Origin of the sequence: Ferdinandcohnia sp. FSL W7-1320, from assembly GCF_038050315.1 — a bacterium.
Classification (GTDB): domain Bacteria; phylum Bacillota; class Bacilli; order Bacillales; family Bacillaceae_L; genus Ferdinandcohnia; species Ferdinandcohnia aciditolerans.
Genome location: NZ_JBBPAM010000001.1, coordinates 4,282,501 through 4,397,843 on the forward strand (window position 1 = coordinate 4,282,501; position 115,343 = coordinate 4,397,843).

The window sequence follows — 115,343 nt, forward strand, 5'->3', positions numbered from 1 at the left end:
GGGCCTATTCACTGCGGCTCTTCAGGGCTATTCACCCTAAAAAGCACCCCTTCTCCCGAAGTTACGGGGTCATTTTGCCGAGTTCCTTAACGAGAGTTCTCTCGATCACCTTAGGATTCTCTCCTCGCCTACCTGTGTCGGTTTGCGGTACGGGCACCATTTACCTCGCTAGAAGCTTTTCTTGGCAGTGTGGAATCAGGAACTTCGGTACTATATTTCCCTCGCCATCACAGCTCAACCTTACGGTAAGCGGATTTGCCTACTTACCAGTCTAACTGCTTGGACGCACATATCCAACAGTGCGCTTACCCTATCCTCCTGCGTCCCTCCATCGCTCAAACGGTAAAGAGGTGGTACAGGAATATCAACCTGTTGTCCATCGCCTACGCTTTTCAGCCTCGGCTTAGGTCCCGACTAACCCTGAGCGGACGAGCCTTCCTCAGGAAACCTTAGGCATTCGGTGGATGGGATTCTCACCCATCTTTCGCTACTCATACCGGCATTCTCACTTCTAAGCGCTCCACCAGTCCTCACGGTCTGACTTCACGGCACTTAGAACGCTCTCCTACCATTGTTCGTAAGAACAATCCACAGCTTCGGTGATACGTTTAGCCCCGGTACATTTTCGGCGCAGAGTCACTCGACCAGTGAGCTATTACGCACTCTTTAAATGGTGGCTGCTTCTAAGCCAACATCCTGGTTGTCTAAGCAACTCCACATCCTTTTCCACTTAACGTATACTTTGGGACCTTAGCTGGTGGTCTGGGCTGTTTCCCTCTTGACTACGGATCTTATCACTCGCAGTCTGACTCCCGAGAATCAAGTCTTTGGCATTCGGAGTTTGACTGAATTCGGTAACCCGATGAGGGCCCCTAGTCCAATCAGTGCTCTACCTCCAAGACTCTATACTCGAGGCTAGCCCTAAAGCTATTTCGGAGAGAACCAGCTATCTCCAAGTTCGATTGGAATTTCTCCGCTACCCACACCTCATCCCCGCACTTTTCAACGTGCGTGGGTTCGGGCCTCCATTCAGTGTTACCTGAACTTCACCCTGGACATGGGTAGATCACCTGGTTTCGGGTCTACGACCACGTACTATTTCGCCCTATTCAGACTCGCTTTCGCTGCGGCTCCGTCTCTTCAACTTAACCTTGCACGGGATCGTAACTCGCCGGTTCATTCTACAAAAGGCACGCCATCACACATAAATGTGCTTTGACTACTTGTAGGCACACGGTTTCAGGTTCTATTTCACTCCCCTCCCGGGGTGCTTTTCACCTTTCCCTCACGGTACTGGTTCACTATCGGTCACTAGGGAGTATTTAGCCTTGGGAGATGGTCCTCCCAGCTTCCGACGGGATTTCTCGTGTCCCGCCGTACTCAGGATCCACTCAAGAGAGAACGAAGTTTCGACTACAGGGTTGTTACCTTCTCTGACGGACCTTTCCAGGTCGCTTCGTCTACTTCGCTCTTTTGTAACTCCGTATAGAGTGTCCTACAACCCCAAGAGGCAAGCCTCTTGGTTTGGGCTATCTTCCGTTTCGCTCGCCGCTACTCAGGAAATCGCGTTTGCTTTCTCTTCCTCCGGGTACTAAGATGTTTCAGTTCCCCGGGTCTACCTTCTCTTACCCTATGTATTCAGGTAAGGATACTGCCCCATTACGAGCAGTGGGTTTCCCCATTCGGAAATCTTCGGATCAATGCTTACTTACAGCTCCCCGAAGCATATCGGTGTTAGTACCGTCCTTCATCGGCTCCTAGTGCCAAGGCATCCACCGTGCGCCCTTCATAACTTAACCTATTCGGCTTTGATAAGCTTCGAATTTCTTCGTCACCTCATTCGTCAGCATCCTCACGTACCTTTAAGTACGTTCCGGTGCTTCCTCAATCGGTTCCTTGAACTTCTCGCTTCTCATGCGCCTAAAGTTATAAGAACTTTTACTACTTCAATGAATGTTTTGTTACGTTATCTAGTTTTCAAGGAACGAAGCTACTGACTTCAATCACATCGTGATTAAACATCAGTGAGTAATCTTCATGCAGCTTTGCGCTGAGGAATCAATCATCTTCGATTAACCTAGCAGACGCAAGTGCAATATTGAAAGCACAAAAAAGCACTCTCAAAACTGACCACAATACAAAGCGTCTTTTTATGAAGTTCGTAGAACTTCAGTTTCCTTAGAAAGGAGGTGATCCAGCCGCACCTTCCGATACGGCTACCTTGTTACGACTTCACCCCAATCATCTGTCCCACCTTAGGCGGCTGGCTCCTTGCGGTTACCCCACCGACTTCGGGTGTTACAAACTCTCGTGGTGTGACGGGCGGTGTGTACAAGGCCCGGGAACGTATTCACCGCGGCATGCTGATCCGCGATTACTAGCGATTCCGGCTTCATGCAGGCGAGTTGCAGCCTGCAATCCGAACTGAGAATGGTTTTATGGGATTGGCTTAACCTCGCGGTTTCGCTGCCCTTTGTACCATCCATTGTAGCACGTGTGTAGCCCAGGTCATAAGGGGCATGATGATTTGACGTCATCCCCACCTTCCTCCGGTTTGTCACCGGCAGTCACCTTAGAGTGCCCAACTGAATGCTGGCAACTAAGATCAAGGGTTGCGCTCGTTGCGGGACTTAACCCAACATCTCACGACACGAGCTGACGACAACCATGCACCACCTGTCACCGTGTCCCCCGAAGGGGAAAGCCCTATCTCTAGAGTTGTCACGGGATGTCAAGACCTGGTAAGGTTCTTCGCGTTGCTTCGAATTAAACCACATGCTCCACCGCTTGTGCGGGCCCCCGTCAATTCCTTTGAGTTTCAGTCTTGCGACCGTACTCCCCAGGCGGAGTGCTTAATGCGTTTGCTGCAGCACTAAAGGGCGGAAACCCTCTAACACTTAGCACTCATCGTTTACGGCGTGGACTACCAGGGTATCTAATCCTGTTCGCTCCCCACGCTTTCGCGCCTCAGCGTCAGTTACAGACCAGAGAGCCGCCTTCGCCACTGGTGTTCCTCCACATCTCTACGCATTTCACCGCTACACGTGGAATTCCGCTCTCCTCTTCTGCACTCAAGTCCCCCAGTTTCCAATGACCCTCCACGGTTGAGCCGTGGGCTTTCACATCAGACTTAAAGGACCGCCTGCGCGCGCTTTACGCCCAATAATTCCGGATAACGCTTGCCACCTACGTATTACCGCGGCTGCTGGCACGTAGTTAGCCGTGGCTTTCTGGTTAGGTACCGTCAAGGTACCGCCCTATTCGAACGGTACTTGTTCTTCCCTAACAACAGAGCTTTACGATCCGAAGACCTTCTTCGCTCACGCGGCGTTGCTCCGTCAGACTTTCGTCCATTGCGGAAGATTCCCTACTGCTGCCTCCCGTAGGAGTCTGGGCCGTGTCTCAGTCCCAGTGTGGCCGATCACCCTCTCAGGTCGGCTACGCATCGTCGCCTTGGTGAGCCATTACCTCACCAACTAGCTAATGCGCCGCGGGCCCATCTATAAGTGATAGCTAAAAGCCATCTTTTAATATGAGACCATGTGGTCTCATATGTTATCCGGTATTAGCTCCGGTTTCCCGAAGTTATCCCAGTCTTATAGGCAGGTTGCCCACGTGTTACTCACCCGTCCGCCGCTAACCTTTGGGAGCAAGCTCCCAAAGGTTCGCTCGACTTGCATGTATTAGGCACGCCGCCAGCGTTCATCCTGAGCCAGGATCAAACTCTCCAAGAAGAGTATTGATTGCTCAATAGTTTGTTACTTAAGAATTAAACGTTGACGCTTGTATTGTGTTCAGTTTTCAAAGAACTTTTTTGACCCGCCGCTCAGAAGCGACTTTATTAATATATCATGGTGATTTATTAATGTCAATAATATTTTTTAAATCTTTTTGCCAGCTGATGTTTGTTTTTCAGCGGCGAAATATAATATAACATGCGGTTCAACCATCCGTCAACTCCAAAACGAAATATTTTATTAAAATAATAAAAACCCCTTCAAATATATGAAGGAGTTAGTGGTTTTACTTATTAACATGATAAGTTCTATGGAAAATTCCTTTCCCTTTTGTTTCGAGCTTTTCTACATTTATAAAGTGTTTTTCTACAAGGAATTCTAGATAAACCTCAAGATCCACTGAGTACACTTTAAGTTCGGGAAGCTCCATTATTTCACCGTAAGTCCAAGCGTCATCCCTTTTAGATAGAACATTTATGATATGACATGCTCCACGTTTTGCCCTTGAATGTATGAGAAATTCGCTAGCCAAGAATAAAAGCTCTAGTCGCTTTTCAAGTGATTCCTCACTTTCCAAAAGTTCAATATACAGCTTATAAATTTGGGGATCAATTTGTTTCACTTGATTCCAGACTGTGACTTCAGGATGAAAGCCATTTTCGAAGATTGCTAGTCTAGCTAAATGATGGAGCGCATGAATGACATAGTTATATGCATCTAAATATTGCTTTGCATTAAAAAATGCTTTTCCATCCTGATAGCGACGAATTAGTTTTGCAAATTCCATACCCATTTTTATCTGTCTTTCTTCTGTGGGAAATTCATGTAGCTTGTTTCTTAAATTAATGATGTATTCATTCCGATCAAATAGTACTTTTCCGTTTAAGAGCCAGTTTACAATTTTTCGATTAGATCCTAATAGAAACCATTCTTTTATTTGACTTTCTTTTACAGTATATAAAGATGCTTTTCTATTGTCGTAATTATAATGTTTAATAAACATATTTTTCTCATGCTCTTTAACAATAACGAGTAAGGCTATGTCAAAATAATCGGTATAAGTAAAAGCAGCCTTCCCCTTTTCAATTAGAATGATCCCTAATGTACTAGGTTGGCTTGCTCTTTCCTGATAAAGGGGGCGAAGTAAATCCTCCATTTTGATTTCCTCCAATCAAATCCGTTGGGTATATATTTCGACGTCTAAAAAATAAAACCTTCACATCTTATGCAGAATCTTTTTTTTATTTTTATCTTTCTTTTTTATATTGTATAGTATATGAAGGAGGTTGGATGAAACATGGGTGTAAAATATTCAAGTAAAATTAATAAAATTCGTTCTTTTGCTCTCGCTTTGATTTTCGTTGGATTTATTGTCATGTACGGGGGAATCTTCTTTAAAGAAAATGTTATCGTAATGACAATCTTTATGATTCTTGGTCTACTTTTTATTTTAGCAAGTACTGTTGTTTATTTCTGGATTGGATTGCTTTCGACTCGAACCATTCAGGTAACTTGTCCTTCTTGTCAGAAGCAAACTAAAATGCTAGGTCGCGTGGACGTGTGTATGTATTGTAAGGAACCACTAACACTTGATCCAAACCTTGAAGGAAAAGAGTTTGATGAAAAATACAATAGTAAAAAATACAACAAAGTAGAAAAGTGAAAGGCGCTGCTTATCGACGACAGCATAAGACAAGCGCTGACAGAAGGTGCATTTTACCTTCCGAAGCGATTGGCTTATGACTCGAGGCGATGGCGCCTTGACCTAGACAAAATAGAAAAAAGCTGACAGGATTTCCTCGTCAGCTTTTTTAATGAGCGCACTTTTTTTGACATTCTTGACATGAGCCGTAAATTTCCATTCGATGATGACTAACTTTAAAGCCTGTTACATGTGCAGCCAGTGCTTCCACTTCATCCAATCCTGGGTAATGGAAGTCCACAATTTTACCACATTCTTCGCAAATCACATGATAATGCTGAGTAGTGATAAAATCGAAACGGCTTGATGAATCTCCGTAAGGTAATTCTTTTACTAAGCCTACTTCTTTAAAAACACGAAGATTGTTATACACGGTTGCAACGCTCATGTTTGGAAACTTTCCTTCAAGTGCTTTATAAATATCATCTGCAGTCGGGTGACTCATTGAATTAATTAAATACTCTAGTATCGCATGACGTTGCGGAGTGATTCGAACCCCGGTTTCTTTCAACGTATCAAGCGCTTCTTTCAAGTGATTGTCTGACACCGCCATGCACCTCTTTCTAGTAAACATTATTACTTTATAATCCTTATAATTAGTGTATCTCGCTCCGACCGCTTTTGTCAACATATCTACCATTACTATATGACTAATCCGATTGAATTACGATTCTTTTTTAGAATAATTCACTGATGAAGGGTTGGTTCACCCTGCCCAAGCCTATGGTTAACGTAGCGAGCCGCAACAAAAAGAAAATCAGAAAGTCGATTTAAGTAAGATGTAACTAATGGATTTACCTGGTCTCCGACTGCAACAGCTTTTCTTTCAGCTCTTCTTACGATAGTTCTAGCAACATGGAAGGAAGCCCCTGCTTGGCTACCACCCGGTAATACAAAGTTTGTAAGTGGAGGAATTTGTGCATCCCATTTATCGATTGTTGTCTCTAAAAGGGAAATATCCTTATCGGAAACTTTCCATTTAACTTCTTTCCCTGCAGGAGTTGCAAGTTCGGCACCGACGTGAAACAAGGTCGTTTGAACCTTTTTAAAGATTGCCTCAACTTCCTCTTTGCCTTCAAATTTAGTATAGTGCAGGTGACTTAATCCTAATCCAATCATAGAGTTCGCTTCATCACAAGTTCCGTATGCCTCAACACGTGAGTCACTTTTTGAAACTCGCTGTCCATACACTAATGAGGTAGTGCCTTTATCCCCTGTTTTAGTATAGATTTTCATACTAATACCCCCGGTCTAAGTCAATTTTATTGATAAACTCACTGCCGCCTTGCTTAAAAATATGTAGGTTTTGTTCAAAGATATCAAATGATCGTGGTTGATAAAATTTTGATTTACTCGAAATATGTGGGGTAACTGTCACATTTTCAAGTGTCCAAAAAGGATGATTGCTTGGTAGTGGTTCTTCTTCAAACACATCCAATACTGCGTGTGAAATCTTATTTGATTGAACCGCTCGTAATATGACTTCGTCTTTCACTAAATCGCCACGACCAATATTAATGAAAACTGCGTCTTTTTTCATTAAATCAAAATGACTATCAGTAAAAATGTATTTAGTTTCATCCGTACTCGGTAGGACTGAAACAAGATAATCAACATTTTCACATACGTAATTAAGTCCATCATATTGAACCATTTCATCAACAAATTCATGCTTGTTCCCGCTGCGATTTAATCCGATGACCTTCATATGAAAAGCTTTGGCTAATCGAGCTATTTCACCGCCAATCGCACCCACTCCCAGGATGCCCAGTGTTTTTCCATGTAACTCTCCTACCGGGAAATTCGTCAGGCGATCCCAGCTTTTGTCTTTTTGCTGCTCAACGATTTTTTTATTTTTCTTTGTGACATGCAGCATCATCGAAAGTGTGTATTCAGACATTGGGATTTTGTGAATTCCCCGTACGTTTGTAACAAGAAGCCCTTTTTCCTTAATCGCTTTAAAAGGCATTAGTTCTAATCCTGCTGATATCACCATAATCCATTTTAGATTTTTGGCCATTTCAATATGTTCGGAGTTTAAGTCCTCCCCGTATGTAAGTAAAATATCTGCTTTATGTAGTTCCGGTAAAGCCTCTTCTATATCCTCACAATAGATAAATTCTTCATCGGGAAACGCCTTTTTCATTTTTTCTGTTACTTCTTCAATTGGAATAAATGTTGATAAAATTCGCATAATTACGCCTCCTTACCTACTATAGTATCAACTTTCTAAAAGAAGTAAAACAAAAAAAGGTGCGAGATTTCTCTCGCACAAAATTCGCTAACATCTGAGGAGGTATGCCCTACACTAATAAGATACGTCGTTAAACTGAATGTGTATAGACGTTTGACACAATCTGTGAAAAATAGGCACTCTATTAGTCCGTCCATTTGAAGTATTTTAAACCGATGATCGTTGATACAATTAGAATTCCAAATAAGATTCCGATGTCAAGCAATGTACCTGAAGAAAACAGTGTTCCATTCCAGCCATCTCTTAAGACATTAACTACATAGGTAAGCGGTACGATGGCAGCAATCTTTTGAAGAATCTCTGGGTAAGTTTCTAACGGAATTGTTGCACCTGATAAAAACATCATTGGGTACATCGCAATCATGGCAACGCCTAGTGCAGTTTGCATCCTCTTTGTGATGCTTGAAACGATAAAACCGATGGAGAAAAATGTAATCGCGCTAAATGTTAAAGCTACAAAAAATTCAAATGGATGTGCAGTTAGTTCAGAACCAAAACCAAATTTTGCGATCAAAAGGATTTCAATTGCGCCAACGCAGATCGCGATAAAGCCTTTTAAAATGGTTGCAGTAAAGATAGCATTTTGATTGATTGGTGTTCCTTTTAAACGTTTGTAAACACCTTTTTCACGGTCTATTACGATTTGCAGCCCCATTGAGAAAAAGGCTGTTGTAAAAATAATGATGGCAATCATACTTGGAATGTACGCTTGGAAGTAATTAAGTCCCTCGTATGAGTTTGATTCAAACATTAACCCAAAAACGACAAAGCTGACGGCAGGGACAATAAAAGTAAACAATAAAGCTAGTGTTTCACGAAAAAATAATCTTAATTCCATTTGTGTATGTGTAATAATTGATTGCATTTGTTTTTCCTCCTTATTAAATCAAATGCGCCTTGGCGTATTTGCGCCCAGATTTTTTCGAGCTCGCTAGAAAAATCACCTTTGAAAATCTGTGGCATCCGCCGGAGGCATAACTTTATTCAGTCAAGGTTCGAACCACTTCTGATTTGATTCTCCCACTTAGAAAATAAGGACTCTTGCTGAATAAAGTTAAACTGCATATTTTAAGTAAACATCTTCCATAGTCCCTGCTCCTTGCAGATATGAATCGATTAAGTTCTGTGGTTTGTCACAGGCAACAAGCTTTCCCTTTTTAATAATGGCGATTCGGTCACAGTGCTTTTGCGCTTCATCCATGTAATGTGTTGATAAGAGTATTGTTTTTCCTTCGTCACGATATTGGTTGATGCAGGTCCAGAGATCACGTCTTGCTTGTGGGTCTAATCCTGTCGTAGGTTCGTCGAGAAAGATAATGTCTGGATCATTTACTAGCGCTAATGCAAGCGATGTACGCTGCTGCCAGCCCCCTGACAGATTTTTAACATATTTGTTTAGATAAGGTTTGAGTCCCAGTGCTTCGATGATTTCCTGTAAGTTTCGTGTTTTATCATAATAGGAACTAAATAATTTAAGTGCTTCTTTCACTTTGATTCGATCGTATAGGGCTGTTTGTTGAAGCTGGATACCGATTTTTTGTTTGATTTCATTTGATGCTTCTTCAACATTCATCCCTAGAACTTTAACAGTTCCTGCATCAGGTCTTCGAATTCCCATCATAATTTCAAGAGTGGTTGATTTTCCCGCTCCATTCGCACCGATGATTCCGAGCACTTCTCCTTTTTTGACTTGTAGGCTGATACCGTCAACAGCTTTCACATCACCATAACTTTTCGATATATTTGTAAGCTCAATAACAGATTGATACATCGTAAGGTCCTCCCTTTTGCTTTCCCTTTGTTTTGTTACTTTTATCTTAGTCAGCGAACCTTAACTCAACCTTAAGTGAGTCTTATATCTTGATTAAAATTGAAAAAAGTATAGCCTGGGCTATACTTTTAGTGGGAGTTCGGTTATAAAATTGGTTTTTCCTTGTTTTGGTGTTGTGTCCACACGGATGTTTCCGTTATGTAGTTCAATGATTTTCTTTGTGATGGCAAGGCCAAGTCCTGAGCCTTCGTCGTTCATTCTGCTTTTATCGCCTCTTACGAAAGGATCGAATACTGTTCGGGCGATATCTTCTCTGATGCCGATACCATCGTCACCTATTTCAATTATTATTTTTTCTTCATTCTTAGTTAATTTGAGAAAAACTTTTGTTTCCTCAGGATTATATTTATTAATATTTTGCAGAAGGTTCGACAACGCCCTGTTTAACAGCTTTTGATCAAATGCGTGCATTATTTTTTCATTTGGTATATCGATCTCTAGCTCCATGTCCTTTTCCTCAAAAATATCATAATGCTCAGCAATGACTCCGCGGTAAAATTCACAAATATCTTTTTTCTCTTTTTGAATAGGAACATCAGGACTATCTAATTTTGAGAACATAAAAAGCTCATCGATTAATGACGTTACACGAATTGATTTCTCATAGATGTACCTTAAGTACTTCTTCGTTTGTTCCTCGTCTTTTACAAGCCCTTCATACAACACCTTGGAATACCCTTGAATGGTGGTGATAGGAGTTTTTAAATCATGTGAAATATCTGCAAGCATTTGCTTTTTACTCTCTTCCAATCTTGTTTTTTCTCGATTCTTTTGTTCAAGCTCTTCCGCAGTTCGTTTCAAGTTTTCGCTCATTTCCTTATACTTTATCGAACCTTTCATGATAAATGGGAGGATGCTACCACCAAACAAAGGTGGGCCAAAGTTAAGAATGGCGGAATATTCTCCTGAAAGGACAACCTGATAGATTAGGAACAGACCAAAAATTGTGAAGAGGCCACAAAGGACGTAGAGCATTTGCATTGGTAGACGAACCATCTGATACACAATAATGAATATCATGTAAATATACAATGGGTTATACGCAAAACCAAATAATAGAATGATTGACATCTGAATAAACATAAGTGGAAGTGTGTGCTGAGGGTTCCAATACACCTGTCGATAAGCTAAAACAAAGACTGTCACTAGCAATAGACCCAGTAATAGTTTCCCTTGTGATTCCTGAAATAAAAAGTAAAGTGGGAAAACCAGGTTTGCAATGTATAAATACGGGATTACTCCTTCTTGTTCTGGAAAGACCCGATAGATTAATTTTTTCATATATCTCTTCCTCTTAGTTTCATATACTTCTACTTTTTGCTCACAAATTTATACCCAAGGCCTCTTATCGTTTTTATATAGTTTGGTTTTTTGGGATTTTCCTCAAGCTTTTCTCTTAGCTTTGATATATGAACGTTAATCGTATTGTCTTCTTCCCCACCCATGTAATAATCATTCCATGCTCGTTCAAAGATTTGTTGTTTTGTATACACCCTACCAGGTGAACTCATTAATAACTCCAAGATTCGATATTCAATTTTTGTAAGTGGAATTGTCACGTCATCCTTCCTAGCAGAATAGGTGCTCTCATCTAAGACGATATCTCCCACCTTTATAAGTAGGCTTTCAGATTGGGGTGTAGACTCCTGTTTATAACTATAGCTTCTTCTTAGCTGAGCCTGTACTCGAGCAATCACCTCTAATGGATTAAATGGCTTCGGAATGAAATCATCTGCTCCAAGGCCGAGACCTAGAATTTTATCGTTATCCTCGTTTTTTGCAGAAATGATGATGATAGGAATGTGCAAATTCTGTCTTACTTTCTTTATTAGCTGATAGCCGTTAATATTGGGCATCATTAGGTCGACAAGCATTAAATCAATACTTTCCCGCTCTATGATTTGAAGTGCTTCTCGCCCGTTAAAGGCTTCAAGAATTCTATAACTCTCTTTTTCTAAATAAAGACCTAGAAGCTCAACTATCTCAGGCTGGTCATCCACAATTAGTATAGTCCGATTCATCTGCATGCCCCTTTCTTCCATACAATTCCATTTTTATCTTCAGTATAACAAACTCAATGGAATCTTGGTGTATTTTTTTATGGAAGTTGTGCTTGTAGGACATGCTTTAGGTTTCGTTGTGCCGCTGACCTATACTTGCGGGGCATACTCTACCTATTATCGGTCTAGCATGTACCACAAGACCGTTGTTAACGAACATGCTAAACTTGTTCTCTCACTAGCATGTACCGCTAAACCTTTCTTGCCTTACATGCTCAGACATTTTTCACTCTTGCTTGTACCGCTAACCCCCTTTATCCATTGACATTTGGAACTTTTTTGAAAGTACCATGTCAAAAGCACACGATATGGCATCACTTTTGGATATCTCTGTAAAATCTTATACAATAAACATACGATATGGCATTACCTTTGTTAAACACTGGAAAACGTCATATCTAATATCCATCCCAATAAAAAAAGCCGCCCAGATCATCAGTTTTTCCACTGACTTTCTGGACAGCCTTATTGTAAATTATTTTAACTCAGCTAAAATTTCTTCGATTTTTGCAAGTTCAGATTGTAAACCGCCACCGCTTAGGTACCAAAGTACGCCATCTAGATACACGATTCGTTTGTTTTGATAAGCTTTCGTTTTCTGAATGATTTTGTTTTCCATATCTTTGTCGATATTAGATTGATCACCTACCGCAGCGGTACGGTCGATTACGAATAAGACTTCGGGATCAAATTCAAGAATTGCTTCAAAACCGAAGTTCGATCCATGAGAAGAAGATTCGATATTATTTGTTACTGGCTTGAACCCATAAATATCATAGATATAACCAAAGCGAGAGTTTTCTGCGAAACCAGATAATTTACCTTCATTGTACATTGTCACTAAAGAAGTCTCATAGTTGCCAGATAACGCCTTAACTTCTTCGATTGCAGAATCAATTTTTGCAATGTGCTCTTTTGCTTCATCTTCTTTATCAAACATTTTCGCTGCTACATCTACTGAAGCTAAAAATGTGTTCCAGTAGTCATCTTGTGAAGTTCCAACGAACACTACAGGTGCGATTTCACTTAGTTCCTCATAGAATGGAGATTGACGGCCAGAAATGAAAATCGCATCTGGACCGATTTCAGCGATATCTTCAAGTAATGGTTCTTTTAATGTCCCAACATTCACATAATCATCGCCCGCGTACTCTTCAAGGTTTTCTGGCAAACTAGAATCTTGTGGAACCCCTACAACTCCTTCAACACCAAGAGTATCTAGTGTATCTAGGAAACCATAATCAAATACAACAATCTTTTCTGGCATTGATTCAAATGTTACATCTTCAAAATTTATTGTACCCGCTTCTTCAGTGTCAGTTGAAGCAATTGTTGGTGAAATGGTCATTGGGTATTGACCTGTAGCTTCATTCGTTGTTTGTTCTCCTGCTACGTCAGTCTCATTTGTTTTTTCCTTTGTAGCCTCATCGTCATTGCCACAAGCTGTAAGCGCTACAGTTAGAGCTAAGATTGCACTTGCAAATTTCCATTTCTTCATTTTGATTCCTCTCCTTATTTAAACAATATGTAATTTTCTTACTAAAAATGAGAATCATTATCATTGATAACAATTCTCATTATAGATGCTTACAAAACTTCCGTCAATACTAAATCATTAAATTTTTTTTGAATATTTTTATTCCTATTTTTCCGCATTCACATGTACTTTATTGCCACTTGAACTCTCATTTATAAAAAAGACCCAGAGAATTGATTCTCTAGGTTTTATGCATGTGAATTGAAGTAAACACAGATCCGACAGCCATTTTGCTCTTGAATTGGGATATCCATATCGTAAATTTCACGTAAGGCGTCGGAATTAATGATTTCATGTGTAGGTCCATTTTTAACAAGCTTGCCATCTTTCAATGCAACGATTCGGTCTGAATATACTGATGCGAAATTGATATCATGCAAGACAATAACAACTGTTTTGCCAAGCTCATCAACAAGCTTACGTAGGATCTTCATTATTTGAACAGAGTGCTTCATATCAAGGTTATTTAATGGTTCATCAAGCAGTACATAGTCCGTATCCTGAGCAATTACCATTGCGATAAATGCACGTTGTCTTTGTCCACCTGATAATTCATCTAAGAATTTATCTTGGATATCAACTAGGTTCATATATTCGAGAGCTTGATCAATGAATTTTTCGTCCACATCTGTAAGGCGCCCCTTTGAATAAGGATAGCGACCAAATGCAACTAGCTCACGGATTGTTAATCGTACATTTAAATAATTCGATTGTTTCAAAATCGAAACACGTTGTGCAAACTCAGAAGATTTCCACTTCTGTACATTATTTTTATCTAGTAAAACTTCCCCAGTATCAGCATCTAATAAACGACTTACCATCGAAAGAAGCGTGGATTTACCAGCACCATTCGGCCCGATAAACGATGTAATCGTACCTGGTTCAATTGTTATGGTTACATCCTCGACAACTGGCTTCTTACCAAAATACTTGGATAATCCTTTGATTTCAATCATCATGCTGACCTACTTTCTCTTAATAGTAAGTAAATGAAGTAAATACCACCAACAAAGTTAATGATGACACTTAATGTCGTACGTAGTTCAAAAATATGTTCAACCAGGAATTGGCCACCTACAAGGGCAATAATCCCCATTAAGCTTGCTCCTAATATTAAAATGGAGTGCTTATATGTGACTAAGTATTGATATGCAAGGTTTGCTACGATTAAACCGAAAAATGTTATCGGGCCAACCAACGCAGTTGCCGTTGCAATTAACACAGATGATAGAATTAATATATTCATGACCATCTTGTCATAATTCACACCCAAGTTCATTGCGTTTTCACGACCAAGGGACATGACATCTAATTTATCCATGATTAAATATCCGTAAATAAAGGCGATTAATAAGATACCAATCGCGATATATAACAGTTCTGCCTTCACATTTGTAAAGGTAGCAAATAAGCGATTTTGTAATGCTAAATATTCAACTGGGTCAATCATGACTTGTAAAAATGTCACGAGACTTCCCAAAAGAGTTCCTATTATCATTCCTATTAATAACAGTAGATAGATTGGATGTTTATCAGACCTGAATAGGAAGCGATATAAAATTAGTGCAAATAATACCATTGCTAATATCGCAGCGCCAAAGTTTAAATACTTATTTAATACCCAAATCGACATGGAGCCCGCAAAGAAATAGATTAAGGTTTGAACGACTTCATACATTGAGTCGAGTCCCATAACTGAAGGTGTTAGAATCCGGTTTTGCGTAATTGTTTGGAATACAACGGTTGAGTATGCAATTGCAATTCCTGTAACAACCATTGCAGAAACACGGATCATTCGTTTAGGAAATGCGTAATCAAATCCACCTTTTAAATCATAAAACCCATATAATAAAATACATACGATTGCGATGACAGCTAAGAGAATCAATTTAGTACTATTTCGCATATGCTCTCCCCCTAAATAACATAATTAAGAAGATCGCACTGCCGATTACTGCAACTGTTACATTGACTGGAATCTCGTAAGGATGGACTATGACTCTACCTAAAATATCACAGATTAATAGAAACACAACTCCTAATGCTGCTGTATGAGGAATTGTTTTTCGTAAATTATCCCCTAAATAAAGTGAAACGATATTCGGTACAATTAATCCTAAAAATGGAATGACCCCAACCGTTAAAACAACAGTTGTTGAAATAATCGCTACTAGGATAAGGCCGATATTTAATACTACCTTATAGCTCAATCCTAAATTCTTCGCAAAATCCTCACCCATACCAGCAACGGTAAACTTATTAGCAAATATATACGCTAATATAATCGTTGGGACTGCTATATATAGAAGCTCGTAACGTCCTGCAATTATTAATGTGAAGCTTCCCATTAACCAGGACGAAATGTTCTGAATAAGGTCTGCTTCATATGCAAAGAACGTCGCGATTGATGATAAGATATTTCCGTACATAATCCCGATTAACGGGACAAAAATAGCATCTTTAAATTTAATCTTGTCTAGAATTTGCATGAAGATAAATGTACCTACTAGAGCAAATGCAAAACTAAAAATAATCTGTTGTGTGTAAGTTACATTTGTAAAGAATAGCATTGATATTAAGATCCCAAGCTTTGCTGCATCTAATGTACCTGCAGTTGTTGGAGATACGAACTTGTTTCTGCTTAAACTTTGCATAATTAAACCTGCAATACTCATTCCTGCTCCAGCTAGGATTATCGCCATTAAACGAGGAACACGGCTTATTAAGAATATCTGCGTCTCATCAGATTCCCAATCAAGCAGGTCCATCGGTGTAATATCAATAGCCCCAATAAATAGCGAAATGAAAGACAGGACAATGCCAATAATGATTAACATCCATAGTCTCATTTGTAAATCCTCATAACATGTGTATTCTTAGTGTGATAAATGAAAACGATTATCATTACTAATAATTTCATTATAAGTAATGAAAATTGTAAAATCAACCTTGAAATAGGAATACGGGTGGCTCCTCATTCGCCACCCGTAAACATTCGAACTGTTATTCTCACTACAGTTTAAGTCGATACATCGATGAATGTCCCCAACTTAATTCTTATTATTTTCACAAAACTTTCACAAATTAATTCAGGTGTTCTTTGATATATGTAAGAGCTTCTTCGACATGGCCTTTGACGGAAACTTTCCGCCATTCTTTTACAAGATTTCCTTCTTTATCAATGACGAATGTGGAACGTTCGATTCCCATGTACTCCTTGCCGAAGTTTTTCTTCAGCTTCCAAACTCCATATTTCTCTGCTACTTCATGATCCTCATCTACCAATAAAAGAAATGGAAGATCATATTTATCAATGAATTTTTTATGTCGCTCAAGTGAGTCAGTGCTTACCCCAAGAATTACAGTATCAAGCCCACCAAAGCTTTCGTGCGCATCCCTAAAATCACAAGCCTCTGTTGTACAACCTGGTGTCATATCTTTTGGATAAAAATATAGCAATACATTCTTTCCTTTAAAATCTGCTAATGAAACTGTTTCTCCGTTACTCGCTGTTGCTGTAAATTCAGGCGCCTTTTGTCCAACTTCAATTGTCATTTCGATTACCTCCTGTTTTTCCTATTAAGAATAGGGTACATAATTTATAGAAGATATACAAATAATCAGGACGGTATTTGTTTTAAAGGTATTCGTGCTAAAATAGAATAGTTGATTTCAAAGCTAGGAGGAAGGACATAAATGAATTTTTCAAAATCAGAAGAGTTATATAGTGAAGCATTGGAGCACATCGTTGGTGGTGTAAATAGTCCGTCACGTTCATATAAGGCAGTGGGCGGCGGTGCACCCGCGGCGATGGAACGTGCAAAGGGTGCTTACTTTTGGGATGTAGATGGGAATAAATACATAGATTATTTGGCTGCTTATGGTCCAATTATTACAGGTCATGCCCATCCTCATATTACCGAAGCCATTACAAAAGCTGCTGAAACGGGTGTGCTTTACGGAACACCGACTCCACATGAAGTAAAGTTTGCAAAAATGCTAAAGGAAGCTATTCCAGGGATGGATAAAGTACGTTTTGTAAACTCCGGTACGGAAGCAGTTATGACAACAATCCGTGTGGCACGCGCGTATACAAATAGAACAAAGATCATTAAATTTGCAGGTTGCTATCACGGACATTCTGACCTTGTGCTTGTAGCAGCTGGTTCTGGCCCTTCCACATTAGGAACCCCAGATTCTGCTGGTGTCCCAAAGAGCATTGCACAAGAAGTAATCACGGTTCCTTTCAATGATATTGAACCATTTAAAGAAGCCCTTGCTAAATGGGGTTCGGAAATTGCCGGAGTACTTGTTGAGCCAATTGTAGGGAACTTTGGAATTGTCGAGCCTAAAGAAGGATTTTTAGAACAAGTACTTGAGCTTTCTCATGAAGCAGGTGCACTCGTTATTTTTGATGAGGTCATTACAGCTTTCCGTTTTATGTATGGAGGCGCTCAGAATCTATTAGGCATTACACCAGATTTAACAGCGTTAGGAAAAATCATTGGTGGCGGACTTCCAATAGGCGCATATGGCGGTAAAAAAGAAATTATGGAACAGGTAGCTCCACTTGGGCCAGCATATCAAGCAGGAACGATGGCTGGCAATCCAGCATCCATGCTATCAGGAATCGCTTGTTTAGAAGTGCTTCAGGAAGAAGGATTGTATGAGAAATTAGATCGACTCGGTGCAATCCTTGAAGAAGGAATTTTACAGCATGCATCTACCTACAATGTTCCAATTACAATTAACCGATTAAAAGGCGCATTGACGATTTTCTTTACGAATGAAAAAGTTGAAAACTATGAGCAGGCAGAAAATACAGACGGCGAAATGTTTGGTCGTTTCTTTAAATTAATGCTTAGCCAAGGCATCAATCTTGCCCCTTCAAAATATGAAGCATGGTTCTTAACGATTGCTCATACCGAAGAAGATATAATTGAGACATTAAAAGCAGTTGAATATGCGTTCAAGAATTTATAAGGTGTTTATTGGAAACCTGCCGTGGGGCAGGTTTTTTTTGATTTCTAGCTTTATTTTATGCTATTGTCCATAAATTTTTATTATTAGCCGTATTTTTGATTTATTAGCCAAAAAACTAAAGCTAATAGCCGTATTTTAATTTTATCGGCCATATTTTAAATTTCCGCAATAGAAGAGAAAAAACTTTGTACATTCAACAAAATACCAAATTACAACGGGCCTCGACTAGGACATGTTTCTCTTGCTATAAGCATAAAATCATTGTATGATACTGTATTGGTTTAGATTATGGAAAAAAAGCTAAATATAAGATGATGTTCAAAAAGTCCGGTAAAAATGACGCATCGAATTTCTTCGTTGGCTTGCTTTTGCGTTCCTTGGAAAAGAAAACCACTTTTCCAGCGTGCGATGTGGAATCAAGGAAGTAATATTCCTTATGCTCACGTATCAAACACATACGTGCCACTACTCGGGAGCTACACCGCCTTGAACTTTCGACGCACAGGATGTGCTAGTGTCGGCGTCGCCACAGGACGTGGCGCTATCGCCGACGAGGTCCTTTTTATCCTCCTTTTTGAACACGTAGATAAGGAAACAGCTTTTTTATAGAAAGGATTCGTATAAATGAAATTTGGTGCCCGCATGTTAAAAACGGGAATAGCCATTACCCTTGCGTTAATGTTAGCAAAGCTTCTTGAATTACCTTCCCCGGTATTTGCTGGGATTGCTGCTGTTTTTGCGATTCAACCTTCGATATACCGTTCTTACTTAACTGTGATTGAACAGGTTCAAGCCAACGTGATCGGTGCGTTCTTTGCAGTTATGTTTGGAATGTACTTTGGCAATAATGCATTTATCATTGGACTAACTGTTGTTCTTGTTATCGCGATTAACCTGAGGTTTAAGATGGAGAAGACGATCTCAGTCGCAATCGTAACCGTCATCGCTATCATGGAAAGTCCTAGTGAACAATTTATTGAGTTTGCAAGTCTTCGCTTTCTTGCAATCTTATTGGGAATTTTGTCCGCGTTTTTAGTCAACCTTGTTTTTCTCCCACCTAAATATGAGAAAAAACTATATGATGCCATTGTCGAGCAATGCGAGGAAATCTTTAAATGGGTGCGAGTTAGTACAAGGCATGCATCCGAATATAATACGTTAAAAGATGATATCGACAAAATTAAAGAAAACATCATACAAATTGATCAGCTATTTCTCCTATATAAAGAGGAACGGAATTATTTTAAAAAGGTAGAATACGAAAAGTCTAGAAAGCTTGTTTTGTTTCGACAAATGATTGTTTGTACAAACCGAGCATTAGACACACTAAAAAAGCTCCATAAGCATGAAAATGAACTACACGATTTGCCGATTCCGTTTCAGCAATTTTTTGTAAAAGAAATTGATGATCTTCTTCATTTTCACGAGCAAATATTATTAAAATTTGTTGGTAAGGTAAAGGTTCTGGCCCCAGAAGAGCTAAAGCAGGATTTTGCATTTGATCGAAAAAAGATCATTGATACCTTGTTTAATCAACAAAAGCCAGCGAATGAAGAAGATGAAGAGGCATGGTATCACCTGATGACACTTGCATCGACCATCTTTGAATACTCTGAACAGCTTGAAAGATTGGATACATTGGTAGATAGCTTTCAAAGTTTTCACAATGAAGTTATCGTGGAAGAAGCGAATAAAGAGTAAAAAGAGGCTGGGACATTAACTAGCTTCGAATAATGAAAAAGGTGAGTTTGAGCACGCTCAAACTCACCTTTTTCTATTTTTCGTGTAAATTCTCCTATTACCTTAGTTGTTGGCAGTGAATTTTCTTAAATTCACTGCCATTAAAGCTAGACCCATTTCGTTCTCCACCTTCGATTTTCCTCGAACAGAAAATCGGGAGAAACGCAAATTAGCTTTCAAGAATCCAAAAACTGGTTCCACATCGATTTTGCGTTTTCGATAGAGGGCACTCGTTTTCTCTTCTGAAAGCTTCGCTCTTACGTATTCTTTTTGCTGTTCCCACTTTTCATTCACCATTAGTTTTCGATTGTTACCTTCTTTGGCTTTTGTACATGATAAGCGGAATGGGCATCCCGAACAGTCTTCGCACTCATAGATTTTGAACTTCCGTTCAAAGCCTGTACGGTCAGTGCGAATAGAATGATATTGAAACTCAAGACGTTTATGATTAGGGCATGTATATGTATCTGTTTCTTCATCATACTGCCAATTGTCAGGGTTAAATATGTTTTGTTTAAACTTTTTGTTTTGTTCCTTCAAATACAGGTTATAAGTGATAAGCGCTTCTCGTTTTCTATTGGAAAGGATATCATTATAGTTTTGTTCACTACCATAACCTGCATCTGCGACAATGTGTTTCGGTAACTCGAAATAATGCTGCTCGATTTCATCTAGAAATGGAATTAACGTACGTGTATCTGTTGGATTAGAAAACAAACTATAAGCAAGAGTGTATTGACCTTCCGTTGCGATTTGTACATTGTAACCAGCTTTCAACTGTCCATTTCTCATATAATCTTCTTTCATTCGCATAAATGTCGCATCAGGATCCGTTTTAGAATAGCTATTACGTGTGCCAAAGATTTCTAAGTCTTCTTGGTATTTCTGTTTACGTAAGACAAAATCAATCAATTGCTTACGTACTTGTTTCGGATATTTGCGTTCGCTTCTTAAAGCTTTTCGTTCTGAAACATCTGATGTAACTTCAATTTGTTTATCATACTCGGTTACGACTTCGTCTACTTTTTGAACCAATTGAGTGAGCTCTTCCAACGATAACTGTTCGGTGTTTTCGCGTTCAATTTCAGGTATGATTTCGTTCTTAAGTAGCTCGTTGTATAGCTGGTTTGACTTTTCAATTAAGCTTTCACTATATTTCTCAATGGATTTCTTCCAAACGAACGTAAATTTATTCGCATTCGCTTCAATCTTTGTACCATCAATAAAAATAGCTTCTTGATCAATAAGTTTTTCTTCAACTAATTGGCAACGGAATTGGACGAAACATTTGCGAATTAAATCTTTCACTTCTGATTGAACACGGAATCGGTTGATTGTGCGGTAGCTTGGTTCATACCCTTGAGCTAACCACATCATACGGATACTATCTTTTAATAGGGCTTCGATTTTGCGTCCAGAGAAGACAGATTGCGAGTAGGCACACAAGATAATTTTAAGCATCATGCGTGGATGATAAGCAGGACAACCCTCATTTCGAAGAAATGGTTCGAATGCTTCTTGCGGGATACTTTCAACTAAATGATGGACATGGAAGGCAATATCATTATTTTGTAATTTTACTTCTAAATCTAAAGGCAAAATTAATTGATTCATGTTATAATCTTTAAACATAAGGACACTTCTTTCTGTTTGGATTTTGTGTGGTAACTTAATTTTAACAAAGAATGTCCTTATTTTTTATTTAAAAATAATCAAAGCCTGTGAAATTTTACTCATAGTAAAAATTCACAGGCTTTTTCAGTTCAGAGGAGGGTTTTGTCCCAGCCCCTTTTTTATTGTTTCATCTTCGGGTCTAATGCGTCCCTCAGCCCATCCCCCATTAAATTAAATCCAAGCACCGTCAGCATGATTGCAATCCCTGGAAAAATCATTGTCCACGGAGCCTGCGTTAAGTAATTCTTTGAATCAGCAAGCATTTTACCCCATTCTGGATTTGGTGGCTGAGCTCCCATTCCTAAAAATCCGAGTGCTGCTGCTTCAATAATAGCAGTCGCAATCGCCAATGATGCCTGGACGATGATTGGCGCCATACTGTTCGGTAGAATATGATGAAATAAAATTCTCCGGTCCTTCATCCCAACAGCCCGGGCGGCGGTTATATATTCCTCTTCCTTTACACTTAACACCCTCGATCGAATCAACCTTCCAAAGTTCGGTACATTGATGATTGCAATAGCAATCAATGCATTTCGAAGTGAAGGCCCTAGGATTGCAACAATAGCTAAAGCGAGTAAGATACTTGGAAAAGCTAGCAATATATCAAACATTCGACTAATCAGGTTATCTACCCAACGACCATAATATCCTGCTAGGATTCCAAGTAAACTTCCCACGATCGCGGAGCCCATAACAGCAAAGAAACCCACCCGTAATGAGATTCTTGCCCCATAAATGATTCTTGATAAGATGTCCCTTCCAAAATCATCTGTTCCGAGCCAGTGATCACTGGAAGGCGGTTGAAGTCGATTTGCCAGATTTTTCTCATCGATTCCTTGAGGCGCAATGAGTGGTGCAAAAATGGCAAGTATGATAAAAAAGAAAACAATACAAGTTCCTACAATTGCTAATTTATTTTTACGAAAGCTTCTCCACGCTTCCTTCCATGGAGAAATAACACCATCATTATTTTTCATCGACATATCCGTTTGAGCTAACTCTGTCATCTAATCACCCCTTCCCTATTTTTTAACGATATTTAATTCGCGGATCGATAACCGCATATAAAAGATCTACGATTAAATTGATAAAAACAAAGAAGGTCGCGACTACTAAAATACCTGACTGAATCACCGGGTAATCACGATAATTAATAGCTTCATAAATATATCTTCCAATTCCTGGCCAACCAAATATCGTTTCTGTTAAAATAGCTCCTCCCAGTAATAAACCTGTTTGTAAACCGATCACCGTTAAAACTGGAATGACCGCATTTTTCAAGGAGTGCTTGTACACGACCCAAAACATCTTGACTCCCTTTGCACGTGCCGTTCTTACGAAGTCTGAACGCATCACCTCAAGCATGCTAGAACGTGTAATACGTGCGATTATTGCCATTGGAATGGTTGCTAGCGCGACACTCGGTAGGATTAAATGCTTTAAGACCGTCACAAATTGATCAGTTCTCCCGTTAATTAGAGTATCTATTAAATAAAGACTGGTAATTGAATCAACTGGGTCACGCACATTTTCTCTGCCGGTGGTTGGTAATAGATCTAATTGAAGTGCAAATGCCCACTGCTCCATTAACCCTAACCAAAAAATGGGCATCGATACACCAATTAAGGCAAGGACCATTGCAGTGTAATCAAACCAAGAATTCTGAAACCAAGCGCTTATAATTCCAGCGTTAACTCCTATTACAATTGCAATAATCATCGCAACAAGGGTTAACTCTATTGTTGCGGCTAGATAGGGCCAAATCTCATCACTTATAGCCGTTTTCGTCCGAATAGATTCACCTAAATCACCGGTCAAGAGTCCCTTGATATACTCGAAATATTGAATGTATAAAGGTTGATCAAGACCAAGTTTTGTTGTCAGCGCGGCGATGGCCTCCTCGGTAGCACGCTGGCCAAGGATGATTTGTGCCGGATTTCCAGGGATTAGGTGAATAATTGAAAAAACAACAAGAGTCATGCCAATTAACACTGGAATGACCATTCCAATTCTTCGTAATGTATATGCGAACAAGGTTATCACCTCTTTTATTGGAAAAGTAGACGTCAAAGAGGAGAATAAATCTCCCCTTTGATCTGTCTCAAACATTCATCTTTTACTCAAATTCAACCTTTGTCAAAATATCAGAACCAGTTGGGTGTGGTAACAGTCCTTTTAGGTTTTTCTTTCCTGCTAGTAGTGGTGTTGAATGAACCAATGGTGCCCATGGAGAATCTTCATGGATAATTTCCTGAGCTTTTTTATACAACTCATTTCGTTGCTCTTGATCTGGAATGGTTTGGGCTTCAATTAAAATATCATGAAGCTCATCATTACTGTAATACGAATAGTTGTTACTACCGATGCTATCTTTATCTAATAATGTATAAATAAAGTTATCTGGGTCTCCATTGTCCCCTGTCCAACCTAACATGTAGGCATCAAATTCTCCTTTGCTAGCTTGTTCCAAGTACGTTCCCCAATCAACTGATTTAATTTCTGCCTTAACACCGATTTCAGCAAAGCTTGATTGGATAACCTCTGCAACTTTCATTCCATCAGGCATATATGGACGTGGAACAGGCATTGCCCAAAGCTCCATTTCAAACCCATCCGGATAACCTGCCTCAACTAGTAATTCTTTCGCTTTTTCGAGATCATATGGATATGGTTCAATATCATCGTTATACCCTTCTAAAGCTGGTGGAAGTGGATTCTTAGCAGGTTCGGCAAGGCCTCCATAAAACGCTGCAATAATTCCTTCTTTATCAATCGCATGATTTAATGCTTGACGAACGAGTTTATTATCAAAAGGTGGTCTATTGACTGTAAAACCTAAGTAACCAACATTCATGGACGGTCGCTCAAATGTTTGTAAATCAGGATTTCCTTCAATTTGAGTTAAATCTGAAGGGTTTACGCCATCCATTAAATCAATTTCACCTGCAAGTAATGCATTAAGGCGAGCTGAATTTTCTGGAATTGATCTAAATATAATTTTCTCTAATTTCGGATAGCCTTCCATCCAATAATCAGGGTTCTTTTCTAATGTAATTCTGTCATTTTCTTTCCATTCAACAAATTTAAATGGACCTGTACCTACTGGATTTTTCATAAAGTCTCCACCGAATTTCTCAAGTGCAGTAGGACTTGCAATACCGAATGGGGACATCGCAAGGTTCTTTAAGAAAGGAGCTTGTGGACGATTTAATATAAATTTAACCGTAAAATCGTCTTCTGCAACTACTTCTTTTATCACATGACCTTCATCCCCTTTAAATCCTCCAAACATGGTGTAATAAGGGAATTGGTCAGCATCTCCATTCATCCAACGCTCGAAGTTCTTAACCACGGCATCTGCATTAAAATCCGTACCATCATGGAATTTAACCCCTTCACGAAGCTTCAGTGTATATTCAAGCCCGTCTTCAGAAGGTGTCCACTCAGTTGCCAGACCTGGTTGTAAAGTGGTGTCTTGTTCTCCATAGTTTATTAAGGTTTCGAAGATATTCACCGTTACCTTAAAAGTTTCCCCCTCCGTGGTTGAAATTGGATCTAGAGAAACAGAATCCCCACCACGACCAAATACAAGCTCTTTTTGCACTTCTCCTGTTGGAGTCTCTTCTTTTGGCTTATCTCCCTCATTTTGATTTTCGCTTCCTTCTTCACTTCCTCCACTACAGCCTACTAAAGCTGTCGATATAAGGAGCAGGAATAAAATTGAGACTAGTATACCTTTCCTCTTAAACAATGAAATTCCCCCTTGTAGCTTTTTTTATTATCATGAATGCTACGAGTCATTCGTAGAGATGACAAGCAACAAAATGACCTTCTTCCACTTCCTTAAACTCTGGGCGTGTCGTCTTGCAAATATCCATGCAACTGTTGCATCTTGTGTGAAATGTACAACCTGCAGGTGGGTTTGATGGGCTTGGAATCTCCCCGGTGATCCCAACCGACTCATTTTTATAATCTGGGTCTGGAATTGGCACAGCTTCAAGCAAGCTTTTTGTATATGGATGCAGAGGTTTATTGTAAAGCTTCTCACTATCAGTCAATTCTATGATTCTTCCTAAATACATCACGCCCACTCTATCACTTATATGCCGCACTACCCCTAAATCATGTGCAATAAATATATAGGTGAGGTCATATTTCTTTTGCAGATCCTCCATAAGGTTTAATACCTGTGATTGAATCGACACATCGAGAGCGGAAACTGGCTCGTCTGCAATAATGAGGGAAGGATTAGTCATTAACGCCTTTGCAATACCAATACGCTGTCGCTGTCCTCCACTAAATTGGTGCGGATATCGTTTTGCATGATAACTACTTAATCCTACGACCTCTAGCATTTCTTGGACTCTACGCTTTCGTTCCGTTCTATCACCAATTCCGTGAACGATCAGAGGCTCCTCTAGTATTTTTTCGACAGTATGCCTTGGATTTAGGGAAGCGTATGGATCTTGAAAAATAATTTGCATATCACGTCTGAGCTTCCTCATCTCTGATAATGATAGATTTGTAACATCCTGATCATTAAATAGAACCTGCCCTTCTGTTGGGTCTAAAAGCCGTAAGATAAGTCTTCCTGTTGTAGATTTTCCACACCCACTTTCTCCAACGATCCCTAGGGTTTCGCCCTTATTCACAAAAAAGGAAAGTCCATCAACGGCCTTTACATCTCCAACTTTTTTTCCAAACACACCACCGTTAACCGGAAAATACTTTTTTAAATTATGGACTTGTAGTAAAGGCTGTGTCATGATTGCTCTCCCCCTCTCGAGTTTGCAAAAAACAGCGAACACGATGACCTCTATCATCAACCCTATAAAGCTCTGGATTTTCAGATGAGCATCTTTCAAATGCAAATTCACATCGCTCAGCAAAACGACACCCATGCCTGATTGAACCCGGCTTCGGTACATTTCCAGGAATTGAATAAAGGCGTTCATTCTTATTGCGAATATCAGGAACTGATTTTAATAATCCTTTCGTATATGGATGCTTCGGATTTTTAAAAATGGATGAGACTTCGCCTTCTTCCACAATCTTTCCGGCATACATGACAACCACTCGTTCACATATTTGCGCAACAACGCCTAAATCATGTGTAATGAGCATAATGGCAGTATTCATCTCAACGTTCAATTCCTTCATTAGCTTCAAAATCTGTGATTGAATCGTAACGTCTAAGGCAGTTGTTGGCTCATCGGCGATTAATAGTTTTGGGTTGCATGCCATCGCCATTGCAATCATCACTCTTTGACGCATACCTCCAGATAATTGGTGGGGATATTCCTCCATTAATTCCTCTGCACGCGGAAGGCCGACACGTTTCATAATTTCAATAGCCTTTAAACGGGATTTCTTTTTATCCCATTTCCTATGTATCTTTATCCCCTCTATCATTTGATTACCGATTGTAAATAAAGGATTAAGAGAAGTCATGGGTTCCTGAAAAATCATCGCGATTTCATTTCCCCTAATTTGACGCATCTTTTTCTCAGAGTAATGGATGATATTTTCACGATTAAAAATAATTTCACCACCGACAACTTTGCCAGGAGGATTTGGAACTAGTCCCATTATCGATAAGGATGTGACACTTTTCCCGCAACCTGATTCTCCAACCACCCCGAGAATTTCCCCTTCTTTTATATGAAAGTCAATGTTGTCAACCGCTGGTATTTCTCCTTCATCAGTAAAAAATGAGGTGCGTAAACCTTTTACCTCAATTATTTTTTCCCCCATCTATCACACCTGCCTTTACAAGAAGTTTTATTAAAAAGGTGGACGAATTATTACAACAATGTAAAAAAAAGGCCCCGAGAAACGAAGGAATTTTATCCTATAATTCGACAGGATTTCCCTGGAAATAACAACAAGATCTCATTCAAAGCAGAAACCCGTCGAATTTGAAGATAAAAAAGATGCGGAAGTTTATCCACGGGTTCCGTTTTGAATTAATAACCGGCCAATTATCACATCAATAGGCATACGAATTTCTAATGTGTAGTAACAGTTAAAATCATAGTCAAAAAAGCTAAGTCTACGGACAAATGAAGGTGAAAATTTTTGCAGGGGTTTGGATGTTTTGGGATCTTCAGACAAGGGGTGGCATATTTAATTCTGGTGTGTCGGAAGTTTGGCGATCTTCAGACAAACGGGTGGCAGAATCTGTGCGGGGGTGTCCGAAGTTCGTGGATTTTCAGACAAAAGAAGGCGGATTCAGTGCAGGGGTGTGCGAAGGTGGAGTAACTTCGGACAAGGATTAGCATATTCACCACGAGGGTGTCCGAAGTTTGAGGATCTTCAGACTCTGGAATGCGGAATCTGTGCAGGGGTTTCCGAAGTTCGTCGATCTTCGATTAAGTCCATATAATTGTGTAAAAAGAAAAAGAGTCAAATCAATTCCATTTGGCCACAATGTTATCAGCGACGAAAACATTAGGAGGAATTAATTTTGACTCAACTTCAGTTTACCCTAAATTTGGACAATTTAAAAGATGCTGTTATGAACTCTAATATCGAAGCGGTTACTAAAGCTTCCATAGTCTTAGTACTGAATGAAATAATGGAAAAAGAACGTGATGAACACTTACAAGCAAAAGCTTATGAACGAACAGTTACTCGTCGAGATTACCGAAATGGTTATTATGAACGTGATTTACTATTATCTAACGGACGAATTACTTTGCGTGTTCCTCGTACACGTGAAGGTGACTTTTCTCCATCTATATTTGAAAAGTATGAACGAAGCGACCAAGCTTTTGTTCTTTCTATGTTAGAGATGGTTATTAATGGGGTATCTACTGGAAATGTTACGAAGGTTGTAAAGCAACTCTGTGGAGAAAATGTATCGAAATCCTTTGTGTCATCACTTACAAAGAAACTTGAACCAATCGTTAATCAATGGGCAAATCGACCATTAAACGTCATGTACTATCCGTATATTTTTGCAGATGCCATGTACATAAAGGTTCGTGAACATCACCGTGTTGTTTCAAAAGCAGTTTATATTGCTACTGCTATTAATGAAAAAGATCAAAGAGAAGTTATTGGTCTAAAAGTAGATCATGTAGAAAGTTTTGATGCTTGGCAAAGCTTTTTCAAGGATTTAAAGTCACGCGGGTTACAATCACCTAAGCTAGTTATATCAGATGCTCATGAAGGGTTAAAAAAGGCTATACAACGTGAATTTATTGGAACCTCATGGCAAAGATGTACTGTACATTTCAAGCGTAATATAATAGGTGATCTTCCAAAAAAAGATATGGCACAGGTAATCTTTGATTTAAAAAGAATATTCAGTGCTATGACTAGAGAAGATGCTTGCGCGTTTAAAGAAGATTTTATTAAGAACTATCGAGATAATTCTAAACTAAAAAAAGCAATACAAATCTTAGAAGAAGGCTTCGAAGATGCCATCCAATACCTAAATGAACCATGTTCATACCACACTTATATACACAGTACAAATTCATTGGAGCGGTTGAACCAGGAAGTCCGGCGAAGAGAAAGAGTAATAAGAATTTTCCCTCACACTCAATCTGCCTTTCGCTTAATTGGAGCCATATTAATGGATTATCAAGAAAAGCAAGTTATGAAAAAGCTGCCAATCAAAAAAAGATAGTACGCGAAGCGAGCGAAATTTGTATGGGTAGGAAGGGGGTACCCCCTTCCTACCCATACAAATTAATTTCTTAACACAAGTAAATCTAATAACCTGATAATTATTGTTAGCCATAGAATTAATTTTACACAAAATTATGGACTTGACTCGATCTTCAGACAACGGTTGGCATATTCACCGCGAGTGTGTCCGAAGTTTGATGATCTTCAGACAAGGGAAGCTGAAATCAGTACGAGTGTGTCCGAAGTTTGGAGATCTTCAGACAACGGTTGGCATATTCACCGCGAGTGTGTCCGAAGTTTGATGATCTTCAGACAAGGGAACGCGAAATCAGCTCGAGTGTGTCCGAAGTTTGGGGATCTTCAGACAAGGGAAGGCGAAATCAGCGCGAGGGTGTCCGAAGTTTGGGCATCTTCAGACAAAGTAATGCGAAATCAGTGCGAGTGTGTCCGAAGTTTAGATATCTTCAGACAAGGGAAGCTGAAATCAGTGCGAGTGTGTCCGAAGTTTGGAGATCTTCAGACAAGGGAACGCGAAATCAGCTCGAGTGTGTCCGAAGTTTGGGGATCTTCAGACAAGGGAAGGCGAAATCAGCGCGAGGGTGTCCGAAGTTTGAGGATCTTCAGACTCTGGAATGCGGAATCTGTGCAGGGGTGTCCGAAGTTTGTCAATCTTCAGACAACGGTTGGCATATTCACCGCGAGGGTGTCCGAAGTTTGATGATCTTCAGACAAGGGAAGGCGGAATCAGGGCGGGGGTGTCCGAAGGTCTAGTAACTTCAGACAATCGGTGGCATATTCAACGCGAGTGTGTCCGAAGTTTGGGGATCTTCAGACAGTGAAAGGCGGAATCAGTGCAGGGGTGTCCGAAGGTGAAGTAGCTTCGGACATAAGTCGGCAAAATCTGCACAAGTGTGTCTCTGAAACCAAATAATTCCTCTAATATTAGGCGTTAATTTATCGAAAAAAATTAAAGCGTGAATTCATAGGTGAATTCACGCTAAAAAATATATTGTGTTTTATGTTCTGCTCCCTGAATTGGAACCTATTAAAGTATTCCCTGTCTTCGTTAATCATCAAGTTGTTGTACTTGGAAAAGGTTGAAATAATGTCCTTTTTGGCTCATTAATTCGGCATGCGTTCCGACTTCTACGATTTCACCATGCTCAATTAAGACAATTTTATCGGCATGTGTAATCGTGGATAACCGATGAGCAACGATAAAAGTAGTACGATTTTTTGCTAATTCTTCTAGTGATTCCTGAATGAGGTGTTCACTTTCCAGATCCAATGCTGAAGTTGCTTCATCCCAGATTAGTAATGGCGGATTTTTTAAGAATACGCGAGCAATTGCAATTCGTTGTTTTTGTCCACCAGACAGCTTTACGCCTCGTTCCCCTACTTTTGTATCATACCCTTGAGGGAGATTTTCGATAAATTCATGGGCATTAGCTGCTTTAGCTGCTTCAATAACTTCTTCGTCAGTTGCTCCTGGTTTACCAAGCAGAATATTATGCTTGACGGATTCACTAAATAAAAAGGTGTCCTGATGGACCATCCCAATTTTATCACGAAGACTTCTTACCTTAAAAGAACGAATATCCGTCCCATCTAATAAGATTCTTCCTCCAGTTACATCGTAGAATCTTGGTACTAAGCTGACCAGTGTCGACTTTCCTCCACCACTCATTCCGACTAGAGCAACTGTTTCTCCACTTTGAATGTTAAGATTAATATCCTTTAGAACGACTTGATCGTCGTCATCATCGCCATAAGAAAATGTTACATTTTCAAAACTCATGTTTCCGGCTACATTTTTACATTCAATCGCGTTCGGCAGGTCGACGATATCATACTTTTCATCTATAAATTCAAATACACGATCCATCGAAGCAAGGGCTTGTGTTAATGTTGTTGATGAGTTTACAAGTCGTCTTAACGGGTTGTAGAGTCGATCAATATAAGCGACAAACGCAACCAAAGTTCCGACTGTTAAATCACCTTGAATCACTTGAAAGCCTGCATACCCGATGACAAGCAATGGAGCGATATCTGTTATCGTATTAACGACAGCAAAGGTTTTTGCATTCCAGCTTGTATGGTCTAATGCCTTTTGTAGAAAATTGCTGTTTTGTTTATCAAATAGCCTTTGTTCATGATCTTCAATTGCAAAACTTCGGATAACAGGAATCCCTTGCACACGTTCATGAAGATACCCTTGTACCTCAGCCAATGCCTGTGATCTTGATCTTGTAAGATGGCGAAGTCTGCCATAAAAATACTTAATCGAAAAGCCATAAAGTGGAAACAAAATAATAGAAACGATTGTTAATGGAATATCGAGTGTTAGCATAATCGCAATTGCAATAAAAATTGTAAACAGATCAAGCCATAAGTTCATTAATCCAGTAATGACAAATGTTTTCGTTTGCTCCACATCATGAATAACCCTAGATATTACTTCACCCGCTCGTGTATTGGCATAATACCTTAGACTTAGCTTTTGTATATGATCAAAAAGCTGGTCACGGATATCATAGAGGATTTTACTACCGACCCACTGTGCATAATATTGACGATAATATTCAACGGGTGGCCGCAGTACAAGAAAAATAAATAACATGATTCCCATCGCTAAGAAAAGTTTCGATAGTTTTTCATCTTGTGTAAGATCTGCAGCGATGACATCATCCAATACATATTTCAGTAATAGTGGAGTGAGCATTGGAATCGAGAATTTTATGATACCAATGATAATTGTGATAAAGATTTGAAACCGGTACGGCTTCACAAATTTCATATAACGTCTAGTACTCCCCAATCCCCTGACCTTCCTTCTAGTTGTTGTACAATCAATTACCCGAAAAACAATCGGGTTAAAATTTGAAAACCTGTTGTTATTTTCAACAGGTTTTAGAGGTTATTCAATTGCGCCTTTACATATTTGCGCGCAGATTTTTAGACCCACACGATGTCGGTCACAAAGATGTTGCCACAGGAAGTGGCGGTTTTAGTCTTTGATTTATTGCTCGAAAAAAATTCATAAAAATCTGTGGCATCAGCCGGAGGCTTAACATTATTCAATAGAAGTTGGGACTTCTACTGAATAATGTTAACTTCGATAGGTTAGATAGCGCTCGTACCAGATATCAATAAAATCCGGTGCAAATGGACCTTTACGCCCACGAATCCATTGGATAAGCTTGTCCACATTATTTTTTAATATCTTATCGATGACATCAGGATAATTCATTTCACGACGATGCTTTTCATACTCATCCTCGTCTAATAAGATAAATGTCATATCTGGAAAAACCTTTATATCCAAATCATAATCGATATATTTCAATGCTTCATCATCGGAAATAAACGGGGAACTGATATTACAATAATAATAAACCCCATCCTCACGTATCATTCCGATAATATTAAACCAATGGCGCGCATGAAAATAACATATAGCCGGTTCACGTGTAATCCAAGTCCGGCCGTCGGACTCTGTCACAGTTGTGCGGTCATTCCCGCCTATGACTATGCTTTGTGTACCCTTAAGCACTCTAGTTTCTTCCCAAACACGGTGAATATGGCCATTATGTTTATAACTATGGATTTGTATTTTATCTCCTTCCATGGGAATACCCATTCTCTCTCCCTACTTTCACTTTGGGCAGCTTTGTCTTATACATTTCTAAATCTTCCAAGATTTGATATAGATTTTGTATATTATTCGATAGGTTTAATGCCGAACTCCCATATCGAACGTATTAAAACAAAGAAAAACCTTTTTCTATTATTATAACGGTTAGTCCCATTTTTTAAAACAAAAGAGCCATCGTTATTTTTCGATGACTCTTTTACGCAACATATTTAGACAGTTTGATGGATTTTGCCTTGATAGGATCGAATAACTTCTTCCGTTTGTTGCTGGAATAAGTCATGGATCTGCGTTAGCTCATCTTGCATACGTTTTATCTCTTCTTGGATCGGCTGGAGTTCAGTTTCTTTTTGAAGTTCTAAAATTTGCTTCTCTAGTTCTTGGCATCTTTCAATTTCAGATTGAATGAAAAGTAGCTTATCCATTGTTTTTAACTGTTCACCAACAAGGGCATTAAAATCGCTCATCATGTGATCCTCCTAATTGTCTATGAACTATTATTATTGTTATAACCTATTATTTCTGGAAATAGACTCAATTTCCTTTGTCTATGTATGTAGTAATATAGGAGGTTTTGTCAAACTATCAAGGAAGGGCGTTGGCTAGCGGGTCAATGTTTGAATTTTAGGATATCATCGATTTCATGAAAGACTTTACGATGGTGACTTCCCCCCGTTCGGGACTTCATCCACCTTATGAAAGACTTTACGACGGTGACTTCGCTGCGTTCGGGACTTCATCCTCCTTATGAAAGACTCTACGATGGCGACTTTCCTCCATTCGGGACTTCATCCTCCTTATGAAAGACTTTACGATGGTGACTTCCCCCCGTTCGGGAATTCATCCTCCTTATGAAAGACTTTACGATGGCGACTTCCATCCGGTCGGGACTTCATCCTCCTTATGAAAGACTTTACGATGGTGACTTCCCCCCGTTCGGGAATTCATCAGCCTCCTTCATCCAACTCAAAAAGAAAAAGGAAAACACTTCCCGACGAATACGGGAAGTGTTTTGGGTAAAGCAGTAAGTATTTTGATTATATTAGCCTTGGCCTTTGTTAGACTGAGACTGTTGGTTTTGACGTCTTACTTCTTGAGCGTTTGTTTCGCTAGCAAACTCAGTACCGAATTGACCACCAGCACCTTGAGATTGAGCGTTTTGTTGTCTAACTTGTTGTACGTTAGTTCCAGCTGAAGTTTTGTTTGGTTGTTTAGCCATTGTAATCACCTCCACGACAATTAATTTGTCCTAGAAAGGAATTTAATATCCATAAAAAATATTATTTAAAAATAGGATATTTTTACATACTTTGGATAATCTTATTAATTGAACATAGTGAAACTAATATGATGTTCAAAAAGGAGGGTAATTGAAGATGTATGCTGGTCGAGACATGACTCATTTATCAATGATCCCAAAAAATGAATGGAAGGAAAGCGAGCTTGCTTTTTTCCACCATTCCTTTCAACAAATTGTCCCTTATTTAAATGCTGAGGGCCAATCCCTGCACCGTGAAATTGTCCAGGAAATTGAAGCTAGGGGCGGTTTCCATCGTAACAATGAATATACAAGTGATATTAAATTGTCGTATGATTGATTTTAGGTAGAGATAAAGTGGGTCAAGGGACCTGTCCCCTTGACCCATTTATTTAGTGAGATAGCTTTTTAATATTTTTTGATGGGAAACCGGGAAGGTGTATTGTTCCATTTCCTTTAGGCTAACCAACTTCAAGTTGTCAGTTTCTTTTATAGTTCCCTTTATTTCCCCTTCAAACACTGTTATGTTCCAAATCAAATGAGAAAACACATGCTGAATTGTCGTGAATGCTTGGCCAATTTTTGCATTTACTTGATACTCGTTAGTCAAGAAATCACCGAGCTGTTCTTTTGGTGCCTGGACATCTAGAATGATTTCATTGTTTGGAAATTCCCACAGATTTGCTAAAAGTCCTTTTTCAGGTCGTTTATGGATTAAAAATTTGCCATCCTCGTTTTGAAGGACAACTGCCGCCATAGATACAGCCATTGGTGCCTTTTTCTTACTCTTTACTGGTAGTTCTTTTTGAACACCCTCTGCAAAAGCTCTACAATGTTCTTGAACGGGACATAATAGGCATGCTGGATTTCCTGGAACGCAAATCAGTGCACCTAATTCCATTAAAGCTTGATTAAAAGCAGATGGATTATCTTTTGAGATAATTTCTCTGACAATATCTTCAAACAATTTGCGCGTTTTAGGCTTAGCAATGTCATCCCATACTGATAAAATTCTTGAAAGTACTCGCATCACATTTCCATCCACTGCAGGCTCAGGTATTCCATAAGCAATACTAAGGATTGCCCCAGTAGTATATGGGCCTACACCTTTTAGACTCGAAATTTCTTCAACTGTATTTGGAACCTTACCATCATATTCTTGCGCAACTTCCTTAACAGCAGCATGAAGGTTTCGAACACGTGAATAATACCCTAGGCCTTCCCATGCTTTAAGTACTTTCTCTTCATCTGCCTCAGCAAGATCTTCGATTGTCGGAAACTTAGAAACGAAATTCTCAAAATACGGAATCACTGTATCGACTCTTGTTTGTTGGAGCATAATTTCCGAAACCCATACTTTATAAGGATCTTGATCCTGCCTCCAAGGAAGGTCTCTTTGTTCTTTTTCAAACCAATCAATTAAATCATTTTGAAATTCATTTATCGAAAAACTTTCTAAAAGTTTCATTTGTCCATACCATTCCCTCTCCCAAGGTGATAAAATTAAAATAATTTACCTACATGAAGAAAAAGCTTGTCCTTCTTCATGAAATCCTATCTTAAAACCCCAAAAAATTAGTGTTCTATTCAATTTTTTTCAAACATCTTTTTAAATTGAGATTGTTGGTTACATTAAACTTAGGAACAACTAAAAGCACAAGCGCCTTGTTCAGCCCCGACAAGTACAAGACGATTCGGCTAGAAGGTTGCTTTTTAACCTTCTTGACGAATCGAATTGTGACCTCTAGAGGCTAGGCGCTGAAGCTAGACAAGTTCGAAAAAGGAGGTCCCATTTTGGATACAGGAACACATATCGTTATGGGTTTTGCTTTAGGTGGCATTGCCACACTTGACCCACATGTTACGGTTAACCCCGCTACTACTCATGCCGTGATCCTAGGAACGTTAATTGGTTCGCAAGCACCAGACCTTGATACGATACTTAAATTACGAAACAATGCTCATTATATAAAAAATCACAGAGGAATTACACATTCCATACCAGCGGTTTTACTTTGGCCGATATTGATTACTGGAGCCCTTTTATTCTTTTACCCAGAAGCGAATCTATTATCTTTATGGATGTGGACCTTTATTGGTGTCATTCTCCATGTATTTGTCGATATTTTTAATGCATATGGAACGCAAGCGTTACGGCCTTTTTCTCACAAGTGGGTAGCATTAGGTGTTATTAATACATTTGACCCCTTTATCTTCCTCATGCATTTAGTAGGTATTATCGTGTGGAAGTTTGGGCTGCACCCAGGAGTAACATTCTTTTCCGTATATGCAATCCTTCTGGTTTATTATATCATTCGATTTCGAATGCGAAATAAGGTTGAAGCAGCCGTTCGTGCCAAAATCGATGAAAAAATCACAGAGGTTATTATTTCTCCAACCTATCGTTTCAGTCAATGGCATATTGCCGTCATAACAGAGAAATATTTTTATGTTGCTCGCTCTGTAAACAACGAACTTATTTTACATGATCAATTTGTTAAACGCCCAATTCCTGATACACCTGTTATAAATGCTGCAATAAAGGACAAGAACCTTGCTGCATTCCTCCACTTCTCACCCGTTTATCGATGGGAAGTTGATGAGTATGATGATTATTATGAAGTTCGCTTTATTGACTTAAGATATCGAAGCAAGGGACATTATCCATTTGTTGCGGTTGTACAGCTGGATCTTGATTTAAATATTATAACATCCTATACTGGCTGGATTTTCAGCGAAGAAAAACTCCGTAAAAAACTAGAGCTCATCCCGAGTTAAACCATTCCCCCCATAACAATGTTGTTATGGGGCTTATTTACTTCCAATTACTTGATAAGGATTACCATTAATTCACGTTCTCCATTTTACATCATAAGAGGTCAAGAACTCCATACTAGTAATACGTGTTTAAAGGAGAGAACTCCCTTTTTGCACGATATCCAATTTTGCTTCTATAGGAGGTATTCGCATGCGGAACAAAAAACGAGGATTCCCAAACCAGAATCGTAATAAGTTTCAGGGTGAGCCTAGAGCAAAGGCAGAATACGCTTCAACAAGAGCAGATGGTTCCATTAACACACATCCACAAGAACGAATGAAGGCTTCAAGTGAGCGACACGATTTTTAACTTAGGGATCAGACCAAAGACTAAGAACGCCACATCATGTTGGCCTAAATCGATTCGAGTATAACTTGGAGGTGCGTATAATGGGTAAAAAAGGCTATAAACGAAATGAATACAACAATCCTTTCCAACAAGCATGGGCAAATCCAAAACATGCATGGGCACAGGTAAATGGTGAAACAAGACGGACACAAAATCTCATTATATTGGAGCATCAAACAAGAAAACAATCATAATTAGAAAAGTGAAGCGGCTTGTCAGCCCCGACAAGCACAAGACGGGCCGGCTTGTTCTTTAACCTTCTTGATGGAATGGCTTGTGACCTCGAGGGGCTAGGCGATGCAGCTAGACAATAATAAAAACCAGAGAGATCGTTTCTCTCTGGTTTTTATTATTCTTTAATAAGCAATGAAATCGGTAATGCTTCTTCCTTGCCCTCTTGGCTCATTCGATGTCCCCAAGCAAACACACCGTTGATGTAGTCGATTTTAAAATAACTGCCAGGATCGCCATCTATTTCATATGTTTCTCCAGGTTTGTAATCCGCTGGATTAAGGAGATATGCTTTTGCCATAGAAGCTTTTCGTTCGAGCACAGCAAGTTCATTTACAATGCCAAGCTGTTCTGCTTTTCGGGCTTGTTCCTTTAAGCCAGCAATTTCCTGCCTTAATTCAAATTCTGTCATTTGGCTGTATCGTTTTTCTTGCATGTTAGTTCTCTCCATCCTTTATGTGAGTGATGAATTTTTCAATCATATCTAAGTCAAAGCCTTTGCGAAAAAGGGCTTGTTTCATTTTTTGTTCGTATTCCCATCCATCTAATTTATCAAATTTTCTATGAGCCTTCATTCCATGATGCTCGAGGGCTCCCCACTCTTCATCTGTGTCCTTCTCAATCGACGCTTCTTCCATGGCGATTTGAATGACGTCCCACGAATAACCTTTTCTTTGAAGGGTTTGCTCGATTTTTTGTTTTGTTTGACGCTCTGAAGCTTTATTGTTTTTTGGGATCGTTTTTGAAATTAACTTTATGGCTTTTTCGACTTGCTCGTCCATCGTAAAAAGGGCAAGACTTTTCAATAAAATGTCCTGTTCAATTCCTTTTTCAAATAGTTCTTGTTTAATTACCTCAGGGCCCTTTGTGGTTGTATTAATTTGTGTTTGGACATACGCTCTCGCAAATTCCTCATCATTAATGTATTTATATTCAGCAAGTTTATGAATCACGTCTGGAATAATTGGTTCATCGACTTCTTTTTTCTTAAGGTAATCAATGACTTCCTTCGTCGAACGCATTCTATAGGATAAAAAATTCAATGCCAAATTAAAGGCTTTTTTCACTTCATCCTCAAACTGTATTTCCGAAATGTCTAACTCATCAAGCTCCATCCCTTTTTTTAGCTGAAAAGAAATAAGAATATCCTGATCAACACTAAAAGCATATTCTTCGCCCTTCCCGTGATCAAGAAAAATATTAAATCGCTCTGTATTTTTCTTTTGAGTTGTGATTTTCGCTATAATGGCCATATCAATTACACCTCCCCTTTATAGTAGCACAGAAATTTAGAGGATAAATGGAAAACTTATTGAATTATGTAGGAAAAGGCATGGAAAGGAAGAAACTAATGAAGATTGCGATTGCTGGTGGAACTGGCTTTGTCGGAAAAAAGCTTACCGATTTTCTTTTGGATCAAAATCATGAAGTATATATTTTAACGAGAAATACTACCTATACAAGTCACCACCCTAACCTTCATTATGTTGAATGGCTAACAGCAACAAGTTCCCCAGAAAACCAACTACAAGGTCTAGATGCTATGATTAATCTCGCTGGTGAATCGTTGAATAGTGGTAGATGGACAGAGATTCGTAAAAAAAGAATAACAGAAAGTCGGATAACGGCAACAAAGGAAGTTCTTCGTATACTCTCTTCCTTGCCTAAAAAGCCGGAAGTCTTGTTGAATGCAAGTGCAATTGGAATTTATGGGACTTCAGAGACCGACACTTTTACAGAAGATTCTACGCAAGATGGCAGTGATTTTCTAGCAAAGACTGTTATTGCTTGGGAAGACGAAGCAAAGAAAGCAACTGACCTAGGTGTCCGAACTTGTTTCTTACGGTTTGGCGTTGTTCTTGGTGAGGACGGTGGTGCTCTTACACGAATGGTATTACCTTATCATTTATTCATCGGAGGCACGATCGGCTCTGGAAAACAGTGGTTATCATGGATTCATATTGATGATGTTGTAAAAGGAATTGATTTTCTTTTACACCATACATCCGTCCACGGATCAGTTAATTTCACTGCACCACAACCCATGCAAATGAAACACTTTGGTCAAACCATCGGAGCTGTTATACATCGACCACATTGGCTTCCAGTACCCGGGTTTGTCTTAGAGGTTTTACTCGGTGAGATGAGCATCTTGGTATTAAAGGGACAAAAAGTGTTACCAACAAAACTTGAAGAGCATGGGTTCTCTTTTACTTTTAAAACAGTAGAACAGGCATTGAGTCAAATTTTAAAAGGTTGATTCGACATGATTCAGCAAGGTCTTTACAAAACCGTCGAAATTACCAAAAATTTGATACAAAATTTTCACAAAAAACCTATTTATTTTTACAAAAGTTTCGAGTATGATACCTAGAGTGAAGTAAAAAAAGTATTACACAACAATAAAATACAAACTTAAAATTGGCTAATTCAAGTTGGCTAACTTTAGGGAAGGCAAATGGTGCGCCACCAGTTTCACTGGTTCTAGTGGGTTCGATTCCCACCCCGAAATTTTTTATCAATACAAAAAATTTCGAGGGTGGATCCTGCCACAGGTCTGGTCTGTCCTCATCTGGAGGGGAAACTGATGCTAAAAAAACGTGAACTTCAGGATTGTCTCGCGCTTTATGAATTACTGGTGCACCCAGATGTCTTCCCATTTGTGCGTCAAAAGGCTTATTCCTATGAAGAGTTTTTATTTGTAACAAAGCAAACGATTGAAGCAGAAGAGCGTGGTGAATTGATTTCACGTACTATTTTAGACGAGTGGGGCTCTCCGATCGGAACGATTAATTTATATGACATTGAAGACAATGCAGGTTTCCTTGGTACTTGGCTTGGCAAACCATTCCATGGAAAAGGCTACAATCAAGCAGCAAAGGATGCATTTTTTGCAGAACTCTTTTTTGAGCTTGGTATTGAAACAATCTTTATGAGAGTTAAGAAAGTAAACCATCGCTCAACAAAAGCTGTTCAAAAGCTACCTTTTGTGTCATTCGCCAATGAAACGAGAAAGTCATTACTTGACCAAATCAATGCTGATGGTGATATTTTTAACCTTTTTGAGGTTTCCAAAGATTTATATACATTGCATACCTTACGTGTAGGACAGAGTACTGAAGAAGAACATTTAAGAGAAGCTTAAACCCGTTATTTTCAACGGGTTTTTTGTTTGGATTTTTTTGGAATGGATAAACTAATACTATATTACTTAGAAAGCGAGGAATCTTTGATGGCAAAAGAAAAAAAGCGTGACAATAAGTCAAAAAGCACTTTAAGCAGCATGCAAGAGGTTTCATATTCTAGGGATTTTAAAATGGCTGACCAAGCCGGTGGGTATACCAAAAAGCAGGCTAGACATTAACATAATCAAATACGCCTTGGCGTATCTGATCACAGATTTTTTTCAAACTTGCTCGAAAATCTTCCATCGAAAAATCTGTGGCATCCGCCGGAGGCGAACATTATTCAGGCAGGCTAATTTTATCTAGTTCTTTTAGCCTTCATATATACAGACATTGTTTTTATACGGAAACCTTAAGTTGAATAATGTTCAGTATCTTCCACTTATGAAGTAAGTTTTCAAGGTCATCCTATAATTGAGCAGGTTGCGTTTGTAACCTCTCCACTATTATCTAGGATGGTGTTGAGAATGGGCAGATCAAGAGGACAAAAATCACGAGATAAAAACAAAGGGAACTTACCACAAGTTCCACAAAACATGAAATCAGATGGTCGTGATGTCGAGTTCTCACGTGAACTTGCTGACCAAGACGATTTAGAAGCGCAAGCACGCTCAAATGCAGCAGATGCGAGAGCGAAAAAACGAAAAAAGAAATAGGTAATGTGTCCATAACCGAAGGAAAACGTCCTTCGGTTTTTTTTTGCTAAATACAGTCCCCCTTTTCCCTCTTATACATATTTTTAGCACAGTACAAACTCGTAGCGCATAAAATAAATCGATTGCCAATACTCACAATTCATGGAGGTGAATGAAATGGAGTATTCAATTACAAGAGATTATATTCGTTTGGGAAATTCACGATCCGGGCAAAAGATTTCAAAGGTGAGATTTATCGTAAGTCATGATACAGGGAATCCTGGGTCTACTGCTTATGGAAATCGAAATTATTTTGACCGTTCACAGCCAAGTGCTTCTGCACACACTTTCATTGATGATAAATACGTTTTAGAAATAATCCCCCTCAACGAAAAAGCATGGCATGTTCGTTACAATATTACGGCTGACAATCAGCGTTTTGGTGATAATGCAAATGACGCAGCAATTGGTGTAGAGCTTTGCCATGGAGGGAAAATTAATTTCCAAGAGGCATATAATCGATATGTGTGGTACCATGCTTATTTGTGTGACAAATTTAATTTAGATCCAAAAAAACATATTGTGGCACATAGCACATTAGACCCTTCTAGAAGATCAGATCCACAAAATGCATTGCGCCCACATGGCGTTTCTTGGGAAGAATTTATTCATGATGTACAAGAGTCATTTAATCGTGATTTTAAGGGTGTACCTACTAGCAATCCGAAGCCTGTCGTTGCAGGAGTATCAACGCGGTTGCCAATTCGAAGAGGAAATACAGGTCCATTCGTAAAGGAAATTCAAGAAGACTTAATTAAAGCTGGTTATTCAATGTCTCCATATGGTGCTGATGGAAGCTTCGGCCCTGCAACCGAAAATGCAGTCATGCGCTTCCAAAAACGATATGGGCTAGCTGTGGATGGGCTAGTTGGGCCAGCCACATTAAGAAAGCTTGAAGAAGTCATTAAACAGAACAATTCTACCGACGACGAGTTTCCACTCCCTAATGGAGTTTGGAAACGTGGTGACAAAGGTGAAGAAGTTCGTATGATCCAACGTGCTTTAAAGCATATTAACTTTGATCCTAAAATGATTGATGGCAGTTATGGTCCATTAACGGAAGATGCAGTTAGAAGATTTCAATCGATGTATGCTGCTTTAAAAGACGATGGGATATATGGACCAAATACTAAGAAATATATTCAGATGGAATTAAATGATATGTAACCCACTGGCTTCAGTGGGTTTTTATTTGTTGGATATCGTTATTTTTTCGTAAATTGAGCTATCAGCCATAAGCGATGGGCTAACGGCCAAAAAAACAAATTAACAGCCATAAAATCTAATTAACAGCCATAAACAGTTTGCTATCAGCCATAAACCAAGAGATTTTACCGTTGATTGATCTCTTTCCAAACCTCTTCATATACTTTTTTCAATGGAATGCCATTTTCTTCTGCAATCCGGCGGCAATCTTCATATTCTGGAGACTTTTGAACGGATTCCCCTTCGAAAACCCCTTCTTTCACGGTAATTTTGCCCCATTTTGTGATAACTTCCGTAAAAGTTCGTTCAAGTCGATGAACGGATAGTGGGTAATACCGTAATCCAAGCGTCGTTGTTTCCGAAAACAAAATAGCTTTCATTTTGTCTAATTTGCCTTTGGCGCAAAGAAGCTGTAGAAGGACAGCTGGTCTGTTTTTCTTCATATAAATAGGAGTATAATAAACGTCATTTGCTCCAGCATCAAATAATAAATCCATGACATAGCCTAACCATTCACCAGACATATTATCGAGGTTTACCTCGAGCTTGATCATCTCGCTGTCGATATGCTCATGATTTGGAGGAAGTTTTTTTTCCATAATTCCCTACCCTTTCCTGCAAAAATAGACTATCGCTAGTATAACATTAGGCGATAAAAATAGCCCGCCAATTGGCGAGCTATCCATTCGTGTTTTTTAAAACTCAAAGTAGTCTTTTGCGTTTTGGTAGCAGATTCCTTTTACGACATCTCCTAGTAAATCCATGTCGTTTGGAACTTCTCCGTCTTCAACCCATTCTCCAATTAAGTTACACACTAAACGACGGAAATACTCGTGTCTAGTGTAAGATAGGAAGCTTCTAGAGTCAGTAAGCATACCGATGAAACGGCTGAATAAGCCAAGGTTCGCTAATGCTTTCATTTGCTCGAGCATTCCTTCTTTTTGATCATTGAACCACCAAGCAGTTCCGAATTGCATTTTACCTGGTTTTCCTCCGCCTTGGAAGTTACCAATTGTTGTACCAAGGATGTAGTTATCGTTTGGATTTAAAGAGTAAAGAATGGTTTTTGGTAGAGCATCTTCTGTATCTAGTGCATCTAGTAATTGGTTTAATGGACGTGCTAGTTCACCATCATTGATGCTATCATAACCAGTGTCTGCTCCTAATTTTCCAAACATTCTTGTGTTGTTGTTACGTAACGCATGAATATGTAATTGCATCGCCCAGTCGCGTTTTGCATATTCTTTCCCTAAGAAAACGAGTGTGTAGGATTTATACTTAATTTCATCCTCAATTGAAACTTTTTCACCTTTGATTGCTTTTTCAAATGACGCTGCAGCTTCTTCTTTTGTTGTATGCTCATACATCATTGTGTTAATAGCATGGTCAGATACTCGGCCACCAAGTGAATGGAAGAATTCAATTCTGTTCTCTAGCGCAGTTAAGAAATCATCATAATTTGAAATCCCAACACCAGATACTTCACTTAGTTTTTTCACCCAACTAACAAAAGTGTCTTGGTTGATTTCTAAACCTTTGTCTGGTCGGAAGCTTGGTAATACTTTTACATCAAAGCTTGAATCTTCAGCAATAAGCTTGTGATATTCTAATGAGTCTGTTGGATCGTCAGTCGTACAAACGACTTCTACATTTGATTTTTTAATGAGGTCTCTTGCACCGAATCCTTCTCCGGTTAACTTGCTATTTACATTTTCCCAAATAGCAGGAGCAGATTTTTCGTTTAAGATTTCATGTACATCAAAGAAACGTTGAAGTTCTAAATGAGTCCAGTTGAACAATGGGTTTCCAATTGTCATTGGAACTGTTTTTGCCCAAGCAACAAATTTATCATAATCAGAAGCATTTCCTGTTACGTACTCTTCTTCAATACCATTTGCTCTCATTGCTCTCCACTTATAGTGGTCGCCATATAGCCATGCTTCGGTAATATTTTTGAAAGTTTTGTTTTCATAAATTTCTTGTGGGCTTAAGTGGCAGTGATAATCAATGATTGGCATGTCCTTTGCAAAGTTATTGTACAAAGCTACCGCAGTGTCGTTTGACAACAAGAATGTTTCATCCATAAATTTTTTCATTTTTGTCCACCTGCTTTTTTAAATTTTACTTACTTATAGTAACCCAATAGTGGGGAGATAATCAATTAATGCCTTTGCGTTTTTACCTTAATATTAAAGTTCCAACGGCAAAGGGGTATCTAAAAAGACACCCCATTTTTTTATTCTATTAGTAGATCTGGTAAGAATAGTGAAAACTGTGGAACGAATGTAACTAAAAGTAAGGTTACAATCATCGCTAAATAGAATGGTGCCATTCCCTTGAGTGTTTTCTCTATTGGTATTTGTCCAATTGCACAACCTACAAAGAGACAGGTTCCTACTGGTGGTGTAATTAAGCCAATTGCTAGGTTTAAAATGAGCACTACACCAAACTGTACTGGATCCATGCCAGCTGCAGTAGCAACAGGTAATAAAATAGGAGTCGCAATTAAGATAAGTGGAGCCATGTCCATAAACATACCAAGAACTAGTAAAATTAAGTTGATAAGCAATAATGTTACAATGTCATTAGGCGAGAATGCAAGAAGTCCCTCTGTAACCATTGCTGGAACTTTTAATAATGCTAAAAGCCATCCAAACGCTGATGATGAAGCGATTAAGAATAGTACCATTGCTAATGTTTTAGATGTTCTTACTAAGATAATACGCATTCTTGAAAGCGGAATATCACGATAAACGAAGAATGTAATAATAAATGCATATACTACACCAATCGCAGCTGACTCAGTAGCTGTGAAGATACCACTTACAATACCACCGATGATGATAACAGCCGTTAAAAGACCTAATAAACCTTCGCGAATAATTTTTGGAATCTCTTCTCTTTTAACAGGTTCACCTTTTGGATAGTTACGTTTTACCGCAATAATATATGTTACAACCATTAGAATTAATCCTAATAAGATACCTGGTACAATTCCACCCATAAATAAAGCGCCTACAGAAACTCCACCTGCAGCAGTAGAATAAATAATCATGTTATGACTTGGTGGGATCATAACCCCTTGTGCTGCACTGGAAATTGTTACGTTTACAGCATAATCTGAATCATATTTTGCCTTTTTCATCATTGGAATTAAAACAGATCCGATTGAAGATACGTCTGCAACTGCAGACCCTGAAATTCCGCCGAAGAATGTACTTGCCAATACGTTAACCATGGCTAGTCCACCACGAACCTTACCAATCATAACGTTAGCTAAGTTAATTAAGCGTCTAGAAATACCGCCTTCATTCATTATTTCTCCTGCTAAAATAAAGAAAGGAATCGCAAGGAGTGAGAATGAATTAAGTCCGCCTACCATACGTTGTACTAATGCTGCTAAATCTATATCCATATAAATTCCTGTTAAAAATGATGACACTATTAAACTTAGTGCAACAGGAACGCGTATAAGTAGTAGAAGAACAAAGCTTCCTAATAATACTAATACTTCCATTTATAACTCACTCCTCTATCTGTTCATCCCATTCTTGGTGCATACCCTTTTTAAACAATAGCTCGATGCCGTAAATTAGCATTAAAATTCCTGAAACAGGGATTGCTGCGTATAAAACACTTTGCGGTAACCCAGTTCCTGCCATTGTGGATTCGCCCATCAATGTTGTAAACCTAATTCCGTAAACAATAAATATAATGGCAACAATAATTACTAAAATTTTTGCGATAATATCACATAATGTTTGGACCTTTTTTGGAAATAACGCAACTAATGCACCTACACCAATATGGAGTTTATCTCTGAAACCAACAGCGATTCCGATGAAACTTACCCACACTAGTAGTAGCATTGACACCTCCGAGGACCAACGGGGAGTATAGCTGAAAAAATATCTTGTAAAAACTGTTGCAGCAACAATAACGGTCATTAATGCTATGAAAATAACATTTATATTGTCAATCCCGTTATCAAACATACTTTTGATTTTTTTAAACCGTTCCATTTAACTAGCCTCCTTAAAGCAAACCCGATGATTGTCGAGCCTCAGATGAAAGCAAAGCAGTAGTTGCATAATACTTTCTGTATTCGTTAAAAAACTAACGAAGCTTTTCATTACCTTTTTAACTAACCCAAACACATCATTTTCCGTGTTAGAAAATTTATATTCTTTGCTTTCAACAAATGAAGTCATACTAAACTATATGAGGGGCACCCCTCCCTCAAGACCATCATCTTAAGGGAGAATTTGCCACCAAAAGCTTGATAGATAATTATTCTACCGCTTCGATTTTTTCAATATTTTCTTTGTATGCGCCACCATGTTTGTCATAAACAGGTTGTACAGCTTCACGCCATGGAGTAGTATCTGTAATTTCAACTACTTCATTACCTGCAGCTTCTACTTTTTCTTTTGCTTCATTTTCTAGATCTGCCCAAGCAGTTTTTTGAGCTTCTTGTGATTCCATTGCAGCTTCTTTGATTGCTTTTTGATGTTCTTCACTTAAATCGTTCCATACCTTAGAAGAAATCATTAAAATTTCAGGAACGCGTGAGTGAGCATCTAAAGTAAAGTATTTTGCAACTTCATAGTGATTTACTGAATAGTAACTTGGATAGTTGTTTTCAGCACCATCGATAACACCTGTTTGAAGACCAGAATATACCTCTTCGTACGCCATTGGAGTTGCAGATGCACCAAGTGATTCTACCATGTCTACTACTAGAGCAGATTGTTGAACACGAATCTTAAGACCCTTTAAATCTTCTGGCTTTTCAACTGGGTGTTTTGAGTTATAGAAGTTACGGCTACCAGAATCATAGAATACTAGACCTCTCATATTCGCTTCTTCCATACCAGCTAATAAATCCTCACCGATTTCACCATTTAATACACTCCACATATGGTCTGCATCTCTAAATAGGTAAGGCATTGAAAGAACACCTAAATCTTTAGAGAATTCAGCAAGTGGACTTGCATTAACACGTGCAAAGTCGATTGTACCTAATTGAACTTGCTCGATAACGCTCTTCTCGTCTCCAAGCTGGCCACCCGCGTACACTTCAACTTTAACTTGTCCATTAGTTTTCTCTTCTACTAATTTCGCAAACTCTTTATCCCCTACAACTGTTGGATAATCCTCAGGTTGGTTGTCTGCTAATTTTAAAACGATAGGATCTTTTGCATCGCCATCTCCACCGCCACTAGTTTTAGTAGCTGAATCATCTCCTCCGCCACAAGCTGCTAATAAGCCTGCAAGCATAAAGGACATAGATAGAACTGCTAAGCCTTTTTTCTTCATAAAAAGCTTCCCCCTCTGGTGTGTTTTATTTTTGGTTTCAAAGTCTATAATACTTAACTTCCCATATGAAACGCTTTCATATGTTATGAAAAAAAATCGAAAGCAACTGGCAATCGCTTTCATTTGTGTTATAGACTTCAGCAAAATAACAACGTTGTTATTTCTACTACATCATAAATTAAATTATTGTAGTTTTCAAGTCTTTTTTTGTCGAATTCTAAATATACAGTTTTGTAAACGTTGACAATATAGTGGAAACCTGTGAAAATATTAGATAAATAAGCTATAAATTTGTTAAAAAAATAATAACGTTGTTAAATGAAATTTACATGAACAACATATTAAAATAAAAAAATAATCTATAGGTGACTTCTATGAATATTACGATTAAGGATATTGCACGGGTAGCTGGTGTTAGTTACTCTACTGTTTCAAAAGCGTTGAACGATAGCCCACTAGTTAAACCGGATACAAAGACAAAGATTATGAAAATTGCCAAGGAGTTAGGATATAAACCTAATTTTGCTGCACAAAGCCTTGTTTCTAAACAAACAAAAGTAATTGGATTGATTTGGCCGACTCTAGAACGGATTGCTCCGTCTACATTGGTTACTAGAATCAATGAGGAAATTAAATCAAACTCCTATTCTATGATATTATCAATTGATTGTATTGAGGATTCGCTTGAGTTGTTCAAACGGTATCAAGTAGATGGGGTTCTTGTGTTTGATGAACATAACCATAGTATTTTAGATACGGTTTCAATTCCAATAGTGACTTACGGTGTTGGAAGAAACAAAAAACATACTGTGATTGATGTCAGCTATCAAAGGGCCATGAAAATGTCTGTTGAATATTTATATAATCTTGGGCATAGAAACATCGCTTATCTTGGCGATTTCTCACCTATCGATGATCGACAATTAGAAAAATACTACGGCATAAAAAAAGCAATGAATAGCCTAAATCTCCCGATTACAAATGAAAATTTAGTAAACACGGCAGGACTTAATTGGTATGATGGATATTTAGCAACTAAGCGTTTGTTGAACTCTCCTAATAGACCTACTGCAATTATTGGTTCAAGTTATGATATTAGCGCAGGAATTGTTCGCGCACTTCGTGAGGCGAACTTAATTATCCCAAAGGATATTTCCGTTATGAGTTACGATAATATCTCACAAATGGGAAATCTGGAAATTCCATTAACGAGTATCGGGGTCCCCGTGGATGAAATTGCTTGTAATATGGTTGAAACTCTAATAACTCAAATAAAAACGAAGGATACAACACCTATTCTTAAACAATTAAACCCGAGAATAAATGAACGGGTCTCGTGTGCTCAGGCTGGAATACTACTATGAGATGGCTAGGATGATTGTCTAGCCATTGTTTATTTTTACAACAAGGAGAAAATCATGATTGTTCTATATAGTCTATTGTTTTTGTTTTATTTTTTAAGTTTAATAGTTGATTCTTTATGGGTTACGACAGGAATGGGAATGCTATCCATTCTTGCGTGGCTTTTTTCTATTAAAGGATCTTCTCTATTATTCAGGGTTATTAGTATTCTTTTTGTAGGGATTGGTATTCTAGTATTTTTCCTTGAAGGTAGGGAAATTACAGAGTTACCATTGTATGCTACATCCATGGTTCCCTTATTAGCTATCTTTTATGTTCTGCCTTTTATCAACTCGATAATTATCGTGGGACGATACGATCAGCAAGTTAGTAAACTTTTAAAAGTCCGTATTCAAAATATGGGGCAGTTATTTGGTCGAACATCAATGGTTACCTTTTTATTGGGAGGTTTTCTTAACCTTGCAACCCTTCCACTCGTTAAGGCAGTTATCCTGAAAAATATTTCTCATATGGCAGAAAATCTTCGAAATAAATTTATTTCACGTGCAATGCTAAGGGGATATGTTTTTAGTATTATCATTTCGCCCATGGAGTTGTTAGTTATTTTAACTGTCGAATCGACTCATCTTCCATACTTAACGGTCATACCATGGTTATTACTTTTTACATTTATTTTAATTCTATTAAATTGGTTGATAGGCTATTTGTCCTTTAAAAAATATGAACTTACAGAAGAAGGTCAGGAGATTGAGGGTGAGGCCGCAAAAAGACAAATGAAACGAAAGGTCATATCACTTGTCTTCTACCTTGCCTTGTTTATGGTTGCGATATTGAGTGTGAATCGCATTTTGGATATGGGGTTTCTACAAACGATTGCAATTGTAATTGTCCCCTTCTCATTTTTTTGGGCCATTTCGATTAAACGCTTGAAGTCATATATAACATTTGCTATTCCGTTATGGAAAAGGCGCACGATTAGTTTAAAAGATAATTTGGTCCTCTTTTTAGGGGTTGGTTTTTTCACAGGAAATTTAGGTGATTCGGGCTTTATCGATTATTTACAGGAGCCTTTTACACATTTAAGCCAGTATCCAGTATTCTTGTTTCTGTTCATACAAGTGTTATTTCTTGGGCTTGCTTTAACTGGGTTTCATCCGCTAGTGACATTGACTATTCTTATTGCAATTGTTGATCCTGTTTTGGAGATGGTTAATCCGTTAAGTTTGAGTTTAGTCATGATTACTTCTGCGCTTTCGACTACGATTGCCGGTCCTTTTAATGTGTCTGTTTCGATTACGGGTGATTTATTGCATGTCAATTCATATAAGGTATCTCTTTGGAATTTAGGATTTGCCTTTCTGTTTAGTGGTGTCGGTACAATCATGGCGTTATGTTTGTTATAAACAAAGGCTGTTTTCGCAAACTTTGTTGTTTTTACCAATGATTTCCGCTTCAGGTGGACGCTTTCCGCGGGCGTGGATTGAGCCTCCTCAACGAAATGTGGAGGCGGCTTGCACAGAAACGAGAAAATTGGCCGTCAACAACGCCACGTCCTGTGGCATTGTCGGCACTAGCACATCCTGTGCGTCGGAGACTCCGATAAAGAGGCGTATTTTGCCTCTGAAGGAGGAGTTGAAATTTCTCGAGTTTCTAGCCGCTACAACTGAACAGGTCCCTACTGCTTCTGCGGGGTCTCAATTCTCACGCTTTTCCCGCTGGACATTGAATTTGCTTCTTTGAAATAACCCACGCACGAAGAAAATGTGAATACATTTTCGAGGAGTCGCCACCTTACGCTCCAATCTACTAGGTTTACACATTATATCTAAAAACAACAAACATATAGAAAAGAGCCTAAACAAACAACCCTACCTTTGGTTAGAATCAACCTGAGGTAGGGCTGTTTGTTGATTATTCTACCGCTTCAATTCTATCAATCCATTCTTTGTATGCTCCACCATGCTTATCATAGACAGGCTGTACCGCTTCACGCCAAGGTGCAGTATCTGTAATTTCAGTAACCTCATTTCCTGCTGCTTCAACCTTTTCTCTCGCTTTTTCAACCAAAGCAGCCCAAGAATCGATTTGAACCTTTTGAGATTCCATCGCAGCTTCTTTCAATGCTTTTTGGTCTTCTGCGCTTAACTCACCCCATACTTTCTTTGAAATCATAAGAATCTCTGGTACACGGGAATGTCCATCCAATGTAAAGTATTTTGCAACTTCATAGTGATTTACTGAGTAGTAGCTTGGATAGTTATTCTCCGCACCATCAATAACGCCTGTTTGAAGAGCTGAATATACTTCTTCATAAGCCATTGGTGTTGCTGATGCACCTAATGCTTCAACCATATCTACTACAAGGGCTGATTGTTGAACACGAATCTTGAGTCCTTTTAAATCTTCTGGCTTTTCGACTGGATGTTTAGAGTTATAAAAATTACGGCTACCAGAATCGTAGAATACTAGTCCTCTCATATTTGCTTCTTCCATCCCAACTAGAAGCTCCTCACCAATTTCTCCATTAAGGACATTCCACATATGATCAGCACCCCTAAATAAATAAGGCATAGATAGAACACCTAAATCTTTAGAGAACTCAGCAAGTGGACTTGCATTTACACGTGCAAAATCAATTGTTCCTAATTGAACCTGCTCAATTACGCTTTTTTCATCACCCAGCTGTCCACCTGAATATACTTCAACTTTAATTCTGCCACCTGTTTTTTCTTCTACTAGTTTCGCAAACTCCTTATCTCCAACGACTGTTGGGTAATCATCTGGTTGATTGTCTGCTAAACGAAACACAATCGGATCTTTCTCTTTTTCATCGCTGCCATTGTTCCCCGGAGCACTAGTCTGCTCCTTATCTGTTCCTCCGCCACTACAAGCAGCTAATACTCCTGCAAGTACGAAGGAAATGGACAGAAATGCTAACCATTTTTTCCTCATCGAAATGTTCCCCCTCTATTAATTATTTTCTCGGCCCACAGTTGTTGACAACGCTTACATTTTGTAGACCTTCAAACAACTTCATCTTATGATAAAGCCAACTGGTTTTCAAGTATTTTATTGAATATTCAAAATTATAAAATTAAAATATAAAGTGCCTCAGAAAATGAGACACTTTGATCATACGATATGGGTCACAAAGACGTAGCCACAGGAAGAGGCATTCTTAGTCTTTAATCTATAAAAGATTATAGTTTTACAGGTCTTCCTTCTCTTGCTGATTGGTAAATAGCCATTATCAATTCAAGTGATCTTTTGGCCTCTTCGCCGGTTACTAATGGTTTACGATTTTCTAATATCGCTTGTACAATATCTGTGTATTGTTTAACAAAAGATTTGTTTGTTTTTACAATATTGGATGACACGTCATTTTCTATATTGTTTTGTTTGTTCTCGTATTCCAAACCACTCTTGAATTTCCACTCTTTAACATGGTCATTCTCAATGATAACACTTCCGTCTGTGCCGAAAATATCAAGTGTTGTTGAAAAACCAGGATAGGCAGTCGTATTCCCTTCAATTAGCCCAAGTGCACCTGATTTAAATTTAACCGTTGCTACACCGATGTCTTCAACTTCAATGCGCTCATGAGCACGTGTAGCTGTATAGGCATAAACCTCATCAACTGGACCCATTATGTAAAGAAGGAGGTCAATATAATGGATTGACTGATTGATTAATGCGCCACCACCATCTAATTCCCACGTCCCACGCCATGCACCACTATCATAGTATTCCTGTGAACGATAGATGGTTGTACGAGCAGCTCCAAAATTTAATTGACCAAACTCGCCTTCGTTTAAGACTTTTTTAACATCTAAAACGGCTTCATCAAAACGATGTTGAAAAATACAACTTAGTGTAACATTTGCTTCTTTACATGCTTCAATGAGTTGATTCGTTTTTTCTATTGTAGTATCAATTGGTTTTTCTACAACGACATGCTTTCCTGCTTTTGCAGCATCAATTCCTAATTGAGCATGAGTACCACTCGGTGTAACGATGACAACCATATCAATTCCTGCATTTGTTAAGAATTCCTGGTAGTCTGTGTAGGCCTTTAAATTGTATGTATCTGCTAGTTTTTGAACCGTTTCTTTATTGCGCGAGTATATGGCAACAAGTTCAGCACTGTTTACTTCTTGAATGCTTTTAATATGTGTATTGGCTATGCTACCGGATCCGACTACTCCAATTTTTATGGTATTTGACATGTAAATTCCCCCATCTCCGTAAACGTTATCATCTTTATTATAAAAGTACTTTTTCTTTTTTACCAATTTAAAAAAGGACAAACTGGTGCTGTTCGTCCGATTATCGTTTCGTTTTCTTGTTTGAAATTGGTTTTCTTTTTTGGGGAGCAGAGGTTTTCTTTTCTTGCGCGTCTACAATTTCTCCCTTGTAAAAGTCCTTCTTGGTGAATGAAATTCCTAGCTCGTGTCCCATTTTTTTCAAGAAGCTTTCTTCACGAGCATTTACGATCGAAATGACAACACCCTTTTTCCCCATTCGTCCGGTACGTCCCGAACGGTGGACATATTGACTGTTTGTTTTCGGAAAGTCAAAATGAATGACATAGGTGACATCTTGAATATCAAGCCCTCTTGCCGCAACGTCTGTTGTTAATAATAGAGGAATTTTTCCTGCCCGGAAGTTTTTCAACGATTGCTGTCGTTCTTGTTTTTTTGCTTCTCCGGCAAGAACGGCGACATCAATATGGTTATACGTTAACTTCGCTTCAATTTCCTCTACTTTATCAAGACTTTTTATAAAAGCAATGGCCTTGTCTGGCTCTGTGTACATAATTTTTCGTAACACATCTATTTTATCCCGCTGCTCACAAAGAAAATAAATGTGGGTGGTGTTTTCCTGATTAATTGTTTGCTGAACTCGAATGATTTCAGCATTGTTCATCAAGGACTTCGCAGTTTTTTCCGTTTGCTCGGAAATAGTTGCTGAGAAAAAGAGAATTTGTCGATCCCGTAAAGTTGATTTGATAATACTTTGGATATTAGAAAGATGTTCATTTGAAACGAGTTGGTCTGCTTCATCGACAATTACCGTCGTAACCTCATGCATTTTCATTTTTTTCATTTTGATGAGTTCCATAATACGGCCTGTCGTTCCTATCACTATCTGCGGGCGTTCCTTTATTTTCTCAACCTGCTTTTTAATGTTTGCACCGCCAATGAAAGACGCGCTTACGATATTTGTGCCTTGCGTCCACTTTTTTACTTCATCCGATATCTGCATGACAAGCTCCCGTGATGGAGCAAGTACGACAATTTGGATTCCGTTCTTTGTTTCGTCGAGCTTTTGTATCGCTGGAAGCAAGTATGAAAGTGTTTTTCCGGTTCCGGTCGGGGATTCGCATATCACATCTTTCCCCTCTACTATTGCAGGGATGGCTTTTTCTTGTATGGCTGTTGGTGTTTCAAAACCTGACTTATCCCAGTTTTTCTGTATAACAGGTTTCATTTCTTCTAATTGAGACCATTTTGACATTTTTATGTACCTTCCTTATCAAGTTCACTTTATTTGACTATTGTTTATTCTAACTATCTTTTGGGTAAAGTGCAAAAACAACTTGGTTAGGAAAATTGTGTTTGGGTGGATTAGTTCTTTGAGGACTATCTTTTAAAGGATTTCCATATTTACCAATGTTATGTTTGGGGAGATTGGCATGGCTTTCGCCCCAAACATAACATTGTTCTATCAAATCTTTATGACTTCTTTTATTTTTGCAGATGGGTCTTGTGTGAATGTTCCTGTGTATTCAACAACGTCAATTTCGCAGTCGGGGCCGATGTTGATATTTTTCCCTCTAACCATTTTTGCCTTTGTATATTCAATTTCAATTTCATCTGCCTCGATTATTTCTGTATTCAAGGATACTGGGTAAACCGATTTAAACAGATTATTTAGGAAGCGAAAAATGCCTTTCTTAACCTTGATGCTTTGACCACCAATTTCTTTTGCGCTGCATTCACCAGCAATCGAGATGTCGATTACATCTGCATTTAATAATCCTCCGATTTTGAAACCACCTTCTCCCTTGAATTCTTCAGCCTCACAATCCTCTCCTATTGTTGCATTTCCTCTAATTTTTATTTCTTCCCCTTTTAAGCTGCCACCGATTCTACCTTTGCCGGATATTGCAATTTTATTCACTTTTACATTACCACGTATGCCACCAGTACCATCTATTGTAAAACGATCAAAGTCAATGGATCCTTCAATGTCTCCACTTCCATTGATTTTCCCGTGTTCCCCTTTAACGTTCCCAACCACTCTGCCAGTACCATTTATCGAAAAATCATAACAATCCACATCACCATGTACAGTACCTTTTCCGTTAATTAATACTTTTTTAAAAGTGCCACCGCCAGATGAACCCATACCGTTAATCACTAAATTCCCTTTATTTTCAATGTTTACCATACTTTAACCTCCGTCTATAGTAATTTTGTTCGTAGTTCTTCGATTTCATCTGCATATGCCAGATTCACAATTAGCTTCGTTCCTTGTTCAATAACCAAATTTGTAGTACTTGGTACAATTAAACATGTTGAAACACCGAGTTTACGAGCGATAATTAATTCACCATAGCTTTGCTTTTCTTTTGCAAAGTAATCGTTTGAAACTTGGATCACCATTTTTGCTTCATCAAGACTAATGTCACCAGATTGCAGAAGCTTTTCAACGATGTAAACGACTAATATTCCTTCAAAATGAAACTGTTCAGGACTTTCCTTACTGTGTTCTAGGTATAGATTAATTGTTGTTTCAGAAGCGAGACCTCTATTGACCAATTCCTTTTTACTGAGGTTTAATTCGCCAACACTTGGGGAGAACATTTCTGCTAATTCATCGAGAGATAGGTTTTCCTTCATTTTTTGAATCTTATCAATACGCTCAAGGATCCTTTCTTTCGGAAAAAAGGTTTCTTGTCCTGTAAAGGTTGATTTTCGGATAAACCAGTCTTCAGGTATTAAATCTTTCCGCTTCCATCTATAGAGCTGCCCATAAGAAATGCCCGTTACTTCAAGTAATTCCTTCTTCGATAATAATTCTTCACTCATTTCTAAACGGCTCCTTTCTACAAAAACAGTGTAACATAACACTGTTACGTTAATCAAGAAAAAATTCAAAAAAATCCCATTTGGGACGAGGGACCTGTCCCCCTGACCCAGCACCACAAAAAAAGCTGAATCGCGTGATTGCGATTCAGCTTAGGTTTGTTTTTTATCGTGCTAGCCAGCCACCGTCAACTGCTAGTGTGTGGCCGTTTACGTAATTAGATGCATTGCTTGCTAGGAAGACGACTGTTCCCATTAGGTCAGCAGGAGTTGCCCAGCGTGCTGCAGGAATACGTGATAAGATTTCTGCATTCCGTTTCTCATCTGCACGGATTTGTGTCGTGTTGTTAGTTGCTACATATCCAGGTGCAATGGCATTTGTTTGAATTCCGTATTCAGCAAGTTCATTTGCAAATGACTTTGTAAGTCCATGAACAGCGTGTTTACTTGCTGTATAAGGAGGAACAAATTTTCCACCTTGGTATGAAAGCATTGAAGCGACGTTAATGATTTTTCCGCTCTTTTGCTCTACCATTACTTTTGCAGCTTCTTGACTCAAGAAGTATAGAGAGTTTAAGTTCAGATCAATAACAGCATCCCAGTCCTCTTCTTTATATTCAAGGATTGGAGAACGACGAATTGTACCAGCATTGTTTACTAAAATATCAACTTTTCCAAATGCTTTTACACATTCCGCAACTACTGCTTTTGCATTTTCACGTTTGGATAAATCCGTTTGGAAAAATTCGACACGACGACCTTCTTTTTCAATTAATTCTCTCGTTTCGTCCCAGCTAGTGCCATGTGTAGTAATGAACAGGTCTGCTCCAGCTTTTGCTAATGCAACTGCAAAGCCTTGACCTAGTCCAGTAGCACCACCAGTTACGATTGCAACCTTTCCTGTCAATGAGAAAAAGTCTAGTGAGAAATCAGACAATTGTGTTGTCATTTTAAAAGTCCTCCAATTCCTTATCGTAAGTCTTCCATTGCTACAACATCCATGTCAGTGTACGTGATGTTTTCTCCACACATACCCCAGATGAATGTATAGTTGCTTGTTGCAGTTCCAGTATGAATAGACCAGCTTGGTGAAATTGCACACTGTTCGTTTTTCATTACAAGATGTCTTGTTTCATTTGGTTGACCCATGAAGTGGAATACACGAGTTTCCGGTTCCATATCAAAGTATAGGTAAACTTCCATTCTACGCTCATGTGTATGACATGGCATTGTGTTCCAAACGCTTCCTGGAGCAAGCATGGTTAGACCCATTTGAAGTTGGTTACTTTCACATACATTTGGATGTACATATTGATAGATTTTACGTTCGTTCAGTGTTCCAGGCTCGCCTGTTTCGAATGGTTTAATTTCATTAATATCGATTTTTACAGTTGGATACTTGTGGTGTGCTGGTGCTGAATTGATATAAAACTTCGCTGGATTGTTAGGATCCTTAGAAGTGAATAACACTTCCTTCGTTCCTTTGCCTACGTATAATCCATCTTGACGAACCATGTTGTATTCTTCACCATCAAGAATAACCATTCCCTCGCCACCGATGTTAATAATTCCTAGTTCACGGCGCTCTAAGAAATACTCTACTCCAAGCTCTTTATTAAGCGTTATTGTTAATTCTTTGTCAGTAGGAGTAACTCCACCAAAGATCATTCGGTCATTATGTGTATATGTTAACTTTACTTGTCCAGGCTCGAAAATGGTTTCCACCAAAAATTGTTTTCTTAACTCATCTGTATTAAATCTTTTGATTTCCTCCGGATGATTTGCATAACGTGTTTCCATTTTTGTTTCCATTTCATATTCCTCCTAAAAGTAATATTTATATATTTGAATATCTTATCGGACAATTTTTCCTGACGCATTTTCAGCAAATGCTGTGATATCCTCTTCCGAAAAGACATTACAATCTCCATGTACAGTGTGCTTCAGTGCTGAAGCTGCAGTTCCAAAATTGACAATTTGCTGTGGGTCATTTCCTTCTAGAATTCCAAATATTACACCCGAAGCAAAGGCATCTCCGCCTCCAACTCGGTCTACAATTTGGTCGATGTTATGCACCCTTGATTGGTACAACTCCCCGTTATTAAAGAAATTCCCTTGTAATGTATTATGTGAAGCAGAAAGTACTTCTCTAAAAGTAGAAAATAAGTATTTTATATTTGGATACTTTTCAGTTATCTTTTTATAATAAAATGATAGTTTTTCAGAATGATCCAAACTTGGGTCTGCTTCTTCAATGCCTAATAAGTTAAGCGCATCCAATTCTCCACAAGAACATATATCTACATATGGTAAAAATGGTTGGATTCCACGTGAAGCTTCCTCAAGACTCCATAACTTCGCACGGTAATTAAAATCAAAGCTTGTTGTGACTCCTAATTCTTTTGCAGTTTTTAATCCCCGTAAAGTTAGTTCCTGTAAGTCTGGCGAAAGGGCTGGTGTGATACCAGATACATGGAAAAGGTCTGCATCTTTTAAAATTTCTTCAAAATTTATTTCATCCGTTGAAAGCTGTGCAAAGCTAGAAGCTTTTCGGTCATACGTGACTTGTGCACTTCGTTCGCCTACTCCAGTTTCCAAGTAATATGTACCTAGGCGTTCTCCACCTTTTAAAAGGTAATCGGTATGAACACCAAATGAATGTAAATGTCGCTCATATGCTTGACCAAGTGGATTGTTTGGTACTTTACCAACAAAATAGACATCATAGCCAAAACGTGAAAGGGACGCACTTACATTTGCTTCCGCCCCACCATAATGCATTGTCAACTGATCGGCTTGGAAAAGACGTTCACCTAAGTTAGTTGATAAGCGAAGCAAGGGTTCACCAAATGTAACAATCTTCTTTTTCATAGTTTATTCCCCTCTTGCTTCTCTAACTTTCGCAACATACTGCGCTGCGTATTCTGTTATTTTTGCGTAATCACCTGTTTTTGCAGGGGCAACCAAATTCCCACCTACACCGACAGCCACACATCCATTTTTAATCCATTGATCAATGTTATCTAGGCTAACGCCACCTGTAGGCATGATATTCACCTGTGGTAATGGAGCCTTAACCGCTTTCACAAAATCCGGACCAAAAGCATTTCCTGGAAAGAGTTTAATAATGTCAGCACCGGATTCAAGTGCACGCTTCATTTCAGTAATGGTCATACAACCTGGCATATACGGAATTTGATACAAGTTACATAGTTTAGCAGTTTCTTCATCGAAACTTGGGCTTACAACGAATTCTGCTCCTGCTAAGATTGCAATTCGTGCAGTTGTTGCATCAAGTACTGTTCCAGCACCAATCACAACTTCACTATTTTTGTAGATGGAAGCTAGTTCTTTAATAACCTCATCAGCACCGTCAACTGTGAATGTCACCTCGATTCCGATGATCCCACCCTCTACACAGCTTTTTGAGATTTTAACCGCTTCTTCTTTTGTGTCTGCTCGTACAACTGCGACCACGCCGCAATCTGCGATTTTTGAGAGTACATTTATTTTTTTCATAGTTGCCTCCAAAATCTCTTAGACTATTTCCTATTTGGAAATTTGTTTTATTATATGGAAACTTACAAAGCAATTATATATAATAGTGAAAGGGATTTCAACCAATAGATTGAATGTTTTTAGAAATTTAACAATAATTGAGATTCAAAAAGGAGGATGAAGAGGATCACGTCGACTAAGACACCACTTCCTGTGGCATTGTCGACACTAGCACGTCCTGTGCGTCGAAATTTCGAGGTGGCGAGCCCGAGTACTGGAGCAGGGAATCTGTTTGAGTTCCCCCCCTTTCAGCATTGCGCTGATGTATTGACTTCGTGTATAAACTAAGAGACAAGAACCGCATAACATAGTTGTTCATGATGTTGACCCGGAGCAATGATTGCAGAAATTCGATTCCTCATATTCACCGCAATTTTTGAACAATCTTTAAAAAGTGAGTGATTACCTTGACAGCTGAAAAGAAGCAACCATATGGTACCGTGTTGTTAAAAGCCGATAATATACTTAAATACCTGTCTTCTGTCGATAAACCACAAAGTCTCCAACAAATAGCAAAAGAAACTGAATTAACAAGTTCGACCGCCTTAAAAATCTTAGATACACTCCAATTAATTGGATATGTACAAAAGGACGAAGAAACGAAAAAATTCCGTCTTGGGATGGCCATCATCAAATACGCCAACAGGGCATTAAATTCAAATGAAATCAAAGATATCGCCCAACCTTATTTAGAAAAACTTAGAAACCAAACAACCGAGACTGTGCACCTCGGTATCCTTGACCGTTCTAGCATCGTCTATATTACAAAACTAGAGAGTTTCAACCCGGTCTCTTTATACTCACGTGTCGGTAAAGCAATCCCACTCTATTGTTCGGCAATGGGAAAATCAATCTTAGCGGACCAACCCGACCATCTAATAGAACATTATTTAAACAACCATACCTTAGAAAAGAAAACCCAAAATACGATTACATCGAAAGAAGACTTTATGAAGGAAATCAATGAAATTCGTAAAAGAGGATACTCCTTTGATAATGAAGAACATGAGGCAGATATCTTTTGTGTCGGGGCAAGTATTACAGTTGATGGAAAAAACCATGGTGCCTTTAGCGTCAGTGTCCCAAAATACCGAATCACCGATGAATTTATCTCACAAATCATCCAAAACGTCCTTGCCTGCAAACAAGGCATCGAAAGTGAACTACTCTAGTGGGTCATGGGGACAGGTACCTTGTCCCACCAATTTTTTACAGGAATGAGGTACCTGTCCCTCCGTCCCAAAAAAACATTCAATAATAAAAACTGTCAAAAAACTTGTTGACCTTCTATCCCCTCTTCTGATAATATACCAATATATTAAAAATCGATGAAGAGAAAGAGTACGATTGGAATCCTGTTCCCCAGAGAGTCGACAGTTGCTGAAAGTCGATGTTCAGAGCCATCCGAAAATCATCTCTGAGATGCAAAGCTGAAACAAGTAAGCTTTGACGGGTAGTCCGCCGTTACGAAGGAACACGTATGATTGTACGTTAGTGAGTGTCGTAGTCTATTTACTTTAAGATTGCGGAATCAGGGTGGTATCGCGAGTTAACCTCGTCCCTATTTTTAGGGGCGAGGTTTTTTGTTTTTTCTGGGACAGGGGACCTGTCCCTCTGTCCCTATTTTAGAATAATTTTCAAGGAGATGTTTTTGGTGAAGAGGTTGGATATTTTGTTTGTTGGGTTTATGTTATTTTCGATGTTTTTTGGTGCTGGTAATCTGATTTTCCCACCTTTTTTAGGTGCTGGTGCAGGTACTAATTTTTGGATGGGTATGCTTGGCTTTATTGTAACGGGAGTAGGTTTACCAGTTCTAGTTATCTTTGCAGTTTCACTAGTAAAAGGTGGCGCGCAGGCAATGGGTGATCGTGTACATCCTGTTTTTAGCACAGCCTTCATGGTTGCAGTCTACCTTTGTATTGGACCTTTTCTTGCAATTCCAAGAAATGCTAACGTTGCGTTTGAAATGGGTATCTCACCATTTTTACCTGAAACAACAAATACAGCCCTAATCTTATTGCTTTTCTCGTTTCTTTTCTTTGGTCTTGTGTATTTTATCAGCTTAAATCCTAGTAAAATGGAGAAATATATGGGGCGCCTAATTGCTCCAACCTTATTAATTGCAATTATAACTTTAATTATTGTTGGATTATTTAAAATCGAAACACCTTTCCTAAGTCCTACAGAAGGTTACCAAACTGGAGCATTCTTTACTGGTTTCCTAGAAGGATATAATACGATGGACGCTCTTGCTTCATTAGCATTCGGAATTGTTATCTTAAACTCGATTCAAAAAAAGGGCATTGAAAATCGGTCGCAGCTAACAAAATATACATTTAAAGCTGGGGTCATTGCAGGTATCCTCCTTTCTGCAATTTATGTTGGAATTGGATTAATTGGTGCAAAAATGGCTAGCCAAGGAACATTCGATGATGGTACAGATATCTTATCTACTGCAGCGACTCTTTTATTTGGACAAAGTGGAACTGTACTGCTCGGCTTAATTTTCACATTAGCTTGTTTCACAACCGTTGTTGGATTAACAACTGCATGTGGCCAGTATTTTTCAAATTTACTTCCAAAGGCAAGCTATAAATCTGTTGTACTACTTGTAACATTAGTTGGTTTTACTCTATCAAATTTAGGATTAGCACAGATTTTAAAAGTCTCTGTTCCGTTCCTAGTAATGACTTACCCACTATTAATTGTGTTAGTCGTATTAACCTTCTTTAGTCGTTATTTTAAAAATACGAAAGCCGTATATGGCACCGCGATGTTATTTACAGGCGTGTTCGCACTCATCAGTGGATTAAATGCATTCGGTCTTGACCTTGGACCAATTCAAGATTTAAAAAATAGGCTGCCATTAGCATCTGTTGGCTTAGAATGGATCGTTCCGGCCCTCGTAGGAACAGCATTAGGACTCTTGTTGAGCCAATTCAGTAAAAATGCAGAATTTGTCGAAGATGCAAAAATAAAAACATTTTAATGATTGATTTTAAAAGGGTACTTATGGTACTCTTTTAAAAGTTCTAATTTGTTTGTTTTCTAAACAAATCAATTATCGTTTATTCCATTTTTAGGATAAGTTTTATAATCAAACACAAAATAACAAAAATGGAACCGCTTATTATTATCTTAGGAGGTAGCAGCATGAGAATGATAGCCCAATTTCTATTTGTTTTCGTAACCGCTTTATTACTTGTGGGGTGTAACAATGATGCTGGTGTTAAAGAAATAAAGCTTGCCCACAACCAAACTTTAGATCACCCCGTTCATCTATCACTTGTCGAATTTGGCAGATTAGTTGAAGAAAAATCAAATAATAAAATCCAGGTGGAAATCTATCCAAATGGGCAACTAGGAAGTGAACGTGAAGTACTTGAACTAACGCAATCAGGTGCTGTAGATGTCGCAAAAGTGAGTGCAAGCGCCTTAGAAGGATTTGAATCCGATTACTCCATCTTCAGTTTGCCATATGTCTTTGAGGATTACGAAGAGTTCGAGAAAAAAATGAATGATAAAACGATTACCGATCAGCTTTATTACAAAACTGAGGATATTGGTATTATTGCATTAACCTACTACAACGCAGGTTCTCGTAACTTATATACGAAGGATCGTGAAGTACACACTGTAGAGGATGTAGCAGGATTAAAAACAAGGGTTCAACCAAGTCAAACGAGTGTAAATATGATTGAGGCATTTGGTGGACTCCCTACTCCGATGGCGTATGGAGAAGTTTACACGGCTCTACAATCAGGAGTTATTGATGCTGCTGAGAATAATGAAACCGCTCTAGTGGGTAATAACCACGGTGAGGTTGCTAAATATTATATGTATACTGGCCACCAAATCGTACCAGATATGCTCATCATAAATGCAAAACGATTCAACAATTTAACAGACGATGAAAAAGCTATTATTCAGGAGGCAGCCAAGGAATCTACCCTTTATCACGAAACCGTTTGGGGAAAAACGATTAAAGAACAAACTGAAACCGCTAAAAACAAAATGGGCGTACATTTCATTGAGGTTGACAAAACCTCCTTTATAAATGCCGTTCAGCCACTCCACGAGGCTTATGCAAAAGATGAAAAAACAAAAGATATTTACCAATTAATAAAGGGGAATTCGTCTAATGAATAAGGTTAAACAAGTTCTCGACAAAGTATTGATTGTCTTCTCAAGTTTATTACTTGTTTCTATGGTTGTGATGTCAACCTGGCAAGTGCTATCACGGTATGTGTTTAACATCTCCTCTCCAGGAACAGAGGAATTAATTAGATATATGTTAATTTGGTTTGGACTCATGTCAGCTGCCTATGTATTCGGTGCAAAAAAGCATATTGGGATCCTTTTTATTAGAGAAAAGTTTAGCCCAAAGGTGCAGCTTCAAATTGAATTTATTACTGATGTTATTGTTCTTTTAACTGCTGCAATTTTAATGGTTTACGGTGGAATACGAATTGTAATGCTTACTTCTGCTCAAACGGCAGCAGCAACTGGTCTTTCTATGGGAGTTGTTTATTCTGCTATACTTGTTAGTGGGATTTGCATTATTATCTATCAAATTCACAGTTTGACGTCTTATAAGGAACGAAAAAGAGAGGTGATTCTATAATGGAAACTATTGCTGGAATCATCCTATTTGTCACCTTTTTCTTTCTCTTATTGTTTGGGGCACCGATTGCGATTGCAATCATCTTAAGCTCTGTTTTTACCTTTCTGTTCGTATTGCCGTTTGATGTAGCTATTTTAACATCCGCTCAAAGAATGGTAACGGGAATTGATAATTTTACAATGTTGGCGATTCCTTTATTTGTTCTATCAGGAATTATCATGAATAATGGTGGAATTGCTTTCCGATTAGTGAATTTTGCGAAGGTCTTGGTTGGAAAACTCCCAGGATCATTGGCACATACGAATGCTGTTGGGAATATGCTGTTTGGTTCAATATCTGGCTCAAGTGTTGCCTCTGCTGCAGCGATGGGACGGATCATGACTCCTATGCAAACGAACCAAGGTTATAAACTAACGTATTCAGCAGCAGTTAATATTGCTTCTGCACCTACAGGACTAATCATACCGCCAAGCTCAGTACTGATTGTGTACTCATTGGTGAGTGGAGGTACTTCTGTTGCTGCATTATTTATGGCCGGATATATACCGGGAATCTTATGGGGCTTAGCGGTAATGGTTGTTGCCTATTTTATGGCGAAAAAAGAAAACTACCCTGTTTCGAAATTACCTAGTGCAAAAGATACTTTCTATATTATCGTTAGTGCAATCCCAAGTTTATTGTTAATTGTTATTGTTATTGGAGGAATTGTTGCTGGTATTTTCACAGCTACTGAAGGTGCAGCTGTCGCAGTTATATATTCAGTCATTCTTTCGATTATTTATAAAAACTTTAAGCTGAAGGATTTGCCAGCCATTTTTATCGAAACGATCGAAATTACTGGAATGATCCTCTTCTTGATTACGGCTTCTGCTCTATTTTCACTTGTAATGTCGTATATGAAATTACCGGAGGCAATAAGTAGTGCCCTTTTATCGATCACCGATAATCAATACGGGATTATTCTCATTATCATTTTTATCTTATTACTAGTTGGTACCTTTATGGATATCACACCGGCTGTACTAATTTTCACTCCAATCTTTTTACCTGTCGCGCAAAGCTTTGGTATGGATCCGATTCATTTCGGAATGCTGATCTGCTTCGGATTATGTATTGGAAATATGACACCGCCTGTGGGAAGTGCTCTATTTGTTGGATGTAGTGTCGCGAAAGTTAAAATTGAAGAAGTGGTACCAACGTTATTGCCTTATTTCGGGGTTGTTATTCTAGTGCTATTACTCGTAGCATTTGTCCCTCAAATCTCGTTGTTCTTACCACAATTATTTGGATTGTAAATTAAAAAGTGTAAAGCTCGAATGCTTGTATCTCGAGCCGTTTGAGCCTAGGGCTAGACAAAATAAAAAGGATAGATACCACATTTGGTATCTATCCTTTTCATATATTAGTCAGTCTTGATATCTAATAGTTTTTGGCGAAGTTCAGTTTCCATCGAAGCTAACTCAAGCTCGGCTTGACGACGTTTGTTTCGACCTTCCTCTTGAATACGTAATGTTTCTTCTAATGTAGAAATGAGGTTTTCCTTCGTTTTCTTCAATGTTTCTACATCGACTAAACCACGCTCATTTTCTCTTGCTGTTTCTAAAGTATTGCTTTTTAGCATTTCTGCATTCTTCAATAAAAGTTCATTCGTCGTTTTGGAAACTTGTTTTTGTGCTTCTACCGCATGACGCTGTCTAATTAAAGTTAGCGCAATGGCGACTTGGTTTTTCCATAATGGAATTGCCGTCATGATGGAAGATTGAATTTTTTCCACAAGCGCTTGGTTTGTGTTTTGGATCAAACGGATTTGTGGTGCGCTTTGAATCGTAATTTCCCTACTTAACTTCAGGTCATGTACACGTTTTTCAAGGCGGTCTGCAAATTGAACCATGTCATTTACTTCTTGCACCTTCATTTGGTCATTAGAGGCTTCTGCTTGTTTCTTTAAATCTGGGATAATCTTTTGATGCATTTCCTCAAGCTTTAATTCGCCAGCTGCAATGTAGACATTTAACGCATCAAAATAGTCCTTATTGTTGTCATAAAGCTTTTCAAGGATTGCAATGTCTGATAAAAGGACATTTTTACTTCTTTCAAGCTTCACACTAATTCTGTCAATTTGTGCTCCTGTTTTTTGGTATTTTGATAATACCTCTTGAACGGAATTTGAAATCTTACCAAACATCCGTGCAATTACAGAACGTTTTTCAGGATTTAACTCCTCAGGCTTCATCTCATCAAGACGATGCATGAGGTCTGAGATGATTTTTCCAACTTCACCCACATCATTTTTTTGAACATGCTCAAGCATTGTATTTGAAAATGAAAGGAGCTTGTTTTGTGCAGGTGTTCCGTATGAAATCATCGTTTGATGATTGGTTGGGTCAATTTGTTTCGCTAACTGAAGTGCTTTTTCCTTATTTTCTTCGGGTAACACATCCACTAGACGTACAGGTTTTTTCTCTTCTTCTTGTGTTAAGATAATTGGATTTTCCTGTTCTTCTTTCTTCTCATCAAATGGATTTGCAAGTAATTCATCCATTAAATTCGCAGGTTCTTTGTACTTTGGAGAAAACTGTTCACTCATACTCATTTACCTCCTATTTTGATCAATGAAATGAGAATCATTTGCTTGTTTATTCGAATTTTTTGCTACATCAATTTCGAAATGCAAATCATCTATATCATTCGAGAGCATTTTGTGTAAATCCTTTTCAATCGTTTCCGTCAATTCTTCGAGTACTCTTCGTGTTTCATGCAGTGATCTCTCTAGCTCACTATTTTTCTTCGGTTGGGAAGAAAGAAACGCATACTTCTCTGTTAATTCCACAACTGAATCCAAATGTGAAAAATAAAAACGTTCCGCTAGATAGAAGCGTCTCGGTTCGCTCTTCGATAACCGGTAGATCTTCTTTGTAACACGATGCAAATCTACTCTTTGTTTCAATGACGGGATGTGACGAACGGTAAAAAGGGATTTATTTAGTCTAGCAAGTTTTTTCTTTGCTTCCTTTAAATTTCTCTCAATATATTGATATTCCTTCCTCGTTAACCGATGTTTTCGTAAAAAGGCTTGTTTCATTATGACAGACGTTCCAAAATAGGCAATCCCGCCACCTAATAATGCATACCCAGACGAAAGTAGGAAGGTTTGGTCAAACGCAAACATACTTACTAACCAGACAGTAGCCATTGTCGGCACTGAAATGAACGATTTAACAATAAAAGCAAGCAATTGATTCATACAATCGACTCCTAACATTCTGTCTTACTATTATATACGAACCAACTCAAACGTTGGTTTCAAAAATTTTCAAGGGAAAATCTGGTGTGAACTTATAGTTTTGCGAACTTTGTGGATGTAGGACTTTACAACGGTGCTGGCGCTCAGTCCGGGTCTTCATTAGGTTAATGAAGGACTTTACAACGATGCTGGCACTCGGTTCGGGTCTTCATCAGGTTGATGAAGGACTTTACAACGGTGCTGGCGCTCTGTTCAGGTCTTCATTAGGTCGATGAAGGACTTTACATCGATGCTGGCGCTCTGTTCGGGTCTTCATTAGGTCGATGAAGGACTTTACAACGGTGCTGGCGCTCTGTTCAGGTCTTCATTAGGTCGATGAAGGACTTTACAATGGTGCTGGCGCTCAGTTCGGGTCTTCATCACCTCCATGAAGAGGTTTTCCACACAATTCAACCAGCGTTTTCCCCTTCATAAACTCCATGAAGAGGATTCACACCCAATTCATCCAGCGATCTCCCCTTCATCAACTCTATGAAGAGGATTCACACCCAATTCATCCAGCGATCTCCCCTTCATCAACTCTATGAAGAGGATTCACACCCAATTCATCCATCGTTTTCCTCTTCATCAACTCTATGAAGAGGTTTTCCACGCAATTCAGCCAGCGTTTTCCCCTTCATACACTCCATGAAGAGGATTCACACGCAATTTATCCAGCGTTCTCCCCTTCATCAACTCTATGAAGAGGTTTTTCACGCAATTCAACCAGCGTTTTCCCCTTCATACACTCCATGAAGAGGTTTTCCACACAATTCATCCATCGTTTTCCTCTTTATCAACTCTAAGCCCATCGTTTTCCACTTCATCTCCTCTACCAAGAGGATTCCCACGACAACAACTCATCGTTTTCTCCTTCATCAATCAGTACTTCCTCAAGTTAACTATACTATAAGATATGTATTCGAACTATGGACCTAGAAATTACAAGAATCTAAGACTAGAGGCGTATTTTTACGGTTTTTCTCAAGGATGAATTAACTTCTTTTTCCTTTACTAGCCTAATTATGGTCATTTTTAAAAAATTATAGTAAATAATCTGGAAATTTTACATAGTATGTAGTATAGTACATTATATCACTAATGCACTAGGGCACATATTCACCTAAGGAGGTGTTTAGATGAAGTTTAAGCAGGATGGCACGAAGCCAATCTATGTACAAATTTCAGAATGGATTGAAACAGAAATCTTAAGTGGAGCAATACCAGAGGATCACAAGGTATTTTCTCAATATCAGCTTGCAGAAATGTTCAATATTAATCCTGCAACCGCTGCCAAGGGACTGAATCTCCTTGCAGATGAAAACATTCTTTATAAAAAGCGAGGCTTAGGCATGTTTGTAACACCGAACGCCAAACAATTTATTTTAGAGAAAAGGAAAAGTCAAACAATGAAAAATCTCATTTTCGAACTTGTAATGGAGTCAGAACGATTAGGGGTTAATGAAGAAGAATTAGTCAATTTGATTAAGGATGAAAAAGAAAGGCAAAGGGGGAATCGTGATGAACGCAATTGAGTTTCATAATGTATCTAAACTCTATAGTGGGTTTAAAGCATTAGATAATCTGACTTTTACAATTGAGCCAAATACGATAACGGGGGTTATTGGTAGAAACGGAGCAGGAAAAACAACCCTTTTAAAGATTATCGCTGGTTTTTACCCAGTTTCTTCAGGAGAGGTTCGTGTTTTTTCGGAGAACCCGTTTAATAATTTAAAGATCTCTTCCAATCTTATTTTTATTGATGATAATATGGCCTTCCCTCCTTGGCTGAATCTAGCAGAACTAATAGACGCAAGTGCAAAATTCTATCCTAATTGGGACGGCGAGTTGGCAAAACGGCTGTTCGATTATTTCGATTTTAATCCAAAGCAACTTCACCATCATCTTTCAAAAGGTATGAAAAGTACATTTAATATGATCATCGGTCTCTCATCCCGCTGCCCAATTACAATCTTTGATGAACCTACAACTGGAATGGACGCCGCCATACGTAAGGATTTTTACAAGGCATTATTGAAAGATTACATTGCGCACCCTAGAACAATCCTCTTTTCAAGCCACCTGCTAAACGAAATTGATAGTATTTTGGAAAATGTTCTCCTCATACTAAACGGTAATGTTGCACTTCATGAATCGATCGATGATTTGAAGGAGTTTGCAGTTGGACTGCGTGGTAAAGCAAACGTCATTGAAAAGGTCACAAAAGAGATGGAGGTCATTTATGTAGAAGACTTCGGTAATGATTACACGTATTCCGTTGTAAAGGATGCTTATCCAGAAGCAACATGGTTAGAAGCGAAGAAACTCGGAATTGATCTTACCCCGGTTGCAACTGAAGACCTTTGTGTATATCTCACCGCAAAGAATAAAGGGGGTATAAATGATGTATTTAACTAATGCTAGTATACTTGATATTGTAAAAAAACAGCTATTTTTTAAAGTAAGGGCTTATTATGGTACGTTTACAAGCCTCGCAACTGTCCAGGCGATTGCGCTTTTGTTTTCTTTTAATGGAGTTGGCCAGATGGGGCTTGGTGGGAGTGTTTCGATAACCAGTTACTCCGGAAGTGTTATTTTTGTTTTTACCGCCTTTTGGGCTGTTATTACGGCAATCACTCTATCAACAAAACCCTATCATTATATCGATTTTTCATTTGTAACAAACAGAATGAGTAGTCACCTTTCAACAATTGGAATGTTGATAATCTATTCATTTATTGCCAGTATCACTTCAACTTTTGCTGGAATTCTTTTAAGGGTAATCTTGTATTTCAATGGGAGTAATAAGATTATAGCGAACCATTTTTTCCTCCCATTTTCTGATATGCTTGTTGGCATTTATGTCGGTACTTTATATCTGCTTTTGTTTGCAACACTAGGTTATCTCATCGGAATGTTTACGCAAATAAACAAACTTTTTGGATTTGCGATTCCTGCATTTGTAATTGGTTGGGCTATATATGAAATACGATCATTTGATACATTTACAGGGTTTACGTTTTTTGCACATGAATCATCTATCCTTGTATTTACACTCAAAATCATTGTTACAGTCGCAGTTATGACGTGGATTGTAATAGCTGCAACCAATCGATTGGAGGTTCGAAAATAATGTCAGTAATCGGTACTTTGATACTTCCTATCATTATCTTGTTCATCCTTGCGATTATTTTAGTTTCTGTATTCTTTGGTAAAAAGTTCAAGGGTGTAAAGGGTACAAAAATTTTACTAGGAACATATTTAATCATCTTAACAGTCTCTGTGATTGTTTATTATTGCATCCCTAGTTTTAAAACATCTGAAAACACAACTCAGGATTTGAGCTACGAACAAATAAATCAAGCGATTCAACAGGGGAACATTGAAAATTTTGAAGCTATAAAGGAAAAAGAAAAGTGGGAAATTCCATTCGATCAAGACCAACTTAATATTAAACCATTGGACAATTTAAACATGCATACCGTTTTTGACCGTAACGAAACTGACAATAACATCATTGAAGTAATCTATTATGTAGCAAATACAAATTTCAATGGTTATGATTTTTATGAGGAAATCCCATCGCCTACCGTTTCAATCGAAAATAACAATATGCTAGTCATTTCTCCACTAGATTATTCGATTAGACTATATAGCTTTCATAATGACTTTGTAATCTCGCAGTTTAAAGGTGGCGGCATTATGGATGAATTTGATAATAGGTTCAACGATGATAAGCCGCTTAATTATGATTTTCTTTTAATTAGAGTTCCGAAAAACCTAGAGTTAACTGGGAGCGAGTTTATTAACTTTATCGGAGAATAAGCAACAAAAAAAGGAAGGGGGAGTCCCCTTCCTTTTAAGTTTAGCCAACCATTTTTTCCTCCGCATAACGTGTGCGTTGGATGTGGATGAGTCTTGCTGATAAACCGACTCCTGCAGCAAGTAAACCAAATGTCAAGCCAAGCCAGTAACCGGCAGCTCCTAAATCCGTGAAGTGCGCAAGCCCCCAGCCGGCAGGTAAGCAAATGAGCCAATAGGCGACCAAAGTCATTACGAATGCGATATTAACATCCTTGTATCCCCTTAGAGCAGCCTGTGCTGTTGCTTGAATAGCATCCGACACCTGGAAGAATAAAGCGTAAATTAGGAATTGAGCTGTTAATGTGATGACCGCTGTTTCCGTTGAATAAAGACCAGCCACTTTAAAGCGGAAGACAATCACAAAGAGCCCCGTAACAAGCGCAATGATCATTGAAAGTGAGATCCCTAACCAACTATAAATTTTCGCATCCTTAAAGCGCTTTGCTCCTACTTCAAACCCCACTAGAACGGTTAACGCCATTGAAATGCTCACTGGAATCATATAGAGGAACGAAACAATATTCAGCGCTGATTGATAAGCTGCAACGGTTGTAACAGAAAATTTACTAATTAAAATCGTTACAGCGGCAAACATACTCGTTTCAAAAAAAGTTGATAACCCCATCGGGATACCTATTTTTAAAATCTCCTTGCTTTCTCTCAATGTAAAACCGCTAAGTCCAGCAAAAACTTTATAGGAAGAAAATGGTTCTTTTGTAATGACGATAAAAGCTGTTATCCCAACTATAACCCAATACGTAATGGAAGTCGCTAAACCGGCTCCCCCACCACCGAGTGCAGGAAAGCCCAAAGCACCAAATATTAATACATAATTTAAGAATAGATTAATAGGTACAGATACCAATAATACAAACATGACTACTCTTGTAATCCCTAATGCATAAATAAATGATCTCAGTACATTAAATATGAACAACGGAATGATCCCAAAGCTCAACCCAACTAGGTAATTATGTGCTGTCTTGTGTACACTTTCTTGCAAATTCATCATGGATAACAATGGATTTAAAAAGAGAACCCCTGCTAAAATAACCACGAATCCAATAATGAAGCTTAAATATATCCCACTTGAAACAACTGTTGATACTTCATTACTTTTCTTTTCACCAAATTTTTGAGCAGCAATAGGTGAGACTGCAAGCAAAATGGCACTTATTCCTGTAAAAATCGGATTCCAGATGGATGACCCAATCGCAACCCCGGCTAAATCAGAAGAGTTAAATCTTCCAGTCATGATTGTATTGAAAAATACCATGGAAAACATACTTAACTGTGTGATTAAAATGGGAATCAACATAATAATAATCAATTTTATTTTTTCTCGAATGGTTTTTGTTTCGTACATGAACGTTCTCCTTCAAATCAAATACGCCTCGGCGTATTTGCGCCGATTTTTTAGGCCCGCACGAGGTGGGTTACAAAGACGTTGCCACAGGAAGTGGCGTTCTTAGTCGAAAATACCTTTGAATAATCGTGGCATCCACCAGAGGCTTACTTTACTCAGGCTGTGATTAAACGCCAGACAGTTAAATTGAACACATAACCATAATTATATTCCATCTCACATTTAAATGAATACTTTTTTACTTTGTCTTTACATTGTTTTCATATTTTAATTGCCAATTTTCTGTTATATTGTAAGTAGATTACAAGACTTTCGTAGGATGGAGGTCCATATGTCACGACTCACAGATTATTTACTGGTCATCTCATTTGACTGCTTATCATCACTTGATTTTCCAATTATTAATGAGCTTCCCAATTTTAAGAAACTCTTAGAGCATGCATCTTTTTGCAAGAATGTTGAAACAATATATCCTTCTGTAACCTATCCATGCCATGCAACGATAGTGACTGGGAGATATCCAAAAAATCATGGAATCGTCAATAACACTTTTCTCCAGCCTGGTCGCCAATCGCCGGATTGGTATTGGCACAGACAGCATGTAAAAGGAACGACTCTTTACGATGAAGCTAAAAAGGCTGGGATGAAGACTGCAGCCCTTTTATGGCCCGTAACTGCAAAGGCAAATATCGATTACAATATGCCAGAGATTTTTGCAAATCGCCCATGGCATAATCAAATCTTTGTTTCTTTATTTAATGGCAGTCCGCTATATCAATTGGAAATGAATCGAAAGTTTGGACATCTTCGGAATGGGCTTAATCAGCCTGAACTCGATGATTTCGTACTTGAGTCAACCGTTGAAACCATTAAAACGAGAAAGCCTAATCTTATGCTTGTCCATTTTGTCGACTTGGATTCACAACGCCATTATCATGGATTTTCATCTGATGAAGCAATGGCAGCCCTTCGTCGTCATGATGAAAGACTGGGTAGGATCATGAATACTTTAAAAGAAAGTGGAATCTATGAAAAAACAACAATCATTGCATTAGGTGACCATAGTGCATTGGATGAATCCAAGGCAGTTAAGCTGAATGTTTTATTTAGGAAGTCAGGTCTTATTACCGTAAATACGGATGGTAACGTAATAGATTGGAAGGCATACTGCAAAAGCTGTGATGGCTCTGCATATATTTATCTTAAAGAGAAAAACGACACTAAAACTAAAGAACAGGTTAGAACCCTTCTTACAGAGCTAATGGAAGTTGAGGACAACGGTATCGAACGAATTCTTTCAAGTAGTGAAGCGCAGGAAAAGGGGGCAGATGACAATGCTGCGTTCATGATTGAAGCACGGCTTGGCTACTATTTTAAGGAGCAGCTGGATGGTGAGTATATCGATAAAATTCAAGCTGAGGATGTTCGTGAAAAACGCTATACCTTTGCAAGCCATGGCTACTCACCGGAAAAGGAGAACTACACAACCGTTCTTATTGCTTCCGGAAAAGGAATTCGTCCAAACATTGAAATACCTGCTATGCATCTCGTAGATGAAGGGCCAACATTTGCGAGACTATTAGACTTAGATCTAGGAAAAACAGATGGTCATGCGATTGAGGAACTACTAAACATTTGATTAAATTTAAGGGGGGTTTTGGGATGAGGTCGTTTACGAAAGAGGAATCGAGTTGGATGTATTATGATTGGGCCAATTCAGCCTATTCAATTATTATTACTACGGCTGTTTTTCCGATTTTTTATAAGGCTGCCGCAACAAATGCAGGTGTGGATGCTTCAGATTCAACAGCATATCTTGGCTATACAATCGCCATTTTCACCTTTATCTTAGCGATGATTGGACCGATACTGGGAACAATTGCTGATTATCAAGGCTACAAAAAGAAGTTTTTCACTTTCTTCTTTGCATTAGGAGTTTCCGCAACAGCCTTATTAGCTTTTGTACCAAGTGATAATTGGTTGCTCTTATTAATTGTTTATACGTTTGCTGCTTTAGGTTCAACAGGGGCAAATGTTTTCTATGATGCGTTTCTAGTTGACGTCACAACTGAAGATAAAATGGACCGTGTTTCTGCACGTGGATATGGATTAGGCTATATCGGTAGTACTATTCCTTTTTTACTTGCTATCACCATTATCCTTCTTGCACAACAAGAAATTTTACCGATTTCGGCAACTGTTGCTAGTAAAATAGCATTTATCATTACAGCCGTTTGGTGGGGTCTTTTTTCCATCCCATTATTCAAAAATGTACATCAACGTTACTATATCGAACGGGAACCTAATCCGATCGCAAGTAGCTTTAAACGCCTTGGAACAACCTTTAAGGAAATCAAAAAATACCGTGCTGTGTTTTTATTCTTAGTGGCCTACTTCTTTTATATCGACGGAGTTGGTACGGTTATTTCCATGTCAACCGCATATGGAACAGACCTTGGAATCAATGCAACAAATTTATTAATTGTATTATTTGTAACACAAGTTGTGGCTGCACCATTCGCGATACTTTATGGTCGGTTGGCACAGAAATTCACTGGTAAGAAAATGTTGTATGTCGGCATTTTCGTTTATATCATTGTCTGTCTGTATGCTTTTTTCCTAAAAACGACTCTTGATTTTTGGATCCTCGCCATGCTTGTCGCTACTTCTCAGGGTGGGATTCAGGCATTAAGCCGCTCTTATTTTGCGAAGCTTGTCCCTAAACAAAAGGCAAATGAGTTTTTTGGGTTTTATAATATCTTTGGAAAGTTCGCTTCCATTATGGGTCCGTTACTAGTCGGGGTAACCGCTCAAATCACAGGTCATTCCAATATGGGTGTTTTCAGCTTAGTTATCCTCTTCATCATTGGTTTTATCGTGTTAACCCGCGTTCCAGAACCTAGTGAGGTTAAATAGAGCAAATCCTCTTTCTCAATGTTATAATGAAAAAAACTTGAGAAATGGGGACAATTAATGGATAAGAAAGAACTTGAATACAAAATTCGCGAGCTAAAATTAGACTATGTACGTCTTCAAAATGATTTGGAAAAGTTAGATTCTGTGAATGGCAATATCTCACCACTGGAACGGCAAATCGCAGAAATCGAGGATGAGATTAGCACCCTATCAAGAAAATTACGCCAATTGTAAAAGGAGCTGCAACCAAGTAATCTGTACCCCTTGTAAAGGACATTTTAAAAAAAGCTAGGCTACTTTAAGAAGATGATCTCTGTATTGAACAGGGGTCATCTTTTTCATATTCCATTGATATCTGTAGTGATTGTAGTAGTGGATGGCAGCTTTCACTTCTTGCTTAAGTTCTTTTAAAGTTTCACATGATTTTATATCAGCCAGGTCCTTAAAATGACCAAAGAATGATTCCTGTGGGGCGTTGTCCCAACAGTTACCTCTCCTAGACATTGATTGTTCCAATTTGAATTTTTTCACCAGCTTTTGATAAACAGGGCTGGTATAGTGACCTCCCTGATCAGAATGTATATAAGCTCCTTTAGCCAGTTTGATTCTCCTGTTTTTCTTTAACTTCTTAAGTGTATCCGTAGCGATATCTAAAGTAATTCGATCAGAGACCTGATGAGCTAAGACTTCATTGGTGGAAGCGTCAATAATGGTTGATAAATAAGCTTTTTTACCTTTTCCGAAATATAGGTAGGTTATATCCGTAAGAAGGACCTTGTGTGGGATTCCTTGTTTGAATTCCCTGTTAAGTAAGTTCGGGACGACCTTGTGCTCCTGCGTAGCCTTAATGATGCGCTTGTAGGGGTTCGCTCTCCTAAAAGGGCTCTCAATCCCGTATTTCTTCATGATTCTTCTGATTCGCTTAAGATTGAAAACAACACTAAACTGACCTGCCAATACCATCTTAATTTGACGAGCCCCTTTCTTACGGTTCTTGAAATTGTATGCTTTTAAAACCAGGTCCCGAAGGGATTCATCCTTTTTCTCCCGATCCTTCCTTCTCTGAACTTGTTTAGCAGAAAAGTAGTTATAGTATCCCTGACGGGACACACCAGCTACTTTACAGAGGTGGGTTACCATCCTTGTTAGATTGTATTTCTCGATAACGGAATGAATAAGGTTAAATTTCTGGTCAGCTGACAATTTTATTTCTTCTTCATCCCCCTTTCTGCGAATCGTATCTTTTTTAATAGTTCATTCTCTGCTTTCAACAGGTTATTTTCGGCCTCTAACCTTGCATATTTTTCTTCAGTGGAAAGCTCTCTTTCCCTTGGTCTACCTGAGTTTCCTGATCTTGTATCACGAAGTCCTAGAATTCCGTGCTTACGATAAGCTTCTCGCCATCTTTTTCCAGAAGACTCAATCCGTTTCATACCTAATACCTCAGTATCGAACCCACAGTCCTCAAATATCTCTCTAGGAAACTTCCCCAGGTCATTTTGAGTTATAAAGTGCTCCTTAAACTCATCTGAATAGGTAATACCTTTGGGACTTACTGATTTTACATATGGATTTTTAGCTAGTAATTCGATCTCTTTTTCCGAGAATATTTTTTTACTCATACTATCTCTCCCGCACTATTTTTAATCTATTGTACATAAAAAGACCCTGTGCAGCAGACTTTTTTTAATGTGTCTACTACACAGGGTACAGTTTAAAGTGTTGCAGCTTTTTTTTATATAAACGAAATGGTTCTTGCAATCGAATTCAGATGAGCTTCATCCGCCCATAAAATGAAGTAATTATAGGTTGAACCTTCAATTTGAACTGGGGTAGGATATCTGACTATTGCAGCTGCCTGGCGGTTCATTTCAGGTGGTTGGTCTGAAGATGGATAGATCAGACAAGCCTCTTGCCCACGAATTCTAGTCTGGAAAATGCGAGGTGACGAGCCATATGGCATCAACTTGTGAAAGGCTTCTCCCCTACACACTTCATGAATATCATCCCCACCACCAATTGCTGAAATTTGAAAGAAACCATCCGCTCCCTCATATCTCTCCGTATTTACCTGGTACCAGTGCGATGGATATTGGAACCGCACTCTATACGTTTCATTTGTATAAACCCCGCCTGTAGGAGGAACATTCCCTGAAGACCAGCTTAGATTTACAATTTGAGGTTCCCTCGTAAGGATGATAGGATTGGGACTTTGTATACCTACCAACCACATTTCAGTTGCAAATTCTTGTTCTGAGCAACCAGATAAATAGGCAATAGTTCGGGAATCTTGGGACCATGTAACAGGTGTTGCAAAGCAAGAAGATGTTGAAAGAATTCGTTCATTGTCACCACGTTTTCCTACTACGCGAATTTGATTATAATATCCTGTTCCTTCCCTATAAGCAGTCGCACTGAATGCTATCATCTGAGAGTTCGGGGACCATGTTGGATAAAAATTTTTTGCTTGTTCTCCACCTTGAATTTCGTACACCTGACCTGATGTCAACTCCACTGTACGGATAAGTGATATACTAGCTCCTGGTGTTGTATAAAGGACAAATGTTCCGTCTGGTGAAAGTGAAACCTCATTTAATGGCCCTTCTGTATTATTTGTAATTTGTCTCCTCCCAGTTCCATTTGCCGCTATACGGTATAATTGCTGGTTTCCTGAAGGATCTACTCCTTGAAACAATAGCTCTTGCCCACTTGGGAACCACTGAGCATCTGATGCACTAGGCTCTGAAATACTTGTTGCTCGATGAGTCAATACATCATACATCATAATGTGATTTCGCGTTGTATAGGCTAATATCCTATGATTTGGAGACCAATCAAGTGTAATGTCCTCATTTGGACCGATTTGGTCAATAGCCGCGATTCCGCCAGTAGAAAGGTCAATGACATATACGATCCGATTTTTCCCTACAAAAGCAATTCTTCGATTATCACCTGACCATATAGGCTTTGAAAAGGAATCAGCTAATCCGTTTGTTAGTTTAACCCGATTTCCATTTTGAAGATAAAAAAGCCATATATCATAGCTCCCGCCACGGCTTGAAGTATAAGCAATTATTCCAGTTGGTCGTACTCTGTAATTTACAGACAAAAGACAAACCTCCTATCTATAGATGTCTTTTGCCTATTTTATTCATATAGCTTAAATAGGTTCATCTTTACTACTTTTCGTCTATATATTATTTATGCCCTTTCCTTGAGAATAGTTTGTCCTCTCCAACCATAGAGTTATAGAAAAGGAGGGAGAAAAATGAACCAAACATTTTCTACTATGAAACTAATACGCTATGTAGTAGCATTTGTATTTATTACATCTGGGACAATGAAACTTCTTAGCAGTGAACTAAGCTCTGTCTTTCTAAATCTACCATTACCTGCACCCGAACTTATCATGTATATTGTCGCCATTCTTGAAATTGTTTGTGGAATCCTTCTTGCTATTAATAAGGAAGTTAAAAAAGCATCGATTCCATTACTTATCATTATCCTTGCAGCAATCCTTTTAGTTAAAATTCCCGTTCTGCATACAGGCTTTCTACAATTTGCCTTTGCTGTAAGACTTGATATTGTATTACTGGCATTATTATACATTCTTTATAAATCACACCATAAATAATAGTGAATTTATCCTTCAATGGAAACATTAAACAGATTGCAAACGCAATCTGTTTATTTTTATTAATATAATGATTCCAAAAAGCTTTTTATTTAACCTAAGATTTAAAACCTTATAAAATATTGGACCAACTCAGAATTTTCTTATGTTTGACATAGTGTAACAATTTCAATTATTATACCAATATACTATCTTGGAGGTTATGTTATGTCAGACTATAATAGACAGAAAATTGTGGACAGTGTTCCTCAAAAGGGATTCTTCGGACACCCTAAAGGACTATTCACACTTTTCTTCACGGAATTCTGGGAGCGATTCTCATATTATGGTATGAGAGCCATCCTATTATTCTATATGTATTATGAAGTATCTGATGGAGGCCTTGGACTTGATCAACATACAGCTATGGCGATTATGTCGATTTATGGGTCACTTGTTTATATGTCAGGGGTTATCGGTGGATGGTTAGCAGACCGTATCTTCGGTACTTCTAAAGCGGTATTTTATGGTGGTATTTTAATCATGCTAGGTCATATTGCACTTGCAATTCCTGGTAACATCTCACTATTCTTTGTGTCAATGGTTCTGATTGTCCTTGGTACAGGTTTACTAAAACCAAACGTTTCTAGTGTTGTTGGGGAAATTTATAGTGAAAAAGATACACGTCGTGATGCAGGATTTAGTATCTTCTATATGAGTATTAACCTCGGTGGATTCCTTTCTCCTCTTATCGTAGGTGAAATTGGATTAAAGCATAATTTCCATTGGGGCTTCGCAATTGCTGCGATCGGTATGTTCTTTGGATTACTATTCTTTGTTTTCACAAAGAAAAAGAATCTTGGTCTTGCAGGTACAATTGTTCCAAATCCACTTGCACCAAATGAAAAGAAAAAAGTGTATACACAGATTGCTGTTGGTATAGTTATAGTTGCAATTTTAATAGCAGTTGGAATTCCAGCCGGTTTCCTAACATTTGATTCATTTATCGCACTTATTGGTATTCTTGGTTTCTTAATTCCTACTATTTATTTTGTTACGATGTATCGTAGCTCAAAAACATCAGATGTTGAGCGTTCAAGAGTATTAGCGTATATTCCTTTATTCTTAGCTGCCGTTATGTTCTGGTCCATTCAAGAACAAGGAGCAACAATTCTTGCCAATTATGCTGATACACGAACACAATTACAATTTGCTGGCTTTGATATTTCTCCAGCTTGGTTCCAATCATTAAACCCATTATTTATTATTATTTTTGCGCCTGTATTTGCATGGCTATGGGTAAAGCTTGGAGATCGTCAACCTTCTGTTCCGAAAAAGTTTTCATTAGGTTTGCTCTTTGCCGGTCTTTCTTTCCTTGTAATTTTATTACCAGCATATTTTGGTGGAACAGATTCATTAGTTAATCCACTTTGGTTAGTGTTAAGTTATTTCATTGTTGTTATTGGGGAATTATTAATTTCACCTGTCGGACTTTCCGCTACAACAAAATTAGCACCTGCAGCCTTCACAGCTCAAATGATGAGTTTATGGATGCTTTCAAATGCTGCTGCACAAGCACTTAACGCACAACTTGTTAAATTCTATACACCTGAAACAGAAATGACTTACTTTGGAGTAATTGGTGGGGCATCTATTGTATTAGGTATCATCCTATTATTCGTATCACCAAAGATTCATAAGTTCATGAAGGGTGTCAACTAATAATTAGTTCTGATTTTTCAAAAAATAATGCAACATATCAAGTAGCGTGAGACTATCTCACGCTACTTTTCTTATATTTTGTGGAATAATATATTTTAGAGGATAACTCGAGTAAGATAGTACGAATTGGAATTGCCTTATTGGACTCTCTTTCTACTTTTTCTAGCTCGTGCTGTCAGAATCACCACTGATTTGCGACTCACTCTCTCCTTTTTCTAGCTCGTGCTGTCAGAATCTACCCTCGTTTCTGACTCACTCTCTCCTTTTTCCGCTCATGTTGTCAGAATCAACCTTGGTTTCCGACTCACTCTCTCCTTTTCCTAACCCATGCTGTCAGAATCGACCCTGGTTTCTGACTCACTCTCTCCTTTTTCCGCTCATTGTGTCAGAATCTACCCTCGTTTCTGACTCACTCTCTCCTTTTCCTAACTCATGCTGTCAGAATCACCACTGATTTCTGACTCACTCTCTCCTTTTTCAGCTCATGCTGTCAGAATCAGCCCTCATTTCTTACTCACTCTCTACTGATTCACCTCGTGCTGTCAGAATCGCTACTGATTTGCGACTCACTCTCTCCTTTTTCTAGCTCGTGCTGTCAGAATCTACCCTCGTTTCTGACTCACTCTCTCCTTTTTCCGCTCATGTTGTCAGAATCAACCTTGGTTTCCGACTCACTCTCTCCTTTTCCTAACCCATGCTGTCAGAATCGACCCTCGTTTCTGACTCACTCTCTCCTTTTTCCGCTCATTCTGTCAAAATCAGCACTCGTTTCTGACTCACTCTCTACTTTTTTCCCTCGTACTGTCAGAATCACCACTGATTTCCGACTCACTCTCTCCTTTTTACGCTCATGCTGTCAGAATCGCTACTGATTTGCGACTCACTCTCTCCTTTTTCTAGCTCGTGCTGTCAGAATCTACCCTCGTTTCTGACTCACTCTCTCCTTTTTACGCTCATGTTGTCAGAATCAACCTTGGTTTCCGACTCACTCTCTCCTTTTCCTAATCCATGCTGTCAGAATCGACCCTGGTTTCTGACTCACTCTCTCCTTTTTACGCTCATTGTGTCAGAATCTACCCTCGTTTCTGACTCACTCTCTCCTTTTCCTAACTCATGCTGTCAGAATCACCACTGATTTCTGACTCACTCTCTCCTTTTTCCGCTTATGCTGTCAGAATCAACCCTCGTTTCTGACTCACTCTCTCCTTTTTCCGCTCATGTTGTCAGAATCAACCTTGGTTTCCGACTCACTCTCTCCTTTTCCTAACCCATGCTGTCAGAATCGACCCTCGTTTCTGACTCACTTTCTCCTTTTTCCGCTCATTGTGTCAGAATCTACCCTCGTTTCTGACTCACTCTCTCCTTTTTCCGCTCATTCTGTCAGAATCAGCCCTCGTTTCCGACTCACTCCCTGCTGATTCACCTCGTTCTGTCAGAATCAGCCCTCGTTTCCGACTCACTTTCTCCTTTTTCCGCTCATGCTCTCAGAATCACCTATGCTTTTTATGATTCACTTCACGCCATTCTTAGTTGATTTATTCGCATACTAAAAAGACCTGTTCGGGATTGAACAGGTCTTTTTGTGTATTATAAATTTTTAATAAATAATCTCACAACATCTGCGCCACCAATAAATAAGCCGAGAGATGTTCCAAGGTTACACAAAACAATAATTAATAAAATCCGTGTTACTTTGTTATGCCAGAAGCCTTTTACACTATAAACATCTGTTGAAAGTGTTTCAAAGTCCTTCACGCTAGGACGGCGTAGGAAAGCTTGTACAAAACCTGCTATCCAACCCGCTGCAATTAAGGGATGCATGACTCCAATTGGTGCTGCAAAAAATGCAGTCACAATTGTAAGTGGATGACCTAGAGCAATCACTGCTCCGATAGCGGAAAATGAACCCGTCCATAAGACTAAACTTAGGGTTTGTTGCAAGCCCGCTTCTGGGTTGGCAATAAAGGTATAGGCAATAATGGCCACGATTAAAATCGGAATTGCCCAACCGATAATTTTAGGGGCTTTTGATTTAGGCGGCAACTGTGTAAGCTTCTTCAAATCGTGTTCTTTTTTAATTTCTTCCTTTATTCCAGGAACATGTGCTGCCCCAAGTACGGCTACTACTTTTTCTCCTGGAGCATGTTTGATCTTCTGTGCCAAATACTGATCACGCTCATCAATTAGTGGCGTTTTTAATTTTGGAAAGCTCGTTGAAAATTCAGTTAGCATTGAATTCAGCATATCCTTGGATTTCATTTTTTCCAGTTCTTCTTCAGTAATCGTCTCGTTGCTGAAAATACTATAAATAATAGACATTAATAATTTCATTTTTCCTGTGAACCCGACTGCATTCCAAATGCGTGAGAATGTAATTTGAATGTTTCGGTCTGCCAAAACTAATTCGGCATCTACTTCTTTCGCTGACTCGATTCCCTGCATCATTTCTTGCCCAGCATTGATTCCAAATTGACTAGCCATTCGCTTTTGGAATGAGGAAATTGCTAGGTTCATGAGAAGCAAGGTAGCCTTCTTCTCTTTGATGACCTTAAAGATGTCCATTTCCTTCCATTTGTTGCCTTCCATCATGGATTGATATCTTTGTTCATCTAGCTCAATACAAACCGAATCAGGTTTTTCCGCTTCAATAACTTCCTTAACCTGTTCAGCACTATGTTTTGAAACGTGAGCAGTTCCAATTAATATGTATTCCTTACCATCTAATTCGATCCTCGTGATATTTTCTTCAGACATAATAGACCATCCTTATACATGCTCAAATTGTGTATATGTCTAATTCTAAACTAGAATGGCATAGATTTGAATTCTTTTATTTTATAAAACAGCTCGAAGTGTTGAAAACGTAGAATTTTATTTGGAAATGATATACTTAAAATAAGAGTTAATTATTATTGTGAGGGATTTATGGTGATAAAAATTGTAACTGATAGCTCAGCGGATCTTCCAAATGAGTTGCTAGAAAAATATAAAATAACAGTTGTTCCCATGAACGTTTCGATTGAAGGTGTTGACTATAGAGAAGGTGTTGATATAACACCAAAAGAATTCTTTAAAAAAATGTTTGCGTCTGCCGAACTACCAAGGACTTCTCAGCCATCTCCAGCTGTTTTTGGAGAAGCGTATTCCAAGTTCCCAGTTAATTCAGAGATTCTATGTTTGACAATTTCATCTGGATTAAGTGGCACCTATCAATCGGCAATCATAGCAAAGGGACTTACTAAAAATAAAGTGACTGTCTTTGATACTTTAGCTGGCTCTTTAGGGCATGGTATACAAATTATAAAAGCTGCTGAACTAGCTGAAAGTGGACATTCAATGGAGGAAATCGTCGCAATCCTTACCAAATACCGAGAAAACATGAATATCTTCATTTTGCTTGATACACTCGAGAATATAGTGAAAGGCGGTCGATTAAGCAAATTTCAAGGCTCTCTTGCAAAGCTATTAAATATAAAGGTTTTATTACAAAGAGGAGATGGCGGCACCGTAGAAACTCTTGAAAAAATCCGAGGGAAAAAGAAAAGCCAAAAACGATTAATGGAAATAATCAAAGACTCAAAAAAGGATTTCTCTGAAACCATTTTTGGAATCACCCACACAGGTAACCTTGAGGAAGCTGAGGCGTTAAAAAATGAAATTATTGCCCTGTTTCATCCAAAAGAAGTCATTCTAAATTATATGGGTGCAACAATGGGTACTTACGCGGGTAGGAGAGGCATGATTATTTCTTATGCATAATAAAAAAGGGACCAAGCATAAACATGTTTTGGTCCCTTTCACCTTTTATCCTGGGAATGACTTATCGTTTTCTGCTAACGAGCCTGAAGGATTATCTTCATGCTTATAATCATTCACCCAATAGTCAGCATTTTTAATTCCAAGTTTTTCTGGATTAAAGACTGGATCAAGTCCCGCCTTGCGTTGCTTCTCGTAGTCCTTTAATGTTACTAATGCTGGTTTTGCTAGGATCAGAATGGCAATTACATTCAACCAAACCATTAAACCTAAGCCAATATCACCAAAAGCCCAAGCAAGCTTCGCCTCATTCACAGTTCCGTATGTCATTGATCCTAATAAAACAATTTTTAAGACAAACATGGCTACCCTGCTATCTCTACCTCTTATTAAATATGCGATATTTGTTTCTGCCATATAGTAATACGCCATAATCGTTGTAAAGGCGAAGAAGAATAAAGCAATCGCTGTAAAGCCTGCACCAAATCCAGGAAGTGCAGTTTCAACGGCTGCCTGTGTGAACGCCGGCCCCGCTTCAACTGTTTCTCCTAAATTATTTACAATAAATGCACCATCATCCGCTTGTACATTATACATTCCTGTAAACAAAATCATAAACGCAGTTGCTGAACAAACCAATAAAGTATCAATGTAGACAGCAGAGGCTTGAACTAAACCTTGTTTAGCAGGATGGGATACTTCCGCAGCCGCAGCCGCATGTGGTCCTGTACCTTGACCAGCTTCATTTGAGTAAATACCACGTTTTACTCCCCAAGAGATTGCCATCCCGATTATTCCGCCAAATGCCTGCTCTGCTCCAAAAGCACTTTTAAAAATTAAAGCAATTACAGCTGGCAATTGACCGATATTCATAAGCATGATAATAATTGCCATGATAATATAACCTATAGCCATAAATGGTACCACATACTGTGCAACGTTCGCTATTCTCTTAATACCACCAAAAATAATGGCACCGATTAATACAACCAAAATAGCTGCAGTTACCCATTTATTAATCCCAAATGCGTTGTCCAATCCAGCTGCAATCGAATTTGATTGGATTCCTGGCATTAGAAATGCCATTGCTAGAAGGGCTGCAAGAGCAAAGATAACTCCATACCATTTCCAGCCGATTCCTTTTTCTATGTAATACGCTGGTCCACCACGATATTGACCGTCTTGCTTTTCTTTGTAAATCTGCGCTAATGTCGATTCAATGAATGAAGTTGCTGCCCCAATAAAGGCAATTGCCCACATCCAGAACACGGCACCTGGTCCACCAAATGCAATAGCGGTAGCCGTTCCAGCAATGTTACCTGTTCCAACACGACCTGATAGTGAGACAGCCAATGCTTGGAAAGATGAAACCCCTGCATCAGAGCTTTTCCCTTTGAACATTAGGGATGTCATATCTTTGATGTGCCTTACCTGTAAAAAACGAGTTAAAATTGAAAATAAAAGTCCCACACCAAGCATTCCATAAATCATTACCGGGCTCCAAAGGATACCATTCAACCAATCTGCAAAAGCCTGCACATACATTCCCCCTTCTTCATTTAGAAAATTCTCTATATTAAGAATTATAATTCAAGTGTATAGACAACTCAATATTATTGTTGTATAACAGTTTAAACCCTCTCATTTATAGACCATGATATTTATCACAGTCTACCTTTTATTCCTACATTATAATGGATATATAAAGTAGAAAAATTCAAAAGGGGCGATTCGAATGAAGAAAGAAATACTCGATCAGTTTATTGAATATAACGAGGAAAGACTTACAAAGCGCATCATCTCCAAAGGAGGCGGTAGTACTGTCTTTTTGTTAAATTTCATGCCCAATCAAGCCCTACCTGCCCACAAGCACCCAGGATCAAATGTTTATCTATTAGTACTCTCAGGTGAAGGTACCTTTACAATTGATGAACAAGTAGTAAAAGTGAACAAGAACGATGTGATCGTTTGTAATGGGGACGAGAACTTAAGCTTTGTAAATGATGGTTCAGAAAATGTAAGTTTGTATGTCACACTTACAAAAATTCCTGATGAGAGATACGCACAGGACGTATAAAAAACTGCCAGCCCCTAAAGGGTTGGCAGTTTCCTTACTAGTTCATTACCCATTTATCTTTCATAAACAAGATACGACCAATAGCAAAGAAGATAATCATACAAGCGATGTTGCTGCCAAAAGCTAGTAGAATATGTTCATAGTCAATAATTCCAAACATTAATTCTTTTAATAAAGTAAATAAATTCATAATTGGCACAGCGAAGTGATAATTTGTAAGTTCATTCACTCCTACCCCTACTATAATCATTGCAGGGAACATGGCAATCATCATTACAGGGCTGCTATAGCTTCCTGCTTCCTTGATCGTCTTCGCGACTATACTTGTAGTCATAATTAATGATGCGGTAAACGCAGCGTAAATCACTGAAAGTAAAATTCCGATTCCAATAATTAAATAAGCGTCATTTCCAAATGATACAGCATTTTTAAGATTTTCAGTTAACAAACTAATCTCCAATGCAACTACAGCCAATGTGATAATGCCGATTACCGCCCCAATTGTTGCAATCGTTAACCATTTTGCAAGCAGCAAGGTAGATCTCTTAACAGGGGTCATTAACAGGGCTTCCATTGTTTTCTTTTCTTTTTCACCAGCAAATAAATCTGCTGCAGAAGGACCTGAACCAACTCCGATTGCAATTGATAAGATTAATGGAATCAAAAATGCAAGCATGTCAACATTTGGATCTTCATTTGTCATTTCTTGTTGTTTAATCGTAAATGGTTGCATAATAGAAGGATCGATTCCGCCTTCCTGAAGGTTCCCGACAACCACTGTTTTCTCAAAAACGGTTAAGGCATTTAAGATAATCGCATTTAATTGAGTAGACTTTTGACTAAATGAATCCCCAACTAGAGTGACCGTTGCCTCCTCTCCATTTTGTGTCGCCTCAACGAAATTTGGTGTTAATTCCAACCCTACTTGTGCATCACCGTCCTGAATGGATTGCTCTAGGTTAGACGATTCAATAAGCTCAACGTTCTCTACTCCTAAAAGTACCCTTTCTGCTTCAATCATGGAAGATTCCTCAACTGCAAGTTGGAACGTATCACCTTCGCCATCTGAAATCATATTTTCATAGAAAAATGTCATTCCGGACATCATGATAATTGGTAATAAGACAGTTAGTATTAATGTTCGACGATCGCGAAAGCAATCTTTTAATTCTTTCAAATATATTTTACGAAGCATATGTTTCGTTCCCCCTAACAAGTTTACTCATGAAAATATAATTCAAATCCTTGCTTCCTTCTGATTTATAAAGCTCATCTAAATCACCATGATAGACGAGTTCTCCCTTATGCATCATTGCAACAGAATCACAAAGCATGGAAACCTCCTCCATAATATGACTAGAGAAAATAATTGTCTTACCATCACGTTTTAACTGATGAACAAGTTGTCTGAACACATTTGATGACGTAATATCTAACCCGGTCGTTGGCTCATCAAAGAGGATGATGTCTGGATTATGAATGAGTGTTCTCGCAATTGCTACTTTCTGTCTCATTCCTTTTGAGAACCCACCTACTTTACGATTCAAGTAATCTCGCATACCAAACATCCGGGCTAGTTCATCAATTCTTACTTTCGTTTCATGCTTGCTTAATCCATAAAGGGCTGCAAAGTATTCTAGATTTTCTCGTGCAGTGAGCCGATCATACAATCCGGTCTCACCACCGAATAATACTCCGATTCTCTTTTTTACTTCCTCTGGATTTTTTTGTGTATCATAGTCTGCCACTTTAACATTTCCCTCCGTCGGAGTTAGTAAAGTCGCAATGGTTCGCAGAAGAGTTGTTTTTCCCGCACCATTTTCTCCTAGCAATCCAACAACTTGCCCTTTTTCAACAGTAAATTTCACATGTTTTAATGCTGTTATAGAAGTCTTTTTATCTTTGAATCTTTTTGTCACTTCGTTAATTTCGATCATTTTTTCCACCTCGTCTTGTTCTTATGTCTATATCATAGCCATCCTTTTTAAGAAAATCTCTAGTTATGTCGCGAATGTTCCTTTTTTTGTCGCGAAAAGGTCAAATTTTCCTTTAAAGGTGTTAAAATAGAAAGATACTATATTTGGAAATTAATATTTTAATGTTGGTTATGAGAGGTAGATTTGAAAATGAAGGTTGGTCTTGTAGATGACCGTTTGATTGATTTGGATAAATTAAAAGCAATTGTAACTGGCATTCCAGATATTGAGGTTATCTTCTCTACATTATCCGCCGAGGAAGCCTATGAACAAATCAAAAAAGAGGAAATCGATTTGTTGATTGCTGACATTGAGATGCCGAATTTATCAGGCTATGAACTTGCCGATATTATTCACACGCATGCACTGAATATTTCAGTAATTTTTGTAACAGGAAATAGTGGCTATGCTGTTCATGCATTTGAACTAAATGTGCATGATTATATTATGAAGCCCTATCCGAGAGAACGTTTAGTACAATCAATTGAGCGATTACTCGAAAAAACAAAGTCGGCAGAAATTCATGGAAGACTTTATTTAAAACAAAAAAATGAAATCCACATTCTTCAAAAGAAGGATATTATTTTTATTGAACGTTCTGGGCGTTCAACGACCATTTATACAAAATCAGGACCGATTAAAACCTATCAAACGCTAGGTGAGCTCGAGGGAGAATTACGAGAAAGAGACTTCATTCGATCACACCGGTCGTTTATCATCAATATTCACTACGTAAAAAACTTTTCGCTTTATGCGAAGAACTCATATATTGTCACTTTCGAAGGCATCGAAGAACAGGCAATGATTACAAAAGAAAAAGTAGACTTTTTACAACAAAATTATTTTTAAGGTGGCGTAATACTTGATAATGCTTTATTGGGGAACAATCGTGGTATTGGGGGGTTTATGCTTTTATGCATTTTTATCACGACTTTCAATTTCAAAAAAATTGAATACTCTATTAGAAGAGGCCAAACATTTTGATGAACAACGTGCTCAATTCAATGAAACCTTTCGAGTCGTTCGAAGTGAACGGCATGATTTTTTAAAGCATGTTTCCGCCATGCATTTTATGCTTGAAAATGGAAAGAACGAGGAAGTAAAACACTATTTGGATGAATTGGTTGAGGGCTATAAAGAAACAAACCTTTCGATAAAAGGTGAGCGTGGTGTGGTAGCAGGTATTCTCCATCAAATGTATCGCAAAGCAAGAGCACTTGATATTGCAATTGTATATGATTTTGATTTGCCACTTTCATCCTTACCTTTGTCTGATCAGCAAATTGTTACCTTGATTGGAAATCTCCTATCCAATAGTATTGACGCGTGTGAAGAATGGCAAAAGGAGCATAAAAGCCAATCCTTCCTTACTTTGCAATTTTATAAGCGGAGTGGCTTGTATATTTTAACATGTAAAAATAGTACACTTTCAATTCCAGCGTCCATCTTGGATCATTTGTTTGCAAGCTTCGGAAAAACGACTAAAGGTGATGGTCACGAAGGACTTGGTACAAAGTTGATTCACGATGTTGTCGATGTTGCAACTGGATTTTTGGACTTTGTATGTAAAGACGAGGAATTCACTGTCAAAATAAAAATACCTGCAATAAAAGGAAATTAAAAAGGAGAAATCAATCCAATTGGACGATTTCTCCTTTTTTTAATTCTTTGCTAATGAAGGCTGGACACCTTGCTTTGATTTTTTCTTACCCGTAATATCTTCTTCCTGTTTCGCCCGTTTGATAAAGAACGCGAGGATAAAAGCAAGAAGTATTAAGAAGGTTGAAACGAAAAATGTGAAATTAATTCCTTCAAGCATGGCTTGTAATTGAATTTGTAAAGCTTGTGCCTCTGTAGGCTGCCCTTGAATATTCTTTAGTAAATTTGCCGCAGATGACTCTTCTCTTAGTGACATCAATGTAATTAAAAATCCTGTACCAATGGCAGCTGAAACCTGATTTAATGTATTATTAACAGCTGTACCATGTGGGTATAAGTTTCGCGGTAACTGATTTAATCCATTTGTTGAAACTGGCATAAAGACCATGGACATACCAAACATTCTCACCGCATGTAAAATCATAAGATACATATAGGAAGTGTCAAAGGTAAGCTGGCTGAAAAGATAGGTAGTTACCGTTGTGATGGCCAATCCCATGGTTGCCAAGATGCGTCCGCCAAATTTATCAAATAAACGTCCATTGATAGGTGACATAAATGCATTTAATACCGCTCCAGGTAAAAGTAAAAGTCCAGTATTCATAGGAGAAATTCCTAAGATCGTTTGCAAATAGATTGGAAGCAATAAAAACCCTGAAAACATGGCCATATTAACAACCATTGTAATCACTGAAGCCAACGCGAACATCGGATAACGATAGACCCCAAAATTAAGCATTGGAATATCAAGCTTTGATTGACGGATAATAAACCAAGTTAGCGAGATTATTCCAATTATAATGGATCCATATACAACCGGACTTCCCCACCCCATATTACCGGCAGAACTAAATCCATATAATAATCCACCAAATCCTATACTTGATAATATTAATGAGAAAAAGTCCAATTTTAGGATTACTTTTTCCTTTCTATCCTTCAGCATGATAAAGCCAAGAATGAACACGATAGCTGCAATTGGTGTGATGAAGTGGAAAAGCATTCTCCAATCATAGTGTTCAATAATCCAACCCGAGAGTGTTGGCCCAATCGCCGGTGCGAACATGAGGATTAATCCGAAAACCCCCATTGCTGTTCCCCTTTTTTCAACAGGGAAACTTACCAACATTACATTCATAAGTAGCGGCATCATAATTGCCGAACCTGATGCTTGGATCATCCTACCTGCTAGGAGGATAGAAAATACGTGGGCGGTACCAGAAAGTATCGTACCGATAGTAAATAATCCCATTGCTACGATAAATAATCGGCGAACGGTATATTTTTCGATTAAAAAGGCTGTAGTCGGAATTAAGATACCATTGACTAGCATAAAGCCCGTGGTTAACCACTGCACTGTCGATGGGTCAACCTTTAATTCCGTCATAATTGAAGGTAACGCGACATTTAATAATGTATTATTTAAAAATGAAATAAAGGCACCAACCATCAAGACGGCAAGAATACCGTATTGAGGGCGTACTTGTTTTTCGGAAAAATCCATTAAACTCCCCCCACATTAGACGTTAAGTTCATAATTTTATACTACTGTTTTATTTAGCCATAAGATATATCTTATAACACGACTTTTTGGATTGCAATAAAAAGTATCTCAGTTTGGATACTCCTAGAACATGCTAAGGTTATAGGTTTTAGATAGGAGCTCAAGAAGTCTTATTCCACCTATACTATTTCCCTTTTCATCTAAGGCGGGACCTAATATTCCAATCCCAAATTTGCCTGGAACAGCCCCCATTATCCCACCGGATACACCACTTTTTGCTGGTATCCCGATCTTTATGGCAAATTCACCAGAAGCATTGTACATGCCACAAGTCACCATAAATGTTTTACAAATGCGTGCTACATTTTTCGGCATTATTTGTTTACCCGTATCCGGATCGATACCATCAAGAGCAAAAACAACACCTATTCTAGATAAATCCAGGCAATTCATTTCGATTGCACATTGTTTTGTATAAAGATCAATGAGCTCTTCTACGTTTTCATCAATGATTTGATGTTGTTTTAAAAAATAACATAAGGCTCGATTAAGATGTGCCGTTTCATATTCAGACTGCGCAATTTCCTCATTGTAATGGATAGTGTCATTGTTTGCTAATTCACGAATGAATGTGAGTAATCGATGAAATCTCTCATCAACAGTGTTCCCTTTTATCATATGGGTAACAGCAAGTGCGCCAGCATTAATCATCGGGTTTAGTGGCTTTGAGGGAACCATTGTTTCTAGCTTTGCAATCGAGTTAAACGGGTCACCAGTCGGCTCCATTCCGACACGCTCAAAAACATACTGTTTGCCCCTATCCATCAAAACGAGAGCAAGAGATACGACTTTGGAGATACTTTGTAACGAGATTTTTTTTTCAATATCTCCTGCGGAAAAGCAACGTCCATCAGGAAAGTTGATTGCAATAGACAGGTCATTCGGGTTTGCTTTCCCAAGTGCGGGTATATAATCTGCTACACGCCCATTCTTTGTTATTTGGCGAGCTTCTTTCACTAATTCCTTTAATTCATCATTCGATTTACAAGGCATTTTCATCACCACTAGTAGTCTTTACCAAATGAGTTTTTACTATGTTATAAGCAGGAGAATTTGCTAACTTAGCCTTTTCTCAATTAACCACGATTGCCAAAGGGTTCGTGTTCTTCACAAAAAAAAGACAAGACGTCATCGTCTCATCCTCTATATGTTATGCTCTTGTATATTTCTCAAGCGTCATAATCGCATTGCTTACGTCCTTTGCTTTGATTGATCCGATTGGCATCAAATGGATAGACTCTCCTGGGATTGTAGATTTCTCGGCTACTTGGTTAATACGTTCCACCGAAACATCAGTTACTCCAAGATCCTCAATAGACTTTGGCAATCCGAGTTTCTTATAAAACGGTAGTAGTTCTTTTATCTCGTCCAGCTTATTCTCTAAAACAAGCTGAATCAAAATCCCATAGGCAACTTTCTCTCCATGTAGAGCGGAATGAGTCTCTTCCAAAACCGTCAACCCATTATGTATAGAATGAGCTCCGGCAATTCTGCCGTAATGGTCCCCAAAGCCACCAACCATACCACCAAGTGTAATGATTGTTTCAAATACCTTTATAAAATCGTCATTAAGCACCCCACTTTTTGCGGCTTCAATCGCGGCTTCGGCATGTTTCACTAAAAGATCCTTACATTGCTTAGCGGCATAATGCGAGACCAACAATGGTACCGGCTTGTTTTCAATCTTAGCCATTTGAACATCTGCTTCATACCATTTTGCGAGTGTGTCACCAATTCCAGCGATGAACATTTCTAGCGGTGCCTTCAATAAAATCCTTGGCTCAATCAAGACCAAGCTCGCATTATTCGGATAAATATCGTAGCGAATGAATGTCCCACTTTCATTATAAATCACACTTATCGGCGTCCACGGTGCGCAATTTGAAGCTAACGTTGGGATTAGCACGTAAGGTTTTTGGGAAAGATGGCTTGAAGCCTTGACTAAATCAAGAACCTTTCCGCCACCAACTGCAATCACAGCATCGAACGATTGTTTTTTAATAAATGATGAAAGGGATTCAATTTCAGTGATTGAACACTCTCCATTATATGAATATTGTTCCGATTGAATCTCACGAAACTTTGGTATATATTCCTTTGCTGCTTTCCAAGACTTTTTCCCATGAACGAATAAAACTTTTTCATAGGAGCGCTCAGCAAGCTTTACTTCAAGTTTGTCTAATATACCTTCAGATACAACATACTCACTAGGGGCCCCATAAACCGAAATGACATCCACTCTCACCACTCCCTACTTATTTGCTTAGTTTTCCATCCATGCTGGCTTACCAAAGCCTTTGAATTCCTCATCAATCACTTTTTCGAAATCCTCAGATTCTACTACTGCTTTTAAATCTTTCGCAAACTGTGAATCATTATTTTTTGCACTAATTGCAACTACATTTCGGTATGAATCAGACATATCTTCAAGTGTAAGTGCATCTAATAAATTCATTTTTGCAGCTAATGCAAAGTTACCTGGGACTGCAGCTAGATCAGCACTTTCAACAGAACGTGGTAATTGACCAGCTTCAATTGGTTGGAATTTTAAATTCTTTTTATTTTCGTCAATATCTTTTTCTGAAACTGTTAATGGGTCTGCATCCTTTGCGATTGTAATAAGCCCCGCATCACGTAATGTGTTTAATGCACGTGCTGCATTTGTTGGGTCATTTGGAAGTGTTACAGTTGAACCCTCTTTTACTTCATCGATTGATTTATAAACATTTGAATAAATTCCCATTGGTGCTGTCGGAACATTAATTAATGCAGTTAAATCCATGTTGTTTTCTTTTTCAAAGTTTTCAAGATAAATTGTGTGTTGAAATAGATTTGCTTGAATATCACCATTGTCTAATGCTTTGTTTGGTTGGATATAATCACTGAATTCAACAATTTCTACTGTGTATCCAAGTTCTTCAAGTCCTGGCTTAAGAGCTTTTTTAGCCATATCACTGTATGGTCCTGCTGTTGCGCCAATTTTTATATCTTTTGATTCTACAGCTGAGTCTTTACTTTCACCATCATTGCTTGCGCTACTTCCACAAGCTGTAATAACGAATGCTACTAAGAGTAAGATAATTCCTGTTAACCACTTTTTCATTTTTTTTCCTTCTTTCTGTTTTTATGTTATTTATCTTTTATCTACTACCTTTGCAATGTAGTCACCAAGGAGTTGTATGACTTGAACTAAAATGATTAAGATTAGGACTGTCGCAAACATGATGGTATTGTCGTACCGGTAGTAACCAAATCGGATTGCTAAGTCTCCGATTCCTCCACCACCAACAGTACCTGCCATGGCTGAAAATCCAATTAAGCTAATAAGTGTTAAGGTAACACCAGATATAATTCCAGATCGCGCTTCAAGGAGCAACACATCTTTTATAATCATCCATGGAGTTGCTCCCGCTGCAATCGCAGCTTCGATTACACCTCGGTCAATTTCCCTTAAAGCTGTTTCCACAATTCTAGCGAAGAATGGAATCGCAGCAACTGAAAGTGAAACAGATGCTGCAGTCGGCCCAATCGTTGTGCCTACGATGAAATTCGTGATTGGAATCAATGCAACAAGCAAGATAATAAATGGAATTGAACGAATTAAGTTCACGACAAACCCTAAGATGCTTTGAACTACTTTGTTTTCTAAAAATAATCCTTTGTCAGTTACATATAGAAGAATTCCAACTGGAAGTCCGATTACAACTGCAATAAGTAATGAAATAGCAATCATATAAATAGTTTGGAAAAACGCTGTATTGATATCAGGGAGAAGCTCCATGAGATGATTTAAATCAATTTCCATCACGTAACACCTCCACTTGTGCAGCACGTTCCTCAATATAGTTCAGTGCTGATTTGATTTCTTCTTTATTTCCCCTCAACTCCATGATAAAAATACCTAGTGCTGATTCTTGAATGTATTCAATGGAACCATGAAGGAAATTTCCTTTTACATTGAAAGTCTGAAGCATATCTGATATAACACCCTCACCGGCAATTTTTCCTTTAAAGGTAACCTTCACGATTGGGCCTTTACATGAATCAAGAATGATTTCAGGAATCTCAAAGGAAACAACACTTTCAATAAATTCCTTTGTTAGTTCAGTGTTCGGGTTTGCAAATACATCATAAACAGAACCTTCTTCGATTACCCTTCCATCTTGCATAATCGCCATACGGTTACAAATTTCCTTCACAACATCCATTTCATGCGTAATTAGGACAATTGTTATGCCAAGTTCTTTGTTAATCTTTTTTAATAGCTTTAAGATTGATTTAGTTGTTGTTGGGTCAAGCGCGGAGGTCGCTTCATCACAAAGCAACACTTTAGGATCGTTTGCGAGCGCTCTTGCAATCCCAACTCTTTGTTTTTGACCACCACTTAGCTGCGAAGGATAGACATCCTTTTTATCTAATAGACCTACCATTTCGAGTAAATCCTCGACACGTTTTTTGATTTGTTCCTTTGGTAGATTGGCAGCTTTTAAGGAAAACGCAATATTTTCGAATACTGTTTTTTGACTTATTAAATAGAAGTGTTGAAAAATCATTCCGATTTTCAAACGAGCGATGCGCAGGTCACTAGCTTTTAGAGAGGTAAGATCTACCCCATCTACCAAGATGTTTCCAGAGCTTGGTCGTTCAAGCAAGTTGATACAGCGCAGCAGGGAGCTTTTTCCTGCGCCTGAATAGCCAACGATGCCAAAGATTTCGCCGGCTTCTATTTGAAGAGTAACATTATCAACACCTGTGACGGTCACTTTTTTTGTTTTATATATCTTTGAAAGATTGCGAATTTCAATCATTTAAATACCTCATTCATTTACCAGTTTTTTAATGCAAAAATACCTCTTTCATCTGAAAGAGGTATCGAAATAAAAATTTATCTCGACTTATCTTTCAGAATGAAAATCATTCTGCAGGAATTGGCACCTTCCCAAAATGGGGGTTGCCGGACGTCTTAGGGCCTAGTCCCTCGGTCGCTCTGGATAAGTTTGATTATTTATGAAATTTATTATAGTTAGATATTACTAGCCAGTTAGTATTATGTCAATAACAACATTACACTATCAAAACAGTGTTAAACGTTTCCATTCTTATTGTAGCAACGAATCTAAATTTTAAAAAATATTATTATCGGATAGTAAATAGCCCATTCCCGGGAATGGGAAGGGCTATTGTTAGCTGCTTAACGCGAGATGTTGATACGCGATATCCATATTGTTTTTTAGTTCTTCGGGATTGTCGTGGTAAACTACTTTTCCTTTACTTAAAATATAAACATCATCTGCTATTCTCAAGGCAGTTGAGATATTTTGTTCTACTAGCAGCATCGACATTCCGGATTCTTTTAATTTTAAAAGGACATCCATCACTTCACTGACCATTAAGGGTGACAATCCTTCGGTAGGTTCATCAAGCAATAAGATTTTTGGATTTCTCATCAATGCTCTTCCGATAGATAACATCGATTGTTCCCCTCCACTTAAGGTGCCAGCATGAGATTTTTCACGTTCCTTTAAGCGTGGAAAATAGTGAAAAATCTTCTCTAGATTCCAATCTCCTTTTTTCAAATCAGCGAAAACGGTTAAATTTTCTGTTACGGATAGGTTCGGAAATATTCTTCTCCCTTGGGGAACAATCCCAATCCCTTTTCTAGCAATTTGATGACTTTGAAGAGAGGCAATATTTTTACCTTCAAACAGGATTTCACCTTGTACTTTATTTACAAAGCCAATAATTGAATGCATGGTTGTTGTCTTACCCATACCATTTCTTCCCAAAAGGGTAACAACTTGGCCTTCTTTCACTTCAAGGTTCACTCCATGAAGGATGTGACTTGAGCCATAGAAGCTATTAACATCTTTCAACTTAAGCATGTGCAGCCTCCTCCCGCCCTAGGTAAATTTCCTTAACCTCTTCATTTTCGCGAACCGCTTCTGGTGTACCATCTGCAATTAGTTTTCCTGTATGTAGGACAATCACTCGGTCCATATTACCGAACAACACATCAATATCATGCTCAATCATACAAATCGTTACTTCTCTTGGTAACTTATTAATTAGAGCAATAATCTGGTCGGTTTCAACCTGTGACATTCCTGCTGTTGGTTCGTCTAACAGTAGAATCTTTGGCTTTCCAGCAATCGCCATGACAATTTCAATTTGTCTCTGCACACCATAAGATAGCTCTTGTACCTTTGTATCGCTATACTGATCAAGATTCCATTCCTGTAAAAGGGCATCCGTTTCTTTATGCAATGCTTGATAATTTTTGGGACTTACCTTCTTCCACCAATGCGTATGCTCTTTCCTCATTTTCTGTAAAACAAGGAGAACATTCTCTTTCACCGTTAATCCAAACATTAGATTGTTCTTCTGGAACGTTCGCACTATTCCACTTTCTGTCCTTTTATAGTTTGGTACCTTTGTAATATCTCGGTCATAATAGGCAATTGTTCCACCTGTCGGGTTCAAGTCTCCGGCGATCATATTGAAAAAGGTTGTCTTACCAGCGCCGTTTGGACCAATTAATCCCACACGTTCTCCAACTGTCACATCCAACGTAATATCTTCAATTACTTTTAACCCACCAAAGTGCTTTGATAGATTTTGAATGGAAAGAATTGTAGTCATCACTTTCCCCCCTATCCATTTATTTTTGATTGCTGTTTAATTGGTTCAATCGCTTGCTCGACATAATCTTCCACTACAGGTTTTGGCCTTGTCTTAAAAATTCTCCCTGTCAGATTAGAGAACAGCCCTGCAATTCCGGAAGGAGCAAAGATCGTAAATAGGATGAAGGCAGTACCAATAATCATCATCCAGCTTTCTGTGTAAGAACTAATAATTGTCTCCAACACAACGATGAATGCCGCTCCAATAACAGGTCCCCAAAGTGTTCCTGCTCCTCCAACTAGCACCATGATCAGTACCGAACCAGACACTGTCCAGTACACATCTGTTGGGGCTACGAAGCCATTGAAAAACACATATAAACTTCCAGCCAATCCACCCAAAGTACCAGCAATCAAAAAGCTAATGTTTTTATAGAAGGTTGTGTTATATCCAATCGACTTCATTCGGTCTTCATTTTCTTTTATTCCAATGAAGACGTACCCAAGTGGGGAATGAAGAAGTCTGTTAATCACGATCATAACTATTGCAAATACGACTAATACAAAATAATAGATAAACACTTGATTGGATAGGAGAAAATCTCCAAACAGGCTTGGAGAAGGAATACCTGATAATCCATTAGATCCACCCGTTACATCTGTCCATTGATAAATGATAGAGTAAACCATCTGGGAACAAGCAAGTGTTAGCATCAAAAAGTAAAATCCGTGTGCCTTTGTTGATACAAAACCTATTAAAATAGCTAATAGAAAGGCAAGCAGCATTCCAATTGCAATCGTTAGAAACACATTTGTAGATAAATGACTTGCCGCAAGACCAGTTGCATAAGCACCAGCACCGAAAAATGCAGCATGCCCTAGGGAAACCAATCCAGTCTGACCAACTAGGATATTTAAACTAATGGCGAATATTCCAAAGATCAAGATTTCCGTAAAAATGTTTACGTAATAGAGAGAAACAAAAAATGGAGCAGCAACCATTAATAAGAATAATACACTTCCTTTAATCCACTGTTTACCCATTTATGCCCTCCTTCCTATCAATCCTTGCGGACGGATAATTAATACAGCAGCCATCAATGCAAATGTAATGATTAAGCTTAGTTCTGGGACATAGAAACGACTAAATGTTTCAACCATACCCACTAAAAGGCTCGCAACAATCGTTCCGCTTACCGACCCAAGTCCTCCTACAACGAGAACAACAAGGGATAAAATGAGGATATTAAATTCCATTCCAGGGGCTACCCCTAGGATTGGGGAGCCAAGTACCCCACCAATTCCTGCTAGGAAGCTTCCAAAGAAAAATACGAGTGTAAAGACGAGGTGAATGTTGATTCCTAGCCCACCAACCATCTCCTTATCAGATAAACCTGCGCGGATAACTGCACCCCATTTTGTTTTCTCCTGGGTATACCAAAGGGCTACGGCGATGATGATTCCAACTACAATTAAAGCTAGACGATATGATGGGATCATATTCCCCATCACTTCGACCGATTGGCTTAGGAAAGCTGGTGGGGTTACGGTCATGATGTTTTTCCCCCAAATAATGGAGAAGAGATCATGAAAGATATACGCAAGACCAAAGGTCAACAATACTTGGGAAAGATGGCCAAGTTTATAGGTAGGACGAAGTAGAATTACTTCTAAAATCAATCCGATAACTGCAATAATAAAAGGTACAACCAAGAGTGCAACCCAAAATGGTAATCCTGACTTTACAACGATTGAATAACCCATGTAAGATCCTAATAAATATAGGGAACCATGCGCTAAATTTAATACTCCTAAAATACCAAAGACGAGACTTATCCCACATGTGATAATGAATAGGAGAAACCCGTAGCTTAGCGCATTCATCAATTGCAAGACTAATGTATCCATTCCTTTCCTCCCAATCCGAAATGTGTAAGCGCCTTGCTCTGCCCGGACAAGCTAATGTTCTGTACCAAAAAAGTCGCTCTTTGACTTTTCTTGGAACAGGTTATAAGACCTCAAGCTGCTCAAAGCAAAGCTTTTCGCAAAATTCTCCCAAAAGCCTATTCATGATGAAAACTGGCAATGCGTTGGAACTAGACACGGAAAATTTCGTTAAAATAGTAATAATATATTAGGTAACTAGAAAAGAAGGAGGCAACACTCGTTACCTTGCCTCCTTCTTTTCTTATTTGCTTATTTTCCTGGGTCAACAACTTCTGGTACTGTGTCGATTACTTTATTTTCCGTCTTGTCACCATCAAGGTACGTTTCTACGATATATAAGTTTTGGATAATTTGATGAGTTTCTGGGTCAAACTTGATTGGTCCCCTTGGGCTATCCAGTTCAACCTTTGAAATTTCTTCTACTAGTTTATCAGGGTCTGAAACATCACCGTTTAATGCTTCAATCGCTTTTGCCATAATCGCAGCGGCATCATATCCTTCTGCTGATTCAATACTTGGTCTAGCATCGTACTTCGCTTCATACGCTTCAACGAACTTTTTGTTTTCAGGCGTATCTAAGCTATAATCCCAGAAGATTGAAGCAATGATGCCTTCAGGAGCAGTTCCTTGTTGTGGACGAGTATCTTCAGCAGTAAGCCATCCAGAACCAATTAAAGGAATCTTGCCTTTTAATCCATATTGCTCGTATTGTTGAACGAAGCGAATCGCATCTGTACCCGCAAAGAATGCATAGATCCCATCAATATCATCTCGATTCATTTTTGCTAGGTAAGAAGAGAAATCGTTATTTCCAAGTGGAGCGAATACTTCCTCAACAATTTCTCCACCTGCTGCCGTATAAGCATCCTTAAATGCTGCCGTAGCTTCATGACCAAAGGCATAGTCAGCAGCTGTTAAATAGATTTTTCCACCAATATTGTCATACGCCCATTGGCCCATAGAGTGTCCAATTTGGTAGGACGAGAAAGACGAGCGCCAGATATAATCACTACGCTTTGTTCTTGTTAAATCATTTCCTCCAGCATGAGAAACAAGGAAAGGTAATTTGTTCTTATCAACCTCGTCACGAATCGCATAAGCTACTGCGGTACTGATTGGACCAGTTAAAATGTCAATTTTGTCCTGCTCCATTAACTTACGAAGCTTACGTAAGGAAACTTGTGGGTCTGCCTCCGTATCTTCATGAACAATCTCAATTTTCTTACCAGCGACTTCCCAACCAATTTCATCAAAATAGAGCTCCATACCATTCTTAACATTTTCCCCAAGTGAAGCATATACACCTGTTGAAGGAAGTAAAGCACCAATTTTAATTGGCTCGTCACTTGAAGAATCAGTTGTTGTTGGTTCCGCATTTTCTTCTTTTTTGTTATTTTCTGTAGTTGTACTGATTGCCCCTGAGCTACATGCTGAGAGCAATAGAACAAATGCCAACATGATCAACCAATTTCTTTTTACTAGTTTCATAGGTAACCCTCCCTTTAATGGAAACGCATTCAATACTAACCCTCTTTGCTATACATTTTTTTAAACTAACAGGACTTTTGGATTATGTATGGATACCTCCTCTCTAGAATTCTTAGTATTTTGAATATTATTATAGTTACAACTATCTAAATATTCAATACATATTTTCAACTTCCATAAAAAAAACGTAATAAATTTCGCCGTAAATTCATGCAAAAAAAATGGAGGAGGGTTGGAATAAAGACTTACAATTTCCGTCTTTAATACCAACACGACCTCTATTTAGCCAATACATACCACAAATTCAGTATTATAATAATAAACAAATTCTTTTTCTTTAGTTGAATTTAGCGTTTTTTTATTTATTACGTTAATTATACTTCCGCGTCCGAAACAATTAGTTAGAGTCTTAATTTAAAACGTTGCATCTTCCCAGAAGCTGTTTTAGGAATTTCATCCATAAATTCTATAATCCTAGGATATTTGTAAGGGGCTAAGTTAGCTTTTACATAAGCTTTTAATTCGGCTTTCAATTCTTCTGATGGAGCAACCCCTTCTTTAAGGACAATACATGCTTTTGGAAGATCTAGATTATCCTCTGTCTTGACACCAATTACTGCGACTTCTAGAACGGAGTCATGTTTGAGTAGAGTTGATTCTACTTCAATTGGAGAAACCCAGATTCCGCCTACCTTCAGCATGTCATCTGAACGCCCTGAATACCAAAAATATCCCTCTTCATCCTTGTAATATTTATCTCCTGTATACATCCACTCACCTTTGAGCTTTTTTTGATTTTCAGCGATATTTGCCCAATAACCACCAGTTAGGCTTTCCCCTTTAATAACTAAGTCGCCAACTTCATTCGGTTCTACTTCCACAAAATTATCGTTGACAATTTTCGCCTCATATCCAGGAACAGGCTTTCCTGTGCTTCCAGGACGAATATCTCCAACCCGATTCGAAATAAAAATATGTAGTGCTTCTGTTAATCCAATACCATCCAGAATATCAAGATTAAAGAGTTGCTTCCATTTGTTCACAAATGTATCAGGGAGCGCCTCACCAGCAGATACACATACTCTTACTGATGATAAGTCAGGAATTTTTCCTGTACGCTCAACATAGTTAATCAAACTACCATAAAGTGTTGGAACACCAAAAAAGATCGTTGGTTTTGTCTTTTCAAGTGTTTCAAACACTTTATCAGGCGTAGGACGATCCTTTAATAAAACTGTTGTTGCTCCAGCTCCTAATGGGAAGTACATCCCATTTCCAAGCCCATACGCAAAAAAGAGCTTTGAAGCGGAAAAGGTAACATCATTTTCATTTATCCCCAAAACTTGTTTCCCGTACGTGTTATATGCTGCTTCCATGCTTCGTTGATGGTGAATAACACCTTTGGGATTTCCAGTGCTACCAGAACTGTATAGCCAGAATGCAGGGTCATCCTTGACTGACAAAAACGACTCTAGCTCTGTTGAAGCACCATTTACCAGTTCATAGTAATCAATTTCATTTGTATCTACTGTCGTGTTTTCTGTGACGACGATAACATGCTGAAGGAAGACAAATCGTTCTCTATTTGCCTTAATTTTGCTCCAAAGATCCTCGTGAATAACAAGCACCTTCGAGCGACTGTGGTTTAATAGATATTCATAATCCACTGGCTGTAACATGGTGTTAGAGGGGATTGGAAGTGCACCAATTTTTATCGCCCCATAAAAGGATACAATATTCTCAACGGTGTCATGCATAACCATCAGCATACGGTTTTCATTTTCAACACCCAACTTCTTGAGAGCGTTACCAAATTGATTCACACGATTAAGAAGTTCTTGATAAGAGACTTGTTCATCTCCACTAATAATGGCTATTTTTTCCCCTAGCCCGTTTCGTACATTTTTTTCAATAAATCGATCGGCTGCATTGTACTTCGTTGCAATTCCCTTTAAATCCGAAGCTACCTTTATCACACTTTTCCTCCTTACCTATCTTATAGATAGAAAAAATTTAGGTTAGTGGAGGTAATCGTTTACCTCCACTTTTTTGGAGTAATTCATAGTTGATATTTGATATAAGCACTGTATAAATAGTGCTTTTAAGCCGCAATGAAGTATGAAAATATTTGTAATTTTGTACCCATTACTCTATTTTTTGGATATTATTCGGACATTTTACATTTATAATGCTGTTGGTATTTTTAATTATTAGCACTATGAATATAGTGTTTTCATACCTAAGGTAGGACGGCAACGTCGCCATCAGGTGCATTTTTTAAGCTTAAATAATTTGATTATTTACCTTGCCAATTTGGTTCGCGCTTCTCAATAAACGCACTTAAACCTTCTTGTGCATCTTGTGAACGGAATAATAAGTTTTGAAGCTCACCCTCATAACGGATCGCTACGTTAAGTGGCATTTCTTTCCCATTCATAATTGATAGCTTAATATTAGATGTGGCATAAGTTGCGCTGTTTGCGATTTTTTGTGCATATTCTAACGTTTTTGCTCTTGTTTCTTCTTGTGGATATACTCGATCTACTAGTTTAATAGCTAATGCTTCTTGTGGTGTTAATGTTTCACCTGTGATATTTAAATCTAAGGCTTTAGAGTGTCCAACTTGACGAGCTAGACGCTGAGTTCCACCTGTACCTGCTAATACGCCAAGAGATACTTCAGGAAGTCCAATCTTACCTGCTTGGTCTCCCATAAAGCGGAGGTCACAAGCTAGAGCCATTTCTAATCCACCACCAACAGTATGACCTTCTAAGCAAGCGATCCAAATTTGTGGTGAACGTGCAATTTTATCTAAAGTTTCGTTACAGAATAAGCAGAACTGCGTTTTAAAACGTGGCTCAGCAGATTTTAAGAAATTGATATTCGCTCCTGCTGAGAAGAATTTTGGCATATCACTCATTAGTACAACCACTTTAATATCATTGTCAAAACGAATGTCATCGATTGCTGCATTTAACTCTTTGTAATACTCAAGATCATATGAGTTTGTTTTATTGACATGAATGTGAACTTCAGCAATCCCATCGGCTTTTTTTACAGTAAGGTTTTTTGTTTCTACATTAATTGACATGTATATTTACCTCCGTTTTCTTATTAGAAAATTATTTATATATACTATATTCTGAAAATATTTAATGGACGTTCTCCATTATAAGAGACAACACTCTTAGTTTCTGAATAAAGATCAAGTGTTTCTACACTCAATTCTCTGCCAAAGCCTGATTGCTTGTAGCCACCAAATGGTGTTCCAGGGAAGGCTGATATTGGGCAATTTATCATAACAATACCTGCGCGAATGCCTTCTGCAATTCGATGTGCTCTACCGTGATCTTTTGTCCAGACAGCCGAACCAAGTCCAAAAATAGAATCATTTGATTGTTCTAGCACTTCGGCTTCGTCTTTAAACTTCATGATAACAACAACAGGGCCGAAGACTTCTTCTTGAGCGATTCTCATGTCGTTTGTGACATTTCCGATAACAGTCGGTAAATACCAATACCCTTTATCAAATTCGCTGCCATCTGGTCTTTTTCCTCCATAAAGAACTTCCCCGCCCTCTTCAATAGCAAGTTTTACATAACCGTCTACAACTTCTTCATGGTCTTTAGAAATTAGGGCTCCCATATGTGTTTCTTTATCGAATGGATCACCAACCTTTAGTTTTTTGGCTTTTTCGATAAATTTTTCGACAAATTCATCATAAATATTTTCATGTACAAATAATCTTGAACGTGCCTCACAGGATTGGCCAGTATTATAGAAGATACCATAAATAGAACCCGCTACTGCGCCGTCAATATCAGCATCATCAAATACGATATTAGGGGATTTTCCACCTAATTCTAATGTCACACGCTTTAAGTTTGTTGAAGCTTTTGCCATAATGTCTTTCCCGGTTTCTGTTTCACCTGTGAAGGCTACTTTATCAACACCAGGGTGAGTCGTTAAGTAAGGACCAATTACTGAGCCACTACCTGTGATAACGTTCACTACACCTGCTGGAACGCCTGCTTCATGGCAAATATCTGCAAGCATATAAGCAGTAATCGGTGTATGTGAAGCTGGCTTAAGAATAACTGGGCATCCTGCTGCAATGGCAGGTGCGATTTTCCAAGCAGCCATCATTAATGGATAGTTCCATGGAATAATTTGCGCACAAACTCCTACAGGTTCTTTTACGGTGTAGTTAAAAAATCCATTCGGAACTGGATTCGTACGTCCGCCAAACGTTGTTATGGCACCTGCATAAAATTCAAAGTCTTCAATGGCTTGACCAATTTGCCCTTTGGCAGCAGCAACTGTTTTTCCACTATTTAATACTTCTGCTTCAACAAGGTCATTGAAACGTTCGCGCATGATTGCCGCAATATTATTAAGTACTCTTGCTCTTCTTGCTTGAGGCAATTTCGGCCACTTGCCGTTTTCAAATGCGTTTCTTGCTGCGTCAACAGCACGATCCACATCTTCCTTAGTCGCCTTTGCTACTTTTGCGATACCCTCACCAGTTGCAGGGTTATAAGTCTCGAAAAATTCATTATTACTACTATTTGAGTATTCTCCATTAATCAATAGTTGGTATGTTTCTTTTAATTCTACCATCGATGTTGTTTCACTCCCTACATTTTCTCTATAATCGTTGCAATTCCTTGACCAACGCCGATGCACATTGTGGCTAATCCATAACGCACATCACGTTTTTGCATCTCATGAACAAGCGTTGTTACAATACGTGAGCCGCTGCATCCTAGTGGATGACCTAAAGCAATTGCTCCACCATTAACATTCACTTTATCCATGTCAAGCTCGAGTTCATTGATACATGCAACAGATTGTGCTGCAAAAGCTTCATTTATTTCAATTAAATCAAGGTCATCAACAGTTAAACCTGCCCTTTGTAATGCTTTTCTTGTCGCTGGAACGGGGCCGATTCCCATATAGTCAGGATGGACACCACTAACAGCAGATGTCACTACTCTAGCAATCGGCTTTAATCCAAGCCTTTGTGCAAGCTCCTTTTCCATTACGAGAATGGCACTAGAGCCATCATTAATACCAGATGAGTTTCCAGCAGTAACTGTCCCATCCTTTCGGAAAACAGGCTTAAGTTTAGACAACGTTTCCAAAGTGGTTCCAGGACGAACATGTTCATCCTCCCTGAAAAGAAGGGGCTCTCCTTTTCTTTGTGGAATTTCAATCGGCACAATTTCATCATTAAATCTTCCACTTTGAATCGCTGCGGCTGCCTTTTGCTGACTTGATAGGGCAAGCTCATCTTGTTCTGCTCTTGATATTCCATATTTCTCTGCAACATTTTCAGCCGTTTCTCCTAAGCTAATTGGAGGATACATTTCATTCATGGTTGGATTAACAAGTCTCCAACCAAGCATCGTGTCATGTAAAGTTTGATTCCCCTTTGCACTTGTAACTTGAGGTTTCATCATTACATACGGAGCACGGGTCATACTTTCCGTTCCTCCTGCAATAAAGACATCTCCTAAGCCTGACTTAATCGAAGAGGCTGCCTGATTAACTGCCTCTAATCCAGAACCACAAAGTCTATTAACCGTTACTCCCGGAATCGAAATAGGTAGCCCAGCTAATAACAATCCCATTCTAGCAACATTTCGATTATCTTCACCTGCTTGATTCGCACATCCAAAAAATACATCTTCAATCAGATTCGAATCCAAGTCATTGCGAGCCATTAATTGCTTCAACACATGGGCTGCAAGATCATCAGGTCGTACACTAGTAAGCGAACCGTTAAGTTTTCCTATCGGAGTCCGAACTGCATCAATTATGACAGCTTCTCTCATACTGAAAGCTCCTTATTTTTGCTGTTTTGATAATGGTAAAAGCATTTATCGGTTTCTCCACCAATCCATCCTGCGTACACAAGCTTTCGAATAAGTGGAGCTGGGCGATAACGCTCCTCCCCTAATTCACGATATAATCCACTCAATACTGCAAATATATCATCTAGCCCAATTTCATTAGCCCATTCAAGTGGACCCATAGGATAATTTGTACCTTTTTTCATAGCAACATCAATTGCCTCAGCCTCTGCCGTTTGTTCTGAAAGTGCATAGGCCGCTTCATTAACAATCATTGATAAAATCCTTGGAAAGACAAAACCCACCTCATCCTCGACAACTTCAATTTCCTGATGAATGAATGAAAAAGTGTTTGTGGCAGTTTGCAGATAACTTGCATCAGCTTGTAATGGTAATGCCACTTCAATTAAGCTGCCCTTTCTAAAATTAGCGAAAGTCCCAAATCCTATTAATCTTTCAGGATGAAAAAGCCATGAAGCAACCTCAGTCGCTGTGACGCCAAGGGTAGTCGATAGAATCAATGTAGTAGATGAAACACTTGCCTCAATTTCCTCGACTCTACGTTTCTTTTCTTCCTTATCAAGATTCGTCGTTTCAATTACGACATCCACCTGTTCGGTCAAAGCTTTCGCATCAACCAAATGAACGTGTGGATTTTCTTGAAAAGAGTTGGAGAGTTCTTTTGCAATTAGGTTATCCCCTACGATAGCGACTGTTTTAATTGTCATAATCAAAGAACCCTCCTTTTGTTTTTCTTCCTAGGCTACCTGATTGGACCATCCGCTCTTGGTAGTAGTGAGGACGGAATCTGCTTTCTCCGTGAAATCCTTCATATACTGATTTTGTCGTTGCAAAATTAATATCAATTCCGATGAGGTCCTGCAATTCAAAAGGACCCATTTTAAAATTACCAGCATTCTTCATAATTCGATCGATTTGACTTGGCGTAGCGATCTTATCATTCATAATTCGCAATGCTTCATTATAAAAAGGTCGTGCTACTCGATTCACAATAAAACCAGGTGTATCCATACACATCACAGGACTTTTATTAATTGTTTGGGCAAATTGTACAAGAGTATCAACAGTTGAGGAAGCTGTTTTTAACCCTTTTACGACTTCAACAAGCGGCATGATTGGTGCCGGATTGAAGAAGTGCAAGCCTGCGATTCGTTCCGGATTTGCGCTTTGGCCTGAAATTTCTGTAATCGAAAGTGAGGAAGTATTCGACGTCAAAATCGAATCTTTCGAACAGATTTCTTCCAGTTGAGAAAAAATGGACCGTTTAATTTCCAGCTTTTCTGGCGCTGCCTCAATGACCAATTGACAATTGGCAAATGAGTTCATATCCGTTGTGATACCTAAGTTCTTTTTTGCTTTTTCTGATGTGGCATGGGTAATTCTTTCTTTGACAACTAATCTATCTAACTTTGACTCTATTGCCTCTTTCGCACGTGTTACAGTTGTTTCATCGAGATCAAAAAGAATGACAGGGTATCCGTTTTGTACTAGTAATTGCGCAATCCCTGCTCCCATTGTTCCTGATCCTATTACACCTACTGTTTTTATTTGCTGCATACTATTTGGTCCTTTCTAGAGGATGTTCAAAAAGTCCTTTTGAATATGACACATCGAATTTCTTTGTTGGCTTGCTTCTCCATTCATCACGTATTAACTACTACGTCCGTGTACTAGGGAGCTACGCCGCCTTGAAATTTCGACGTACAGGACGTGCTAGTGTCGCCCAGACATGAGGACTTAGTCCTCTTCATCCACCTTTTTGAACACACATTCTATTTAGCCGCCTCTTCCTTTTGCCATCGAATGTATTCGAATACACTTTTACATTCATTACAATAGTATTGTCTTACTAATTGGGCTGTACCAAAGGATGAAATTTTCTTTACATCTTCAGATGAGCAAAATGAACATTGTGCGTTCTCTTTTTTAGCCAACATGTTGCTTTTCCACATCCTTTAAGACTTCCCCGAGTGTTGCATCGAAATTTTCTACTAATCTAGCATCCTTTGGAATGATGTTTTCAGTGACGAAATACATATCGTTTTCTACTTTAATTAACCATTCCTTCGCTTCTTGCGCTGTTTTTGAAATTGCTTCTTTCGTTCTTCTTGGAATTGATCCTTTATCGAGTAGAAGCTGATCACACCAACTCTGTGAATAAATGAGATGTTCTTGCTGCTCCTTTAACATTTTTGTAAAAGGAGGATTCACATTTGGATTATTTGCTTCAATCATGGCGTTCATTACTAAGTCAACAGCTACATTTGTTACGTAAATTCCAGCAATCAGTTCAATCCAATTCCCAATTTCAACATTTTGTTTAAATGCTTTTCCGGTTTGATGTTTTACTTCCGTCTTAATACCCGATAAATCGGAAACCCAGCGATATAGCAGTCTTGAATGGCCCAGTTCCTGCTGTGCCATCGCAATCGATGAAAGCGTACCTTCTAATGTCGGCCCGCTGATACCAATTTCAACTAATCGATCACCTAAAATAAATTTATTATCAGCAATTGTTTCACCAAGTTCTATTAATGAAATATGTTCCTTAGACATCAGTCTCACTCCTTTGCAAATAATGGTTCTGGGCTTCGTACACAAACAAGAGCTTCTTTTTTAACAACAAACATTTCTACCCAGTCTTCTTCGTCATAAATATGTTGTGCATAAATCTTTGCTAAATCATCATTAACTGCCTTGAATGTTCCCACATGAATAAGTTCATCTCCACGATTGATTCGAGTGAGAAGAAGGTAATCATGTTTTTTTGCAACGTCTACTGTCATGAACTTACCCCCCAGTGCTTTAATTTTTTCTTTCCTTCTTCACTTAGGTTTGCTGTCGTCCAAGGTGGATCCCAAACGACCTGAATCTTAACTTCCTCCACCTCTTCTTCTTTCAACAAACGTTCTTTGATATCGTTTTCAATCCACTGCATACATGCGCAACCAGTGGAGGTATATGTCATTTCAACTTCTAATTCACTTCCATTTTGGGTAATGTTATAAATTAGACCCATATCCACAACACTGATTGGAAACTCAGGATCCATTACTTCTTTAAGAGCATCCCAATACTTTGTTGTTTGTTCTTTTTGGATAATTCCACTCATGTTTATGCCTCCTCTGCTCTCATTGCTTCTAACTCCCAAACTCCCTTTTGAATGCGAGTCACAAATTCTTGGTTTTGAGGACCTCTCTGCTTAAAGCGCTCGATTGCACCTTCCCATGTATCCGGTTGGTCAGTTAACCATTTTTTGTTTTCTGGATCAAACTTACAAGGGAATGGAACGTCAATTACATATTTTCCTTGGTCTTCATCGTAATGAGCTGGAACTTTCACTCCGATTGACTCACAGAACGGAACAGCCGTTGACAACCATTTTTGTCTTAGTTCATCATTAGTTCGCCCTTTTAATCGATAATCCAACTGCGCTGAACGGCTCTTAAGGTTATCTGCAACACCGAAGAATTCGAGTGCCATTAGGAACATCCAATCCACAGCTTCTTGAACTTGCTTTGCCGTTTCTGGCTTCTTCATCGCATTTTTCATAATGATCTCGCCATTACGAAGGTGGAATAATTCCTCTTTATCAACCTTGACTAGTGCACGTTTCCAAGGCCCATATGAAGTGTGTTCGTATGCGTCACCTAAAAGCGTATATCCAGAACGATCAAATAGTCCGTTAAAGACTCCTAATTCAACCCAGTTGTCTAATTTAAAATCAAAAGCGTAAGGATTTTTCCATCGGTTGGCTGGTCGGTTGTAGAGCATTTCGTCAATATCTTCACCAAGGTCTTCCAGCAAGCGATAAGCGATATGAGCATGACCGATTTCATCTTGCATAACTGCTAGAGCTGTAATTTTATAGTTTAAGTTTGGGGCTTGATCGTAGACTGTTAATAATGGCGGGACACTAAGAAGTTCTGTATCTCCTACAATCGCGAGTGTTTGTTTTAGCGCTTTCAAATATTCGTCATTCATATCCTCCATGCGCTCCACAATAAATCCATTTTGAACCTTTTCCAGTAATACCTCAGCTTCTTTTATACTCATCAATGAACACCTCTTTGTATTACGTTTTTTTAACTATCGTTTATAATATGTAATATAGAATATTTTAAATTGTTTGTCAACATGTTTATAATGTTTTTTAGACGTTAAATTAAAATTCGTAATGAATGTTGATGTGGATTTTGTTTTGGTAATTGTTTTATATGCCCGATGGTTGGTGTAATACTAGAGGTTGTTCTTGGGATGAAGGGGATTGAGCGTGAGAAATTGCTCGGCTTTCCTCTTCATCGAGGTTATGAAGAGGGGTTCGTGCCGGGATTAGCTTTGTTTTCCTCTTTATTGGCGGGATGAAGAGGATTGAGCGTGAGAAATTGCTGGGTTTCCTCTTCATCGTGGTTATGAAGAGGGGTTTGTGCGGGGATCAGCTTTGTTTTCCTCTTCTTCGGCGGGATGAAGGGGATTGAGCGCAGGAATTTGCTAGGGTTTCCTCTTCAGCGAGGTTATGAAGAGGGGTTCGTCCGGGGATCACCTTCGTTTTCCCCTTCATCGGCGGGATGAAGAGGATTGAGCGCAGGAATTTGCTCGGGTTTCCTCTTCATCGAGGTTATGAAGAGGGGTTCGTGCCGGGATTAGCTTTGTTTTCCTCTTCATTGGCGGGATGAAGAGGATTGAGCGTAGGAATTTGCCCGGGTTTCCTCTTCATCGAGGGTATGAAGAGGGTTTCGTCCGGGGATTAGCTTCGTTTTCCTCTTCATCTGCGGGATGAAGGGGATTCGAAATAGTCGACCTTTTCGTTCTCCTCTTCATTTGCTATGAAGAACTTTACTCGCACCCACTCACTCCACACGGTCCTTCATCACAGCTATGAAGGACTTTACTTGCGCACCACTGCTCCACACGTGCCTTCATCACGGCTATGAAGGACTTTCCAAACGAGTAACTATTTCGCACAGGCCTTCACACGGACTTCTATCCAAAACAAAAACCCAAGATTGTTATTTTACTAACAATCTTGGGTTCCAACCTCATCTATCTTTGATATTTTCCTAGTATTGCTTCAGCATTGATCGTAAATAATAGGATCTTGCTTAACCTTTGCAACTCGGCCTTCGCGTTCTAAATAGTTTAAGTGCGCTATAGTTTCTGCAATAGCAAAACGCCATTGGTGAGGGTTGAGTTCTCTATGGGAGAACAAGACCTTCGCAATCTCATATGTCGTTTTATGATCGGCTAGGCTTTCAATATAATTGAGACGCTCCTCGTGATGCTGGATGAGTTCATCTATTCGTTCAGTTACATTTGGAACCGGTGAATGATGGGCAGAGTATATTTTTTTTATCGGATATTTCCTAACTTTACGTAATGAATCGATATATTCATGTAATGGATGCTGGCTAGCACCGGGCCATACACTAATATTCGGTGTAATTTTTTCAAGAATATGATCTCCGCCTATTAAGATACCTTCTTTTTCATGAAAAAAACATACATGACCTTCACTATGTCCAGGTGTGTGGATAACAGACCATTGTTGATCACCAAACTCAATAGTAGCTCCAATAGGTTTTACAACAGGTAGTGGAAGAACATTCTTATGTAATTTATTCATATGGTCAGCGATACCATCAGCTAAATCCTCAGGAACCCCATGTTGCAAAACCATTTCTTTCATTCTCGCAACCTGAACGCTCCCCTCACCCCATACACGCTCAATCATGGCTGCATCCACTTCATTCATAAAAAGGTCAGCACCTGTTTGTTCTTGCATCCAGCCTGAAAGACCAGAATGATCCGGATGGAAGTGTGTGAGATAAATTGTATGAACATCACCAAAAGTAATTCCTAAGTGATCAAAAACTTCTTGCCAAGCATCTCGCGCAGCTGAATAGTTTAACCCAATATCAATCAGACAATAGCCATCATTCTGTTTAAAAAGGTAACAGTAAACATACTTCATTGGAAACGGAACTGGGATCCCAATCCGATAGCCACCAAATTCAATTTTTTCAATATTCATGGCTCACCCCTATAATCAAAAGTGCCTTGGCGTATTTATACCCGATATTTTTAGGCCCACACGATGTGGATCACAAAGACTTTGCCCGGGATGTCGATCTTATGCTCGAATAATATCCTCTAAAAAATCGTTGCATCCGCCGGAGGCTTAATTTTGTTCAGCCGGAGTTTCTCCACCAACTGAATTGTTACTTTTTTAATACATTCCTCAAACACTAAAATAAAGGACTTTACTGAATAAATTAAATGTAGATTTCTCCAAAAGGATTGATTGCTTTATCACGTTCAATATGGATTTCACAATCAGGAGCTCCCTCAAAGACAGACTCAAAATAGCGGATTGACGGAATAGATAGCAGCTGATGTATATTCCAGAATAACTCTCTAGCCTTTATGCCAATCCATCCTTCAGGTAGTAAATCTCTTGGGAAACCTGGATCCTGGAAGAGGAATTTCCGATACTCATGTACCAACACAGTTTTCTCAATAAAACATTCCTCATCCTTTAATGTGTTATTTAAAGCCTTTTCACGAAGTTCCTCAAATTTAGGTGTAAACTTATCAATGAACGTTTGATATTCATCTCTTACCAAGTTCAGGTCCCAACCGATATCAATGATACTTTGGTTATCATGGGAAACAATTGAGGATGATGTAAATAAAAACACATATTCTTCAATTCCATTTGCCTTAATCATTTCTGTTACTTGGTCCTCAACTGGATTAGGCGTCACCAATGTACTATTCGTAAGGTTGCCAAATCCGGTCCAAATTAGTTCTTTACGAATTTTATTTCGAATCTCTCGCTTTTCCTCAGGAAACGAATATGTAAGTATTCTCCACTGCTGATCCCAAATGTGGTTTTGAGTGGCATATACCCTATTTACCCCCTCATCAACACGGCCTTTTGAGGTAGCGGAATAATAACTCTTCTTTCCTACTTTTCGTACTTCCAATAAATGATTTTGGACCATCCGAAATAATGCGCCTCTTACAGACGATTCGGAGATCCCAAACTGTTTCATTAATTCAATTAAGCTACCTACCCAAATTTCTCCCCCATAATATTTAATATATTCA

Annotated in this window: 106 protein-coding genes, 2 rRNA genes, 1 pseudogene, 1 riboswitch and 1 other annotated feature (2 of these 111 only partly in view); of the genes and pseudogenes, 34 read left to right on the forward strand and 75 right to left on the reverse strand. The window is 38.6% G+C overall.

The window, feature by feature from the left end; all coding sequences use genetic code 11:
• From NST91_RS20920 to NST91_RS20930, 3 genes are all read right to left on the reverse strand, one after another.
• Positions 1-1,799: ribosomal RNA gene (locus tag NST91_RS20920) — 23S ribosomal RNA — on the reverse strand; it reaches 1,133 nt to the left of the window's first position.
• 383 nt (positions 1,800-2,182) lie between these two features.
• Positions 2,183-3,734: ribosomal RNA gene (locus NST91_RS20925) — 16S ribosomal RNA — on the reverse strand.
• Together the 16S and 23S rRNA genes form the textbook arrangement of a ribosomal RNA operon.
• Before the next feature lie 289 nt (positions 3,735-4,023).
• On the reverse strand, positions 4,024-4,893 hold the full coding sequence (locus NST91_RS20930; RefSeq protein WP_341332677.1) for a nucleotidyltransferase-like protein: 870 nt from the start codon (positions 4,891-4,893) through the stop codon (positions 4,024-4,026).
• 141 nt (positions 4,894-5,034) lie between these two features.
• Here NST91_RS20930 and NST91_RS20935 point away from each other — a divergent pair, with 141 nt between their 5' ends.
• Positions 5,035-5,400 carry a YgzB family protein gene (locus tag NST91_RS20935; protein ID WP_341332678.1) on the forward strand — a complete coding sequence of 122 codons (366 nt, stop codon included), beginning with the start codon at positions 5,035-5,037 and terminating at the stop codon, positions 5,398-5,400.
• Positions 5,401-5,548: 148 nt separating this feature from the next.
• Here the strand turns inward: NST91_RS20935 and perR are convergent, their stop codons facing one another.
• From perR to bcp, 12 genes are all read right to left on the reverse strand, one after another.
• Positions 5,549-5,992, reverse strand: a complete 444-nt coding sequence (gene perR, locus NST91_RS20940; protein ID WP_099352786.1) for a peroxide-responsive transcriptional repressor PerR — start codon at positions 5,990-5,992, stop codon at positions 5,549-5,551.
• Between the two features lie 134 nt (positions 5,993-6,126).
• A complete protein-coding gene (locus NST91_RS20945; protein ID WP_341332679.1) occupies positions 6,127-6,675 on the reverse strand; it encodes a cob(I)yrinic acid a,c-diamide adenosyltransferase in 549 nt (182 codons plus the stop codon).
• 1 nt (position 6,676) lies between these two features.
• Positions 6,677-7,633 carry a D-2-hydroxyacid dehydrogenase gene (locus tag NST91_RS20950; protein WP_341332680.1) on the reverse strand — a complete coding sequence of 319 codons (957 nt, stop codon included), beginning with the start codon at positions 7,631-7,633 and terminating at the stop codon, positions 6,677-6,679.
• A 184-nt stretch (positions 7,634-7,817) separates the two neighbouring features.
• Entirely contained in the window at positions 7,818-8,558 is a 741-nt protein-coding gene (locus tag NST91_RS20955) for an ABC transporter permease (protein WP_341332681.1), read from the reverse strand.
• A 189-nt stretch (positions 8,559-8,747) separates the two neighbouring features.
• Positions 8,748-9,464, reverse strand: coding sequence for an ABC transporter ATP-binding protein (locus tag NST91_RS20960; protein WP_341332682.1), 717 nt, complete (start codon positions 9,462-9,464; stop codon positions 8,748-8,750).
• Positions 9,465-9,584: 120 nt separating this feature from the next.
• On the reverse strand, positions 9,585-10,805 hold the full coding sequence (locus NST91_RS20965; protein WP_341332683.1) for a sensor histidine kinase: 1,221 nt from the start codon (positions 10,803-10,805) through the stop codon (positions 9,585-9,587).
• Positions 10,806-10,834: 29 nt separating this feature from the next.
• Complete coding sequence (locus tag NST91_RS20970) at positions 10,835-11,545, reverse strand: response regulator transcription factor (RefSeq protein ID WP_341332684.1); 711 nt, start codon at positions 11,543-11,545, stop codon at positions 10,835-10,837.
• Positions 11,546-12,059: 514 nt separating this feature from the next.
• Positions 12,060-13,082, reverse strand: a complete 1,023-nt coding sequence (locus NST91_RS20975; RefSeq protein ID WP_341332685.1) for a siderophore ABC transporter substrate-binding protein — start codon at positions 13,080-13,082, stop codon at positions 12,060-12,062.
• A gap of 227 nt (positions 13,083-13,309) precedes the next feature.
• Positions 13,310-14,077, reverse strand: a complete 768-nt coding sequence (locus NST91_RS20980) for an iron ABC transporter ATP-binding protein (RefSeq protein ID WP_304217830.1) — start codon at positions 14,075-14,077, stop codon at positions 13,310-13,312.
• The gene (locus NST91_RS20985) at positions 14,077-15,027 is read right to left on the reverse strand and encodes an iron chelate uptake ABC transporter family permease subunit (protein WP_341332686.1); all 951 of its coding nucleotides are present in this window, start codon (positions 15,025-15,027) and stop codon (positions 14,077-14,079) included. The genes NST91_RS20980 and NST91_RS20985 overlap by 1 nt, the downstream gene beginning before the upstream one ends.
• Positions 15,017-15,970 carry an ABC transporter permease gene (locus NST91_RS20990; RefSeq protein WP_341332687.1) on the reverse strand — a complete coding sequence of 318 codons (954 nt, stop codon included), beginning with the start codon at positions 15,968-15,970 and terminating at the stop codon, positions 15,017-15,019. Before NST91_RS20990 ends, NST91_RS20985 begins: the two co-directional genes overlap by 11 nt.
• Positions 15,971-16,205: 235 nt before the next feature.
• On the reverse strand, positions 16,206-16,676 hold the full coding sequence (gene bcp / locus NST91_RS20995; RefSeq protein WP_121448899.1) for a thioredoxin-dependent thiol peroxidase: 471 nt from the start codon (positions 16,674-16,676) through the stop codon (positions 16,206-16,208).
• A gap of 141 nt (positions 16,677-16,817) precedes the next feature.
• On the opposite strand from bcp, the gene NST91_RS21000 reads away from it, so the two are divergent.
• Together NST91_RS21000 and NST91_RS21005 are read left to right on the forward strand one after the other, a co-directional pair.
• Entirely contained in the window at positions 16,818-18,104 is a 1,287-nt protein-coding gene (locus NST91_RS21000) for a glutamate-1-semialdehyde 2,1-aminomutase (protein WP_341332688.1), read from the forward strand.
• Positions 18,105-18,728: 624 nt separating this feature from the next.
• Positions 18,729-19,805: an FUSC family protein gene (locus tag NST91_RS21005; RefSeq protein WP_341332689.1), complete on the forward strand. Its 1,077-nt coding sequence runs from the start codon at positions 18,729-18,731 to the stop codon at positions 19,803-19,805.
• A gap of 102 nt (positions 19,806-19,907) precedes the next feature.
• On the opposite strand, the gene NST91_RS21010 is transcribed toward NST91_RS21005, so the two are convergent.
• The 6 genes from NST91_RS21010 to NST91_RS21035 form a co-directional block, all read right to left on the reverse strand.
• On the reverse strand, positions 19,908-21,476 hold the full coding sequence (locus tag NST91_RS21010; RefSeq protein ID WP_341329892.1) for an IS1182 family transposase: 1,569 nt from the start codon (positions 21,474-21,476) through the stop codon (positions 19,908-19,910).
• Between the two features lie 161 nt (positions 21,477-21,637).
• Positions 21,638-22,528 (reverse strand): nickel transporter permease, encoded by an 891-nt coding sequence (gene nikC / locus NST91_RS21015; protein ID WP_099364780.1) that lies wholly within the window; start codon positions 22,526-22,528, stop codon positions 21,638-21,640.
• Between the two features lie 22 nt (positions 22,529-22,550).
• Positions 22,551-23,555: an ABC transporter permease gene (locus NST91_RS21020; protein WP_341332690.1), complete on the reverse strand. Its 1,005-nt coding sequence runs from the start codon at positions 23,553-23,555 to the stop codon at positions 22,551-22,553.
• A gap of 82 nt (positions 23,556-23,637) precedes the next feature.
• Positions 23,638-25,272 carry an ABC transporter substrate-binding protein gene (locus tag NST91_RS21025; protein WP_341332691.1) on the reverse strand — a complete coding sequence of 545 codons (1,635 nt, stop codon included), beginning with the start codon at positions 25,270-25,272 and terminating at the stop codon, positions 23,638-23,640.
• Positions 25,273-25,318: 46 nt separating this feature from the next.
• On the reverse strand, positions 25,319-26,287 hold the full coding sequence (locus NST91_RS21030; RefSeq protein ID WP_341332692.1) for an ABC transporter ATP-binding protein: 969 nt from the start codon (positions 26,285-26,287) through the stop codon (positions 25,319-25,321).
• Entirely contained in the window at positions 26,259-27,275 is a 1,017-nt protein-coding gene (locus NST91_RS21035) for an ABC transporter ATP-binding protein (RefSeq protein WP_341332693.1), read from the reverse strand. Before NST91_RS21035 ends, NST91_RS21030 begins: the two co-directional genes overlap by 29 nt.
• Before the next feature lie 712 nt (positions 27,276-27,987).
• Between NST91_RS21035 and NST91_RS21040 the strand changes: the two genes are divergently transcribed.
• Positions 27,988-29,157, forward strand: a complete 1,170-nt coding sequence (locus tag NST91_RS21040) for an IS256 family transposase (protein ID WP_341330668.1) — start codon at positions 27,988-27,990, stop codon at positions 29,155-29,157.
• Between the two features lie 1,068 nt (positions 29,158-30,225).
• Here the strand turns inward: NST91_RS21040 and NST91_RS21045 are convergent.
• The 4 genes from NST91_RS21045 to NST91_RS21060 all read right to left on the reverse strand — a co-directional run bounded on the left by NST91_RS21045 (position 30,226) and on the right by NST91_RS21060 (position 34,030).
• Positions 30,226-31,977 (reverse strand): ABC transporter ATP-binding protein, encoded by a 1,752-nt coding sequence (locus tag NST91_RS21045; protein WP_341332694.1) that lies wholly within the window; start codon positions 31,975-31,977, stop codon positions 30,226-30,228.
• Positions 31,978-32,268: 291 nt separating this feature from the next.
• Positions 32,269-32,799: a nucleoside tri-diphosphate phosphatase gene (gene ntdP, locus NST91_RS21050; protein WP_099352806.1), complete on the reverse strand. Its 531-nt coding sequence runs from the start codon at positions 32,797-32,799 to the stop codon at positions 32,269-32,271.
• A gap of 224 nt (positions 32,800-33,023) precedes the next feature.
• A complete protein-coding gene (locus NST91_RS21055; RefSeq protein ID WP_341332695.1) occupies positions 33,024-33,278 on the reverse strand; it encodes a YgaB family protein in 255 nt (84 codons plus the stop codon).
• 575 nt (positions 33,279-33,853) lie between these two features.
• Positions 33,854-34,030, reverse strand: coding sequence for a gamma-type small acid-soluble spore protein (locus NST91_RS21060; protein ID WP_099352808.1), 177 nt, complete (start codon positions 34,028-34,030; stop codon positions 33,854-33,856).
• 157 nt (positions 34,031-34,187) lie between these two features.
• Between NST91_RS21060 and yfhS the strand changes: the two genes are divergently transcribed.
• The gene (gene yfhS, locus NST91_RS21065) at positions 34,188-34,409 is read left to right on the forward strand and encodes a mother cell protein YfhS (protein WP_099352809.1); all 222 of its coding nucleotides are present in this window, start codon (positions 34,188-34,190) and stop codon (positions 34,407-34,409) included.
• A gap of 48 nt (positions 34,410-34,457) precedes the next feature.
• Here the strand turns inward: yfhS and mutY are convergent, their stop codons facing one another.
• Positions 34,458-35,537 carry an A/G-specific adenine glycosylase gene (gene mutY, locus NST91_RS21070; protein WP_341332696.1) on the reverse strand — a complete coding sequence of 360 codons (1,080 nt, stop codon included), beginning with the start codon at positions 35,535-35,537 and terminating at the stop codon, positions 34,458-34,460.
• Between the two features lie 326 nt (positions 35,538-35,863).
• Between mutY and NST91_RS21075 the strand changes: the two genes are divergently transcribed.
• The 3 genes from NST91_RS21075 (at position 35,864) to NST91_RS21085 (ending at position 37,429) form a co-directional block, all read left to right on the forward strand.
• On the forward strand, positions 35,864-36,847 hold the full coding sequence (locus NST91_RS21075) for a metal-dependent hydrolase (protein WP_341332697.1): 984 nt from the start codon (positions 35,864-35,866) through the stop codon (positions 36,845-36,847).
• A 190-nt stretch (positions 36,848-37,037) separates the two neighbouring features.
• On the forward strand, positions 37,038-37,196 hold the full coding sequence (locus NST91_RS21080) for a small, acid-soluble spore protein K (protein WP_010677476.1): 159 nt from the start codon (positions 37,038-37,040) through the stop codon (positions 37,194-37,196).
• An 80-nt stretch (positions 37,197-37,276) separates the two neighbouring features.
• Complete coding sequence (locus NST91_RS21085; RefSeq protein WP_099352812.1) at positions 37,277-37,429, forward strand: YpzG family protein; 153 nt, start codon at positions 37,277-37,279, stop codon at positions 37,427-37,429.
• Positions 37,430-37,584: 155 nt separating this feature from the next.
• Here NST91_RS21085 and NST91_RS21090 read toward each other — a convergent pair whose 3' ends face one another.
• Both NST91_RS21090 and recX read right to left on the reverse strand, forming a co-directional pair.
• A complete protein-coding gene (locus NST91_RS21090) occupies positions 37,585-37,902 on the reverse strand; it encodes a YfhH family protein (RefSeq protein WP_341332698.1) in 318 nt (105 codons plus the stop codon).
• Position 37,903: 1 nt separating this feature from the next.
• Positions 37,904-38,719, reverse strand: coding sequence for a recombination regulator RecX (gene recX, locus NST91_RS21095; RefSeq protein ID WP_341332699.1), 816 nt, complete (start codon positions 38,717-38,719; stop codon positions 37,904-37,906).
• 98 nt (positions 38,720-38,817) lie between these two features.
• Between recX and NST91_RS21100 the strand changes: the two genes are divergently transcribed.
• The 6 genes and pseudogenes from NST91_RS21100 to NST91_RS21125 all read left to right on the forward strand — a co-directional run bounded on the left by NST91_RS21100 (position 38,818) and on the right by NST91_RS21125 (position 42,513).
• Positions 38,818-39,726 (forward strand): TIGR01777 family oxidoreductase, encoded by a 909-nt coding sequence (locus NST91_RS21100; RefSeq protein ID WP_341333578.1) that lies wholly within the window; start codon positions 38,818-38,820, stop codon positions 39,724-39,726.
• 327 nt (positions 39,727-40,053) lie between these two features.
• The gene (locus NST91_RS21105) at positions 40,054-40,611 is read left to right on the forward strand and encodes a GNAT family N-acetyltransferase (RefSeq protein ID WP_341332700.1); all 558 of its coding nucleotides are present in this window, start codon (positions 40,054-40,056) and stop codon (positions 40,609-40,611) included.
• Between the two features lie 87 nt (positions 40,612-40,698).
• Positions 40,699-40,830 carry a YfhE family protein gene (locus tag NST91_RS21110; RefSeq protein ID WP_099352896.1) on the forward strand — a complete coding sequence of 44 codons (132 nt, stop codon included), beginning with the start codon at positions 40,699-40,701 and terminating at the stop codon, positions 40,828-40,830.
• A gap of 288 nt (positions 40,831-41,118) precedes the next feature.
• Complete coding sequence (locus NST91_RS21115; RefSeq protein WP_099352817.1) at positions 41,119-41,307, forward strand: YfhD family protein; 189 nt, start codon at positions 41,119-41,121, stop codon at positions 41,305-41,307.
• 156 nt (positions 41,308-41,463) lie between these two features.
• Positions 41,464-41,976, forward strand: a pseudogene (locus tag NST91_RS21120) (peptidoglycan recognition protein family protein); the annotation flags it as partial.
• Positions 41,977-42,042: 66 nt separating this feature from the next.
• Complete coding sequence (locus NST91_RS21125) at positions 42,043-42,513, forward strand: peptidoglycan-binding domain-containing protein (RefSeq protein ID WP_341333579.1); 471 nt, start codon at positions 42,043-42,045, stop codon at positions 42,511-42,513.
• A 164-nt stretch (positions 42,514-42,677) separates the two neighbouring features.
• On the opposite strand, the gene larC2 is transcribed toward NST91_RS21125, so the two are convergent.
• From larC2 to NST91_RS21150, 5 genes are all read right to left on the reverse strand, one after another.
• Positions 42,678-43,151, reverse strand: coding sequence for a nickel pincer cofactor biosynthesis protein LarC2 (gene larC2 / locus NST91_RS21130; protein WP_341332701.1), 474 nt, complete (start codon positions 43,149-43,151; stop codon positions 42,678-42,680).
• Between the two features lie 96 nt (positions 43,152-43,247).
• On the reverse strand, positions 43,248-44,648 hold the full coding sequence (gene uxaC / locus NST91_RS21135) for a glucuronate isomerase (protein WP_341332702.1): 1,401 nt from the start codon (positions 44,646-44,648) through the stop codon (positions 43,248-43,250).
• Between the two features lie 140 nt (positions 44,649-44,788).
• Positions 44,789-46,069 carry a TRAP transporter large permease gene (locus NST91_RS21140; RefSeq protein WP_341332703.1) on the reverse strand — a complete coding sequence of 427 codons (1,281 nt, stop codon included), beginning with the start codon at positions 46,067-46,069 and terminating at the stop codon, positions 44,789-44,791.
• A gap of 7 nt (positions 46,070-46,076) precedes the next feature.
• Positions 46,077-46,574 (reverse strand): TRAP transporter small permease, encoded by a 498-nt coding sequence (locus tag NST91_RS21145; RefSeq protein WP_341332704.1) that lies wholly within the window; start codon positions 46,572-46,574, stop codon positions 46,077-46,079.
• Positions 46,575-46,842: 268 nt separating this feature from the next.
• Complete coding sequence (locus NST91_RS21150) at positions 46,843-47,871, reverse strand: TRAP transporter substrate-binding protein (RefSeq protein ID WP_341332705.1); 1,029 nt, start codon at positions 47,869-47,871, stop codon at positions 46,843-46,845.
• A 374-nt stretch (positions 47,872-48,245) separates the two neighbouring features.
• On the opposite strand from NST91_RS21150, the gene NST91_RS21155 reads away from it, so the two are divergent.
• Together NST91_RS21155 and NST91_RS21160 are read left to right on the forward strand one after the other, a co-directional pair.
• Positions 48,246-49,235 carry a LacI family DNA-binding transcriptional regulator gene (locus tag NST91_RS21155; RefSeq protein ID WP_341332706.1) on the forward strand — a complete coding sequence of 330 codons (990 nt, stop codon included), beginning with the start codon at positions 48,246-48,248 and terminating at the stop codon, positions 49,233-49,235.
• Between the two features lie 54 nt (positions 49,236-49,289).
• Positions 49,290-50,636 (forward strand): hypothetical protein, encoded by a 1,347-nt coding sequence (locus NST91_RS21160; protein ID WP_341332707.1) that lies wholly within the window; start codon positions 49,290-49,292, stop codon positions 50,634-50,636.
• Between the two features lie 508 nt (positions 50,637-51,144).
• Here the strand turns inward: NST91_RS21160 and NST91_RS21165 are convergent.
• The 9 genes from NST91_RS21165 to NST91_RS21205 form a co-directional block, all read right to left on the reverse strand.
• On the reverse strand, positions 51,145-52,185 hold the full coding sequence (locus NST91_RS21165) for a TRAP transporter substrate-binding protein (RefSeq protein WP_341332708.1): 1,041 nt from the start codon (positions 52,183-52,185) through the stop codon (positions 51,145-51,147).
• A 248-nt stretch (positions 52,186-52,433) separates the two neighbouring features.
• Positions 52,434-53,459: a Gfo/Idh/MocA family protein gene (locus NST91_RS21170; protein ID WP_341332709.1), complete on the reverse strand. Its 1,026-nt coding sequence runs from the start codon at positions 53,457-53,459 to the stop codon at positions 52,434-52,436.
• A 100-nt stretch (positions 53,460-53,559) separates the two neighbouring features.
• Entirely contained in the window at positions 53,560-54,750 is a 1,191-nt protein-coding gene (locus tag NST91_RS21175) for a DEAD/DEAH box helicase (protein WP_341332710.1), read from the reverse strand.
• Positions 54,751-54,960: 210 nt separating this feature from the next.
• Positions 54,961-55,686, reverse strand: a complete 726-nt coding sequence (locus NST91_RS21180) for a polymer-forming cytoskeletal protein (protein ID WP_341332711.1) — start codon at positions 55,684-55,686, stop codon at positions 54,961-54,963.
• A 14-nt stretch (positions 55,687-55,700) separates the two neighbouring features.
• Positions 55,701-56,327 carry a DUF4004 family protein gene (locus tag NST91_RS21185; protein WP_121448930.1) on the reverse strand — a complete coding sequence of 209 codons (627 nt, stop codon included), beginning with the start codon at positions 56,325-56,327 and terminating at the stop codon, positions 55,701-55,703.
• Positions 56,328-56,490: 163 nt separating this feature from the next.
• The gene (gene kduD / locus NST91_RS21190) at positions 56,491-57,273 is read right to left on the reverse strand and encodes a 2-dehydro-3-deoxy-D-gluconate 5-dehydrogenase KduD (RefSeq protein WP_341332712.1); all 783 of its coding nucleotides are present in this window, start codon (positions 57,271-57,273) and stop codon (positions 56,491-56,493) included.
• A gap of 20 nt (positions 57,274-57,293) precedes the next feature.
• Positions 57,294-58,124, reverse strand: a complete 831-nt coding sequence (gene kduI, locus NST91_RS21195; RefSeq protein ID WP_121448943.1) for a 5-dehydro-4-deoxy-D-glucuronate isomerase — start codon at positions 58,122-58,124, stop codon at positions 57,294-57,296.
• A gap of 54 nt (positions 58,125-58,178) precedes the next feature.
• Complete coding sequence (locus NST91_RS21200; RefSeq protein ID WP_341332713.1) at positions 58,179-59,195, reverse strand: PfkB family carbohydrate kinase; 1,017 nt, start codon at positions 59,193-59,195, stop codon at positions 58,179-58,181.
• A gap of 3 nt (positions 59,196-59,198) precedes the next feature.
• A complete protein-coding gene (locus NST91_RS21205; protein WP_341332714.1) occupies positions 59,199-59,843 on the reverse strand; it encodes a bifunctional 4-hydroxy-2-oxoglutarate aldolase/2-dehydro-3-deoxy-phosphogluconate aldolase in 645 nt (214 codons plus the stop codon).
• Between the two features lie 446 nt (positions 59,844-60,289).
• Here NST91_RS21205 and NST91_RS21210 point away from each other — a divergent pair, with 446 nt between their 5' ends.
• The 5 genes from NST91_RS21210 to NST91_RS21230 all read left to right on the forward strand — a co-directional run bounded on the left by NST91_RS21210 (position 60,290) and on the right by NST91_RS21230 (position 65,801).
• Positions 60,290-61,054 (forward strand): IclR family transcriptional regulator, encoded by a 765-nt coding sequence (locus NST91_RS21210; protein WP_341332715.1) that lies wholly within the window; start codon positions 60,290-60,292, stop codon positions 61,052-61,054.
• 147 nt (positions 61,055-61,201) lie between these two features.
• Positions 61,202-61,448, forward strand: a binding site (T-box leader).
• A gap of 88 nt (positions 61,449-61,536) precedes the next feature.
• The gene (gene brnQ / locus NST91_RS21215; protein WP_341332716.1) at positions 61,537-62,871 is read left to right on the forward strand and encodes a branched-chain amino acid transport system II carrier protein; all 1,335 of its coding nucleotides are present in this window, start codon (positions 61,537-61,539) and stop codon (positions 62,869-62,871) included.
• Positions 62,872-63,035: 164 nt separating this feature from the next.
• Entirely contained in the window at positions 63,036-64,031 is a 996-nt protein-coding gene (locus tag NST91_RS21220; RefSeq protein ID WP_341332717.1) for a TRAP transporter substrate-binding protein, read from the forward strand.
• Positions 64,024-64,506, forward strand: coding sequence for a TRAP transporter small permease subunit (locus NST91_RS21225; protein ID WP_121448937.1), 483 nt, complete (start codon positions 64,024-64,026; stop codon positions 64,504-64,506). Before NST91_RS21220 ends, NST91_RS21225 begins: the two co-directional genes overlap by 8 nt.
• Positions 64,506-65,801: a TRAP transporter large permease subunit gene (locus NST91_RS21230; protein ID WP_121448938.1), complete on the forward strand. Its 1,296-nt coding sequence runs from the start codon at positions 64,506-64,508 to the stop codon at positions 65,799-65,801. The genes NST91_RS21225 and NST91_RS21230 overlap by 1 nt, the downstream gene beginning before the upstream one ends.
• Positions 65,802-65,908: 107 nt before the next feature.
• On the opposite strand, the gene NST91_RS21235 is transcribed toward NST91_RS21230, so the two are convergent.
• Both NST91_RS21235 and NST91_RS21240 read right to left on the reverse strand, forming a co-directional pair.
• Complete coding sequence (locus tag NST91_RS21235) at positions 65,909-67,093, reverse strand: toxic anion resistance protein (protein WP_341332718.1); 1,185 nt, start codon at positions 67,091-67,093, stop codon at positions 65,909-65,911.
• A gap of 6 nt (positions 67,094-67,099) precedes the next feature.
• Entirely contained in the window at positions 67,100-67,750 is a 651-nt protein-coding gene (locus NST91_RS21240; protein ID WP_341332719.1) for a 5-bromo-4-chloroindolyl phosphate hydrolysis family protein, read from the reverse strand.
• Between the two features lie 1,178 nt (positions 67,751-68,928).
• On the opposite strand from NST91_RS21240, the gene NST91_RS21245 reads away from it, so the two are divergent.
• From NST91_RS21245 to NST91_RS21260, 4 genes are read left to right on the forward strand one after another with little or no spacing between them, the layout of a single operon-like run.
• Complete coding sequence (locus NST91_RS21245) at positions 68,929-69,324, forward strand: GntR family transcriptional regulator (protein WP_341332720.1); 396 nt, start codon at positions 68,929-68,931, stop codon at positions 69,322-69,324.
• Entirely contained in the window at positions 69,311-70,207 is an 897-nt protein-coding gene (locus tag NST91_RS21250; RefSeq protein ID WP_341332721.1) for an ABC transporter ATP-binding protein, read from the forward strand. Before NST91_RS21245 ends, NST91_RS21250 begins: the two co-directional genes overlap by 14 nt.
• Positions 70,194-70,922: a hypothetical protein gene (locus NST91_RS21255; protein ID WP_341332722.1), complete on the forward strand. Its 729-nt coding sequence runs from the start codon at positions 70,194-70,196 to the stop codon at positions 70,920-70,922. The genes NST91_RS21250 and NST91_RS21255 overlap by 14 nt, the downstream gene beginning before the upstream one ends.
• The gene (locus NST91_RS21260; RefSeq protein ID WP_341332723.1) at positions 70,922-71,614 is read left to right on the forward strand and encodes a hypothetical protein; all 693 of its coding nucleotides are present in this window, start codon (positions 70,922-70,924) and stop codon (positions 71,612-71,614) included. Before NST91_RS21255 ends, NST91_RS21260 begins: the two co-directional genes overlap by 1 nt.
• 40 nt (positions 71,615-71,654) lie before the next feature.
• Here the strand turns inward: NST91_RS21260 and NST91_RS21265 are convergent, their stop codons facing one another.
• Complete coding sequence (locus NST91_RS21265; RefSeq protein ID WP_341332724.1) at positions 71,655-73,019, reverse strand: MATE family efflux transporter; 1,365 nt, start codon at positions 73,017-73,019, stop codon at positions 71,655-71,657.
• Between the two features lie 331 nt (positions 73,020-73,350).
• Here NST91_RS21265 and NST91_RS21270 point away from each other — a divergent pair, with 331 nt between their 5' ends.
• The 3 genes from NST91_RS21270 to NST91_RS21280 are packed head-to-tail and all read left to right on the forward strand — an operon-like array spanning position 73,351 to position 76,169.
• Positions 73,351-74,658: an alkaline phosphatase family protein gene (locus NST91_RS21270; RefSeq protein WP_341332725.1), complete on the forward strand. Its 1,308-nt coding sequence runs from the start codon at positions 73,351-73,353 to the stop codon at positions 74,656-74,658.
• 23 nt (positions 74,659-74,681) lie between these two features.
• Complete coding sequence (locus tag NST91_RS21275) at positions 74,682-75,935, forward strand: MFS transporter (protein ID WP_341332726.1); 1,254 nt, start codon at positions 74,682-74,684, stop codon at positions 75,933-75,935.
• A 57-nt stretch (positions 75,936-75,992) separates the two neighbouring features.
• Positions 75,993-76,169 (forward strand): SE1832 family protein, encoded by a 177-nt coding sequence (locus NST91_RS21280; protein ID WP_341332727.1) that lies wholly within the window; start codon positions 75,993-75,995, stop codon positions 76,167-76,169.
• 54 nt (positions 76,170-76,223) lie between these two features.
• On the opposite strand, the gene NST91_RS21285 is transcribed toward NST91_RS21280, so the two are convergent.
• Together NST91_RS21285 and NST91_RS21290 are read right to left on the reverse strand one after the other, a co-directional pair.
• Positions 76,224-77,557, reverse strand: a protein-coding gene (locus NST91_RS21285; protein WP_445724474.1) for an IS3 family transposase whose coding sequence is annotated in 2 segments (ribosomal slippage) — positions 76,224-77,144 and positions 77,147-77,557 — 1,332 coding nt in all. Because the reading frame shifts where the segments join, the coding sequence is not laid out codon by codon here.
• A 113-nt stretch (positions 77,558-77,670) separates the two neighbouring features.
• Positions 77,671-79,044 carry a TolB family protein gene (locus NST91_RS21290; RefSeq protein ID WP_341332728.1) on the reverse strand — a complete coding sequence of 458 codons (1,374 nt, stop codon included), beginning with the start codon at positions 79,042-79,044 and terminating at the stop codon, positions 77,671-77,673.
• A 159-nt stretch (positions 79,045-79,203) separates the two neighbouring features.
• Between NST91_RS21290 and NST91_RS21295 the strand changes: the two genes are divergently transcribed.
• Both NST91_RS21295 and NST91_RS21300 read left to right on the forward strand, forming a co-directional pair.
• Positions 79,204-79,569 (forward strand): DoxX family protein, encoded by a 366-nt coding sequence (locus NST91_RS21295; RefSeq protein WP_341332729.1) that lies wholly within the window; start codon positions 79,204-79,206, stop codon positions 79,567-79,569.
• A gap of 207 nt (positions 79,570-79,776) precedes the next feature.
• Positions 79,777-81,270 (forward strand): peptide MFS transporter, encoded by a 1,494-nt coding sequence (locus tag NST91_RS21300; RefSeq protein WP_341332730.1) that lies wholly within the window; start codon positions 79,777-79,779, stop codon positions 81,268-81,270.
• Between the two features lie 1,587 nt (positions 81,271-82,857).
• Here the strand turns inward: NST91_RS21300 and NST91_RS21305 are convergent.
• Positions 82,858-84,024, reverse strand: coding sequence for a TraB/GumN family protein (locus NST91_RS21305; protein WP_341332731.1), 1,167 nt, complete (start codon positions 84,022-84,024; stop codon positions 82,858-82,860).
• Between the two features lie 174 nt (positions 84,025-84,198).
• On the opposite strand from NST91_RS21305, the gene NST91_RS21310 reads away from it, so the two are divergent.
• On the forward strand, positions 84,199-85,029 hold the full coding sequence (locus NST91_RS21310; protein WP_341332732.1) for a DegV family protein: 831 nt from the start codon (positions 84,199-84,201) through the stop codon (positions 85,027-85,029).
• 45 nt (positions 85,030-85,074) lie between these two features.
• Here the strand turns inward: NST91_RS21310 and NST91_RS21315 are convergent, their stop codons facing one another.
• Positions 85,075-86,565 carry an amino acid carrier protein gene (locus NST91_RS21315; protein ID WP_494776424.1) on the reverse strand — a complete coding sequence of 497 codons (1,491 nt, stop codon included), beginning with the start codon at positions 86,563-86,565 and terminating at the stop codon, positions 85,075-85,077.
• Between the two features lie 196 nt (positions 86,566-86,761).
• Between NST91_RS21315 and NST91_RS21320 the strand changes: the two genes are divergently transcribed.
• Entirely contained in the window at positions 86,762-87,103 is a 342-nt protein-coding gene (locus tag NST91_RS21320) for a cupin domain-containing protein (protein ID WP_341332733.1), read from the forward strand.
• Positions 87,104-87,140: 37 nt separating this feature from the next.
• Here the strand turns inward: NST91_RS21320 and NST91_RS21325 are convergent, their stop codons facing one another.
• Together NST91_RS21325 and NST91_RS21330 are read right to left on the reverse strand one after the other, a co-directional pair.
• The gene (locus tag NST91_RS21325; protein ID WP_341332734.1) at positions 87,141-88,298 is read right to left on the reverse strand and encodes an ABC transporter permease; all 1,158 of its coding nucleotides are present in this window, start codon (positions 88,296-88,298) and stop codon (positions 87,141-87,143) included.
• Positions 88,288-89,040, reverse strand: coding sequence for an ABC transporter ATP-binding protein (locus tag NST91_RS21330; protein WP_341332735.1), 753 nt, complete (start codon positions 89,038-89,040; stop codon positions 88,288-88,290). The genes NST91_RS21325 and NST91_RS21330 overlap by 11 nt, the downstream gene beginning before the upstream one ends.
• A gap of 189 nt (positions 89,041-89,229) precedes the next feature.
• Here NST91_RS21330 and NST91_RS21335 point away from each other — a divergent pair, with 189 nt between their 5' ends.
• The gene (locus tag NST91_RS21335; protein ID WP_121447847.1) at positions 89,230-89,928 is read left to right on the forward strand and encodes a LytTR family transcriptional regulator DNA-binding domain-containing protein; all 699 of its coding nucleotides are present in this window, start codon (positions 89,230-89,232) and stop codon (positions 89,926-89,928) included.
• A 19-nt stretch (positions 89,929-89,947) separates the two neighbouring features.
• Positions 89,948-90,700, forward strand: a complete 753-nt coding sequence (locus NST91_RS21340; RefSeq protein WP_341333581.1) for a sensor histidine kinase — start codon at positions 89,948-89,950, stop codon at positions 90,698-90,700.
• A gap of 39 nt (positions 90,701-90,739) precedes the next feature.
• On the opposite strand, the gene NST91_RS21345 is transcribed toward NST91_RS21340, so the two are convergent.
• The 24 genes from NST91_RS21345 to NST91_RS21455 all read right to left on the reverse strand — a co-directional run.
• Positions 90,740-92,242, reverse strand: coding sequence for a DHA2 family efflux MFS transporter permease subunit (locus NST91_RS21345; RefSeq protein ID WP_341332736.1), 1,503 nt, complete (start codon positions 92,240-92,242; stop codon positions 90,740-90,742).
• A 123-nt stretch (positions 92,243-92,365) separates the two neighbouring features.
• On the reverse strand, positions 92,366-93,295 hold the full coding sequence (glsA, locus tag NST91_RS21350) for a glutaminase A (RefSeq protein ID WP_341332737.1): 930 nt from the start codon (positions 93,293-93,295) through the stop codon (positions 92,366-92,368).
• A 157-nt stretch (positions 93,296-93,452) separates the two neighbouring features.
• The gene (locus tag NST91_RS21355) at positions 93,453-94,541 is read right to left on the reverse strand and encodes an iron-containing alcohol dehydrogenase family protein (RefSeq protein WP_341332738.1); all 1,089 of its coding nucleotides are present in this window, start codon (positions 94,539-94,541) and stop codon (positions 93,453-93,455) included.
• Positions 94,542-94,565: 24 nt separating this feature from the next.
• Complete coding sequence (locus NST91_RS21360; protein WP_341332739.1) at positions 94,566-95,405, reverse strand: MetQ/NlpA family ABC transporter substrate-binding protein; 840 nt, start codon at positions 95,403-95,405, stop codon at positions 94,566-94,568.
• Positions 95,406-95,435: 30 nt separating this feature from the next.
• Positions 95,436-96,107 (reverse strand): methionine ABC transporter permease, encoded by a 672-nt coding sequence (locus NST91_RS21365; RefSeq protein ID WP_341332740.1) that lies wholly within the window; start codon positions 96,105-96,107, stop codon positions 95,436-95,438.
• Positions 96,097-97,110: a methionine ABC transporter ATP-binding protein gene (locus NST91_RS21370; RefSeq protein ID WP_341332741.1), complete on the reverse strand. Its 1,014-nt coding sequence runs from the start codon at positions 97,108-97,110 to the stop codon at positions 96,097-96,099. Before NST91_RS21370 ends, NST91_RS21365 begins: the two co-directional genes overlap by 11 nt.
• A gap of 84 nt (positions 97,111-97,194) precedes the next feature.
• Positions 97,195-97,300, reverse strand: a riboswitch (SAM riboswitch).
• 185 nt (positions 97,301-97,485) lie between these two features.
• A complete protein-coding gene (locus tag NST91_RS21375) occupies positions 97,486-98,184 on the reverse strand; it encodes an ABC transporter ATP-binding protein (protein ID WP_341332742.1) in 699 nt (232 codons plus the stop codon).
• Positions 98,177-98,941 carry an ABC transporter ATP-binding protein gene (locus tag NST91_RS21380; RefSeq protein ID WP_341332743.1) on the reverse strand — a complete coding sequence of 255 codons (765 nt, stop codon included), beginning with the start codon at positions 98,939-98,941 and terminating at the stop codon, positions 98,177-98,179. The genes NST91_RS21375 and NST91_RS21380 overlap by 8 nt, the downstream gene beginning before the upstream one ends.
• A gap of 11 nt (positions 98,942-98,952) precedes the next feature.
• Entirely contained in the window at positions 98,953-99,966 is a 1,014-nt protein-coding gene (locus NST91_RS21385) for an ABC transporter permease subunit (RefSeq protein WP_121447843.1), read from the reverse strand.
• The gene (locus NST91_RS21390; protein ID WP_121447842.1) at positions 99,967-100,830 is read right to left on the reverse strand and encodes an ABC transporter permease subunit; all 864 of its coding nucleotides are present in this window, start codon (positions 100,828-100,830) and stop codon (positions 99,967-99,969) included. It abuts the gene before it with no gap.
• A gap of 288 nt (positions 100,831-101,118) precedes the next feature.
• Complete coding sequence (locus NST91_RS21395; RefSeq protein WP_341332744.1) at positions 101,119-102,357, reverse strand: ABC transporter substrate-binding protein; 1,239 nt, start codon at positions 102,355-102,357, stop codon at positions 101,119-101,121.
• Between the two features lie 401 nt (positions 102,358-102,758).
• On the reverse strand, positions 102,759-104,333 hold the full coding sequence (locus NST91_RS21400) for a benzoate-CoA ligase family protein (RefSeq protein WP_341332745.1): 1,575 nt from the start codon (positions 104,331-104,333) through the stop codon (positions 102,759-102,761).
• A gap of 320 nt (positions 104,334-104,653) precedes the next feature.
• Positions 104,654-105,448, reverse strand: coding sequence for an enoyl-CoA hydratase-related protein (locus NST91_RS21405; RefSeq protein WP_121447839.1), 795 nt, complete (start codon positions 105,446-105,448; stop codon positions 104,654-104,656).
• 44 nt (positions 105,449-105,492) lie between these two features.
• Positions 105,493-106,977, reverse strand: coding sequence for an aldehyde dehydrogenase family protein (locus tag NST91_RS21410; RefSeq protein ID WP_341332746.1), 1,485 nt, complete (start codon positions 106,975-106,977; stop codon positions 105,493-105,495).
• A gap of 17 nt (positions 106,978-106,994) precedes the next feature.
• A complete protein-coding gene (locus NST91_RS21415; RefSeq protein ID WP_341332747.1) occupies positions 106,995-108,194 on the reverse strand; it encodes a thiolase family protein in 1,200 nt (399 codons plus the stop codon).
• A complete protein-coding gene (locus NST91_RS21420) occupies positions 108,191-108,940 on the reverse strand; it encodes a 3-hydroxyacyl-CoA dehydrogenase family protein (protein WP_341332748.1) in 750 nt (249 codons plus the stop codon). The genes NST91_RS21415 and NST91_RS21420 overlap by 4 nt, the downstream gene beginning before the upstream one ends.
• The gene (locus tag NST91_RS21425; protein WP_341332749.1) at positions 108,930-109,790 is read right to left on the reverse strand and encodes a 3-hydroxyacyl-CoA dehydrogenase NAD-binding domain-containing protein; all 861 of its coding nucleotides are present in this window, start codon (positions 109,788-109,790) and stop codon (positions 108,930-108,932) included. The genes NST91_RS21420 and NST91_RS21425 overlap by 11 nt, the downstream gene beginning before the upstream one ends.
• Positions 109,791-110,005: 215 nt before the next feature.
• A complete protein-coding gene (locus NST91_RS26330; protein ID WP_440273486.1) occupies positions 110,006-110,185 on the reverse strand; it encodes a PaaD-like zinc ribbon domain-containing protein in 180 nt (59 codons plus the stop codon).
• On the reverse strand, positions 110,160-110,789 hold the full coding sequence (locus NST91_RS21430) for a Phenylacetic acid catabolic protein (protein ID WP_341332750.1): 630 nt from the start codon (positions 110,787-110,789) through the stop codon (positions 110,160-110,162). Before NST91_RS21430 ends, NST91_RS26330 begins: the two co-directional genes overlap by 26 nt.
• A 5-nt stretch (positions 110,790-110,794) precedes the next feature.
• Entirely contained in the window at positions 110,795-111,019 is a 225-nt protein-coding gene (locus tag NST91_RS21435) for a hypothetical protein (protein WP_121447833.1), read from the reverse strand.
• The gene (locus NST91_RS21440; protein ID WP_207899938.1) at positions 111,016-111,345 is read right to left on the reverse strand and encodes an iron-sulfur cluster assembly protein; all 330 of its coding nucleotides are present in this window, start codon (positions 111,343-111,345) and stop codon (positions 111,016-111,018) included. The genes NST91_RS21435 and NST91_RS21440 overlap by 4 nt, the downstream gene beginning before the upstream one ends.
• A gap of 2 nt (positions 111,346-111,347) precedes the next feature.
• The gene (locus NST91_RS21445; protein WP_440273487.1) at positions 111,348-112,289 is read right to left on the reverse strand and encodes a Phenylacetic acid catabolic protein; all 942 of its coding nucleotides are present in this window, start codon (positions 112,287-112,289) and stop codon (positions 111,348-111,350) included.
• A 1,015-nt stretch (positions 112,290-113,304) separates the two neighbouring features.
• The gene (locus NST91_RS21450) at positions 113,305-114,264 is read right to left on the reverse strand and encodes an MBL fold metallo-hydrolase (protein ID WP_341332751.1); all 960 of its coding nucleotides are present in this window, start codon (positions 114,262-114,264) and stop codon (positions 113,305-113,307) included.
• A 241-nt stretch (positions 114,265-114,505) separates the two neighbouring features.
• A protein-coding gene (locus NST91_RS21455) for a PaaX family transcriptional regulator (protein ID WP_341332752.1) crosses the window boundary here: on the reverse strand, positions 114,506-115,343 show its 3' portion. It continues 35 nt past the right edge of the window; only the last 838 of its 873 coding nucleotides appear in the window; the start codon falls outside the window, past its right edge — the gene reads right to left on this strand; the stop codon is at positions 114,506-114,508.

What these genes read in the sequence shown, in the direction of transcription:
- NST91_RS20930 (WP_341332677.1), bottom strand. Translation starts at nt 4,893, where the DNA reads ATGGAGGATTTACTTCGCCCCCTTTATCAGGAAAGAGCAAGCCAACCT.
- NST91_RS20935 (WP_341332678.1), top strand. Translation starts at nt 5,035, where the DNA reads ATGGGTGTAAAATATTCAAGTAAAATTAATAAAATTCGTTCTTTTGCT.
- perR (WP_099352786.1), bottom strand. Translation starts at nt 5,992, where the DNA reads ATGGCGGTGTCAGACAATCACTTGAAAGAAGCGCTTGATACGTTGAAA.
- NST91_RS20945 (WP_341332679.1), bottom strand. Translation starts at nt 6,675, where the DNA reads ATGAAAATCTATACTAAAACAGGGGATAAAGGCACTACCTCATTAGTG.
- NST91_RS20950 (WP_341332680.1), bottom strand. Translation starts at nt 7,633, where the DNA reads ATGCGAATTTTATCAACATTTATTCCAATTGAAGAAGTAACAGAAAAA.
- NST91_RS20955 (WP_341332681.1), bottom strand. Translation starts at nt 8,558, where the DNA reads ATGCAATCAATTATTACACATACACAAATGGAATTAAGATTATTTTTT.
- NST91_RS20960 (WP_341332682.1), bottom strand. Translation starts at nt 9,464, where the DNA reads ATGTATCAATCTGTTATTGAGCTTACAAATATATCGAAAAGTTATGGT.
- NST91_RS20965 (WP_341332683.1), bottom strand. Translation starts at nt 10,805, where the DNA reads ATGAAAAAATTAATCTATCGGGTCTTTCCAGAACAAGAAGGAGTAATC.
- NST91_RS20970 (WP_341332684.1), bottom strand. Translation starts at nt 11,545, where the DNA reads ATGAATCGGACTATACTAATTGTGGATGACCAGCCTGAGATAGTTGAG.
- NST91_RS20975 (WP_341332685.1), bottom strand. Translation starts at nt 13,082, where the DNA reads ATGAAGAAATGGAAATTTGCAAGTGCAATCTTAGCTCTAACTGTAGCG.
- NST91_RS20980 (WP_304217830.1), bottom strand. Translation starts at nt 14,077, where the DNA reads ATGATTGAAATCAAAGGATTATCCAAGTATTTTGGTAAGAAGCCAGTT.
- NST91_RS20985 (WP_341332686.1), bottom strand. Translation starts at nt 15,027, where the DNA reads ATGCGAAATAGTACTAAATTGATTCTCTTAGCTGTCATCGCAATCGTA.
- NST91_RS20990 (WP_341332687.1), bottom strand. Translation starts at nt 15,970, where the DNA reads ATGAGACTATGGATGTTAATCATTATTGGCATTGTCCTGTCTTTCATT.
- bcp (WP_121448899.1), bottom strand. Translation starts at nt 16,676, where the DNA reads ATGACAATTGAAGTTGGACAAAAGGCGCCTGAATTTACAGCAACAGCG.
- NST91_RS21000 (WP_341332688.1), top strand. Translation starts at nt 16,818, where the DNA reads ATGAATTTTTCAAAATCAGAAGAGTTATATAGTGAAGCATTGGAGCAC.
- NST91_RS21005 (WP_341332689.1), top strand. Translation starts at nt 18,729, where the DNA reads ATGAAATTTGGTGCCCGCATGTTAAAAACGGGAATAGCCATTACCCTT.
- NST91_RS21010 (WP_341329892.1), bottom strand. Translation starts at nt 21,476, where the DNA reads ATGTTTAAAGATTATAACATGAATCAATTAATTTTGCCTTTAGATTTA.
- nikC (WP_099364780.1), bottom strand. Translation starts at nt 22,528, where the DNA reads ATGACAGAGTTAGCTCAAACGGATATGTCGATGAAAAATAATGATGGT.
- NST91_RS21030 (WP_341332692.1), bottom strand. Translation starts at nt 26,287, where the DNA reads ATGACACAGCCTTTACTACAAGTCCATAATTTAAAAAAGTATTTTCCG.
- NST91_RS21035 (WP_341332693.1), bottom strand. Translation starts at nt 27,275, where the DNA reads ATGGGGGAAAAAATAATTGAGGTAAAAGGTTTACGCACCTCATTTTTT.
- ntdP (WP_099352806.1), bottom strand. Translation starts at nt 32,799, where the DNA reads ATGGGTATTCCCATGGAAGGAGATAAAATACAAATCCATAGTTATAAA.
- NST91_RS21055 (WP_341332695.1), bottom strand. Translation starts at nt 33,278, where the DNA reads ATGAGCGATTTTAATGCCCTTGTTGGTGAACAGTTAAAAACAATGGAT.
- NST91_RS21060 (WP_099352808.1), bottom strand. Translation starts at nt 34,030, where the DNA reads ATGGCTAAACAACCAAACAAAACTTCAGCTGGAACTAACGTACAACAA.
- yfhS (WP_099352809.1), top strand. Translation starts at nt 34,188, where the DNA reads ATGTATGCTGGTCGAGACATGACTCATTTATCAATGATCCCAAAAAAT.
- mutY (WP_341332696.1), bottom strand. Translation starts at nt 35,537, where the DNA reads ATGAAACTTTTAGAAAGTTTTTCGATAAATGAATTTCAAAATGATTTA.
- NST91_RS21080 (WP_010677476.1), top strand. Translation starts at nt 37,038, where the DNA reads ATGCGGAACAAAAAACGAGGATTCCCAAACCAGAATCGTAATAAGTTT.
- NST91_RS21085 (WP_099352812.1), top strand. Translation starts at nt 37,277, where the DNA reads ATGGGTAAAAAAGGCTATAAACGAAATGAATACAACAATCCTTTCCAA.
- NST91_RS21090 (WP_341332698.1), bottom strand. Translation starts at nt 37,902, where the DNA reads ATGCAAGAAAAACGATACAGCCAAATGACAGAATTTGAATTAAGGCAG.
- recX (WP_341332699.1), bottom strand. Translation starts at nt 38,719, where the DNA reads ATGGCCATTATAGCGAAAATCACAACTCAAAAGAAAAATACAGAGCGA.
- NST91_RS21100 (WP_341333578.1), top strand. Translation starts at nt 38,818, where the DNA reads ATGAAGATTGCGATTGCTGGTGGAACTGGCTTTGTCGGAAAAAAGCTT.
- NST91_RS21105 (WP_341332700.1), top strand. Translation starts at nt 40,054, where the DNA reads ATGCTAAAAAAACGTGAACTTCAGGATTGTCTCGCGCTTTATGAATTA.
- NST91_RS21110 (WP_099352896.1), top strand. Translation starts at nt 40,699, where the DNA reads ATGGCAAAAGAAAAAAAGCGTGACAATAAGTCAAAAAGCACTTTAAGC.
- NST91_RS21115 (WP_099352817.1), top strand. Translation starts at nt 41,119, where the DNA reads ATGGGCAGATCAAGAGGACAAAAATCACGAGATAAAAACAAAGGGAAC.
- larC2 (WP_341332701.1), bottom strand. Translation starts at nt 43,151, where the DNA reads ATGGAAAAAAAACTTCCTCCAAATCATGAGCATATCGACAGCGAGATG.
- uxaC (WP_341332702.1), bottom strand. Translation starts at nt 44,648, where the DNA reads ATGAAAAAATTTATGGATGAAACATTCTTGTTGTCAAACGACACTGCG.
- NST91_RS21140 (WP_341332703.1), bottom strand. Translation starts at nt 46,069, where the DNA reads ATGGAAGTATTAGTATTATTAGGAAGCTTTGTTCTTCTACTACTTATA.
- NST91_RS21145 (WP_341332704.1), bottom strand. Translation starts at nt 46,574, where the DNA reads ATGGAACGGTTTAAAAAAATCAAAAGTATGTTTGATAACGGGATTGAC.
- NST91_RS21150 (WP_341332705.1), bottom strand. Translation starts at nt 47,871, where the DNA reads ATGAAGAAAAAAGGCTTAGCAGTTCTATCTATGTCCTTTATGCTTGCA.
- NST91_RS21155 (WP_341332706.1), top strand. Translation starts at nt 48,246, where the DNA reads ATGAATATTACGATTAAGGATATTGCACGGGTAGCTGGTGTTAGTTAC.
- NST91_RS21160 (WP_341332707.1), top strand. Translation starts at nt 49,290, where the DNA reads ATGATTGTTCTATATAGTCTATTGTTTTTGTTTTATTTTTTAAGTTTA.
- NST91_RS21165 (WP_341332708.1), bottom strand. Translation starts at nt 52,185, where the DNA reads ATGAGGAAAAAATGGTTAGCATTTCTGTCCATTTCCTTCGTACTTGCA.
- NST91_RS21170 (WP_341332709.1), bottom strand. Translation starts at nt 53,459, where the DNA reads ATGTCAAATACCATAAAAATTGGAGTAGTCGGATCCGGTAGCATAGCC.
- NST91_RS21175 (WP_341332710.1), bottom strand. Translation starts at nt 54,750, where the DNA reads ATGTCAAAATGGTCTCAATTAGAAGAAATGAAACCTGTTATACAGAAA.
- NST91_RS21180 (WP_341332711.1), bottom strand. Translation starts at nt 55,686, where the DNA reads ATGGTAAACATTGAAAATAAAGGGAATTTAGTGATTAACGGTATGGGT.
- NST91_RS21185 (WP_121448930.1), bottom strand. Translation starts at nt 56,327, where the DNA reads ATGAGTGAAGAATTATTATCGAAGAAGGAATTACTTGAAGTAACGGGC.
- kduD (WP_341332712.1), bottom strand. Translation starts at nt 57,273, where the DNA reads ATGACAACACAATTGTCTGATTTCTCACTAGACTTTTTCTCATTGACA.
- kduI (WP_121448943.1), bottom strand. Translation starts at nt 58,124, where the DNA reads ATGGAAACACGTTATGCAAATCATCCGGAGGAAATCAAAAGATTTAAT.
- NST91_RS21200 (WP_341332713.1), bottom strand. Translation starts at nt 59,195, where the DNA reads ATGAAAAAGAAGATTGTTACATTTGGTGAACCCTTGCTTCGCTTATCA.
- NST91_RS21205 (WP_341332714.1), bottom strand. Translation starts at nt 59,843, where the DNA reads ATGAAAAAAATAAATGTACTCTCAAAAATCGCAGATTGCGGCGTGGTC.
- NST91_RS21220 (WP_341332717.1), top strand. Translation starts at nt 63,036, where the DNA reads ATGAGAATGATAGCCCAATTTCTATTTGTTTTCGTAACCGCTTTATTA.
- NST91_RS21225 (WP_121448937.1), top strand. Translation starts at nt 64,024, where the DNA reads ATGAATAAGGTTAAACAAGTTCTCGACAAAGTATTGATTGTCTTCTCA.
- NST91_RS21230 (WP_121448938.1), top strand. Translation starts at nt 64,506, where the DNA reads ATGGAAACTATTGCTGGAATCATCCTATTTGTCACCTTTTTCTTTCTC.
- NST91_RS21235 (WP_341332718.1), bottom strand. Translation starts at nt 67,093, where the DNA reads ATGAGTGAACAGTTTTCTCCAAAGTACAAAGAACCTGCGAATTTAATG.
- NST91_RS21240 (WP_341332719.1), bottom strand. Translation starts at nt 67,750, where the DNA reads ATGAATCAATTGCTTGCTTTTATTGTTAAATCGTTCATTTCAGTGCCG.
- NST91_RS21245 (WP_341332720.1), top strand. Translation starts at nt 68,929, where the DNA reads ATGAAGTTTAAGCAGGATGGCACGAAGCCAATCTATGTACAAATTTCA.
- NST91_RS21250 (WP_341332721.1), top strand. Translation starts at nt 69,311, where the DNA reads ATGAACGCAATTGAGTTTCATAATGTATCTAAACTCTATAGTGGGTTT.
- NST91_RS21255 (WP_341332722.1), top strand. Translation starts at nt 70,194, where the DNA reads ATGTATTTAACTAATGCTAGTATACTTGATATTGTAAAAAAACAGCTA.
- NST91_RS21260 (WP_341332723.1), top strand. Translation starts at nt 70,922, where the DNA reads ATGTCAGTAATCGGTACTTTGATACTTCCTATCATTATCTTGTTCATC.
- NST91_RS21265 (WP_341332724.1), bottom strand. Translation starts at nt 73,019, where the DNA reads ATGTACGAAACAAAAACCATTCGAGAAAAAATAAAATTGATTATTATT.
- NST91_RS21270 (WP_341332725.1), top strand. Translation starts at nt 73,351, where the DNA reads ATGTCACGACTCACAGATTATTTACTGGTCATCTCATTTGACTGCTTA.
- NST91_RS21275 (WP_341332726.1), top strand. Translation starts at nt 74,682, where the DNA reads ATGAGGTCGTTTACGAAAGAGGAATCGAGTTGGATGTATTATGATTGG.
- NST91_RS21280 (WP_341332727.1), top strand. Translation starts at nt 75,993, where the DNA reads ATGGATAAGAAAGAACTTGAATACAAAATTCGCGAGCTAAAATTAGAC.
- NST91_RS21295 (WP_341332729.1), top strand. Translation starts at nt 79,204, where the DNA reads ATGAACCAAACATTTTCTACTATGAAACTAATACGCTATGTAGTAGCA.
- NST91_RS21300 (WP_341332730.1), top strand. Translation starts at nt 79,777, where the DNA reads ATGTCAGACTATAATAGACAGAAAATTGTGGACAGTGTTCCTCAAAAG.
- NST91_RS21305 (WP_341332731.1), bottom strand. Translation starts at nt 84,024, where the DNA reads ATGTCTGAAGAAAATATCACGAGGATCGAATTAGATGGTAAGGAATAC.
- NST91_RS21320 (WP_341332733.1), top strand. Translation starts at nt 86,762, where the DNA reads ATGAAGAAAGAAATACTCGATCAGTTTATTGAATATAACGAGGAAAGA.
- NST91_RS21325 (WP_341332734.1), bottom strand. Translation starts at nt 88,298, where the DNA reads ATGCTTCGTAAAATATATTTGAAAGAATTAAAAGATTGCTTTCGCGAT.
- NST91_RS21330 (WP_341332735.1), bottom strand. Translation starts at nt 89,040, where the DNA reads ATGATCGAAATTAACGAAGTGACAAAAAGATTCAAAGATAAAAAGACT.
- NST91_RS21335 (WP_121447847.1), top strand. Translation starts at nt 89,230, where the DNA reads ATGAAGGTTGGTCTTGTAGATGACCGTTTGATTGATTTGGATAAATTA.
- NST91_RS21340 (WP_341333581.1), top strand. Translation starts at nt 89,948, where the DNA reads ATGCTTTATTGGGGAACAATCGTGGTATTGGGGGGTTTATGCTTTTAT.
- NST91_RS21345 (WP_341332736.1), bottom strand. Translation starts at nt 92,242, where the DNA reads ATGGATTTTTCCGAAAAACAAGTACGCCCTCAATACGGTATTCTTGCC.
- glsA (WP_341332737.1), bottom strand. Translation starts at nt 93,295, where the DNA reads ATGCCTTGTAAATCGAATGATGAATTAAAGGAATTAGTGAAAGAAGCT.
- NST91_RS21360 (WP_341332739.1), bottom strand. Translation starts at nt 95,405, where the DNA reads ATGAAAAAGTGGTTAACAGGAATTATCTTACTCTTAGTAGCATTCGTT.
- NST91_RS21365 (WP_341332740.1), bottom strand. Translation starts at nt 96,107, where the DNA reads ATGGAAATTGATTTAAATCATCTCATGGAGCTTCTCCCTGATATCAAT.
- NST91_RS21370 (WP_341332741.1), bottom strand. Translation starts at nt 97,110, where the DNA reads ATGATTGAAATTCGCAATCTTTCAAAGATATATAAAACAAAAAAAGTG.
- NST91_RS21375 (WP_341332742.1), bottom strand. Translation starts at nt 98,184, where the DNA reads ATGCTTAAGTTGAAAGATGTTAATAGCTTCTATGGCTCAAGTCACATC.
- NST91_RS21380 (WP_341332743.1), bottom strand. Translation starts at nt 98,941, where the DNA reads ATGACTACAATTCTTTCCATTCAAAATCTATCAAAGCACTTTGGTGGG.
- NST91_RS21385 (WP_121447843.1), bottom strand. Translation starts at nt 99,966, where the DNA reads ATGGGTAAACAGTGGATTAAAGGAAGTGTATTATTCTTATTAATGGTT.
- NST91_RS21390 (WP_121447842.1), bottom strand. Translation starts at nt 100,830, where the DNA reads ATGGATACATTAGTCTTGCAATTGATGAATGCGCTAAGCTACGGGTTT.
- NST91_RS21395 (WP_341332744.1), bottom strand. Translation starts at nt 102,357, where the DNA reads ATGAAACTAGTAAAAAGAAATTGGTTGATCATGTTGGCATTTGTTCTA.
- NST91_RS21405 (WP_121447839.1), bottom strand. Translation starts at nt 105,448, where the DNA reads ATGTCAATTAATGTAGAAACAAAAAACCTTACTGTAAAAAAAGCCGAT.
- NST91_RS21410 (WP_341332746.1), bottom strand. Translation starts at nt 106,977, where the DNA reads ATGGTAGAATTAAAAGAAACATACCAACTATTGATTAATGGAGAATAC.
- NST91_RS21415 (WP_341332747.1), bottom strand. Translation starts at nt 108,194, where the DNA reads ATGAGAGAAGCTGTCATAATTGATGCAGTTCGGACTCCGATAGGAAAA.
- NST91_RS21420 (WP_341332748.1), bottom strand. Translation starts at nt 108,940, where the DNA reads ATGACAATTAAAACAGTCGCTATCGTAGGGGATAACCTAATTGCAAAA.
- NST91_RS21425 (WP_341332749.1), bottom strand. Translation starts at nt 109,790, where the DNA reads ATGCAGCAAATAAAAACAGTAGGTGTAATAGGATCAGGAACAATGGGA.
- NST91_RS26330 (WP_440273486.1), bottom strand. Translation starts at nt 110,185, where the DNA reads ATGTGGAAAAGCAACATGTTGGCTAAAAAAGAGAACGCACAATGTTCA.
- NST91_RS21430 (WP_341332750.1), bottom strand. Translation starts at nt 110,789, where the DNA reads ATGTCTAAGGAACATATTTCATTAATAGAACTTGGTGAAACAATTGCT.
- NST91_RS21435 (WP_121447833.1), bottom strand. Translation starts at nt 111,019, where the DNA reads ATGACAGTAGACGTTGCAAAAAAACATGATTACCTTCTTCTCACTCGA.
- NST91_RS21440 (WP_207899938.1), bottom strand. Translation starts at nt 111,345, where the DNA reads ATGAGTGGAATTATCCAAAAAGAACAAACAACAAAGTATTGGGATGCT.
- NST91_RS21445 (WP_440273487.1), bottom strand. Translation starts at nt 112,289, where the DNA reads ATGAGTATAAAAGAAGCTGAGGTATTACTGGAAAAGGTTCAAAATGGA.
- NST91_RS21450 (WP_341332751.1), bottom strand. Translation starts at nt 114,264, where the DNA reads ATGAATATTGAAAAAATTGAATTTGGTGGCTATCGGATTGGGATCCCA.